Annotated in this window: 106 protein-coding genes, 1 pseudogene and 1 riboswitch (1 of these 108 running past the window's edge); of the genes and pseudogenes, 69 read left to right on the top strand and 38 right to left on the bottom strand. The window is 72.3% G+C overall.

Annotation, left to right across the window (positions count from 1 at the left end; translation table 11 throughout):
• Nucleotides 1-170, bottom strand: partial view of a hypothetical protein gene (locus tag QSK20_RS27830; protein ID WP_285791574.1) — the 5' portion only. The gene continues 277 nt to the left of window position 1, outside the view; only the first 170 of its 447 coding nucleotides appear in the window; the start codon lies at nt 168-170; its stop codon lies beyond the left edge, outside the window.
• Nucleotides 171-444: 274 nt separating this feature from the next.
• On the opposite strand from QSK20_RS27830, the gene QSK20_RS27825 reads away from it, so the two are divergent.
• From QSK20_RS27825 to QSK20_RS27815, 3 genes are all read left to right on the top strand, one after another.
• Entirely contained in the window at nt 445-2520 is a 2076-nt protein-coding gene (locus QSK20_RS27825) for an MSCRAMM family protein (protein WP_285791573.1), read from the top strand.
• A gap of 104 nt (nt 2521-2624) precedes the next feature.
• The gene (locus QSK20_RS27820) at nt 2625-3026 is read left to right on the top strand and encodes a hypothetical protein (protein ID WP_285791572.1); all 402 of its coding nucleotides are present in this window, start codon (nt 2625-2627) and stop codon (nt 3024-3026) included.
• A 1-nt stretch (nt 3027) separates the two neighbouring features.
• Nucleotides 3028-4668, top strand: coding sequence for a sodium/solute symporter (locus tag QSK20_RS27815; protein WP_285791571.1), 1641 nt, complete (start codon nt 3028-3030; stop codon nt 4666-4668).
• Between the two features lie 9 nt (nt 4669-4677).
• Here QSK20_RS27815 and QSK20_RS27810 read toward each other — a convergent pair whose 3' ends face one another.
• Complete coding sequence (locus tag QSK20_RS27810) at nt 4678-5325, bottom strand: response regulator (protein ID WP_285791570.1); 648 nt, start codon at nt 5323-5325, stop codon at nt 4678-4680.
• Complete coding sequence (locus tag QSK20_RS27805; RefSeq protein WP_285791569.1) at nt 5322-6464, bottom strand: sensor histidine kinase; 1143 nt, start codon at nt 6462-6464, stop codon at nt 5322-5324. Before QSK20_RS27805 ends, QSK20_RS27810 begins: the two co-directional genes overlap by 4 nt.
• Nucleotides 6465-6550: 86 nt before the next feature.
• On the opposite strand from QSK20_RS27805, the gene QSK20_RS27800 reads away from it, so the two are divergent.
• From QSK20_RS27800 to QSK20_RS27790, 3 genes are all read left to right on the top strand, one after another.
• The gene (locus tag QSK20_RS27800; RefSeq protein WP_285791568.1) at nt 6551-8023 is read left to right on the top strand and encodes a serine hydrolase domain-containing protein; all 1473 of its coding nucleotides are present in this window, start codon (nt 6551-6553) and stop codon (nt 8021-8023) included.
• Between the two features lie 78 nt (nt 8024-8101).
• Nucleotides 8102-8866 carry an ABC transporter ATP-binding protein gene (locus QSK20_RS27795; protein ID WP_285791567.1) on the top strand — a complete coding sequence of 255 codons (765 nt, stop codon included), beginning with the start codon at nt 8102-8104 and terminating at the stop codon, nt 8864-8866.
• Entirely contained in the window at nt 8851-10539 is a 1689-nt protein-coding gene (locus QSK20_RS27790; protein ID WP_285791566.1) for an ABC transporter permease, read from the top strand. The genes QSK20_RS27795 and QSK20_RS27790 overlap by 16 nt, the downstream gene beginning before the upstream one ends.
• Nucleotides 10540-10595: 56 nt before the next feature.
• Here QSK20_RS27790 and QSK20_RS27785 read toward each other — a convergent pair whose 3' ends face one another.
• Nucleotides 10596-10850, bottom strand: coding sequence for a hypothetical protein (locus QSK20_RS27785; protein WP_285791565.1), 255 nt, complete (start codon nt 10848-10850; stop codon nt 10596-10598).
• 90 nt (nt 10851-10940) lie between these two features.
• Between QSK20_RS27785 and QSK20_RS27780 the strand changes: the two genes are divergently transcribed.
• The 13 genes and pseudogenes from QSK20_RS27780 to QSK20_RS27720 all read left to right on the top strand — a co-directional run bounded on the left by QSK20_RS27780 (nt 10941) and on the right by QSK20_RS27720 (nt 23436).
• On the top strand, nt 10941-11429 hold the full coding sequence (locus QSK20_RS27780; protein ID WP_285791564.1) for an SRPBCC family protein: 489 nt from the start codon (nt 10941-10943) through the stop codon (nt 11427-11429).
• Nucleotides 11430-11442: 13 nt separating this feature from the next.
• Nucleotides 11443-12000: pseudogene (locus QSK20_RS27775) on the top strand (flavin reductase family protein); the annotation flags it as partial.
• Between the two features lie 225 nt (nt 12001-12225).
• Entirely contained in the window at nt 12226-12591 is a 366-nt protein-coding gene (locus tag QSK20_RS27770) for a DUF485 domain-containing protein (protein WP_285791563.1), read from the top strand.
• The gene (locus QSK20_RS27765; protein ID WP_285791562.1) at nt 12569-14242 is read left to right on the top strand and encodes a monocarboxylic acid transporter; all 1674 of its coding nucleotides are present in this window, start codon (nt 12569-12571) and stop codon (nt 14240-14242) included. Before QSK20_RS27770 ends, QSK20_RS27765 begins: the two co-directional genes overlap by 23 nt.
• A 147-nt stretch (nt 14243-14389) precedes the next feature.
• Nucleotides 14390-15367, top strand: a complete 978-nt coding sequence (locus QSK20_RS27760) for an NAD-dependent epimerase/dehydratase family protein (RefSeq protein WP_285791561.1) — start codon at nt 14390-14392, stop codon at nt 15365-15367.
• 77 nt (nt 15368-15444) lie between these two features.
• Complete coding sequence (locus QSK20_RS27755; protein ID WP_285791560.1) at nt 15445-16680, top strand: LCP family protein; 1236 nt, start codon at nt 15445-15447, stop codon at nt 16678-16680.
• A 203-nt stretch (nt 16681-16883) separates the two neighbouring features.
• Complete coding sequence (locus tag QSK20_RS27750; protein ID WP_285791559.1) at nt 16884-18098, top strand: LCP family protein; 1215 nt, start codon at nt 16884-16886, stop codon at nt 18096-18098.
• 167 nt (nt 18099-18265) lie between these two features.
• Nucleotides 18266-19264, top strand: coding sequence for an LCP family protein (locus QSK20_RS27745; RefSeq protein ID WP_502889047.1), 999 nt, complete (start codon nt 18266-18268; stop codon nt 19262-19264).
• 29 nt (nt 19265-19293) lie between these two features.
• Nucleotides 19294-19629, top strand: coding sequence for a rhodanese-like domain-containing protein (locus QSK20_RS27740; RefSeq protein WP_285791558.1), 336 nt, complete (start codon nt 19294-19296; stop codon nt 19627-19629).
• Nucleotides 19630-19639: 10 nt separating this feature from the next.
• Nucleotides 19640-20428 carry a glycerophosphodiester phosphodiesterase gene (locus QSK20_RS27735; RefSeq protein WP_285791557.1) on the top strand — a complete coding sequence of 263 codons (789 nt, stop codon included), beginning with the start codon at nt 19640-19642 and terminating at the stop codon, nt 20426-20428.
• A gap of 85 nt (nt 20429-20513) precedes the next feature.
• Nucleotides 20514-21971: a sensor histidine kinase gene (locus QSK20_RS27730; protein ID WP_285791556.1), complete on the top strand. Its 1458-nt coding sequence runs from the start codon at nt 20514-20516 to the stop codon at nt 21969-21971.
• A gap of 72 nt (nt 21972-22043) precedes the next feature.
• Nucleotides 22044-22460 carry an ATP-binding protein gene (locus tag QSK20_RS27725; protein ID WP_416905776.1) on the top strand — a complete coding sequence of 139 codons (417 nt, stop codon included), beginning with the start codon at nt 22044-22046 and terminating at the stop codon, nt 22458-22460.
• Nucleotides 22461-22551: 91 nt separating this feature from the next.
• Nucleotides 22552-23436: a DUF5926 family protein gene (locus tag QSK20_RS27720; protein WP_285791554.1), complete on the top strand. Its 885-nt coding sequence runs from the start codon at nt 22552-22554 to the stop codon at nt 23434-23436.
• Nucleotides 23437-23608: 172 nt separating this feature from the next.
• Here the strand turns inward: QSK20_RS27720 and QSK20_RS27715 are convergent, their stop codons facing one another.
• Nucleotides 23609-24817 carry an arginine deiminase gene (locus QSK20_RS27715; protein WP_285791553.1) on the bottom strand — a complete coding sequence of 403 codons (1209 nt, stop codon included), beginning with the start codon at nt 24815-24817 and terminating at the stop codon, nt 23609-23611.
• 163 nt (nt 24818-24980) lie between these two features.
• Here QSK20_RS27715 and QSK20_RS27710 point away from each other — a divergent pair, with 163 nt between their 5' ends.
• From QSK20_RS27710 to pheA, 5 genes are all read left to right on the top strand, one after another.
• Nucleotides 24981-25679 (top strand): hypothetical protein, encoded by a 699-nt coding sequence (locus QSK20_RS27710; RefSeq protein WP_088985425.1) that lies wholly within the window; start codon nt 24981-24983, stop codon nt 25677-25679.
• Between the two features lie 209 nt (nt 25680-25888).
• Entirely contained in the window at nt 25889-26347 is a 459-nt protein-coding gene (locus QSK20_RS27705; RefSeq protein WP_145834796.1) for a hypothetical protein, read from the top strand.
• Nucleotides 26348-26408: 61 nt separating this feature from the next.
• On the top strand, nt 26409-26798 hold the full coding sequence (locus QSK20_RS27700; protein ID WP_285791552.1) for an ACT domain-containing protein: 390 nt from the start codon (nt 26409-26411) through the stop codon (nt 26796-26798).
• A gap of 80 nt (nt 26799-26878) precedes the next feature.
• On the top strand, nt 26879-27409 hold the full coding sequence (locus tag QSK20_RS27695; protein ID WP_285791551.1) for a hypothetical protein: 531 nt from the start codon (nt 26879-26881) through the stop codon (nt 27407-27409).
• Nucleotides 27410-27419: 10 nt separating this feature from the next.
• On the top strand, nt 27420-28376 hold the full coding sequence (pheA, locus tag QSK20_RS27690) for a prephenate dehydratase (RefSeq protein ID WP_285791550.1): 957 nt from the start codon (nt 27420-27422) through the stop codon (nt 28374-28376).
• 82 nt (nt 28377-28458) lie between these two features.
• Here pheA and QSK20_RS27685 read toward each other — a convergent pair whose 3' ends face one another.
• The 3 genes from QSK20_RS27685 to QSK20_RS27675 form a co-directional block, all read right to left on the bottom strand.
• Entirely contained in the window at nt 28459-29178 is a 720-nt protein-coding gene (locus tag QSK20_RS27685; protein WP_285791549.1) for an AIM24 family protein, read from the bottom strand.
• 93 nt (nt 29179-29271) lie between these two features.
• Complete coding sequence (locus tag QSK20_RS27680; RefSeq protein ID WP_285791548.1) at nt 29272-29634, bottom strand: metallopeptidase family protein; 363 nt, start codon at nt 29632-29634, stop codon at nt 29272-29274.
• A gap of 84 nt (nt 29635-29718) precedes the next feature.
• A complete protein-coding gene (locus QSK20_RS27675; protein WP_088981430.1) occupies nt 29719-30150 on the bottom strand; it encodes an OsmC family protein in 432 nt (143 codons plus the stop codon).
• 269 nt (nt 30151-30419) lie between these two features.
• On the opposite strand from QSK20_RS27675, the gene QSK20_RS27670 reads away from it, so the two are divergent.
• The 3 genes from QSK20_RS27670 to QSK20_RS27660 all read left to right on the top strand — a co-directional run bounded on the left by QSK20_RS27670 (nt 30420) and on the right by QSK20_RS27660 (nt 33168).
• Nucleotides 30420-31229 carry a hypothetical protein gene (locus QSK20_RS27670; protein WP_285791547.1) on the top strand — a complete coding sequence of 270 codons (810 nt, stop codon included), beginning with the start codon at nt 30420-30422 and terminating at the stop codon, nt 31227-31229.
• Nucleotides 31230-31507: 278 nt separating this feature from the next.
• Complete coding sequence (locus QSK20_RS27665; protein ID WP_285791546.1) at nt 31508-32329, top strand: HAD family hydrolase; 822 nt, start codon at nt 31508-31510, stop codon at nt 32327-32329.
• The gene (locus tag QSK20_RS27660; RefSeq protein ID WP_285791545.1) at nt 32329-33168 is read left to right on the top strand and encodes an HAD family hydrolase; all 840 of its coding nucleotides are present in this window, start codon (nt 32329-32331) and stop codon (nt 33166-33168) included. The genes QSK20_RS27665 and QSK20_RS27660 overlap by 1 nt, the downstream gene beginning before the upstream one ends.
• An 8-nt stretch (nt 33169-33176) precedes the next feature.
• Here QSK20_RS27660 and QSK20_RS27655 read toward each other — a convergent pair whose 3' ends face one another.
• Both QSK20_RS27655 and QSK20_RS27650 read right to left on the bottom strand, forming a co-directional pair.
• Nucleotides 33177-33782 (bottom strand): bacterial proteasome activator family protein, encoded by a 606-nt coding sequence (locus QSK20_RS27655; RefSeq protein WP_285791544.1) that lies wholly within the window; start codon nt 33780-33782, stop codon nt 33177-33179.
• 70 nt (nt 33783-33852) lie between these two features.
• Nucleotides 33853-34821: a GNAT family N-acetyltransferase gene (locus QSK20_RS27650; protein ID WP_285791543.1), complete on the bottom strand. Its 969-nt coding sequence runs from the start codon at nt 34819-34821 to the stop codon at nt 33853-33855.
• A gap of 97 nt (nt 34822-34918) precedes the next feature.
• Between QSK20_RS27650 and QSK20_RS27645 the strand changes: the two genes are divergently transcribed.
• Together QSK20_RS27645 and QSK20_RS27640 are read left to right on the top strand one after the other, a co-directional pair.
• Nucleotides 34919-35716: an alpha/beta hydrolase family protein gene (locus QSK20_RS27645; protein WP_285791542.1), complete on the top strand. Its 798-nt coding sequence runs from the start codon at nt 34919-34921 to the stop codon at nt 35714-35716.
• 89 nt (nt 35717-35805) lie between these two features.
• Nucleotides 35806-36993 carry an ABC transporter substrate-binding protein gene (locus QSK20_RS27640; RefSeq protein ID WP_285791541.1) on the top strand — a complete coding sequence of 396 codons (1188 nt, stop codon included), beginning with the start codon at nt 35806-35808 and terminating at the stop codon, nt 36991-36993.
• Nucleotides 36994-37085: 92 nt separating this feature from the next.
• Here QSK20_RS27640 and ddaH read toward each other — a convergent pair whose 3' ends face one another.
• Nucleotides 37086-37919 carry a dimethylargininase gene (gene ddaH, locus QSK20_RS27635; RefSeq protein ID WP_416906256.1) on the bottom strand — a complete coding sequence of 278 codons (834 nt, stop codon included), beginning with the start codon at nt 37917-37919 and terminating at the stop codon, nt 37086-37088.
• Nucleotides 37920-37978: 59 nt separating this feature from the next.
• Here ddaH and QSK20_RS27630 point away from each other — a divergent pair, with 59 nt between their 5' ends.
• Together QSK20_RS27630 and QSK20_RS27625 are read left to right on the top strand one after the other, a co-directional pair.
• The gene (locus tag QSK20_RS27630; RefSeq protein ID WP_285791540.1) at nt 37979-38437 is read left to right on the top strand and encodes an Lrp/AsnC family transcriptional regulator; all 459 of its coding nucleotides are present in this window, start codon (nt 37979-37981) and stop codon (nt 38435-38437) included.
• Between the two features lie 68 nt (nt 38438-38505).
• A complete protein-coding gene (locus QSK20_RS27625) occupies nt 38506-40383 on the top strand; it encodes a beta-propeller domain-containing protein (RefSeq protein WP_285791539.1) in 1878 nt (625 codons plus the stop codon).
• Between the two features lie 104 nt (nt 40384-40487).
• On the opposite strand, the gene QSK20_RS27620 is transcribed toward QSK20_RS27625, so the two are convergent.
• The 3 genes from QSK20_RS27620 to mobA are packed head-to-tail and all read right to left on the bottom strand — an operon-like array spanning nt 40488 to nt 42505.
• On the bottom strand, nt 40488-41597 hold the full coding sequence (locus tag QSK20_RS27620; protein WP_285791538.1) for a T3SS (YopN, CesT) and YbjN peptide-binding chaperone 1: 1110 nt from the start codon (nt 41595-41597) through the stop codon (nt 40488-40490).
• Nucleotides 41598-41648: 51 nt separating this feature from the next.
• The gene (locus tag QSK20_RS27615; RefSeq protein WP_285791537.1) at nt 41649-41906 is read right to left on the bottom strand and encodes a DUF6457 domain-containing protein; all 258 of its coding nucleotides are present in this window, start codon (nt 41904-41906) and stop codon (nt 41649-41651) included.
• Nucleotides 41903-42505: a molybdenum cofactor guanylyltransferase gene (mobA, locus tag QSK20_RS27610; RefSeq protein WP_285791536.1), complete on the bottom strand. Its 603-nt coding sequence runs from the start codon at nt 42503-42505 to the stop codon at nt 41903-41905. The genes QSK20_RS27615 and mobA overlap by 4 nt, the downstream gene beginning before the upstream one ends.
• A 61-nt stretch (nt 42506-42566) precedes the next feature.
• Between mobA and fdhD the strand changes: the two genes are divergently transcribed.
• The 5 genes from fdhD (at nt 42567) to QSK20_RS27585 (ending at nt 47075) form a co-directional block, all read left to right on the top strand.
• Nucleotides 42567-43412 (top strand): formate dehydrogenase accessory sulfurtransferase FdhD, encoded by an 846-nt coding sequence (fdhD, locus tag QSK20_RS27605; protein ID WP_285791535.1) that lies wholly within the window; start codon nt 42567-42569, stop codon nt 43410-43412.
• A 3-nt stretch (nt 43413-43415) separates the two neighbouring features.
• Nucleotides 43416-43835: a tyrosine-protein phosphatase gene (locus QSK20_RS27600; RefSeq protein ID WP_352232321.1), complete on the top strand. Its 420-nt coding sequence runs from the start codon at nt 43416-43418 to the stop codon at nt 43833-43835.
• A gap of 203 nt (nt 43836-44038) precedes the next feature.
• A complete protein-coding gene (locus tag QSK20_RS27595) occupies nt 44039-44803 on the top strand; it encodes an SHOCT domain-containing protein (protein ID WP_285791533.1) in 765 nt (254 codons plus the stop codon).
• A 342-nt stretch (nt 44804-45145) separates the two neighbouring features.
• The gene (locus QSK20_RS27590) at nt 45146-46132 is read left to right on the top strand and encodes a sigma-70 family RNA polymerase sigma factor (protein WP_352232323.1); all 987 of its coding nucleotides are present in this window, start codon (nt 45146-45148) and stop codon (nt 46130-46132) included.
• Nucleotides 46133-46196: 64 nt separating this feature from the next.
• Complete coding sequence (locus QSK20_RS27585) at nt 46197-47075, top strand: YybH family protein (protein ID WP_285791531.1); 879 nt, start codon at nt 46197-46199, stop codon at nt 47073-47075.
• A gap of 154 nt (nt 47076-47229) precedes the next feature.
• Here QSK20_RS27585 and QSK20_RS27580 read toward each other — a convergent pair whose 3' ends face one another.
• Complete coding sequence (locus QSK20_RS27580) at nt 47230-48270, bottom strand: DUF4192 domain-containing protein (protein WP_285791530.1); 1041 nt, start codon at nt 48268-48270, stop codon at nt 47230-47232.
• A 239-nt stretch (nt 48271-48509) separates the two neighbouring features.
• Here QSK20_RS27580 and QSK20_RS27575 point away from each other — a divergent pair, with 239 nt between their 5' ends.
• The 4 genes from QSK20_RS27575 to QSK20_RS27560 are packed head-to-tail and all read left to right on the top strand — an operon-like array spanning nt 48510 to nt 51983.
• The gene (locus QSK20_RS27575) at nt 48510-49427 is read left to right on the top strand and encodes a fructosamine kinase family protein (protein ID WP_285791583.1); all 918 of its coding nucleotides are present in this window, start codon (nt 48510-48512) and stop codon (nt 49425-49427) included.
• Nucleotides 49424-50437, top strand: a complete 1014-nt coding sequence (gene moaA / locus QSK20_RS27570) for a GTP 3',8-cyclase MoaA (RefSeq protein ID WP_285791529.1) — start codon at nt 49424-49426, stop codon at nt 50435-50437. The genes QSK20_RS27575 and moaA overlap by 4 nt, the downstream gene beginning before the upstream one ends.
• A gap of 31 nt (nt 50438-50468) precedes the next feature.
• The gene (locus tag QSK20_RS27565; RefSeq protein ID WP_285791528.1) at nt 50469-50723 is read left to right on the top strand and encodes a MoaD/ThiS family protein; all 255 of its coding nucleotides are present in this window, start codon (nt 50469-50471) and stop codon (nt 50721-50723) included.
• A gap of 12 nt (nt 50724-50735) precedes the next feature.
• Nucleotides 50736-51983, top strand: a complete 1248-nt coding sequence (locus QSK20_RS27560; protein ID WP_285791527.1) for a metallophosphoesterase — start codon at nt 50736-50738, stop codon at nt 51981-51983.
• 18 nt (nt 51984-52001) lie between these two features.
• Here the strand turns inward: QSK20_RS27560 and QSK20_RS27555 are convergent, their stop codons facing one another.
• Nucleotides 52002-52409 carry a hypothetical protein gene (locus tag QSK20_RS27555; RefSeq protein ID WP_285791526.1) on the bottom strand — a complete coding sequence of 136 codons (408 nt, stop codon included), beginning with the start codon at nt 52407-52409 and terminating at the stop codon, nt 52002-52004.
• Entirely contained in the window at nt 52406-52852 is a 447-nt protein-coding gene (locus QSK20_RS27550) for a hypothetical protein (RefSeq protein ID WP_285791525.1), read from the bottom strand. Before QSK20_RS27550 ends, QSK20_RS27555 begins: the two co-directional genes overlap by 4 nt.
• A gap of 168 nt (nt 52853-53020) precedes the next feature.
• On the opposite strand from QSK20_RS27550, the gene QSK20_RS27545 reads away from it, so the two are divergent.
• The 3 genes from QSK20_RS27545 to QSK20_RS27535 all read left to right on the top strand — a co-directional run bounded on the left by QSK20_RS27545 (nt 53021) and on the right by QSK20_RS27535 (nt 58340).
• The gene (locus tag QSK20_RS27545) at nt 53021-56212 is read left to right on the top strand and encodes a UvrD-helicase domain-containing protein (RefSeq protein WP_285791524.1); all 3192 of its coding nucleotides are present in this window, start codon (nt 53021-53023) and stop codon (nt 56210-56212) included.
• A 158-nt stretch (nt 56213-56370) separates the two neighbouring features.
• Entirely contained in the window at nt 56371-56937 is a 567-nt protein-coding gene (locus QSK20_RS27540; protein WP_285791523.1) for an LppU/SCO3897 family protein, read from the top strand.
• Between the two features lie 161 nt (nt 56938-57098).
• Nucleotides 57099-58340 (top strand): ATP-binding protein, encoded by a 1242-nt coding sequence (locus QSK20_RS27535; RefSeq protein ID WP_285791522.1) that lies wholly within the window; start codon nt 57099-57101, stop codon nt 58338-58340.
• Nucleotides 58341-58439: 99 nt separating this feature from the next.
• Here the strand turns inward: QSK20_RS27535 and QSK20_RS27530 are convergent, their stop codons facing one another.
• Nucleotides 58440-58988, bottom strand: coding sequence for a GNAT family N-acetyltransferase (locus QSK20_RS27530; protein ID WP_285791521.1), 549 nt, complete (start codon nt 58986-58988; stop codon nt 58440-58442).
• A 145-nt stretch (nt 58989-59133) separates the two neighbouring features.
• On the opposite strand from QSK20_RS27530, the gene QSK20_RS27525 reads away from it, so the two are divergent.
• Complete coding sequence (locus QSK20_RS27525) at nt 59134-59679, top strand: DoxX family protein (protein WP_285791520.1); 546 nt, start codon at nt 59134-59136, stop codon at nt 59677-59679.
• A gap of 261 nt (nt 59680-59940) precedes the next feature.
• Nucleotides 59941-61380, top strand: a complete 1440-nt coding sequence (locus QSK20_RS27520; RefSeq protein ID WP_285791519.1) for a glycosyltransferase 87 family protein — start codon at nt 59941-59943, stop codon at nt 61378-61380.
• A gap of 54 nt (nt 61381-61434) precedes the next feature.
• On the opposite strand, the gene QSK20_RS27515 is transcribed toward QSK20_RS27520, so the two are convergent.
• The 4 genes from QSK20_RS27515 to moaC all read right to left on the bottom strand — a co-directional run bounded on the left by QSK20_RS27515 (nt 61435) and on the right by moaC (nt 64233).
• Complete coding sequence (locus tag QSK20_RS27515; protein WP_285791518.1) at nt 61435-61878, bottom strand: molybdenum cofactor biosynthesis protein MoaE; 444 nt, start codon at nt 61876-61878, stop codon at nt 61435-61437.
• Complete coding sequence (locus QSK20_RS27510; protein ID WP_285791582.1) at nt 61875-63131, bottom strand: molybdopterin molybdotransferase MoeA; 1257 nt, start codon at nt 63129-63131, stop codon at nt 61875-61877. The genes QSK20_RS27515 and QSK20_RS27510 overlap by 4 nt, the downstream gene beginning before the upstream one ends.
• Nucleotides 63132-63274: 143 nt before the next feature.
• Nucleotides 63275-63745 (bottom strand): MogA/MoaB family molybdenum cofactor biosynthesis protein, encoded by a 471-nt coding sequence (locus QSK20_RS27505; RefSeq protein WP_285791517.1) that lies wholly within the window; start codon nt 63743-63745, stop codon nt 63275-63277.
• Nucleotides 63742-64233 carry a cyclic pyranopterin monophosphate synthase MoaC gene (gene moaC / locus QSK20_RS27500; protein WP_285791516.1) on the bottom strand — a complete coding sequence of 164 codons (492 nt, stop codon included), beginning with the start codon at nt 64231-64233 and terminating at the stop codon, nt 63742-63744. The genes QSK20_RS27505 and moaC overlap by 4 nt, the downstream gene beginning before the upstream one ends.
• Before the next feature lie 681 nt (nt 64234-64914).
• On the opposite strand from moaC, the gene QSK20_RS27495 reads away from it, so the two are divergent.
• The 6 genes from QSK20_RS27495 to QSK20_RS27470 all read left to right on the top strand — a co-directional run bounded on the left by QSK20_RS27495 (nt 64915) and on the right by QSK20_RS27470 (nt 71768).
• Nucleotides 64915-67419 (top strand): putative bifunctional diguanylate cyclase/phosphodiesterase, encoded by a 2505-nt coding sequence (locus QSK20_RS27495; protein ID WP_285791515.1) that lies wholly within the window; start codon nt 64915-64917, stop codon nt 67417-67419.
• On the top strand, nt 67416-68792 hold the full coding sequence (locus tag QSK20_RS27490; protein ID WP_502889043.1) for a glycosyltransferase 87 family protein: 1377 nt from the start codon (nt 67416-67418) through the stop codon (nt 68790-68792). The genes QSK20_RS27495 and QSK20_RS27490 overlap by 4 nt, the downstream gene beginning before the upstream one ends.
• Before the next feature lie 9 nt (nt 68793-68801).
• The gene (locus QSK20_RS27485) at nt 68802-69440 is read left to right on the top strand and encodes a phosphoribosyltransferase (protein WP_285791514.1); all 639 of its coding nucleotides are present in this window, start codon (nt 68802-68804) and stop codon (nt 69438-69440) included.
• A gap of 17 nt (nt 69441-69457) precedes the next feature.
• Nucleotides 69458-69877 (top strand): TFIIB-type zinc ribbon-containing protein, encoded by a 420-nt coding sequence (locus QSK20_RS27480; RefSeq protein ID WP_285791513.1) that lies wholly within the window; start codon nt 69458-69460, stop codon nt 69875-69877.
• 198 nt (nt 69878-70075) lie between these two features.
• Nucleotides 70076-70753 (top strand): maleylpyruvate isomerase N-terminal domain-containing protein, encoded by a 678-nt coding sequence (locus QSK20_RS27475; protein ID WP_285791512.1) that lies wholly within the window; start codon nt 70076-70078, stop codon nt 70751-70753.
• Between the two features lie 47 nt (nt 70754-70800).
• Nucleotides 70801-70885: riboswitch (ZMP/ZTP riboswitch) on the top strand.
• A 22-nt stretch (nt 70886-70907) separates the two neighbouring features.
• Nucleotides 70908-71768: a bifunctional 5,10-methylenetetrahydrofolate dehydrogenase/5,10-methenyltetrahydrofolate cyclohydrolase gene (locus QSK20_RS27470; protein ID WP_285791511.1), complete on the top strand. Its 861-nt coding sequence runs from the start codon at nt 70908-70910 to the stop codon at nt 71766-71768.
• A gap of 27 nt (nt 71769-71795) precedes the next feature.
• Here QSK20_RS27470 and QSK20_RS27465 read toward each other — a convergent pair whose 3' ends face one another.
• Nucleotides 71796-75764, bottom strand: coding sequence for a replicative DNA helicase (locus tag QSK20_RS27465; protein ID WP_502889048.1), 3969 nt, complete (start codon nt 75762-75764; stop codon nt 71796-71798).
• 1526 nt (nt 75765-77290) lie between these two features.
• Here QSK20_RS27465 and QSK20_RS27460 point away from each other — a divergent pair.
• Complete coding sequence (locus QSK20_RS27460) at nt 77291-77689, top strand: hypothetical protein (RefSeq protein ID WP_285791509.1); 399 nt, start codon at nt 77291-77293, stop codon at nt 77687-77689.
• 89 nt (nt 77690-77778) lie between these two features.
• Here the strand turns inward: QSK20_RS27460 and rplI are convergent, their stop codons facing one another.
• From rplI to rpsF, 4 genes are all read right to left on the bottom strand, one after another.
• Entirely contained in the window at nt 77779-78228 is a 450-nt protein-coding gene (rplI, locus tag QSK20_RS27455; RefSeq protein WP_285791508.1) for a 50S ribosomal protein L9, read from the bottom strand.
• 14 nt (nt 78229-78242) lie between these two features.
• Complete coding sequence (gene rpsR, locus QSK20_RS27450) at nt 78243-78482, bottom strand: 30S ribosomal protein S18 (protein ID WP_013289355.1); 240 nt, start codon at nt 78480-78482, stop codon at nt 78243-78245.
• Between the two features lie 41 nt (nt 78483-78523).
• Entirely contained in the window at nt 78524-79036 is a 513-nt protein-coding gene (locus tag QSK20_RS27445) for a single-stranded DNA-binding protein (RefSeq protein ID WP_502889041.1), read from the bottom strand.
• A gap of 96 nt (nt 79037-79132) precedes the next feature.
• The gene (gene rpsF, locus QSK20_RS27440) at nt 79133-79423 is read right to left on the bottom strand and encodes a 30S ribosomal protein S6 (RefSeq protein ID WP_088981398.1); all 291 of its coding nucleotides are present in this window, start codon (nt 79421-79423) and stop codon (nt 79133-79135) included.
• Between the two features lie 640 nt (nt 79424-80063).
• Here rpsF and QSK20_RS27435 point away from each other — a divergent pair.
• Nucleotides 80064-80849: a deoxyribonuclease IV gene (locus QSK20_RS27435; RefSeq protein WP_285791506.1), complete on the top strand. Its 786-nt coding sequence runs from the start codon at nt 80064-80066 to the stop codon at nt 80847-80849.
• Entirely contained in the window at nt 80846-83080 is a 2235-nt protein-coding gene (locus QSK20_RS27430) for a hypothetical protein (protein WP_285791505.1), read from the top strand. The genes QSK20_RS27435 and QSK20_RS27430 overlap by 4 nt, the downstream gene beginning before the upstream one ends.
• 101 nt (nt 83081-83181) lie before the next feature.
• On the opposite strand, the gene QSK20_RS27425 is transcribed toward QSK20_RS27430, so the two are convergent.
• Together QSK20_RS27425 and QSK20_RS27420 are read right to left on the bottom strand one after the other, a co-directional pair.
• Nucleotides 83182-84693, bottom strand: coding sequence for a glycosyltransferase family 87 protein (locus QSK20_RS27425; protein ID WP_285791504.1), 1512 nt, complete (start codon nt 84691-84693; stop codon nt 83182-83184).
• Nucleotides 84694-84816: 123 nt separating this feature from the next.
• Complete coding sequence (locus QSK20_RS27420; protein ID WP_352232320.1) at nt 84817-87105, bottom strand: transglycosylase domain-containing protein; 2289 nt, start codon at nt 87103-87105, stop codon at nt 84817-84819.
• On the opposite strand from QSK20_RS27420, the gene QSK20_RS32195 reads away from it, so the two are divergent.
• Nucleotides 87098-87535 (top strand): hypothetical protein, encoded by a 438-nt coding sequence (locus QSK20_RS32195; RefSeq protein WP_352232319.1) that lies wholly within the window; start codon nt 87098-87100, stop codon nt 87533-87535. The two genes, QSK20_RS27420 and QSK20_RS32195, sit on opposite strands and share 8 nt — an antisense overlap.
• Nucleotides 87536-88004: 469 nt before the next feature.
• Here the strand turns inward: QSK20_RS32195 and QSK20_RS27415 are convergent, their stop codons facing one another.
• Nucleotides 88005-88451, bottom strand: coding sequence for a DUF5318 domain-containing protein (locus QSK20_RS27415; protein ID WP_285791502.1), 447 nt, complete (start codon nt 88449-88451; stop codon nt 88005-88007).
• A 176-nt stretch (nt 88452-88627) separates the two neighbouring features.
• On the opposite strand from QSK20_RS27415, the gene QSK20_RS27410 reads away from it, so the two are divergent.
• Both QSK20_RS27410 and QSK20_RS27405 read left to right on the top strand, forming a co-directional pair.
• Nucleotides 88628-89269 carry a PadR family transcriptional regulator gene (locus QSK20_RS27410; RefSeq protein ID WP_285791501.1) on the top strand — a complete coding sequence of 214 codons (642 nt, stop codon included), beginning with the start codon at nt 88628-88630 and terminating at the stop codon, nt 89267-89269.
• Between the two features lie 23 nt (nt 89270-89292).
• A complete protein-coding gene (locus QSK20_RS27405; RefSeq protein WP_285791500.1) occupies nt 89293-90372 on the top strand; it encodes an inositol-3-phosphate synthase in 1080 nt (359 codons plus the stop codon).
• A gap of 73 nt (nt 90373-90445) precedes the next feature.
• On the opposite strand, the gene QSK20_RS27400 is transcribed toward QSK20_RS27405, so the two are convergent.
• The 4 genes from QSK20_RS27400 to QSK20_RS27385 all read right to left on the bottom strand — a co-directional run bounded on the left by QSK20_RS27400 (nt 90446) and on the right by QSK20_RS27385 (nt 95416).
• Nucleotides 90446-91030, bottom strand: a complete 585-nt coding sequence (locus tag QSK20_RS27400; protein ID WP_285791499.1) for a TetR/AcrR family transcriptional regulator — start codon at nt 91028-91030, stop codon at nt 90446-90448.
• Nucleotides 90976-93432, bottom strand: a complete 2457-nt coding sequence (locus tag QSK20_RS27395) for a PEP/pyruvate-binding domain-containing protein (RefSeq protein ID WP_285791580.1) — start codon at nt 93430-93432, stop codon at nt 90976-90978. Before QSK20_RS27395 ends, QSK20_RS27400 begins: the two co-directional genes overlap by 55 nt.
• A gap of 108 nt (nt 93433-93540) precedes the next feature.
• Complete coding sequence (locus tag QSK20_RS27390) at nt 93541-94017, bottom strand: methylated-DNA--[protein]-cysteine S-methyltransferase (protein WP_285791498.1); 477 nt, start codon at nt 94015-94017, stop codon at nt 93541-93543.
• An 82-nt stretch (nt 94018-94099) separates the two neighbouring features.
• Nucleotides 94100-95416 carry a hypothetical protein gene (locus tag QSK20_RS27385; protein WP_285791497.1) on the bottom strand — a complete coding sequence of 439 codons (1317 nt, stop codon included), beginning with the start codon at nt 95414-95416 and terminating at the stop codon, nt 94100-94102.
• Nucleotides 95417-95501: 85 nt separating this feature from the next.
• Between QSK20_RS27385 and QSK20_RS27380 the strand changes: the two genes are divergently transcribed.
• The 3 genes from QSK20_RS27380 to QSK20_RS27370 all read left to right on the top strand — a co-directional run bounded on the left by QSK20_RS27380 (nt 95502) and on the right by QSK20_RS27370 (nt 98052).
• Nucleotides 95502-96014, top strand: a complete 513-nt coding sequence (locus QSK20_RS27380) for an NfeD C-terminal domain-containing protein (protein WP_285791496.1) — start codon at nt 95502-95504, stop codon at nt 96012-96014.
• A gap of 26 nt (nt 96015-96040) precedes the next feature.
• Nucleotides 96041-97552: a flotillin family protein gene (locus QSK20_RS27375; RefSeq protein WP_285791495.1), complete on the top strand. Its 1512-nt coding sequence runs from the start codon at nt 96041-96043 to the stop codon at nt 97550-97552.
• A gap of 77 nt (nt 97553-97629) precedes the next feature.
• Nucleotides 97630-98052 (top strand): VOC family protein, encoded by a 423-nt coding sequence (locus QSK20_RS27370; protein WP_285791494.1) that lies wholly within the window; start codon nt 97630-97632, stop codon nt 98050-98052.
• A gap of 621 nt (nt 98053-98673) precedes the next feature.
• On the opposite strand, the gene QSK20_RS27365 is transcribed toward QSK20_RS27370, so the two are convergent.
• On the bottom strand, nt 98674-99519 hold the full coding sequence (locus tag QSK20_RS27365) for an alpha/beta fold hydrolase (protein ID WP_285791493.1): 846 nt from the start codon (nt 99517-99519) through the stop codon (nt 98674-98676).
• Nucleotides 99516-100976, bottom strand: coding sequence for a CCA tRNA nucleotidyltransferase (locus QSK20_RS27360; protein ID WP_285791492.1), 1461 nt, complete (start codon nt 100974-100976; stop codon nt 99516-99518). The genes QSK20_RS27365 and QSK20_RS27360 overlap by 4 nt, the downstream gene beginning before the upstream one ends.
• A gap of 124 nt (nt 100977-101100) precedes the next feature.
• On the opposite strand from QSK20_RS27360, the gene murJ reads away from it, so the two are divergent.
• The 7 genes from murJ (at nt 101101) to QSK20_RS27325 (ending at nt 109528) form a co-directional block, all read left to right on the top strand.
• A complete protein-coding gene (gene murJ, locus QSK20_RS27355; protein WP_285791491.1) occupies nt 101101-102843 on the top strand; it encodes a murein biosynthesis integral membrane protein MurJ in 1743 nt (580 codons plus the stop codon).
• A 429-nt stretch (nt 102844-103272) separates the two neighbouring features.
• Nucleotides 103273-104880, top strand: coding sequence for a protein kinase family protein (locus QSK20_RS27350; protein WP_285791490.1), 1608 nt, complete (start codon nt 103273-103275; stop codon nt 104878-104880).
• Between the two features lie 46 nt (nt 104881-104926).
• Nucleotides 104927-105700, top strand: a complete 774-nt coding sequence (gene sigM / locus QSK20_RS27345; protein ID WP_285791489.1) for an RNA polymerase sigma factor SigM — start codon at nt 104927-104929, stop codon at nt 105698-105700.
• A complete protein-coding gene (locus QSK20_RS27340) occupies nt 105697-106644 on the top strand; it encodes an RsmA family anti-sigma factor (protein WP_285791488.1) in 948 nt (315 codons plus the stop codon). The genes sigM and QSK20_RS27340 overlap by 4 nt, the downstream gene beginning before the upstream one ends.
• Nucleotides 106645-106824: 180 nt before the next feature.
• On the top strand, nt 106825-107775 hold the full coding sequence (trxB, locus tag QSK20_RS27335) for a thioredoxin-disulfide reductase (RefSeq protein ID WP_088981377.1): 951 nt from the start codon (nt 106825-106827) through the stop codon (nt 107773-107775).
• A gap of 33 nt (nt 107776-107808) precedes the next feature.
• A complete protein-coding gene (gene trxA, locus QSK20_RS27330; RefSeq protein ID WP_285791487.1) occupies nt 107809-108132 on the top strand; it encodes a thioredoxin in 324 nt (107 codons plus the stop codon).
• Between the two features lie 235 nt (nt 108133-108367).
• Nucleotides 108368-109528, top strand: a complete 1161-nt coding sequence (locus QSK20_RS27325) for an N-acetylmuramoyl-L-alanine amidase (RefSeq protein WP_285791486.1) — start codon at nt 108368-108370, stop codon at nt 109526-109528.
• A gap of 35 nt (nt 109529-109563) precedes the next feature.
• Here QSK20_RS27325 and QSK20_RS27320 read toward each other — a convergent pair whose 3' ends face one another.
• Nucleotides 109564-110226: a GNAT family N-acetyltransferase gene (locus tag QSK20_RS27320; protein WP_088981374.1), complete on the bottom strand. Its 663-nt coding sequence runs from the start codon at nt 110224-110226 to the stop codon at nt 109564-109566.
• Between the two features lie 316 nt (nt 110227-110542).
• Here QSK20_RS27320 and QSK20_RS27315 point away from each other — a divergent pair, with 316 nt between their 5' ends.
• Both QSK20_RS27315 and QSK20_RS27310 read left to right on the top strand, forming a co-directional pair.
• Nucleotides 110543-111853, top strand: coding sequence for an aminotransferase-like domain-containing protein (locus QSK20_RS27315; RefSeq protein WP_285791485.1), 1311 nt, complete (start codon nt 110543-110545; stop codon nt 111851-111853).
• Between the two features lie 7 nt (nt 111854-111860).
• Nucleotides 111861-112871, top strand: a complete 1011-nt coding sequence (locus tag QSK20_RS27310; RefSeq protein WP_285791484.1) for a D-alanine--D-alanine ligase family protein — start codon at nt 111861-111863, stop codon at nt 112869-112871.
• Nucleotides 112872-112999: 128 nt separating this feature from the next.
• On the opposite strand, the gene QSK20_RS27305 is transcribed toward QSK20_RS27310, so the two are convergent.
• A complete protein-coding gene (locus tag QSK20_RS27305; RefSeq protein ID WP_285791483.1) occupies nt 113000-113818 on the bottom strand; it encodes a hypothetical protein in 819 nt (272 codons plus the stop codon).
• Between the last annotated feature and the right edge of the window lie 598 nt (nt 113819-114416).

The raw sequence follows: 114416 nt of genomic DNA, 5'->3' as shown, positions 1-114416 counted from the left end.
GAGCTGTTGTAGAAGATCGTCAACTCGCCCGGACCGTAGGTCCTGCTGTAGGTGACGGTCCCGGAGCACGAGACGGCGGCCTGTGCGGGTGACCCGGTGGTGACGACCAACCCACCACTGACGACCACCAGGGCCAGGACGAGTGCGAGAACGCTGCGACCGTGACGCATGATCTGCTCCCTTCGACGCAATCGACAGACGGTAGTGCCTATAGGGGCAAACTCTGCCAAGAGTCGGCGGATGGCTCCATGCCCGACATCTGTCGAATCACCGACAGGCGTCGCCGGCTTCCCACAGGTCAGGGCCGTCACGTACCCGGCCGAAAAGTGGAGTCGCCAGAGATAGCCGACCGCCTATGCTCCCGGTGCCGATCCGGTACGGGGCGCGGGGTCGGTGCGGCGTCGTGCTGCGCGGGCGCCCCACCACCCTCACGTTTGGACACACATGCGACTGTCCCTCACGCGTCGCGTCGCCCTGGTGGGCGTCGTCGCCGCGTCCCTGCTCGCACCCGGGGCACTCCCGGCGCAGGCGGCGGAGACCGGAACGGTCAGCGGACGGCTGACCACCAGCACCGGGGCCGGAGCCGCCGACACCCTGGTCATCGTCTACACCCCCGACTTCTTCGGGGCCGGCTCGACCAGCACCGACGCCAACGGCAACTGGAGCGTCACCGACCTGGCCCCGGGCAGCTACGCCGTCGGCTTCCACCCCTCCGACGCTCCCGAGCAGTACTACCGGCAGAAGTCGACCCCCTGGGACGCCGACCGGGTGACCGTCACGGCGGGCGACACCACCACGGCGGACGACCAACTGTTCGCCACCGGCACGGTCAGCGGCCAGATCCGCGACGCCGCCGGCGCCCCGGTGTCGGATCTGCTGATCGAGGCCGTCGAGGTGGACACGTACGTCCGGAGCCACGTCCGGACCGACCCGGACGGGCGGTACCGGATGGGCGTACTGGCCGGCACCTACCGGATCTCCTTCCAGCCGATCGAGGGAATCTGGCAGAGCCAGTACGTCCCCGGCAAGCTCGACCAGGAGGCGGCCGGCCGGTACGCGGTCACCGCCGGGGCGGAGATCGTGGTCGACGAGACCGTGCTGCCGACCGGCAGCCTCTCCGGCACGCTGACCGACGCGGCCGGCCAACCGGTCGCCGAGGCGCACGTGTCGGTCAACACCGCGAACATGTACGGAGCGGTGGACGCGCAGACCGACGCCAACGGAGCGTTCAGCGTGCCGGCGCTGCTCGCCGGGGCCTACAAGATCGCTTTCTACGTGGGTGACCGGCAGCAGTTCTACCGGGGCAAGCTCACCCACGAGGACGCCGACGTGGTGACCGTGCAGGGTGGGCAGAGCACCACCGTCGCCGAGAGCCTGCTCGGCGAGGGCTCGGTGGAGATCTCCGCTGTCGACTCGGTGACCGGTGCCCCGGTCGCCAACTTCTGCGCCAGGTCGGTCTGCAGCAACGGCACCGGCAAGGTCACCGTCACCGGCCTGCCGGAGGGCCGGCACGACATCTCGTTGTACACCGCTGACCTGCGGTACTTCCAGCGGGAACTGGCCGACGTGCGGGTGGTGGCGGACCGGACCACCCGGCTCGCGCCGAAGATGCGTCCCGGCGCGGTGATCACCACGACCGTCGTGGACGCGCAGACCGGCACCCCGGTCCCGCGGGTCTGCGTCGCGGCGATGCTGCCCAAGCAGGCCGCCCTGCCCGAGGGCTTCGGTGAATGCACCGACAGCGCCGGCCGGATGCGGATCGGTCCCCTGGTGACCGGAACGTACCGGCTCTTCGCGTTCCCTCGGAACACCGCGTACGGCCGGCAGTGGGTCGGGGCGACCGGGGGGACCGGTGACGAGCGGCAGGCGGTCACCGTCACCGCCACGGCCGGCACCGAGGTGGCCGGTCCGCAGGTCCGGTTGGACCCGGCCGGGAAGATCACCGGAGTGGTCACCGACGCGACGACCGGCACGCCGGCCGGTGGGGTGGACGTGTCCGTGCTCACCGGTCATCCCTGGCTGGGCACGGACGACGCGACGACGGACCAGAACGGCCGTTACACCCTGGAGCGGCTGGGCCCGTACGCCTGGCCGGTGGTGTTCGCCGGTCACCCGTTCCCCCACCAGTGGTCCGGGAACTCGGTCAACCGCTACACCGCGACGCCGGTCACCGTGACCAGCGGCACCACCGCCACGTACGACGTGGCCATGCGGACCGGCAGCACGGTCAGCGGCACGTTCACCACCCCGGACGGGAAGCCCTTCACCGACGGGTACGTGGCTGCCCACAACGTCGAGACCGGTGACGTCGTCGGGCGGAGCGCGGTCGAGAACGGCCGGTTCAGCATGACGGCGCTCGGCGGGCAGCGGGTCTACCTCACCTACAACGTCGGCATCGAGGGGCGCTACCACGCCGGCAGGTACACCGTCGTCGACCCGGACGGCGTCCGCCGGCTGGCGCGGTTCACCGTGCCAACCACCGGGACGCTCACCGCCGACCTGGTGGTGTCCACAGGCTGACCGGGTTTTCCACAGGCTCCGGGCCGGTTGTCCACAGGTTGTGCACAGCCGGCCCGGATGCCGTCCGGTCTTGACATCCGGGTGGAGACGGTGAGACTGCGTCAGTGGCCGCCCCCACCGACCCCGTACCCCCACCCCGGCGACCGGAGCCTCGAACGCGGATCGTGCTCGCCGAGGTGTCCCGGCGGGGCACCGACCGCACCCGCAGCGAGCTGACCGAGCAGACCCGGGTCGGCGAGGCGCTGGTCCGGGGCCTGGTCCGGGCCCAGCTCGCGCTGGCACTGCGGCTGGCCGTGGTGGTGCTGGTCGGACTCGGCGGGCTGCCCTGGCTCTTCGCCATCGCGCCGGCGGTCGGCCGGGTCACCGTCGCGGGCGTCAACCTGCCGTGGCTGCTGCTCGGGGTGGCCGCCTTCCCGTTCCTGGTCGCGGTCGGCTGGGCGTACGTGCGGTTGGCCGAACGGAACGAGCAGGACTTCTCCGACCTCGTCCAGCGGCCGGAGCGCTGAGGTGGACAACGGTTACGTGGTCCCGGCGATCGTGGCGGTCACCCTGGCCACGTTCGCCATCGGCTTCTACGGGCTGCGGGTGGCCCGGACCACCTCCGACTTCCTGGTCGCCTCCCGCGCGGTCAGCCCGACCTGGAACGCCGCCGCGATCGGCGGGGAGTACCTCTCCGCGGCCTCCTTCCTCGGCATCGCCGGGCTGATCCTCAAGTACGGCGTCGACGTGCTCTGGTACCCGGTCGGCTTCGCCGCCGGCTACCTGGCGCTGCTGCTCTTCGTGGCCGCCCCGCTGCGCCGGTCCGGGGCGTTCACCCTGCCGGACTTCTGCGAGCTGCGGCTGCACTCGCGCCGGCTGCGGGCGCTCGCCACCGTCTTCGTGATCTTCATCGGCTGGCTCTACCTGGTGCCGCAGCTCCAGGGGGCGGGACTGACGCTGACCACGCTGACCGGCTCGCCGTACCCGGTCGGAGCGCTGGTCGTCGCGGTGGTGGTCATCGCGAACGTGGCGCTCGGCGGGATGCGGGCGATCACCTTCGTCCAGGCGTTCCAGTACTGGCTGAAGCTGACCGCGCTCGCCGTACCGGTGATCTTCCTGGTGTTGCAGTGGCAGGCCGACGGCCGACCCGAGGTGACCCCGCCCGACGGACCGGCGTTCCGGACCGCGACCACCGTCGTGGTCGACCATCCGGCGACCCTCACGCTCGCCGACGGCACCACCCGCGAGGTACGCCCCGGCGACGAACTGGCCTTCGCGGCCGGCGACCCGGTGCCGGCGGTCTCCGGTGTGGTCACCAACGCCGCCGACTGGCTGCTGCCGAGCACCGCCGGGGACGACGACCGGGGACTGTTCGCCACCTACTCGCTGATCCTGGCCACCTTCCTCGGCACCATGGGGCTGCCGCACGTGCTGGTGCGCTTCTACACCAACCCGGACGGCGCGGCGGCCCGGCGGACGACCCTGGTGGTGCTGGCCCTGGTCGGAGCCTTCTACCTGCTGCCCACCCTGTACGGGGTGCTCGGCCGGGTCTACACCCCGCAACTGCTGGTGACCGGGCAGACCGACGCGGTGGTGGTGCTCCTGCCCGGCGCCGCGCTCGGCGACGGGGTGACCGGCCGGCTGCTCGCCGCGCTGGTCGCCGCCGGGGCGTTCGCGGCGTTCCTCTCCACCTCCTCCGGGCTGCTCACCAGCGTCGCCGGGGTGATCTCCACCGACGTCCTCGGACGCGGCTCGGTCCGCGGCTTCCGGCTGGCCACCGTGATCGCCGGGGCGGCACCGGCGCTGCTCGCGCTCAACGTCTCGGGGATGGACGTCTCCCAGGTGGTGGGGCTCGCCTTCGCGGTGGCCGCGTCCAGCTTCTGCCCGCTGCTGGTGCTCGGCATCTGGTGGCGGGGACTGACCGACGTGGGGGCCGCCGCCGGCATCCTCACCGGTGGCGGGGCGGCGGTCACCGCCGTGCTGCTGACCGTGGTCGGCCCACCCCTGACCGGGTGGCCCGCGACGCTCATCGCCCAGCCGGCCGCCTGGACGGTGCCGCTCGCGTTCACGGTCATGGTGGCGGTCTCGGTGGCCTCCCGCCGCCGTCTCCCCGCCGACGTCGCCACCACCATGCTCCGGCTGCACACCCCCGAGGCCCTGCGGCTGTAGGGGAACCGGTCAGGGGTCGGCCAGGCCGGCCTCGTACCCGGCGATGACCAGTTGCGCCCGGTCCCGGGCCGCCAGCTTGGCGAGCAGGCTACCGATGTGGGTCTTGAGAGTGCCCCGGCTGATGTGCAGGGTCGCCTCGATCTCGTCGTTGGACAGGCCCCGCGTGACCAGCGCGAGCACCTCGTGCTCGCGTGGGGTCACCCCGTCGAGCCGACGCCGGGGCAGGCGGGGAACGTGGCCGGCGATGAGCCGCCGGGTCACACTCGGCGCGAGCAGCGACTCGCCGGCCGCCACCGTCCGGATCGCGTTGACCAGCCGGGGTGGGGTGATGTCCTTGAAGACGAAGCCGCTCGCCCCGGCCCGCAACGCCCGGTAGACGTGGTCGTCCAGGTCGAACGCGGTGAGCACCAGGACCCGTGGGGGGTCCGCCACGGCGGTGATCCGGGCGGTGGCGGCGATGCCGTCGAGGTCGGGCATCCGTACGTCCATGACGACGACGTCGGGCCGGCGGGCCGCGGCGAGCGCGACCGCCGCCCGGCCGGTGCCGGCCTCGCCGGCCACCGCCAGCCCCGGGGTCGCGTCGACCAGCCGGCTCACCGTGCCCCGGAACAGCGGTTCGTCGTCCGCCAGCAGGACCCGGACGGCAGCGGTGGTCATGTCCGGAAGGGCAGGGTCGCCCGGACGGCGAACCCACCGTCCGGCTCGGGTCCGGCGGACAGGCTGCCGCCGTGCAGGGTGGCCCGTTCCTGCATGCCCAGCAACCCGTGACCGGGTCGGTCGGTCCGCCGGGGCGTCGTGCCGTCGTCCACCACGGTCAGGCTGAGCTCGCCGTCGGTCGCCGCGACCGTGACCCGGCACCGGGTGGCACGGGCGTGGCGGCGTACGTTCGTCAACGCCTCCTGCACGATCCGGTACGCCGAGGTCCGCACCCCGGCCGGTACGCGCGACAGGTCCGCCCGGTCGACGGTGACCGCCACGCCGGCTGCCCGGGTCTCCTCGACCAGCCGGTCCAGGTCGACCGGGCCCGGTGCGCCACCGCTGTCCTCTTCGCGCAGCCCGCCGAGGACCGTCCGGACGTCGGCCAACGCGCTCCGGCTCGCCTCTTCGATCGTGCGCAACGCGGCCTCCCGTCCGCTGCCCAGGTGGTTCGCGACCGCCGCCTGCATGGTGATCAGGCTCAGGCTGTGGCCCACCACGTCGTGCACGTCCCGCGCGATGCGCAGCCGTTCCTCGGCGATCGCCCGCGCGACCCGCAGATCGGTGAGTTGGCTGGCGTGCCGCCGCCGGGTGCGGACCGCCCAGGCCAGGGCCCACGAGGCGGCGACGACCGCCGTGCCGTAGCCGGTCACCGTCAGCGGCGTGGTCGAGAAGGACTCCACGCCCTCCCGGGCCGGGACGATCGGCAACCCGGCCACGAACGCGTCGACCAGACCCGGCACCAGCACGCCACCGAGCGCGGCGGCGAGGCCCCAGGCGGCGGCCCGGGCCGACGACAGCGCCACCGGGTAGAGCGCCGCCGCCACCACGTACACGACGATCTCGACGCCGATCCCCACGACCAGCGCGGTGGCCGTGGTCAGCAGCACCACGACGAGGACCGGCACCGGCCACCACCGGCGGACCGCCAGCGGCAGCCCGAGCAGCCCGGCCAGGCACCACACCCACCAGCCCGAGGCGGGTCTCATCAGCACCACCGCGGCCACCACGGCCGCCGCGGCCAGCGCGTCGACCGCGATCCAGGCCCACCGCCAGAGCCGGGGCGGAACGGGCGCGAGAGTCCTCGCCGGTGGTGCCACGGGACCAACCGTATCGACGTCGCTCCGGTGTCGCCTCGGACCACGGTCCGATGCGGGGCGACCCGGTCGCGCCCCAGGCTCGGACGGTGCTGATCCGTGCCCTCGCCGCCCTCGTCCTCGCCGTCCCGGCCGCCCCCGTCCACGCGCCCGCTCCCCCGGTCGACGCCGCCTCGATCGATTCCGTCGTCCGGGCGTACCGCGAAGCGACCGGCATCCCGGGGATCGCGGTCGCCGTGACCCGGGGTCGCGAGGTGGTACGCACCGCCGGGTACGGGCACACCGCGACCGGGACTCCGGTCACCGACCGGTCGGTGATGGCCGTCGCCTCGCTCAGCAAGTCCGTCACCGCGCTCGCCGTGATGCAGTTGGTGGACGCCGGGCGGGTCCGGCTGGACGCGCCGGTCCGGGAGTACCTGCCGGAGTTCACCATGGCCGACGACCGCGCCACCGCGATCACCGTGCGCCACCTGCTCGACCAGACCTCCGGCATGTCCGACACGACGTACCGGCCGTTCAGCGGGCCCACCCGGCGGACGCTCCGGGAGGTGGTCGCGTCGTTGCGGACCGCCCGGCTGGCGGCGGCCCCCGGCGCCCGGTTCGAGTACCACAACCCGAACTACCAGGTCGCCGCCCGGCTCGTCGAGGTGGTCGACGGCCGGCCGTTCGACGACTACCTGCGCCGACACGTGTTCCGGCCGCTCGGGATGACCGACAGCCGCACCGGCGCCACCGCCGACGACCTGCCGCCCGAGGCCCGCGGCCATCGGATGGTCGCCGGGACGGCCGTCGCCCTGCCGGAACCGCCGGCCTTCGGCGCCGGCTCGGGCGGGGTGCTGAGCACCGCGCACGACATGGCCGCCTGGCTGGTCGCCCAGAACGACCGCGGACGCGGACCGGACGGCACACCGGTGGTCTCCGCTGCCGCGCTGGCCGAGACGCACCGCCGCCCCGCGACGGGCTCGTACGGTCTGGGCTGGACCATCGGCGAGACGCCGTCCGGCGCGCCACTGGTCGACCACACGGGTGGCCTGATCACCGTCACCGCGTACCAGGCCCTGCTCCCGGCCAGCGGGTACGGCGTCGTGGTCCTCGCGAACGCCGGAAGCCAGTACGGGGACGCCCCCGAACTCGGCGCGCGTCTCGTCGACCTGATCGAGGGCCGTCCGGTGTCCCCGGCCCCCTCGTCCACCCCGCTGGTCCTGATCGACGTCGGATTGCTCCTGCTCACGATCGGCACCGGGTTCCTGGCCGTCCGGGGCGTCCGGCGGTCCCGCCGCTGGGCGGAGCGGCGTCGACCGGGCCTGACCACCCTCGTCCGGCTGCTGCCGTACCTGCTTCCCCTGCCGCTCCTGGGCTGGCTGCACCGGGTGGTGAGCTACCTCTACCGGGGCATGGACATCTCCTGGCTCCAGGCCGTCTACCTGTATCCGACGGTCACGCTGCTGCTGACGGTCGGGGCGCTGGGCTGCCTCGCGGTGCTCGTCACACGGGTGGGACGCGTGCTCCGCGCCCGCGCTTCGGTGACCGCCGTCGACCACCAGGGTCAGCCGCCCGGGTGAGGGCGGTCCCCTGAGGTGGAGGTCGAGATCGTCCCTGAGCAGGAGAGTCAGGTGGAGTCCGGCGGATAGTTTCGGGTCATGACTTCTGCGCACCCGGCCCTCCAGCTGCGTGGGCTGGCCAAACGGTTCGACACCAAGGTCGCGGTGGCGGGCGTCGACCTCGACGTCCCGGCCGGTTCGTTCTACGGCCTGCTCGGCCCGAACGGCGCCGGCAAGACCACCACCCTGTCGATGGCCGTCGGCCTGCTGCGGCCGGACGCCGGTGGCGCCTGGGTGCTCGGGCAGGACGTCTGGGGTGACCCGGTCCGGGCGAAGCAGCTGCTCGGGGTGATGCCGGACGGCGTACGCCTCTTCGACCGGCTCAGCGGCGCGGAACTGTTGGCGTACCACGGCCTGCTGCGCGGCATGGACCCGGCGGTGGTCGACCAGCGCGCGGCGGAGCTGCTCGACGTGCTCGCCCTGGGCGACGCCGGCCGGACCCTGGTGGTCGACTACTCGGCCGGGATGAAGAAGAAGATCGGGCTGGCCTGCGCGCTGCTGCACGGCCCCCGACTGCTGGTGCTGGATGAGCCGTTCGAGGCGGTCGACCCGGTCTCGGCGGCATTGATCCGCGACATCCTGCACCGGTACGTCGTCGGCGGCGGGACGGTGGTCTTCTCCAGCCACGTCATGGAGGTCGTGGAGCGGCTCTGCTCGCACGTGGCCATCCTCGCCGAGGGGGTCATCAAGCGGGTCGGCACCCTCGACGAGGTACGCGGGGAGCGCTCGCTGGAACAGGTCTTCGTGGAGGTGGTCGGCGGACGCACCGCCACCGGCGAGGAGCTGTCGTGGCTGTCGCGGTGACGGAGCCTGCCGAGCGGGTCCGCCCGGTGTCGGCCCGCCACTTCGTCCGGCTCAAGCTGCGGGTGATGGGCAACAACTTCCGGGGCCAGGGCTGGCGGATCGCCCTCTTCGTCGGCGGCGTGGTCGCCGGGCTCTGGTTCGCCGGCACCGGGTTCTTCCTGCTCGCCGCCCCCGGGCTGGCCGACGAGTCCCGGTACGCGCTGATGGCCGCCGCGTTCGGCGGAGGGCTGGTGGTGCTCGGCTGGCTGCTGCTGCCGCTGGTCTTCTTCGGCGTGGACGAGACGCTCGACCCGGCCCGGTTCGCGCTGCTGCCGATCTCCCGGCGCACCCTGGTCACCGGGCTGTTCGCCGCCGCGCTGGTCAGTGTGCCGGCGGTGGCGACCCTGCTCGCCATGACCGGACTGGTGCTCACCTCGGGCCTGCTCGGTGGTGCGGCGGCGGCCGTGGCCGCCGTCGTCGGGGTGGTCGCCGGGTTGCTGCTCTGCGTGGCGGCCAGCCGGGCGATCACCAGCGCCTTCGCCACCATGCTGCGGTCCCGGCGGGTCCGCGACCTGGCGGCCGTGCTGCTCGCGGTGCTCGCCGCGCTGCTCGGCCCGTTGCAGCTGGTGGTGCTCGCCGCCGTGCAGGACGCCGACTGGGACCGGCTGGCCGGGGTGGCCCGGGTGGTCGGCTGGACCCCGTTCGGCGCTCCCTGGACGGTCGGCATCGACGTGGCCGAGGGGCGGGCGTGGGCGGTCCCGGTGAAGTTGCTGATCACCGTGGCGGCCATCGGCGCGCTGCTGGTGTGGTGGTCCCGGTCGTTGGAGTCGGCGATGGTCGGGGCGGTCAGCTCCGGTCCGGCCAGGACCCGCAGCGGCCCGGTCGGCGGGGCGGTCGCGCAGCTCTTCCCGCGGGTGGTGGGCTGGGTCCGGCGGGACCGGTTCGGCGCGCTGGTGGCCCGGGAGTGCCGCTACTGGTGGCGGGACGCCCGACGGCGGGCCAACCTGATCACGATCGCGGTGGTCGGCCTCTTCGTGCCGGTGATGGTCAACTTCGGCGGGGCGAGCTTCACGGCCGGGGACGGCATGGAGCTGGCCACCCCCGACTCCTCCCCGGTGACGGTCAGCGTCTCGATGGTCTTCGTCGGTCTGCTCGCCGCGGTCACGCTGGCCAACCAGTTCGGCTTCGACGGCAGCGCGTACGCGGCCAACGTGGTGGCCGGGGTGCCCGGTCGGCTGGAGCTGCAAGCCCGGATGGCCGCGTTCTCGGTGTACGTGCTGCCGATGCTCGCCGTCGTCGCCGTCGTCCTGGCGGTGCTGCTGGGCCGGCCGGCGTGGCTGGGCGTGATGGCGGGCAGCCTGCTCGCCACGTACGGGGCGGGGTTGGCGATCAACTCGTTCGTCTCGGTGCTGGGGGCGTACTCGTTGCCGGAGACGAGCAACCCCTTCGCGCTGAACAGCGGCGCCGGGATCACCAAGGGTCTGCTGACCCTGGTGTCGATGCTCGGCTCGGCGGTCGCGGCGGTGCCGATGGTGGTCGCGGCGGCGCTGCTCGGCGACGCCTGGCTCTGGCTGGCCGCGCCGCTCGGGCTCGGGTACGGCCTGGGCGCGGCGCTGCTCGGCGCGTACCTCGCCGGTGACGTGCTCGACAACCGGGCCCCGGAGTTGCTGACGGCGGTGACCCCCCGCCGCTGACCGGGTGCGCTACTCGCTCCGCCGCGTGGCTGCGTGGTGCTGGCCGGGCGCTCCGCTCAGCGCAGGCGAAGGAAGGCGTAGAGCATGCGGCTGTCGCTGGCCCCGGTGACGCTGACCAGCTCCCACCCGAAGTGGGAGAGGTACTCGACGGCCTCCAGCAGTTGGGTGATGGAGCTGCTCGCCATCCGCGGCCGGGTGACGACCGCGAGGTGCCGGTGCGGGTAGCCGCGGAAGTCCACCTCGTTCCGGAGCACGGATTCCGCGATGACGAGTCGACTGCTGGCGAGCTGCTGCGGTGTCACAGGGGCCATGCCCGGCACGATAGAGGCCACCCGCATCCCCCGCTGGTCAGCCGCCGTCCGGCCGGTGCCCGGGTTGGGGGGCGGCGGCACAATGGGCCGATGCCCGTCGTCGAATCGGTCGTCACCGTCCCCGTGCCCCCGGAGCTGGCGTTCGCCGTGTCGCAGACCGTCGGGTCGGTGCGCTACCGGTGGGACCCGTTCGTCCGGGAGCAGCACTTCGCCGACGGGGCGACCCGACCCGGCAAGGGGGTACGCACGGTCACCCGGTCCCGGCACGGGCTGCTCATGGTCAGCGAGTACGTCTCGTACGTCCCGCCGAGCCACGTGGGGATGAAGATGGTCCGGGGCCCGTGGTTCTTCGAGGTGTTCGCCGGTGGCTGGCGGTTCGCCCCCGGCCCCGAGCCGGACACCACGGTCGCCACCTGGCGGTACAGCTTCCGCTGTCGTCCGGCGTTCCTGCGTCCGGCGGCGGAGCGGATCGGGACGTGGCTGCTCGGCCGGGACATCCGTCGCCGGATCGCCGGCTTCGCGGCCGGCTGCACCGACCCGGTGGTGGTGGCCGCCGCCCGGTCGGATGGCGAGCGCTGAGGCCCACGGAGCCGCCGGCCGGGTCACAATGTTTCACGTGAATCATCAAGCGGGCGCGGAGATCCACCACGTCGATCCGTTCGCCACGCCGGCCGGGCAGCGGTCACCGGTCCGCCGGCTGCGGGGACGGCTGGCGTCCCCGGTCACCCTGTGGACCGCGCCGGGACCGGCCGGGCTGACCGTCTCGTCGACCCTGGTCGCCGAGGGGGAGCCGGACCGGCTGCTCGGGCTGGTGGATCCGGAGGCCGACCTGTGGGCGGCGGCCGAGGAGGCGGGCCGGTTCGCGGTCGCGGTCCTCGGCCCCACGCACCGACAGCTCGCGGACCGGTTCGCGGGCCTCTTCCCGTCTCCGGGCGGCCTCTTCGCCCTCGACGAGTGGGTCGACACCCCGTACGGTCCGGTGCCGGCGGACGCCGGCGGCTGGGTGGGTTGCCGACTGGACGGCAGCCGCGAGTGCGGTTGGGCGCTGCTGGTCGAGGCGACCGTCGAGGTGGTCGAACTGCCCGAGGCACCTGACCAGGCCGAGCCGCTGCTGCACCACCGGGGCCGGTACCGCACGCTGGGCGGCTGACCCCCGGCGACGGACCCGGCCCTACCGCGCCCCCTCGGATCGGGGAGCGTGGGTGGTCGGCGATCGACGACGACCGTTCAACTACGTGACCCAGGTCACTCGGCGCAGCCAATCGCCCGTTCGGCGCAGCGAGCGACCGGCACCGATCTTTGCCTTTTCCGGCGGGAAGCACCGTCCCTACGGTGCGCGGAACATCCCACGCCTGCGAAAGGTGGTGATCTACAGATGTCGACGGACACACCGACTCCCGCCCCGACGAACCGCGAGCGGTACCTCGCCGTACAGCGGTCGGACGAGTTCGCCGGTCTGCGCCGCGCGCTGCGCGGCTTCGTCTTCCCGATGACCGTGGCCTTCTTCCTGTGGTACGCGCTCTACGTGATCCTCTCCGCGTACGCGCGGGGTTTCATGGGCACGAAGCTCTTCGGCAGCAACATCAACGTGGCGCTCGTGTTCGGGCTGCTCCAGTTCGTCTCGACGTTCCTGATCGCCTGGCTCTACGCCCGGTACGCCGACCGGAAGATCGATCCGGTCGCCGACCGGATCCGTGCCGAGATCGGGGAGGTGACCCGTGACGACGATGCTCGCGGCTGAGGCGGTCGACACCACCGCCCGCAACCTGACCATCGCCCTCTTCCTGGTCTTCGTGGCGGCCACCCTCGCCATCACCATCTGGGCCAGCCGGCAGACCAAGACGGCCACCGACTTCTACGCCGGCGGCCGGTCCTTCTCCGGTTTCCAGAACGGCATGGCGATCGGCGGCGACTACATGTCGGCGGCGTCGTTCCTGGGCATCGCCGGGATCATCGCCCTGTACGGCTACGACGGCTTCCTCTACTCGATCGGCTTCCTGGTCGCCTGGCTGGTGGCCCTGCTGCTCGTCGCCGAACTGCTGCGCAACTCCGGCCGGTACACGATGGCCGACGTACTGGCCTTCCGGATGCGTCAGCGGCCGGTCCGGACCGCCGCCGCAGCCTCCACCATCACCGTGTCGATCTTCTACCTGCTGGCCCAGATGGTCGGCGCGGGCGCGCTGGTGGCGCTGCTGCTCGGCATCCGGCCGGGAACGACCTTCCTCGGTATGGACGCGGACACCGCCAAGGTCGCCACCATCATCCTGGTCGGCGCCCTCATGATCATCTACGTCACGGTCGGCGGGATGAAGGGCACCACCTACGTGCAGATCGTCAAGGCGTTCCTGCTGATGGGCGGCGCGCTGATCATGACGTTGCTGGTGCTGGCGAAGTACCAGTTCAACCTGTCCGCGCTGCTCGGTGACGCCGCCGCCTCGTCCGGCAAGGGCAACGCCTTCCTCGAACCGGGACTCCGGTACGGCGTCGAGGTGGCCGGGAACGCCACCCAGACGTTCTACAACAAGATGGACCTGCTCTCGCTCGGCATCGCCCTGGTGCTCGGTACGGCGGGCCTGCCGCACATCCTGATCCGCTTCTACACGGTGCCCACCGCCAAGGCGGCCCGAAAGAGCGTGCTCTGGGCGATCGGCATCATCGGCACCTTCTACCTGCTCACCCTGGCCCTCGGCTTCGGGGCGGCGGCGCTGGTCGGCGGTGAGGCGATCACCGCCCAGGACAAGGCGGGCAACACCGCCGCACCACAGCTCGCCGAGGTGCTCGGCGTGGACTTCCTCGGCGGCGACCTGGGCGGCGCGGCCCTGCTCGCGATCATCGCGGCGGTGGCCTTCGCCACCATCCTGGCGGTGGTGGCCGGGCTGACCCTGGCCTCGTCGTCGAGCCTCGCGCACGACTTCTACGCCAACGTGCTCCGCAACGGGCAGACCTCCGAGCGGCAGGAGGTCCGGGTCGCGCGCCTCTCCGCCCTGGTCATCGGCGCGGTGTCCATCCTGCTGTCGATCTATGCGCAGAACCTGAACGTGGCGTTCCTGGTGGCGCTCGCCTTCGCGGTCGCCGCCTCGGGCAACCTGCCGGCGATCCTCTACAGCCTGTTCTGGAAGCGGTTCAACACCTCCGGAGCGGTCTGGGCCATCTACGGCGGCCTGCTCTCGGCCGTGCTGCTGGTCTTCTTCTCGCCGGTGGTGTCGGGGCAGCCGACGTCCATGTTCCCCGAGCACGACTGGCAGTGGTTCCCGCTGTCCAACCCGGGGCTCCTCTCCATCCCGTTCGGTTTCCTCTGCGGCTGGTTCGGCACCGTCATCTCGAAGGAGAGCGACGAGGACAAGTACGCCGAACTGGAGGTCCGTGCCGTGACGGGGGCCGGCGCCCACTAGATCAGGTCGTCCGGCTCGTCGCTGACCGCTCCGGCGGTTGCAGGGGTCCCCTCCTCCTCAAAATGCGGTAGGAGGGGGCCCCTGCAAACAACCCGGCCCCGGCGTGCGGCACGGCGCGGAACGGCAGCGCTGAGTAGGCTGGCCGGCATGAAGGTAGCTCCCCGTTTCGGTGCCGGTCACCGCATTCTCGTCACCGGCGGCGCCGGTTTCGTCCCGTCGCACCTGGTCGACGTGCTGCTCGATCGCGGCTGCACGGTGGTCGCGGTGGACAACTTCGTCACCGGTTCCAAGGAGAACGTCGCCCACCTCGCCGAGCGCCCCACCTTCACGCTGGTCGAGGCGGACATCTCGGACGGCCTGCCGACCCACCACCCGGCGCTGGCGGAGCGCTTCGACGCGATCCTGCACATGGCGTCTCCGGCCAGCCCGACCGACTTCGCCACCATCCCGATCGAGATCCTCCGGGTCGGCTCGGTCGCCACGCTGCACCTGCTCGACCGGGCGGTCGCCGACGGGGCCCGGTTCCTGCTGGCCTCCACCTCCGAGGCGTACGGCGACCCGAAGGAGCACCCGCAGCGGGAGACGTACTGGGGCAACGTCAACCCGATCGGCGTCCGTAGCGTCTACGACGAGGCCAAGCGGTTCGCGGAGGCGGCCACGATGGCCTACCACCGACGCCACGGCCTGGACGTCGCCATCGTGCGGATCTTCAACACGTACGGCCCGCGCATGCGGCCGGACGACGGTCGGGCCATTCCCACCTTCGTCGCCCAGGCGCTGCGGGGCGAGCCGATCACCGTGCACGGCACCGGGGCGCAGACGCGCTCCATCTGCTACGTCGACGACCTGGTGCGCGGCATCCTGCTGCTGCTCGACTCGACCGAGACCGGGCCGATCAACTGTGGCACCGAGCACGAGATGTCGATGCGGCAGCTCGCCGAGCTGATCGTGTCGCTCTCGGACAGCACGTCCGAGGTGACCTATGTCACCCGTGCCGCCGACGACCCGGAGATGCGGCGGCCGGACCTGACCCTGGCCCGGGACCTGCTCGGGTACGAGCCCCGGGTCGCGCCCGAGGACGGCCTCCGACGCACGATCGACCACTTCCGCAAGCGGTTGGGCTGATTTCTCCACAGGTGTTCTGCGGTTGGCTGAGCTTCACCTGAAGGCGTGACTGGCTCCGGGTCCGTACCCTGAGTTACATGTCAGCGACCTCGTCAGCCGGTCTTCCGCTCCTGTACCTGCACCGGGGCTCTGCCGGGCGTGCCTCGGTCCCGGGCTCCGGCCCGGGGCGACGGTCCGGCCCGGAACGGCCGGTCGTCGAGCGGCACCGGGCCGGTGCCGCCGCCCCGGACGACGACGGACCACTCGGTCCGGGTGGTCCGACCGGTCCGACCGGTCCGGGTGGACGTGGGCGTTCCGGCCGGCCGGGCCCCCGTCCCCGGTGGGGCCGGATCGCGCTGGTCGCCGGCGTCGCCGTGCTGGTGCTGGCGCTCCTCGGTGGCCTGGGCGCCTGGGTCTACGCGCGCGGGCTGAACGACGACCTGGCCCGCACCGACCCGTTCACGGAGATCACCGAGGGACGACCGCCCAAGGCGGTCGACGGCGCGCTCAACATCCTGCTGGTCGGCAGCGACTCGCGGGACCCGGACGCGCCCGTCGACCAGTCCAGCAAGTGGCGGGCGGACACCATCATCGTGATGCACATCCCGTCGAGCCACGCCGAGGCCTACCTGGTCTCCATCCCCCGCGACCTCTACGTGCCGATCCCCGAGAGCGCGAACGCGGAGTGCGGGTCCGGCCAGCGCGGAAAGATCAACGCGGCGTTCGCCTTCGGTGGCCTGCCGTTGGCCGTCCGCACGGTGGAGTGCTTCACCGACGTGCACCTGGACCACGTGATGGCGGTCGACTTCGCCGGGTTCAAGCAGGTCACCGACGCGCTCGGCGGGGTGGACCTGCCGGTGGAGCAGACCGTCACCTCGATCCACAAGCCGTACCGGACCTTCACCAAGGGCGTCAACCACATGAACGGGGCCGAGGCGCTGGACTGGATCCGGCAGCGCAAGCAGTTCCCGGACGGCGACTTCGCCCGGATGCGGCACCAGCAGGAGTTCCTCCGGGCCCTGATGGACAAGGCGGCCAGCAGCGGCACGCTGGGCAGTCCCCGCAAGCTGAACGCCTTCCTCAAGTCGGTGACCGACGCGGTGACCGTGGACGAGGGCTTCTCCCTGGTCGACATGGCGGTGCAGTTCCGGAAGCTGCGCGGCGAGAACCTCACCTTCGTGACCAGCCCGCACCTGGGCAGCGAGACCATCGACGGCGAGTCGGTGGTGGTCTCCGACCGGGAGAAGGCGCTGGCGATGTACCGGGCCATGGCCGGCGACCGGATGACCGAATGGGTCAAGACGAACCAGCCCGCCAAATCCAACGGCGGCTGAGGCTTCGACAGACGTCAGCACCCCTCGGCGGCGGGTCGCCCTCTACCGGCGCACCAGCCGCCGATCGGTTTTGGCGGATCAGCCGTTCGGCCAGCAATCGGCGGTGACAGCGGGTGGACCGGAAAATAACGGCAGGATGAACTCGCCAGATCGGGGACGGATCCGTAAAGTGATCCCGCCCCCGATATCGAACTGGAGCACGCATGCCGGTTCAGACCCGCCGTCGCCCTCCGTCGCGGGAATCCGCCTCCGCAGGACGCGCTTCGGCCTCCGTCGTTCCGCCGCCCCGCCGGGGTGGCGGTCGTGGTACGGACACCACCCCGAAGCGGAAGCGGCGCAAGGACCCGCTCTGGGCCCGGATCACCGTGATCGTCGGCGCGATGCTGATGATGACAAGTGGTGCCGCGATCGTGGGCAGCAAGGCGCTCATCGGTCAGGCCACGGGGAACATCTCCCAGCAGAACCTGCTCGGTGACGCCGGCAAGAGCGACGCCGAGGGTGGTGACACCCTCGAAGGGCCGATCGACATGCTGCTGCTCGGCGTGGACGCCCGGGCGAGTTGGGCGGCCGACGACGTGCGGGCGGACAGCATCATCGTCCTGCACATTCCGGCGACGCACGACCAGGCGTACCTGATCTCGATTCCCCGGGACACCGAGGCGCAGATTCCGGCCTTCAAGAAGACCGGCTTCACCGGCGCCACCGACAAGATCAATGCGGCCTTCCAGTACGGGGCCCGCAATGGTGGCGGTTGGGCCGGGGGCGCCCAGTTGATGGCCCAGACGATCAAGCAGATGACCGGCGTGAGCTTCGACGGCGCGGCGATCATCAACTTCGGCGGCTTCAAGAAGGTGATCGACGCCCTGGGCAGCGTACGCATCTGCGTCAGCCAGGAGGTCGAGTCGATCCACATGTCGTACGTCGACGGCAAGCCGATGTGGAACGCGGACGCCAAGAAGACCGGCAAGAAGAGGACCCCGGTGGTGCACAAGAAGGGCTGCCGGGAGATGGAGGGCTGGGAGGCCCTGGACTACTCCCGCCAGCGGTACGGCCTGAAGAACAGCGACTACGACCGCCAGCAGAACCAGCAGCAGCTGATCAAGGCGATGGCGAAGAAGGCCATCAGCGACGGGGCGATGACCAACCCGATGAAGCTGAAGGCACTGCTGGACGCGGCCGGAGACACGCTGATCCTGGACACCGGCCGGGCGAACATGGCGGACCTGGTCTTCACCATGCGTGGGGTCACCGACAACGAGCTGACGATGTTGCGGACGAACAACGGCACCTACCACGGCAACGAGCACGGCCGCGAGGCGCTCAGCCCGTTGACCATGGACATGTTCAAGGCGGTCAAGGAGGACCAGCTCGCCGAGTTCGTCTTCGCCAACCCGGCCGTCCTCTCCACCCGGAAGTGACCGAGCCCCGGTCCACGTGATCCGTCCCGGTCGGCCAGGGCAGGCCCTCGGATCGGGCAAATGCCGTCCGTAACGCGAAACGGACTCGTAGCCTGAGGTGAGCAAGGCTCGTCTCGGGCTACGGGGGAGGCGTCACGTCCAGGTCAGCGCGGACCGGTTCGGGGCCGGTGGGCACCGCCGCGCCGCGCTGGGCCCGGGTCCTGGTCGGCGTCGGTCTCGCCCTGGCCCTGATCGCGGTGGCCGCGGTGGTCGGGGTACGCGCACTCACCGAACGGTACGACCGCTCGGTGGCCCGGGGGCAGCTGCTCGACGACGACGCACGCCGGAACCGGACCGACCCGGACGGGCCGCTGAACTACCTGCTCATCGGCTCCGACCGGTTCCGGGGCGCCGACGACGCCGACCAGCGCTCGGACACCATCCTGATCGTGCACCTGCCCGCCGGGCTGCGCCAGGCGTACCTGATCTCCGTTCCGCGCGACCTGCTGGTCACCATTCCGCCGGCAGGCAACGGGTACGACGGCGGAGAGGACAAGGTCAACGCCGCGTACGACCTCGGGGGTGGGGGCGAAAGCGGCGCCCGGCTGCTCTCGGCCACCCTGCACCGGCTCACCGGCCTGAAGTTCGACGGTGCCGCCGTGGTCGACTTCACCGGGCTGCGCCAGGTGGTCGACCTGCTCGGTGGCGTCCGGATGTGCGTCGACACCGAGGTCCGGTCGGTGCACACCGGCACCGTCTTCGCCCCCGGCTGCCGGCAGATGGACGGGGCCGCCGCGCTGGACTACGTCCGGCAGCGCTACGACCTGCCCGGCGGCGACTACGACCGGCAACGACACCAGCAGCAGTTGCTCCGGGCGATGCTCGACCGGGCCGGCCAGACCGACCTGCTCGGCGACCCGCTGAAGCTGGACTCACTGATCCGGGCGGTGGGGGACTCGTTGACCGTGGACACCAACGGCGTACCCCTGGAGGATCTGGTCCTGGCGCTGCGCGCGCTTCCCGCCGACGGGTTGGTCGGTGTCCGGGTGCCCTCGTCTCCACAGCTCATCGGCCAGGTGTCGTACGTCGTCCTGGACGGCGGCGGCACCGAACTCTTCCGGGCCGTCCGGGGCGAGCGGATCACGCGCTGGGCCGCCGCGAATCCGCAGTGGGTGAACTCACTCTGAGAGGGCACGAGGGTCTAACCTTGGTACCCGTGTTCGGACCTGAGATTCCCACCGTGACCGTGAACGAGATCACCGACGCCACCTACCTGCTGGACGTGCGGGAGGACGGCGAGTGGGCGGCGGGGCATGCCCCCGGCGCGCACCATGTGCCCATGACGGAACTGCCCGGCCGGCTCGCCGAGGTGCCCAACGACGTCGACGTGGCGGTGATCTGCCGCTCCGGCGGTCGCTCGGCGCACGTCGTCGCGCACCTGATGCAGAACGGGTGGGACCGGGTCCGCAACGTCGAGGGCGGAATGCAGCAGTGGGCCGCCGCCGGACGGCCGGTGACCACCGACAGTGGAGCCCCGGGTCAGGTCGCCTAGGCCGACGGCGATGAGCGGGCCACTGGTCTTCGCCCACCGCGGTTCCTCCGCCGCACTGCCCGAGCACACCCTCGCGGCGTACCTTCGGGCACTCGACGAGGGTGCCGACGGACTGGAGTGCGACGTCCGACTGACCCGGGACGGGCACCTGGTCTGCGTGCACGACCGGCGGCTGGACCGGACGAGCAACGGGCGGGGCCGGGTCAGCACGCGTACCCTCGCCGAGTTGGACGCGCTGGACTTCGGCTCGTGGCACCCGGGCTGCGGGCCGCTCGACGCCGACGAACCGGTCGATCCCACGCGGACCCGGTTGCTCACCCTGGAGCGGCTGCTCGACGCGGTACGCGAAGCCGGCCGACCCGTCCGGTTGCTGGTCGAGACCAAGCACCCCACCCGGTACGGCGGGAACGTCGAACGGCGGCTGGTCGAGATGCTGCGCCGGTACGGCCTCACCGAGCCCGGACCGGACGACCCGGTACGGGTCACCGTGATGTCGTTCTCGCCGCTGGCGGTGCGGCGTACCCGGGAACTCGCCCCGGCGCTGCCGACCGTGCTGCTGCTGGACTCGTTGCCGGGTTGGCTGCGACCGGGCAGGCTGCCCTTCGGCGCCCGGATCGCCGGACCGGGCATCGCCCTGATCCGGTCCCGGCCACAGCTCGTCCCGACGCTGCGGTCCGCCGGCCACCAGGTGTACGTCTGGACGGTCAACGAGCCGGACGACCTCGACCTGGTCCTCTCGGCCGGGGTGGACGGCATCATCACCGACCGCCCGGCCCTGGCCCTGGCCCGACGTGGCTGAACCGCGCCCCGTGACCGGCCGGGACGGCGTGGGCGAACCGGGCCTGGGGTGTCGGGAACCCGATCGGGAAGGCACACTCTGGGGCATGCCGGAGCGACCCGACTACGCCGCTCTCGTCGCCGGCCACACCGTCGTCGTCGAGAGGATCAACTCGGGCGACTCCGGGCTGCCCGTGCTCACCCAACTGCTCCGGGTGGCCCAACCCGCCCTGGGCGCGGCGGGAATGGCGTTCGTGGAGTTCACCCCGAACGGTGGGCGGGTGATCGCCGCGACCGGCGCGGCCGAGTGGGCGATCGGTCGTCCGCTGCCCCCCTCCGACCCGGCCACCGCCTTCCTCATGCAGGGCCCCCGGGTGCAGCGGGTCCGGGCCGACCGGTTCACCGGCAACCTCGCCGAGGAGCTGGCCCGACGGGGACTCTGCTGGCTGGTCGCGGCGCGCGCCGAGATCGGCGGCCGGGCGGTCGGCAGCCTGCACGCCCTGCATCCGACGTCGGACGGGGAGGCCACCGGCGAGAGCGCGGTGATCGGCTACCTCGCCACCTGCATCGCGCACATGTACGGCGACCAGACCGGACTGCCGGTGCACGGCGACGGGCCGGTGGTGGCCGCGCTCGCCGACGGGCTGGCCGTGGTCGACGGGGACGGCTACGTGCGGCTGTGGAATCCGGCCGCCGCCCAGGTGACCGGCCGCGGCACCGGGCAGGCCCTCGGCCAGCCGTTGCCGTTCCCGCTGCCACCGCCCGGGCAGGTGCTCGACCACCGGCTGCCGGACGGGCGCTGGCTCCGGATCACCTCCGGTGAGCTGCCCGGGCCGGGCGCCCTGCGGGTGGCGACCTTCCGCGACGTCACCGACCAGCAACACCGCGACCAGGAACGGGATCTCTTCGTCGCGGTGACCAGCCACGAGCTGCGCACCCCGGTCACCGTCATCAAGGGGTACGCGAACACCCTCACCGACCACTGGGACTCCCTCACCGACGCGGACCGCCGAAAGGCGGCCCGGGTGATCGGTCAACGGGCCAACGAGCTGGCCCGCCTGGTCGACCGGCTGCTCTCCTCCGCCACCGACTTCGGGCCGGGCTCGGAGACCCCGCCGGCCGCGCTCGACCTCGTCGAGGCGCTCCGGTCGGCGGTCGCCGGTCTCCCCACCGAGCTGCGACAGCGGATCGTCCTCGACCTCCCCGCCGGCCTGCCGCCGGCGCTCGGCGACCGGGCCGACCTGGCGACCGTCCTGACCGAGCTGACCACGAACGCCGACAAGTACTCCCCGCCCGGCTCCCCGATCGGCATCAGCGCCGACGCCGACGAGCGGACCGTCGCGTTCCGGGTCGTCGACGAGGGCATCGGCATCCGGCCGGAGCACGTGGAACGCGCCTTCGAGCGGTTCTGGCAGGGCGAGTCGGGCGACCGGCGGCGCTATCCCGGCGCGGGGCTCGGTCTCTACCTCGTCCGCCGGATCGTGGAGCGGCGGAACGGGTGGGTATCGCTCCGACCAGGGACGGGTGGGGGTACCGTCGCAGAGGTGCGGCTGCCGCGCGGGTGAGATCCCCCGGCACGAGGTAGGCGGCAAGGAGGCACGGGCGTGTCGGCGAGGTCGGCGGAGCGGTCCTGGTGCGTGGTGGTGCCCCACCACGCGAGTGGAGCGCGCCTGGCCCGGCATCGGCTGGCCGCCGTGCTCGCCGACGAGGTGCCGCCGGCCCTGCTGGCCGACCTGGTGGCGGTCCTCGCCGAACTGGTCGGCAACGCGGTCCGGCACGCCGACCCCCTACCCGGCGGAGTGGTCCGGGTGGCCTGGCGGTTACGCCCCGAGGGCGACGGGCAGCACGTCCTGGTCCGGGTCACCGACGGCGGGGCGGCTTCGGCGCCCCGGATGCGGGCGGCCGGGCTGGACGCGGCCGACGGGCGTGGGCTGCACATCGTCGCCGGCCTGGCGAGCCGGTGGGGCGTCGACCGCGACGGTCTCGGGCAGAGCGTCTGGGCCGACTTCGACCCGGCCGAGGTGGGCCGCGTCGACCTGGTGGCCGCCGGCTGACGGTTCGCAGACGGGCGGTCGGGACGCGCCGACCGGCGTCGGACGCACCGCACCCCACATCCGTCCCGCCCGGCCCTTAGGCTGTCTCGCCGTGAGCAAGCGTCGAAAGAACCAGCGGGCCGCCGAAGACACCCCGAAGCGGGAGAAGGTGCGGGACATCTTCGTCCCCCGCCCCTTCGAGGGACTGACCGACGAGGCGGAGTGGATCGCCCTGCGCGAGTTGGTGCCGGCCGCGTCCGCGCCGCTGCGCCTGGCGCCCGCCCTGGTCGAGGAGTACGGCGACCGCCCGGTGATCCTGGCGACGGTGCTGCCGATGGCCACCCCGGCCATGACCAAGCCCGACGGGCGGATCTTCATCGGGCTCCAGCGGCACCTCCAGTCCGGTGACGTCTCCCGCGACCTGGCGGAGGCGCTGCTCTGCGCGCTTCGTACCGAGCCGGGCCGGTCGGTGCCGGTGCCCCCGCTGCCCGGCCCGGGTCCCCGTCTTCAGGACGTGCTGGTCGACGGGCCGCTCGAGGTCACCATGCACGACGGGTTCGAGTTCTGGCTGGACCCCGGCGCGGGCGACGACCCGAACGTGCAGGCGTCGTTGGAGCGGGCCAACGCGGCCGTCTACCCGACCGTCAAGCTGACCGCGGCCCGCGCCGCCTACTGGTGCCAGGTGCCGGAGAAGGCGCACGTGCGCTGGGTCCTCCCGGACGACGAGGACACGGCCCTGGACACGTTGGCGCGGCTCGGGGCCGCCGGCACGCTGACGCTGGGCGAGGGGACCCGCTTCGCCGGCATGTTCCGGGCGCACGGTCGGCTGGTGCCGGTCTGGGACCTGCCCGACGGGCCGCCCGCCACCGAGTGGGAGGAGCCGCTTGCGCAGTTCGCCAAGCGGTACGCCGAGGCACTCGCCGACCCGACCCCGCTCGACGCGGCCGGCCGCCGCGCCCGTCAGGGCCTCCTCGGCCGCCAGCTGACGCTCCGCTGAGTCGGGCCGGCGCTTCTCCCGGGTGTTTGCAGGGGGCCCTTCCTCACGTTTTTTGATGAGCAGGGGTCCCCTGCAGGCACCTCGGCCGGGCGGCTCAGCCGGGCACCTCGGCCGGGCGGCTCAGCCGGGCACCTCGGCCGGGCGGCTCAGCCGGGCACCTCGGCCGGGCGGCTCAGCCGGGCAGGGGGTCGCGGACCAGGGGGCAGGACATGCAGCGCGGGCCGCCCCGGCCCGAACCCAGCTCGGATCCGGCGATCGGGATGACCTCGATGCCGGCCCGTTCCAGCTGGGCGTTGGTCTCGACGTTGCGCTCGTAGCCGACGCAGAGCCGGGGGGCCAGGGCGAGCGTGTTGTTGCCGTCGTCCCACTGCTCACGCTCGGCGGTCACCGGGTCCAGGCCGGTGTCGATCACCCGGAGCGCGTCGAGGTCCATCGCGTCGGCCGCGGCGCGCAGGAACGGGGCGGGCCCGTCCACCTGCGGCTCGCCGTCCGGACCCGCCACCACGGTGTACGCCGACAGCGTGTGGGCGACGTTCGGGTACATCAGCACGGCGTCGACGTCGACCATGGTGCAGACGGTGTCCAGGTGCATGGTGGCCCGCTCCTGCGCGATCGGCACCACGAGGATGGTGTGGGCCAGCCCGGCGGCGAAGACCCGCCGGGCCAGCCGCTCCGCGCCGGCGGGCGTGGTCCGCTCGCCCACCCCCACCGCCACCACTCCGGGGGCGAGCAGGAGGACGTCGCCGCCCTCGAGGTGCTCCAGCCCCGGTTCGTAGACCGACCGGGAGTCGGCGAAGCGGGGATGGTGCCGGTAGATCGCGCCGGTCAGCGAGGTCTCCCGCCGCCGGGCCGGCATGGCGAGGCTGGTCACCCCGACCCGGTCCCGGATCCACAGTGACGAGTCGCGGGTGAAGAGCAGGTTCGGCAGCGGGTCGATGACGAACTCGTGCCGGTCCATGAGCGTGTAGACCAGCCCCCCGGGGCGGTCCCAACTGGTGCGCAGTTCCTCGTGGGCCAGGCCGGCGACGAACACGTCGGCGAGGGCGGCCGGGTCGAGGTACGTGAGGTGGTCGGCGACCCGGCGGCGCAGCGTGTCACCGAGGCGCCGGTCCCGTAGCACCTGGTCGGTCAGCTCCGCGCGGGCTTCCGCGACGGCCAGTGTCTCGGCCAGTAGGGTGGCGAGGTACAGCACCTCCACCCCGCGCTCGCGTAGGGCGGCGGCGAAGGCGTCATGCTCCTCCTGTGCCCTACCCACCCATGGGATAGCGTCGAACAGAAGTGAGTCGTTGTTGCGGGGGGTGAGTCGCGCGAGTTCGGGGCCGGGCCGGTGCAGGAGCACGGTGCGGAGCCGGCCGACCTCACTGTCCACGTAGTGGGTCACCCACGCAGCCTAGGCCAGTGGTTGACGGCATCCGGGAAAAGAGATGGGCATGAATGTGGCATTCATCCGCACTCACTCCGGTGCTTCGACTTGCCGACACACCGGACTAGCCACGTAGGGTAGTGAGGACATAACTTCGAGGGACCTTTTGCCGGAGGTCGCGATGTCTGTCTTTCCCGCACGTCGAGCCGTATCCACCAGCCGGGCACTGCCGCCCAGGGGGGGTCCACAGTCCCACGTCGAGGCTTCCGGCCTCCCCGCCCCGGTCCGGCCCTCGCCGTTCGGGTGGGCGCGTCGTCGGCGCGCCGAGAAGGGCGCCCGCCGCCTGGAGGCCGCGGGAGCGCGTGCCCTCGGCCAGCTCGACACCCTCGGGCCGGCCTGGCACGTGATCGAGTGGCCCCGGGCGGATCTGGCCGACACGGTGCTCGACCCGGTCCAGGACGACCGCGCCGGCTTCCTCGCCATCGGTCCCAGCGGGCTCTTCGCGATCAGCATCGTCGACCACGGCCGCACCCGGGTGCTCGTCGCCGGGGACGTCGTCCAGATCAACGGCAAGCGCCCGCCGTACGTGGCGGACGCCCGTCGGGACGCCAAGCGGGCCAGCAAGGCGCTCACCAAGGCCGTCGGCAAGACCATCCCGGTGACGCCGGTGCTGGCCTTCGTCGGCTCCGGCGACATCAGCGTCTACGGCCTGCCGAAGGACATCCTCATGGCCACCCACCGCGAACTCGACCGGTTGCTCATCGCCGGGGGCGCGCGGATCAGCCCGGCCACGGCGGAGAAACTCGCGCAGGTCGCCCAGTACCCCGGCACCTGGAGCAACGGCACGTACCGTCCAACGGCCGACTACCGGTGGTACTAGGAAAGCCGAATGGCCGCTGACAAGCGGGCCAACCACCGGTAACGTCACCGGCGACGCTACGCGGCCGGAGGTTCACCACAGGTCCGCGCCGTCGCCGGTCATCCGCTGACGGGCACCCGCCCCACCTGCGGTCCGGTGGCTTCCGCGGGTCGCCGGTGGGCGGGCGGCCGGCCAACATGGACAGCCCGGCGGTGCACAGAGGAGGCTCGGTGGCCCACGTCGAACTCTCGCTTTCGGACGTGTTCGTGCCGGCGGCACGGACCCCGACAGAGCCCGGGTTCGGCAACTTCGAACAATGGTCCGCCACCGTCTCCCGGGCACTGGAACCCTGCCTGCTCATCGACCTGGACACCAAGGTCGCCGCCGTGTCGGCGTCCGGCTGTGAACTGCTCTGCCTGGGCGCCCCGGACGAGCTGATCGGACTGCCGTTGCTCGACGGCGGGCTGCGCCTGCTGGACTTCACCGCCAACCGGGGCGAACTGACCGAGCAGGAGGTCGACAAGATTCCTCCGCTACTGGCCCTCTCCTCCGGTCGACTCGCCCGCGGCCTGCTCCGGGTGCAGGGTTCCGTCGCGGACGCGCCGGACGCCACGGTCGACGCCATCTCCACGCCGGTGCTCGCCGACGGCGTGGTCGCGGGCTCTCTCACCTTCTTCTCCGAGGTCTGACCTCCGGCAACGCGGCAGAACGGCGTATGCCGGGACCTCCCCGACGCCGTAAGGTGCCCTCATGCTGGATGTCGCTCTGCTGCCGGGCGAGTACGCTGTGTGCCGGCTGACCGCCGGTGCCGCCCTCCCACCCGCGCTCTGGAGCGATCTCGGCAGTGGGCAGGTCGTCTCGGTGAGCTGGGCCGCCGACGGGGTCTCCCTGATCTGCCCGATGGACCGGGTGCCTGGCGGCCTCCCGGTGGAGACGGCCTGGCGGTGCCTCCGCGTCGTCGGCCCGCTGGACCTGGCGGTGACCGGGACGCTCGCCGCGCTGGTCGGCCCGCTCGCCGAGGCGCGGGTCAACGCGGTGGCGTTCTCCACCTACGACACCGACCACCTGCTGGTGCCGGCGGTACGCCTGACCGAGGCGACGGCCGCCCTACGTGGAGCCGGACACCGGGTCACCGACTGACTTCACCCCGGGCCTCTCGCGTCCTACCATGGGCAAGGCCCCCCGTCGGAACGACGTCCACCTATGCCAAGGACCGGTTCGTGCCCACCACGCTCTCCCGGCTGCTGGCGCTCAGCCTGCTGACCGTCGTACTCGGCGGGTGCGCGGCTCCCCCGGAGCTGGAACAGCGCTCGGCCCGGCCGACGCCCACTCCCACCCCCACCGCCGCGCCGTCCCCCACCGCCTCGCCCGGCCCGCCCACCGGTCTTCCGCTCCCGCCGCCGACGGCGTTGCCGACCACCCCGGGCTCCTCCGGCGCGATCGCCGTCGCCTGCACCAACGGTCCGTCCCGGGAACAGGTCCTCCGGGTGGTACGCGGCTCGTCCGGGGTGCTGCCCGGCGGCACCGGGGTCAGCGTGCGCAGCGGCCCGCTCTGTGCGGACGACTGGCAGCACACCGTGCTCGCCGTCTCCGGGTACGAGGACCTGACCGTGGTCACCCGGGGGCGGCCGGGGTCGCTGCGACTGGTGACGGCCGGCACAGACGTCTGCACGATCGAGGTGCGCACCGCCGCGCCGACCGGGATCCGGACCCTCGCCTGTGACGGCACGGGCGGCCTGCCGGGTGCGTAGGCTGGTCGGCATGCCGGGAACACCGCCGACACGTTTCGTCTACCTCGGCCCCGAGGGCACCTTCGCCGAGCAGGCGCTGCGCACCGTCCCCGCCGCCGAACGCGGCACCCGTACGCCCGCGCGCAGTGTCGGGGAGGCGCTGGACAGCGTACGGGCGGGCGAGGCCGACGCCGCCCTGGTACCACTGGAGAACTCGATCGGCGGCGCGGTCGGCGTGACCCTCGACGAGATGGCCGAGGGGGAGCCGCTGGTGATCACCCGGGAGGTGGTCCTGCCGGTGGAGTTCGTCCTCGGCGCCCGCCCCGGCACCACGCTCGACGACGTCCGGAGCGTGGCGGCCCACCCCCAGGCCTCCACCCAGTGCCGGAACTGGCTGCGGGGCCACCTGCCGGACGCGGTGGTGGTGGACGTCCTCTCCAACGGGGCCGCCGCCGGTGGGGTCGCCTCCGGCGAGTACGACGCGGCGGTCTGCGCCCCGATCGGCGCCGCCCGGCACCGGCTGGCGGTGCTCGCTGACAAGATCGCCGACCACCCGGACGCGGTGACCCGCTTCGCGCTGGTCTCCCGGCCGGGTCCGCCGCCCCCGCCGACCGGCGACGACCTCACCTCGCTGGCCGTCTACATCGCCCACGACCGGGTCGGGGCCCTGCTGTCGGTGCTCATGGAGCTGGCCGTGCGCGGCGTGAACCTGACCCGCATCGAGTCCCGCCCGACCGGCGAGGCGCTCGGCCGGTACGTCTTCTTCCTGGACTGCACCGGCCACGTCGCCGACGTGCGGCTCGGGGAGGCGTTGCAGGGACTCCGCCGGGTCTGTGCGGACGTCCGCTTCCTGGGGTCGTACCCCCGGCACCGCTTCAGTGGCGCGGCGGGTGACCGGCCGGTCCCCGCCCCCGCCGGTCTCTCCGACGCCGACTACGCCGACGCGGCGGCGTGGCTGGCCCGCATCCGCGCCGGCGCCCAGCCCTGACCCGTGCCACGCTGCCCGGACGGGGCACCGGAAAAGGGCACCCTCCCCGGCGGGAGGGTGCCCCGGCGAACCGGTCGGTGGATCAGCTGAGCAGGTTGCCGAGCAGGCCGCCCTGCTGCTGCTGGGTGCCGCTGCCCTGGATGGGGGGCTCCTCGGAGGGCTGGACCACCACGAAGCCCTGACCGGCGAAGCTCATCGTGAACGCCTCACCGGTGGTCCGGCCGAGCAGGGTGCCGAGGCCGAGCTGCTCCGCCCGGTGGTAGCCGGTCTGGAGGCTCGCCGACCAGCAGACGGCGGCCTGCGGGTCGACGTAGGTCGGGGCGTCGACGTTGAGCACCACCGGGCTGCCCTTGGTGGTGATGGCGATCCGGCCGTGGCCGCTGAAGACGCAGTTGAACAGGCCGGACGCCGCCATCCCGGTGCCGCCGACCATCTTGATGTCGTACTGGAGGCTGGAGTCGAAGGCCAGCACGCTCGAACCGTTGATCGACAGCGCGTCGCCGGGTTCGAGGTCGATGATGTGCACGTCCTTGGCGAAGTCGGCGAGGAAGACGTCGCCCCGGCCGGTGAGCTTCATCAGCGGGACGCCCTCACCGGTGAGCTTCTGCTTGAGGAACTTGCCGAGACCACCGGAGCCGAGAGCCTGGAACTGCACCTGTCCCTGGTACGCGACCATCGAGCCGACGCGGGCCATCGCCTCGCCGTTCAGCTCGATCTTGAGCATCTTGGAGTTCTGCAGCCGCATGCCGGGCTGAGCGGACTCCTTCTCGAGGTTCTCCGCGGAGAACAGCGCGCTGCGCATGGGTCTTCCTCCTGATTCGGGGTGTCCTGCTGGAGGGTAGGGGAGCACCGCAACCGGCCCACCGGCCGGTGACGGGGGGCTGACCGGCCCCGGTCAGCCCCAGCCCAGCTCGTGCAGCCGGTCGTCGTCGATGCCGAAGTGGTGGGCGATCTCGTGCACCACGGTCACCGCGACCTCGTCGACGACATCCTCGTCGCTGTCGCAGATGCGCAGGATCGGCCGGCGGTAGATGAGGATGCGGTCCGGCAGGACGCCGGAGTAGTCCCAGCCACGGTCGGTCAGCGCGTGCCCCTCGTAGAGGCCGAGCAGCTCGGGGTCGCCCGGGGGCGGGTCGTCCTCGACCAGGATCACCACGTTGCTCATCAGGGCGAGCAGTTCCTCGGGCACCTCGTCGAGGGCGTCGCCGACCAGCTCCTCGAAGCGCTCGCGACTCATCTCGACCGGCACGTCACCCATTCTGCCGCAGTCCGGTGGGGTCGGTGTCGCCCCGGTGCCCGCCGCCGGGCACCGGGGCGACGCTCATGCCCGGCGGCGGTGGGTTCAGGACGCCAGGCGGGCGGTCAGGCTGATCTCGGCGCCCGGGGAGAGCAGCCGGGAGATCGGGCAGTTGCGCTTGGCGGCCTCGGCCAGCTCGACGAACTTCGCCTCGTCGATGCCGGGGACCTGCCCGGTGGTGTCCAGCTCGATCCGGGTCACCGTCATGCCGGCGTCGGTCTTGTCCAGGTGCACCTTGGCGGTGGTCTCCACGGAGGTGCCCGGCGTGCCCGCGTCGGCGAGCGCCTTCGAGAGGGCCATCGAGAAGCAGGCGGCGTGCGCCGCGCCGACCAGTTCCTCCGGGTTGGTCCCCTCGCCCTCCTCGAAGCGCGACTTGAACGAGTAGTTCCCCTCGTACCCTCCCTGACCGGTGCGGAGCGTGCCGGAACCCTCGGTCAGGTTGCCCTGCCAGCGGGCGGATGCGTTACGGATAGGCATGGCACGACGCTATCCGACCAGCCGTCACCCGGCGACCGGTTGTGTCGGCCGCGACCCGATCGCGCCGCCGGGTCTCGCGGCCGGGGGTGGTTGCAGGGGTCCCCTCCTCGTCAAAATGCGGTAGGAGGGGGCCCCTGCAACCATCCACACCCAGGTCAGCGCGGCCGTCACGGGCGGCGCGATCGGGCCGTTCCCAGTCGGCTGTGTCATGATTCGGCACAGACCCGCGAACGTTGCAGCTCGGACCCGCGACCGCGGAAGGGTGGCCGATGTCCCAGGATCTCCCCATTCCCCGCCAGGGCAACCGGTCCGACGAAGCGGCCGTCCTGGAGTGGGGACCGTCCGCTCCCGCGCCGGAGGGCCTCACCCGTACGGTGGCCGGGCTCGGCCGGGACCCCCGGTTCCCGGTCGTCCTGGTCGGGCTGGGTGGTGCCGCCGCGCTCGCCTCGCTGATGGGCGAGTGGTTGGTGATGACGGTGCCGGAGAACGGGCCGCAGGGCAGCGGCAGCCTCCGCGTCCCCGGCGGGGTCTCCGAGGTGGGCGGCTTCGGGATCGGCTATCTCGTCGGGCTGCTCGGCCTGACCGGCGCGGCGGCACTCGCACTCGGCGGCACGCGGGACGCCCGGCGCAACGCCCGGGTGCTCGGCTCGGGCCTCGCGGTGGCGCTGCTCGCGCTCCTCGCCGCGGCGGCCGTCTCGCTCGACGACTCCACCCGGCGGTCCCTCTTCTACAGTGCCGACAGCGGCTTCCAGGTCGAGTACGGGCGGGGTCTGGTGATGGCCTTCGTGGGCGTGGCCCTGCTCGGGGCGGCGCTACGGCTGAGCGGGTCGGCCGACCGCCGGTCGGATCCGGGGGACGGGTCCCCCGGGCCCGGGACGGCGGCACCGGAGGACGCGGCCGACTCTCCGTACCCCTCGACGTCCGGGCCGGGCGACTCGACGGTGTCGGAGCCCGCCGAACGGTCGTGGTGGCCGAGGCGGCGGAGCCGGGCGGTGGAGGACGAGCCGCCCGCGCCGGAGGGGCTGACGGTGGAGCCCTCCGCCCCGTTCGCCCGTCCCGAGCCACCCACCGACCGCTGACCGCCGGCACCGGGTCGTCGGCTGTTCGCTTCCGGCTCCGCAGCGTGCTCCACCGCCCGGCGCACGGCGGCCTCGGCGACCCGCTACGCGGCACGGAGCGCCGGCCACCGGCCAGGGCCGGCCGGCAGCCGGACCGACACCGGGGGTTGGTGGTCGATTCGCCGTGAAGCCATGGTTACGAACGGTCGGGCGAGGTACGGTTGCTGCCCGCCGTCACGCACGGCGAGGCTCCGACGACCAGTTCGGCTGGCGCGGCGGCGGCGGGCGAAGGAGGAGCGATGACCCGCCCGGGACTGCCGAAGATGATCGCCACCGACCTCGACGGAACGCTCGTCCGCAGCGACGAGACGGTCTCCGCGTTCACCCACGGCGTGCTCGACCGGATCCGGGCCGCCGGCATCCCGGTCGTCGGCGCGACCGGTCGGGGGCCACGACTGACGGAACTGACCCGCAACGACATCCGGGCCGCCGACTACCTGGTGATGGCCGGCGGCGGACGGGTGGTGGACCAGAGCGACCCGGCGGGGCCGGTGGTGCTCCGCGACGAGCGGCTCTCCGCGACGGCGCTGGCCGGCATCGTCGCCGACCTGGAGGCGGCGGTCGGCCCGCTGACCGTGATGGTCGAGGCCCTGGACGACCCGGGCGCCCCGCTCTGGGGCGACTACCACCCGAGTTGGCCCTACCAGGACCTGTTCGAGGCGCGTACCCGCTCGGAGTGCCTCACCCACGACGTGATCAAGGCGTTCGCGCGGACCCAGGACCACCACGTGGACGACTTGCTGGAGGCGGCGCGGGCCATCGTGCCGGCCGACGTGGCCACGCTCACCCAGGCCGGGCTCGGCTTCGTGGAGATCTGCCCGGCCGGGGTGGACAAGTCGACCGGTCTCACCGTGGTCGCCGAGGCGCTCGGCGTGGATCCGGCGGACGTGCTGGTCTTCGGTGACATGCCCAACGACCTGCCGATGTTCGAGTGGGCCGGCTGGGCCCGGGTGGCGGTCGCCAACGCCCACCCGATGGTGCGGGCCGCCGCCGACGAGGTGACCCTGCGGAACGACGACGACGGGGTGGCGGTGTACCTGGACCGGCTACTCTCCGGCTGATGGATCCGACCCCTCCACTTACCCCCGTCCGTCCCGTCCCCCGGCTCGTCGCCACCGACATCGACGGCACCCTGCTCGGCCCGGACCGGGCGCTGAGTCCCTACACCGCGCGGGTGCTGGAGCGGATCAGCACGCGGGGCACGCCGGTCGTGCTGGTCACCGGCCGTCCGATCCGCTGGTTGCAGGTGGTGTACGACCAGCTCCACGCGCCGCTGCCGGCGATCTGCGCGAACGGGGCGGTGGTCTACGACCCGGCCGCCGACGAGGTGCTGCGCGCCGACCCGCTCGCCCCGGAACTGCTGGCCGAGGTGGCCCGGCGGCTGCGGGCGGCGGTGCCGGGGGTGAGCCTCGCGGTGGAGGTGGTGGACAGCCGCCAGATGCGGCACGAGGCGCACTTCCCGCTGACCTGGGACGCCGACCCGACGGTGATCCGGGCGATCGAGACACCGGAGGAACTGCTCGCCGCCCCGGCGGTCAAGCTGCTGGCCCGGGCCGGGGTCCAGGACCCGGACCGGTTCACGTCGGTGGTGGCGGAGGCACTCGCCGGGCTGGCCGAGGCCACCCACTCGTCCCGCTCCGGGCTGGTGGAGATCTCCGCCTCCGGGGTGACCAAGGCCGCCGGGCTGGCCTGGTACTGCGCCCGGCAGGGGCTGTCCGCCCGGGACGTGCTGGCCTTCGGCGACATGCCGAACGACGTACCGATGCTGACCTGGGCCGGACGGGCGGTGGCGGTGGGCAATGCGCACCACGCCGTCCTGGCGATCGCCGACGAGGTGACCGCGGCGAACAGCGAGGACGGCGTGGCAGCGTACCTGGACCGGGTCTTCGGTCCGGTCTGAGCCCTCGGTCAGAGGTACTGGCCGGTGCTGTGCCCCTCGCCGGACGGCGGCTGGGGCATCCCCGGCATGCCGGGGATGACGGCCCCCGGCCCGCTGGGCAGCGCCTGCCGACCGCCGGACCGCATCTGCTCCAGCTGCACCCGGGCGGCCATCTGCTGGGCGACCAGCGCCGCCTGGATGCCGTGGAAGAGACCCTCCAGCCAGCCGACCAGCTGGGCGTGGGCGATCCGCAGCTCGCCCTCGCTCGGGGCCTTCTCCTCGGTGAAGGGCAGCGAGATCCGCTCCAGCTCGTCGCGGAGTTCCGGGGCGAGGCCCTCCTTCAGCTCGACGATCGACCGCTCGTGGATCTCCCGCATCCGGTGCCGGCTGGCGTCGTCGAGCGGGGCGGCCTTGACCTCCTCCAGGAGCTGCTTGATCATGCTCCCGATCCGCATCACCTTGGCCGGTTGCTCGACCAGACGGGCCGGGTCCTCCTGGTGTGCCTCGTCGGTCTGCACCGTGCCCACCGGTCGGCCGTCCGGGCCGACCACCACCACGGTGCCGGAGTGCCCGGTGCCGTCCCGGCCCGGCTCGTCCTTCTGTGCAGCGGAACGTCCTTCGGTCATGGCACCCATCTTTACCCAGGCCGGGGTGCCGCCGCTCGCCGGGCGGCCTCCTGGTCGGCAAGCAGGCTGGGCGGCCGGCTCAGTAGCCGACGAGACGGTGCAGCCGGAGGAACGTCTCGGTGAAGCCGAGCGCCGGCCAGGCACGCGAGGAGAGCAGGTTGGTCACCCGCCAGTCGGTGACCACGCTGTCGAATCCGCTGTCGGCGGCCCAGTCGACCACCGCCGTCCCGAGGGCCCGGCCGGCGCCGAGACCACGGGCCTGCGGGAAGACCGCGGCGAACGCGAGGAACCCGGCGTTCTCCGGGCGGGCCGGGCCGGAATGGCTGCTCGACCGCTCCAGCGCGCATCCCACCGCGGAGCCGATCACCTCGCCGTCACGTTCGGCCACGAACGTCGCGTAGACGGGGTCGTCGATGTCGTCCGCCCACTCGGCGAGGCTCTCCTCGACCGTGCCGACCCGGCCGGCGGAGAACGTCGGGGCGCGGCCCTGGTGCAGCGGCAACTCGACGTCGAGTCGGGCGAGCTGCGGGATGTCCGCCCGGGTGGCCCGGCGGACCGACAGCCGGGGGGTCGGGGGCGTCACCGGTCCGGACACCGGCCGGACGGCGTGTGCGTGCTGCTGGCCGAAGCCCAGGCGGAACCAGGCGCGGGTCAGCTCGGTGTCGTGTGCCGGCACGAGGACGTAGTGCGCCGAGCGGCCCTCGTCCACCCAGCGGGTGGCGGCGACCGCGTATAGGTCCCGCATCACCTCGGCTTCCGTCACCGCCTGCCCGGCCGCCTCGACCCAGACGTTCGGGCCCCACACCGGGGACGGCTTCGGGGCGCCGAGCAGGAACCCGACCGGCACACCGGCGCGGAGCGCGACCGCGCCGGACGCCTCCGCCGTCCCGAAGACGGCGGTCAGCTCCGCGACCGCGGCGTCGACCTCCTCGAACCGGGGGGACAGCAACGGCTGGGCGGCGCGGTGACGACGGTGCCGGGCGGCCAGCAGCGCGCCGCAGTCGGCCAGGTCGGCAGCCTCGAACGGCCTTACCTCCAGGGGGGACATGGCGGGCACGGTACCGACGGCCGGTCCGGCCGGCATCCGCTTTCCCGGCCGGCTCCCGCACCTGTCCCTCCCCGGCCGGGGGAGCTAGCGTCGCGGCATGTCTGCCGACCCCCGTGCGGTACTCACCCGCCCCGTCCCCGGCCCGGACGTCACGGTCGCCTACGGCGACCTGCCGGACCAGGTGGCCGACCTGCGCCGGCCGGTGGGCGCCGGAGGGCCCCGGCAGTTGGTCGTGGTGGTGCACGGCGGCTTCTGGCGGGCGGAGTACGACCGTACGCACACCGGTCCGCTGGCGGTCGGCCTGGCCGGGCTCGGGTATCCGGTGGCCCAGGTGGAGTACCGACGCACCGGGCAGCCGGGGGGCGGCTGGCCGGGCACGTTGACCGACGTACGGGACGCGGTGGCCGCGCTGCCCGGCCTGGCAGTGGCCGCGCTCCCCGACCGGGTGGCCCCCGGGCCGCCGCTGCTGGTGGGGCACTCCGCCGGTGGACAGCTCGCGCTGCACGTGGCCGCCGTCGCTCCGGCGACGGTCGCCGGGGTGCTGGCGCTGGCCCCGGTGGCGGACCTGGTCGAGGCGTACCGGCGGGATCTGGACGGCGGGGCGGTGGCCGCGCTGCTCGGCGGCGGCCCGACGGAGGTGCCCGACCGGTACGCGCTCGCCGACCCGTCGACCACGGTTCCGCTGCGGACGCCGACCGTGGTCGTACACGGTGCCCGCGACGAGCAGGTGCCGATCGCGCTGAGTCGGACATTCGTGTCGAAGGCCAGCGCAGCCGGGGCATGTGCGGCGCTCGTCGAACTGCCCGACTGCGAGCATTTCGGTGTTATCGATCCGACCTCGCCGGCATGGCCACAGGTGACGCGTGCGCTGCGATCATTACAACAAGATCAATGACCATTGACGGAGCGTGGGAGAGGGAGTAGAACGCCGAGGGGACCGCGACTGACCAGGCACCACCTCCCGGAAGGAACTCGGTGTAGCAGATGAACCGCAGGCGGGTGCTCCAACTGTTGGCCGCGACGGTCGGGACGACGGGGCTGACCGCCGCGTGCGGCACCGGCACGGACGACGACACGGCGGCTGCCGGCAGCCCCATCAAGATCGGGCTGATCGCGCCCCGGACCGGTGGTTACAAGCCGATCGGCGACGAGCTCCTGAACGGTTTCCAGCTCTTCCTCGACCTCAACGACCAGCACCTCGGCAACCGGCCGGTCACCCTGCTCACCGCCGACGAGGGGGAGAACGCCACCACCGGCAAGGCGGCCGTCGACAACCTGCTCCAGCAGGGGGCGCTCGCCCTGACCGGGGTGGTCAACTCCTCGGTGATGGTCGGCATCCGGGACGCCGTCGAGCAGGCCAGGGTGCCGCTGGTCGGCTCGGACGCCTCCCCCGCCACCCTGCAGAGCGTCGTCTACATCTGGCGGACGTCGTACGTGCTCGACGAGCCGGGCCGGGCGCTGGGCCGCTACCTCAAGCAGCAGATGCCGGCGAGGAGCCGGGTGGTGATCGTCGCCCCGGAGAACGTCGGCAGCCTCGACGTGGTCAAGGGGTTCACCCAGGAGTTCGGGGCGTCCGACCCACGACTGGTCGGTGAGCCGATCTGGACCCGCTTCTCCACCGACCCGGACGGCGGCTTCTTCGCCGCCGACATCGGCAAGGCGTTGGCCCGCGACCCGGACGCGATCTTCTGCTTCTACGCCGGCTCGGCGGCGGTGCAGTTCATCCGCCAGCTACGCGGCGCCGGGTACCGGGGACCGGTCTACGCCCCCGGTTTCCTCACCGAGGGCTCGGTGCTCAGCGAGATCAAGCCGGCCGAGGCGGCGAACATCATGACCTCGCTGAACTACTCCGCCGACCTGAACAACGCGGCGAACCGGCGGTTCGCGGCGGCGTACCGGAAGAAGCACAACGCCTCGCCGACCACGTACGCGATGGCGTCGTACGACGCGGCGCAGGTGCTGGACAAGGCGATCCGGCTCGCCGGCCCGGACGCCAACTCGCAGCAGGTCAACCTGGCCCTCGGCAAGGTCGGTCAGATCGACAGCCCACGCGGGTCCTGGCAGTTCAACCAGCCCCGAACGCCCCAGCAGCGGTGGTATCTGCGCCGGGTGCAGCTCGACGGCCAGGTGTTGGCGAACATGCTGGTCAGCGAACTGGCGACGCTGGGCTGAGGGACCGGTACGGGGTCGGCGACCGTGGTCCGGTCGCCGACCCCGTGACGGTCGAGCTCGGGGCGGCACCCGGCGGGCCACCAGCCGACTGCTCAGTGCCGCAACTCGGCGATGCAGCACTTCACGCTGCCGCCGCCCTTCTTCAGCTCGGTCAACTCGATCGGCACCGGGGTGTACCCGGCGGCCTTCAGCTTCTCGGCCAGTCGGGTGGCCTCGCTGTTGAGCATCACGTTCGCCCCGTCGCTGACCAGGTTGAGCCCGAAGGCGAGGGCGTCGGTGTCGTCCGCGACCACCGCGTCCGGGAAAAGCTGGGCCAGCACCCGCTGGCTGGCGTGGGAGAACGCGCCGGGAAAGTAGACGATGTTGGTGTCGTCGATCGCGGCAAGCGCCACGTCCAGGTGGTAGAAGCGCGGGTCGACCAGGTGCAGCGAGATCACCGGACGGCCGAGCGCCTCCTGCGCCTCGGCGTGGGCGGCCGGGTCGGTGCGGAAGCCGTACCCGGCGAGGACCAGACCGCCGTGCGCCTCCGGCACGTACGCGAAGTCGCCCTCGCCCTCGTTGGTCTCGTTCGGGGCGATGAACCGCCAGCCCTGTTCCTCGTAGAAGGCGCGGTGCGCGGCGGCCTCGGCGGCGCGTTGTTCGTGCTTGAAGCGCGCGCCGTAGACGATGCCGTCGACCACGAACGCGCCGTTGGCGGCGTAGACCATGTCCGGCAGACCCGCCTGCGGCTCCAGCAGGTGCACGGTGTGCCCGAGTTTGACCAGGGTCTCCCGCAGCCGGTCCCACTGCTTGACGGCCAGGGCGGCGTCGACCGGCGCGGTGACGTCCATCCACGGGTTGATCGCGTACTCGACCGCGAAGTGCCCGGGCGAGCACATGAGATATGTCCGCTTTCGCGGCACTCGCTGCTGGTTCACGATGACCAAGGTTAGGTACGGTAGACCGTCGTCAACAGCCACAACCATTGCTTCCGAGGGGCGGAACGTTGCAGATAGACGCCGTGGACCAGCGAATCATTGCGCTGCTCGTCGCGGACGCCCGTGCCTCGTACGCGGAGATCGGCACGCGCGTCTCGCTGTCCGCCCCGGCGGTCAAGCGGCGGGTCGACCGGTTGCGCGCCACCGGGGTGATCCGGGGATTCACCGCCGTCGTCGACCCGGCCGCTGTCGGCTGGACCACCGAGGCGTTCGTCGAGCTGTTCTGCGCCGGCCGGACCACCCCCGCCCAGATCGGCGCGGTCGCCCGCCGCCACCCGGAGGTGGTCGGCGCCTACACCGTCTCCGGCGAGGCGGACGCCCTGGTGCACCTGCGGGCCGCCGACATGAGCCACCTCGAACAGGCGCTGGAGAAGCTCCGCGCGGAGCCCTTCGTCACCTCGACCCGCAGCGCCATCGTGCTGTCCCGGCTGGTCGAGTCACCCGGGGTCGGTCCCTCCACCCGCTGAGCGCCGCGCCGCCCCACCAATCCGGACAAGGTGGGGAACCAGTTCGACCCGTGCTGCGTCGGATCGGCATGAAGCGGGGAATCGTCGCTCTCACCGGACTCGCCCTGGTGGCCGGTTGCACGGCCGGCACTCCGAAGCCGGACCGCACCGAGCGTTCCACCGTCACCCTTCGGCTGGTCGCCTTCGACTCCTGCGCGGACGCCCTGACCGACCTGCGCGCCGCCGCCCGGAAGGCGGTCGGTCCGTGGGGTTTGCCGAGGCCCCAGGAAGCGCCGGACCTCGTCGGCGCCGAGGGGGGCGGCGCACGTTCGGGTGCCGCCCCGGCCGACGCGCCACCGCAGCACTCGGCCACCAACAACCACGAGGCCGCCGCCGACGAACCCGACGTGATCAAGACCGACGGCACCCGGATCGTCTCGATCGTCGGGAGCAAACTGCTCGTCGTCGACCCCGCCCGCCGGGTCCGGACCGGCCAGCTCGAACTCAGCCGGGCCGCCGGGGCCGGTCACTGGTGGTTGAGCAAGCTGCTGCTGCACGGGGACCGGGCGATCGTCCTGGCCGCAGCCGCGTACGACCCACCAGCCGGCATCGTCCGGCCGAGCGTCGGACTTCCGACGGACACCCGGGCCCTCCTGATCGACCTGTCCGGTACCCCCCGGGTGCTCGGCTCGTACCGCATCGACGGGGAACTGGTCGACGCCCGCAAGATCGGCGACACCGCCCGGGTGGTGGTCCGGTCCCGCCCACGGATCTCCTTCCCCCGGCCCGCCGAGGACGCCACCGACGCGGAGCGGACCACGGCGAACCAAGCGGCGATCGACCGGGCTCCGGTGGAGGACTGGCTGCCCCGCTACGAGTGGACCGACGGCGGTGAGCGGCGGACCGGGCAGCTCCCCTGCAACCGGCTGTCCCGGCCGACCGGGCACACCGGCAGCGGACTGCTGAGCCTGCTCAGCTTCGACCTCGGCACCGGAAAACTGGGCGACGGCGAACCGACGAGCGTCGTGGCGGAGGGCGACACCGTCTACGGCACCGGTGCCAACCTCTACGTCGCCGACACCCTGGGCACGCGGTCGGCGACCCTCCGGATGGGCGGGCCCCGCCCGCCCGCCGAGACGGTCGTCCACCGGTTCGACCTGGCCTCGCCCGGCCAACCCCGCTACACCGCCTCCGGATCCGTCCCCGGTCACCTGCTCAACCAGTACGCGCTCTCCGAGTGGAAGGGACACCTGCGGGTCGCCACCACCACCGAACCGGAGGGCCGGTCCCGCGCCGGCGAGTCCAGTTCGGCGGTGTACGTGCTGCGTACCGACGGGGACGAACTGCGCCGGGTCGGCATGGTCGACGGACTCGGCCGGGGTGAACGGATCTATTCGGTGCGCTACCTCGGCGACACCGGGTACGTGGTCACCTTCCGGGAGACCGACCCGCTGTACACGCTCGACCTGCGCGACCCGACCGCGCCGAAGGTGACCGGCGAGCTGAAGATCACCGGCTACTCGGGGCACCTGCAACCGGTGGGCGAGGGTCGGCTGCTCGGAGTCGGGCAGGAGGCCAACGAGCGGGGCGTCCGCCAGGGGCTGCTGGTCTCCCTCTTCGACGTGGCCGATCCGGCGAAGCCGACGCGGATCGCCCACTACCACCGGCCGGGAACGTACTCGCCGGCCGAGCACGACCCGCACGCCCTGCTGTACTGGCCGGCGAGCGGACTGGTGGTGCTGCCGGTGTCCGGGCACCGGCCCGTCGGGCAGGAGGCGTTGGTGCTGCGGACCGACGGGTCACGGCTCACCGAGGTCGGCCGCGTCGCGCACCCCGGCGACGATCACCGGGCCGGCGTCATCCGCTCCCTGATCGTCGGCGACACCCTCTGGACCCTCTCCGACGTCGGGCTCCAGGCCACCGACCCGACCAACCTCGCCGGACGGAGCTGGATCCCGGCGACCTGAACCTTCCTCCCCTCAACGGGTGGGGCCCGGCTCTCGGGGTTTGCCGGGCCCCACCCGCCTCCCCGTCAGCGGTGCCACGACCGGCAGGTGGTCGGGGCGCCGCGTCAGAGGTACATGCCGGTCCGGTGCTCGCCCGACTCCTCCTCGCGCCGGCTGGGCTTGTCGCCCTCCCCGAAGAACCGCTTGCCGCCGAACTCGCCGTGCAGCCGGTCGTCCAGTTCGTCCGCCAGCCCCGTCATCACCTGCACGGCCAGCATGAGGTGGGTGGCCTGGAAGTTCCGGCCGAAGACCGGAATGGAGGCCCACACCGTGTCCTCGGCGCAGTAGAGCCGCCCGATCGGCATCCGGTTGGTCAGTTCGGAGAGCTTGACGTACAGCCGCTCGGTCGGCTCCACCTCGGTGAGCACCGGGGAGAAGACGTCGACCAGGGGCGGATTGTCGCGGACCCGGACGAAGACCATCGCCGAGCCGGCCCGGATGTTGATGTCACCGTCCGAGTCGACCTGAAGCTTGTCCGAGTCCGACTTGAGCATGCTGGAGACGACCGTCCGGACCTGCTCGGCCAGCGCCATGACGTCGTTCGTCCCGGTCTGGGTGGCCGCGGCGGCGAGTGCCTCGTCGAGATCCGCCTCGACGTCGCGGTCCGGGCCGAACTCGCTGCGCGCGGTGCCGAGCGGACCCGTCGGGAGCGGCTCTCCCTCGACGTCGTGCACCAGGTAGACCAGGAACGCCGGGTGTGGTGCCCCGTAGACGTCCCGGAGGGTGCGGGAGACGACCGCCGCCAGACGGGTCGCCCCGTCGGCGGCGCCGATCAGGCCGAAGTACTCCCCGGACCCCTCCACCACCCCCGGCGGCGACCAGCCGAGCGCGATCATGTCGGCCACCGCCGCACGGTTCAGCCGGTACCCCTCCGGCAGGGTGGCGTTGCCGACCGCGCGGGCGACGAGCCGCCCCTCGTCGTCGACGTCCACGCTGATCGAGTAGACGGCGTCGCCGGTGCCGGACGCGGTGGGGTCGAGGGTGACCGCCAGGTGCGCGCCCACCGGCAGGTCGCCGAGCCGCGCGGCGAGTGCCCGGGCGAACTCCCGCCACGCCTCGGTCACCTTGGCGCGCAGGTCGGCCGTGGTCGGCTCGTCGAGAAGGATTGACTCATGGTGATCCGGCATGGCGCCGGCCGCGCCATCGGCCGGCGTCGAGGGGTGGTCTGCCGTCATGATCGCCTCCGTCCGTCAGGGCCACCCTACCCAGGGCACCGGGCGGGCGAATCAACCCGCGGTGCCCGCACCGCCCAACTCCACCGGCCAGGACCGGGCCAGCCCGCCGAGCCGCGCCGCGGTCGCCGCCGGGTCCGCGCCCCGACCGACCGCCAGCCCCAGCAGGTACGCGGTGACCGGCGCGCCCGGACGCAGCACGTTGTGGGCGACGTCCCGGGCGAGGTCGAGCACCTCCGGCACCGGCACCCCGGTCGGGTCGAGGTCCAGTTCGGCACAGGCCGCCGCCACCCAGTCGTCCATCCGCGTCATCGCGTCCACTCCTCCGCCCGACGTACGTCGTCGTCAGTGTCGCAGTCGAACCAGGGCGGCGGGCCCTCCCCGGACCAGCGCAGCTCGGCCACGGTCAGCCCGGCCAGGAGCGCCCGGACCGACGCCCCGGTGAGCCCGCCCCGGTCGGCGGTGAGCCGGTCGACGGCAGCCCGCAGGGGAGCCACCCGCCAGAGACCGCAGAGCGACTGCCGCCGGCCCTCCGGGTCGACGTGGCAGACCCCGTCGGCGTTGGGGTCGGCGGCGAGCGCCCGGCGCAGCTCGCCCACGGCCGGGGCGGTGAGCAACGGCAGGTCACCGGCGAGCAGCGCGACCGTGGTCGTCCCCGGTGGCAGCAGGGCCAGTCCGGCGGCGACGGCCGCGACCGGCCCGCCACCGGCGGGTTCCTCCCGGGTCAGCCGGACGTCGGCGGGCACGGGGGTGGTGTCCGGGCCGACCACGATCCGGGGCGTCGCGTCGGCGACCGCTGCCAGGACCCGGTCCCGCATCGGGCGTCCCCCGATCGGGAGGCCGGGCTTGTCGACCCCACCCAGCCGACGCGCCGCGCCGCCGGTCAACACCACCGCCGCATAGCCGGACATCCACCCACGGTAGCCCTCGCCGGGTGCACGTCGCGGTCGCCGGGCAGGGCAGGATGGGCGGATGGGACGGGCGACTGACCGACGCAACGTGCTCCGCATCGACCTCGGACCGGACGGACGGGTGGTCCGCCGGCCGGACAACCTGGCCGCCGAGGAGCCGCTGGAGATCCGGGTCGGCCCGGCCGGTCCGGCCCGTCGGCGTCCCCTCGCGGTCACCATGCGGACGCCCGGCGACGATCTCGACCTGGCGCTGGGCTTCCTGCTCACCGAGGGGCTGATCCGGTCGACCGACGACGTGCACACCGCCCAGCTCTGCGCCGGGACGGAGACGCCGAACACGTACAACGTGGTCGACGTGGTGCTGGCCGCCGGCGTACCCGAGCCGGCCACCGACCCGGCCCGCAACTTCTACACCACCAGTTCCTGCGGGGTGTGCGGCAAGGCGAGCATCGACTCGGTGCGTACCCGTTCGGCGTACCGGGTCGCCGACGATCCGACGACCGTGCCGGCCAGCGTGCTCGCCGCGCTCCCGGACACGCTGCGTTCCGCCCAGCGTGGCTTCGACCGCACCGGCGGACTGCACGCGGCCGGCCTGTTCACCCCGACCGGGGAGCTGGTCGTGCTGCGGGAGGACGTCGGTCGGCACAACGCGGTGGACAAGGTGGTCGGCTGGGCCGTCCGGGAACGGCGGCTGCCGCTGGCCGGGCACCTGCTCCTGGTCTCCGGACGGGCCAGCTTCGAACTGACCCAGAAGGCGTGGATGGCCGGGGTGCCGCTCCTGGCGGCGGTCTCCGCGCCGAGCACCCTCGCCGCCGACCTGGCCGCCGAGGCGGGGATGACCCTGGTCGGCTTCCTCCGTGGCGACACCATGAACGTCTACACCGGCGACCACCGGATCAGCCGCTGACGCGTGATCGGCGTACAGAGGATCGAAGGATGCTTGACTGGTCCGGCTGTCGGAACGCCCGTGACCTCGGGGGTCTTTCCACGGCCGACGGACACCTACGCCCCGATGCTCGACCACAACCGCCACCGGATCGGGACAGCCTTCCGGGCCGTGGCCGAGGCGCCGCCGGGCGGTGTCCTCGTGCACTGCACCGCCGGACGGGACCGCACCGGCGTCCTGGTGGCGCTCCTGCTGGCCGTTGCCGGGGTGACCGCCGAGGACGTCGCCGCGGACTACGCGCTCACCGACGCCTGTTCGCCGCAGCCGATGCGGCACACCCTCGCCCACCTCGACCAGCACCACGGCGGCCTCCGGGCGTACCTGCTGGCGGCGGGTGTCGGGGCAGAGGCACTCGTGGCGGTGCGTGAGCGGCTGCTGGCGTGAGCGCTCAGCGCCGTGGCCGCCGAACTCGACAACCGACCACGCACGGTTCTCGGCTGTCCGGTGCGGTCGGATACGTACGGCGTGTCGGTGGCCGCTGATGTCGGACGCCGGGCGGTCGGCTTCCGGACACGATCCCGATCACCGTGATGCCACCCTTGGCGAGGCTTGCGATCATCGCGGCCTCGACCGCATCTGGAGCGTGGATGAAGACTGCCGCACGTGACATCGCAAGCCTGGTGATCGGCTTGATCGGCATCGTGCTGCTGGGCATCGGGCTGAATCACGTGCTCGACATCGGCAGTTGCGCGTCGGGGGGTCCGTATGTGACCGCACGTCCCTGCCCCGAGGGCTCGACGGCCTTGTTCTGGCTGTCGCTGACCGGTGCGATCATGTGGATGTTGGGCATCGTCGCGAGCAAGCAGGCCTTTTTCCAGCCGGGCGCCGGGCAGGTGTTGTGGACGGCCGGGTTCGCCGGAGGCGGTGCCGCCCTGCTGGTCAAGGTACTCACCCAGCCGTCGATGCCACCGGACGCGCGGCTCGGGGCGTCCATCGTGGCCGCGGTCTCCATTCCGATGGGCCTGGTCGTCGGGGTCGTCGGGCTCGTGCAACTCGTACGGCAGCGGGGTGCAGGCGGCAGCGGGTCACCACGGACGAAGGGCGGTGCCCGGACCGGGAACCCGCGGCGTCGAGGCGGTCCGACGGGTGCCGTACGCGCCCCCTGGGTGTGGCTGAAGGCCCTGAACGATTTGCGGAGCACCGGAGCGCTCACGCGCGAGGAGTTCGACGCGCTCAAAGCCGACCTGGCCGGCTCCGAGCCGGAGGGCTCGCAGCCGCCGGCGACCGACCGCGTCGTCCTGATCCGAGAGCTGGCCGGCCAGCGGGCCTCGGGAGCCCTGAGCGCGGAGGAGTTCGAGGCCAGGAAACGCAGCGTCATGGTCGGTGATCGGGTCGGCTCACCCAAGCGGTGACGCCGGTGCCCACCCATGCGGATCTGGCTCCCCCCTGAATCTCGTGATCAGCCTGGTGCTTCGCAACCAGTTTCAGGTCATCCGCAAGGGGAACCTTCGACGGGCCACCGGTCGTCGCTGTGTGTGCGGATGACGTCCGGGCTTGCCATGTACGAGGCGTGTAGAGGTGCGACGACGTCCGGACATGCCGATGTGCGTGCGTCTGATCACGGTGGCCGCGACGAGGTAGGCGTGGCCGGGCCGCGTCGGTGGTGTCGTTGTAGCGTGACGGTTGTGGGTCATGGCGGCGATCCTGGGAGTGGATTGGATCGGGTTGGCGAGTCCGACGTGGCGCAGTTGTTGGTGGCGGCGCGGGCGGGTGATGGTGACGCATTCGGCCGTCTGGTCGGGCCGTTGCGGGACGAGCTGCGCGCGCACTGCTACCGGATGCTCGGGTCGGTTCATGACGCGGAGGACGCGGTCCAGGAGGCCTTGGATCGGGCGTGGCGCAGCCTGGACCGGTTCGAGGATCACGGTTCGATCCGGCCGTGGCTGTACAAGATCGCGACGAACCGGTCGCTGACGATTATCGAGCGTCGGGGGCGGCGCGAGTTGCCCACCGATCTGAGCCCGGACGGTGTTCCGCTGGCGGAGGCGGTGTGGCTGGAGCCGTACCCGGATCGGCTGATGGGTTGGACGACGCGGCTGGGTCCGGAAGCCCGCGTCCTCGCGCGGGAGAGCGTGGAGTTGGCGTTCGTCGCCGCCTTGCAGCACCTGTCCGCTCGGCAACGCGCTGTCCTGCTGTTGCGCGATGTCCTTGGTTACGCCAGCAGCGAGGCAGCCGACCTGTTGGACACCACGGTCCCTGCGGTCAACAGCGCGTTGCAACGGGCCCGCAAGGTGCTTGCCGGTCTGCTTCCGGACACCAGCCAGCACCAGACGCTCGACGCGCTGGGCGACGCTGCGCAGCGGGAGCTGGCCAAGCGGTACATGAGCGCGTGGGAGGCCGGTGACGTCGACGCCATTGTGGCGATGTTGACCGAGGACGCACGCTACTCGATGCCGCCGCTGAGGGTTTGGTACGAAGGCTACGACGGGATCCGCGGGTTCCTGGTCGACGCCGCGCTGCGGCATCGGTGGCGCTTCCTGCCGGCGTGGGCGAACGGGCAGCTCGCGTTCGGAACCTATCTGTGGAACGACGAGCGGGGCGTATACGCCCCGGCTGGCTTGGACCTGGTGGCGCTGCGCGGCCAGCGGATCGTCGAGGTGGTCTCGTTCCTCGACGCTGACTTTCCGACCTTCGGCCTGCCGGCCCAGCTGACAGGAAATGATTCGTCTGACGCGCGATGATTTTGCCGACCGGCGCGGGTTGTAGTCCTGACGGACGCACCAACCCGCACGAACGGAGCCGAGCATGTCCACCGATGAGGAACAGATCCGTACCCTGATCGAACGCTGGACCCAGGCGGTCCACGCCGGAGACCTCACCGCGGTCCTTGCCGACCACGCCGAGGACATCGTCATGTTCGACGTGCCGCCACCGCATCAGGGCGTGCGTGGCCTCGACGCATACGGTCAGACCTGGCCGCCGTTCTTCCGGTGGCAGGCCCAGGGTGCCTCGTTCGAGATCGAGTCGTTGGACGTCACCGCTGGCGACGACGTCGCCTTCGCGTACGCCCTGCTGCGCTGTGGCACCGAGCACGACTTCGCCGACAATCCTGACAACCGGCTGCGGCTGACGTTCGGCCTGCGCAAGCAGGACGGCAGGTGGGTTGTCGCCCATGAGCACCACTCCTTTCCGCTCACCGACGGCACCACCACGGCGGATGCCCCCGATCGCGGCCAGGAGCGGGACACCGTCACGCAGGACCTGCGCCGGCTACACCAACGCTGGTTCGACAGCACGGCCGCGAAAGACCTCGACGGCCTGATGGCTCCCGTCGCCGACGACGTCATCTCCTACGAGCACGAGCAGCCGCTGCAGTACACCGGTGTCCAGGCCATGCGCGAGGTCTGCAAGGCCGGCCTCGACGTGTCCGGCGACGGCACTGTCACCTGGACCGTTCCCGACCTGAAGATACTGGTCGACGGCGATCTCGCCGTCGCGTGGGGCCTCAATCACATGCGGCTGAATCCGACCGACGCTCACACTGCCGAGAGCTGGTCCCGGGGCACCCGGATCTTCCAGCGCAGAAACGGCACCTGGCTGCTGATCCATCAGCACCTGTCCTACCCCTACGACCCAGCCACCGGCGCCACCAAGGCCGACCTCCGCCCCGACCCGGAACCCTGACAGTCGCGGCAGATCCAACGCTCGCCCATGCCGCGGATCGCGCGTTGCACAGCGTCACCGCCGCCGATCCGGATGGCGTTGGGTCGTGCCGGCCGGGACGCCTCTTCTGGCGTGCACCGGCCAGCGTCGCGCGGTGCCCGAGTAGGCGTCGTGCTCAGCGGCGGCCCCGCCGACGGCGGCGACGGCTGGTGCGCTTGTCGTTGAGCACCGGCCAGTCGGTCAGCCGGGACGGTGGCACGCCCTGGCGGAGCAGGTCGTCGAGGAGCAACGCCATCGAGTAGTCGGGGTTGCGGGCGAGCACCCGTTCCAGGGCGACCGCCGCCAACGCGCCCTGCCCGGCCCGGAACGCGGCGAAGGCCAGCAGGCAGCCCGGGGCGGCGGTCAACTCCGGCTCGCTCCGGCGGAACACGTCCGCCCAGAGCGTGAGGTGCTCGTCCGCGCCGTCGGTGCGTTCCCACACCTCGTCCCGTGCCGGCACGAAGGTCAGCAGTAATCCGAGCCAGGCGACGTCGTCGTCGGTCGACCGTTCCCCGCGTCGGGTTCGTTCCACCGCCGCGCGGTGCGCCTGCCGGGCCGCCCCGATCATCGCCCGGCCGGAGACCAGTTCTTCGGGGGGCACCGCACCGATCAGGTCGCCGAGACGCTCCCGGGCCTGCACGGTGGCCTCCCGCAGCGCCTCCCGGGCCGGTCCCTCCACCGGGGCCACCTGAGCGGTCAACGCCGCCCGGTCGGGAAGGGCGACTTGGCCGGCGAAGACGGCGGCGGCGGTGACCTGGCTGGCCCGGGGGTCGTACCGGGTGCCCTCCGGGGGGCAACACCCCGGGTCGACGCAGAGGTACGACCAGTAGCGCCCGTCCTCCACCCGCAGGGCGTCCAACACGGCGAGGCCGATCCCGTCCAGCTCCCGGCGGACCGCGTCGAGCGTCGCGGTGACCCGGGCGGCCGGACCGTACCCGATGGCGGTGGCCGCGTCGGCGCCCTGCCGACCGATCACGGCGGCGAGGTAGCGGGCGACGGGACCGGCGTCGGTGCCGGGTGGTGCCAGGTCGGCGCGCGCGGCGAAGATGATCTGCTTCTCCCGGAGCGCGACCAGCACCACGCTGTCGGCCGGGTGGAAGCCGAGAAGGTACGGCACGGCGGCGATCAGGTCGGCGGGGGAGCGGACGGCGAGCCGGGGGCGGTCGGTGGAGTTCATGCCCGCAGCCTGCGCCGGGGACGGACCGGCGGGGAGGCCCTGTGGACGACACGCGTTCCGTCCACAGGTCGGGGGCGCCCCGGCCCAGGTCAGCGCGAACGTGCAGTCAGTGCAGGATCGCGTGCGCGGCGGCAGGCGAGACGGCTGGGGCGCCGTGCCGACCGGTGGGCGCACCGCCGGGGCAGCTCGACAGCGTCCCGACGGGCACCATGCCGCCGCCGACCGGCTACCTTGCGCACATGGACCTGGCCTACCTGCGGGCGCACCCGGCGCACCTGCCGACCTTCCTGACCCATCAGCGGATCCGGGAGACGCCGGTCTCCGGTGGCAGCATCTGCGCCGCCTCCCGGCTCACCCTGGACGACGGCCACTCGGTCTTCGCCAAGACCTGGCCGGAGGGAGCCGCACAGCCGGTCCCGGTGGGGTTCTTCACGACCGAGGCGGCCGGACTGCGCTGGCTGCGCGACGCGGACGCGGTGGCCGTACCCGAGGTGCTGGTGGCGCTGCCGGAGCTGCTGGCCGTCGACTGGATCGAGCCGGGCGAACCGACCCCCGCCGCCGCCGAGCGGTTCGGGCGGGAGCTGGCCGCGTTGCACCGCAGCGGCGCGCCGGTGTTCGGAGCCGACTGGCCCGGCTTCGTCGGCGCGCTCGACCAGGACAACACCCCCGATCCGGGGCCGTGGTCGACCTGGTTCGCGCAGCGCCGGCTCCTGCCGTACCTCCGGCGCTCGGTCGACGTCGGCGCGCTCACCGCCACCGAGACCGCGCTGGTCGAGCGGGTGATCGACACCGTCGGGGAGTACGGCGGCGACGAGCCGCCGGCCCGGATCCACGGTGACCTGTGGCCGGGCAACGTGGTCTGGGGCCTGGACGGGCGGGCCTGGCTGGTGGACCCGGCCGCGCACGGTGGTCACCGCGAGACCGACCTGGCCCAGCTGGCGCTCTTCGGCGGCGCACCCCACCTGGACCGGATCCTGGCCGCCTACCGGGAGGCGTGGCCGTTGGCCGACGGATGGCGCGAGCGCGTGCCCCTGCACCAGCTCCACCTGCTGCTGGTGCACACCGCGGCGTTCGGCGCGACCTGGCGGGAGGCGGTCGGCCGGTGTGCCCGAGAGGTGATCGACGGAACCCCCGACCGCGCTACCGTCGAGCAATGAGCGCGGACCAGCCGAACGCGGGCGGCCTCGTCGACCGGTACGGCCGGACCGCCCGCAGCCTGCGCGTGTCGTTGACCGACAAGTGCAACCTGCGTTGCACGTACTGCATGCCGGCGGAGGGACTGCCCTGGCTGGCCGGGCCCGACCTGCTCGCCGACGACGAGGTCGTCCGGCTGGTCGGGGTGGCGGTGCGCCGGCTCGGGGTGACCGAGGTGCGGTTCACCGGCGGAGAGCCGCTGATCCGCCCCGGGCTCACCCGGATCGTGGCCGCCGTGGCGATGTTGCGTCCCCGCCCCCGGATCACGCTGACCACGAACGGGATCGGACTGGAGCGGGTCGCGCCCGCGCTGGCCGCCGCCGGGCTGGACCGGGTGAACGTCTCCCTGGACACGCTGGACGCCGACCGGTTCGTCCGGTTGACCCGGCGCCCCCGTCTCGCGGACGTGCTCGCCGGCCTGGCCGGAGCGGCGGCGGCCGGGCTCCGTCCGGTCAAGGTCAACGCGGTGCTGATGCGCGGGGTCAACGACGACGAGGCGCCCGCCCTGCTCCGCTTCGCCCTGGACCACGGCTACGAGCTGCGGTTCATCGAGCAGATGCCGTTGGACGCCCAGCATGGCTGGGACCGGTCCGCCATGGTCACCGCCGACGAGATCCTCACCGCCCTGACCGGGGCGTTCGACCTGAGGCCCGACCCGGTCGTACGTGGGGCGGCCCCGGCCGAGAGCTGGCTGGTCGACGGCGGCCCGGCCCGGGTCGGGGTGATCGCCAGCGTCACCCGGCCGTTCTGCGGTGACTGCGACCGCACCCGGCTCACCGCCGACGGGCAGGTCCGGTCCTGCCTCTTCGCCACCTCGGAGTCGGACCTGCGCGGGGCGCTGCGCGCCGGGGCGGACGACGCCGAACTGGCCCGCCGCTGGCAGCGGGCGATGTGGGACAAGGCCGCCGGACACGGCATCGACGACCCGACCTTCCTGCAACCCGCCCGGCCGATGTCGGCGATCGGAGGCTGACGTGCGACCGGACACCCGGACCCCGCAGGGGATGCCTGAGACACAGGTCACCATCCGCTACTTCGCCGGGGCCCGGGCCGCCGCCGGACGCGCCGAGGAGAACGCGGCTGCCGGGCGTACGCTCGACGAGGTCCTCGACGACCTGGTCGGGCGGCACGGCGACCGGCTCGCCCGGGTGCTCCGGGCCGCGAGTTTCCTGGTCGATGGCGTGACCTGTCATGATCGTCGGACCCCGCTCCCCGCCGGGGCCACGATCGACGTCCTGCCCCCGTTCGCCGGGGGCTGAGGGAGGCAACGCGTGTTGGCGGTCCTGGGCTTCGTGGGCACCCTGGCCCTGGTCACCGGTCTGATCCACCTCTACCTCTGGAAGCGACTGGTCCGGGACACCACCAGCCCCGGTCGTTGGCGGCGGATCGGCACGGTCACCGTGCTGGTGCTGGCGGTGCTCGTACCGGTGACCATGGTCGGCACCCAGGCGGGCCTCTACTGGCTGGCCTGGCCCGGGTACCTCTGGCTGGCGGTGATGTTCTACCTGCTGGTCGTCCTGGTCGCGCTGGAGGTGCCGATGCTGGTGGCCCGGCTGGTGCTGCGCCGCCGGGTCGCCGCCGCCGAACCGACCGCCGCCGCCCCGGAACCGGCCCTGGTGGGGGCCGCCGGCACCGCCGACCCGCCGGCCGCCGACGCGGTACGGCAACCCGACCACGACCCCTCCCGCCGGCTGCTGCTGGCCCGTGGCGCGGCGATCTTCGCCGGGCTCACCGCGACCGGCGTGACCGGGTACGGCATCCGCACCGCGCTCGGTCCGCCCCAGCTCGACCGGGTGCAGATCCCGCTGGCGAAGCTGCCCCGCAGCATGGACGGGCTGCGCATCGCCACCGTCTCCGACATCCACCTCGGCCCGCTGCGCGGGCGGGCGCACACCGAGCGGATCGTGGCCGCCATCAACCGACTCGACGCCGACCTGGTCGCGGTCGTCGGTGACCTGGTCGACGGCAGTGTCGCCGAACTGGGGGAGGCCGCCGCTCCCCTGCGTGACCTGCGCTCCCGCTTCGGCAGCTTCTTCGTCACCGGCAACCACGAGTACTACTCCGGGGTCGAGGAGTGGGTGCAGGAGGTGGACCGGCTCGGCCTGCGGGTGCTCCAGAACGAGCGGTTGGAGATCGCCGCCCGGGGTGGCGTGCTGGACCTGGCCGGGGTCAACGACCCGTCCGGCGAGGGCGGCACCGGTCTGGCCGCCGGGCCGGACTACGCGGCGGCGCTCGCCGACCGGGACACCTCCCGGCCGGTGGTGCTCCTGGCCCACCAGCCGGTGGCCGCGCTGGAGGCCTCGAAGTTCGACGTCGACCTGCAACTGAGCGGGCACACGCACGGCGGGCAGATCGTCCCGTTCAACGTGGCCGTCCGACTCGAACAGCCGGTCGTCTCGGGCCTCGGCGAGGTGGACGGCACCAAGGTCTACGTGACCAACGGCGCGGGCTTCTGGGGCCCGCCGGTACGCGTCGGCGCGGAGCCCCAGATCACCCTGGTCGAACTCCGTTCCCGCTGACCTGCGGGTGGGGTTCGGCTACGGCGGTGGCCGGTAGCTGCGGCTGACGATGGTGCGGACCTTGCGCAGGGTCGCCTCGGGGTCGTTGATCGCTTCCCGCCACCGCTCGACCAGGGCCTGGAGTTCACACACCCGGGCGCTGAGCTGGGCGATCGTCCGCTGCGCCGACGCCAGCTCGGCCCGGGACTCCACCATCTCCCGCTCCAGTTCCACCAGACGCGCCCGCAGCGGCTGCACCAGCGTCAGGGCGGCGTCGGTGAGCGTGTCCGCCGCGTCCGCCTTGAACTTGCCCCGCTGGAAGAGGACCGCGACGATGGCGCCCACACCGCCGAGGCCACCCGCGACGCCGAGCACGGAGAGCAGCACCTGAACCCACTGGGGAGCGCTCGGAACACTCGCGGCCGGCCCCTCGGTCGGCGTTCTCACGGTGTACGCCCGAACGGTGACTCGTGCTCCACCTCCCGGCCGTTCTCCGACAGCCGACGCAGCACGAGCACGATCTCCACGGAACGCCAGACCGAGCCGACGGCGACCGCGGCGATGAACGACGTGGCGGGGATCGCCTGTCGCCCCGCCGTGGCGGAGAGGGCAAGCACGTACATGCCGGTCACCGTGGCGAGGACCAGGACGGCGGCCAGCTCGATTCCGAGCCGGGTGACGCTCCGCCCCGGCCAGAGGATGCCCAGCAGCCCGGTGAGACCCGCGGCCACCAGGCCGAACTGCCAGCCCGTCCGGACCAGGTCCGGCATCGCCTGCTCCACCGAGGGAGGCCGGACGTCCAGCGCGATCATCAGCGCGCCACACACCGGCGCCACCACGATGACCACCGTCTCGAAGGGACGGTTGCGTGTCTGATCGAGGATTCTCATCGCCCGTTCCTCTGCCTGAGAGCGTCATGACACCAGGTGGGCCGTCACCCTGGCGTCACGTCCCGGCGGTCGGGCGACGATGGGACGCCGGAGCGTCACGGGGATTACCCACGTCACCGCCGCGCGTGGCGGGGAGCGGGCCTCCGGCCGGGCGTGACAGGATGCGGCGTGTCTCCGTTCAGCGCCGTACCCTCCGGTGGCCCCTCGCCGTTCGTCGCGGACCTGCACATCCACTCGAAGTACTCGCGGGCGTGCAGCCGCGACCTGACGTTGCCGAACCTGGGCTGGTGGGCCCGGCGTAAGGGCATCGGCGTGCTCGGCACCGGCGACTTCACCCACCCCGCCTGGTACGACCACCTGCGGGAGACCCTGCACCCGGCCGAGCCCGGCCTGTACCGGCTCGGCCCGGAGGCCGAGCGGGACATCGCCCGTCGGCTCCCGCCCCGGCTGGCCGACGCGGCCGAGGCGGACCCGGTCCGGTTCATGCTCAGCGTGGAGATCTCCACGATCTACAAGCGGGGCGACCGGACGCGCAAGGTGCACCATTTGATCTACCTGCCCGACCTGGACGCGGTCGAGCGGTTCAACACCACGCTCGGGCGGATCGGCAACATCGGCTCGGACGGCCGTCCCATCCTCGGGCTGGACTCGCGCGACCTCCTGGAGATCACCCTGGAGGCGAGCCCGGACGGCTACCTCGTCCCGGCGCACATCTGGACGCCGTGGTTCTCGGCGCTCGGCTCGAAGTCCGGGTTCGACGCGATCGCCGACTGCTACGCCGACCTGGCCGACCACATCTTCGCGGTGGAGACCGGGCTCTCCTCCGACCCGGCGATGAACTGGCGGGTGGCGAGCCTCGACGCGTACCGGCTGGTGTCCAACTCGGACGCGCACTCGCCGCCCGCGCTGGCCCGCGAGGCGACGGTCTTCGCCACCGGACGGGACTACTTCGCCATCCGCGACGCGCTGCGGACCGGCGACGGGCTGGCCGGGACGATCGAGTTCTTCCCGGAGGAGGGGAAGTACCACGCCGACGGGCACCGGGTCTGCGGGGTGAACTGGTCGCCCGAGCAGACCCGGGCGGCCGCCGGGCGCTGCCCGGAGTGCGGCAAGCCGCTCACCGTGGGCGTGCTCAGCCGGGTCGAGGAGCTGGCGAACCGGCCGGACGGGCACCGCCCGGAGCGGGCCCGCGACGTCACCCACCTGGTGCCGCTCGCCGAGATCCTGGGCGAGATCAACAAGGTCGGTCCCCGGTCGAAGAAGGTCGAGGGAAAACTCAACGACCTGGTCGCCGCGCTCGGCCCGGAGTTGGAGATCCTGACCACCACCCCGCTCGACGAGCTCCAGCGGGTCGGCGGGGAACTGCTCGCCGAGGGGATCAGCCGACTCCGGCGGGGCGAGGTGCGCCGGGTGCCGGGCTTCGACGGCGAGTACGGCGTGATCACCCTCTTCGACCCCGCCGAGCTGGGTTCGGGCGGCGGTTCGGCCGGGCAGGAGACGCTGTTCGACGTACCCGTGCCCAGGCAGCGGGCGCCGAAGAAGGAGCCGGCGAAAGTCAAGGCCCCGGTGGCGGCCGAACCGAAACGGCGGCCGGCCCGCGAGACTCCGCCGCCCGCGCCGCCGATCGCGCCCGTACCCTCGCCGCACGAGCCGTTCGAGCCGATGCTCGCCGGGATGGAGGAGGTCGGCACCGGCCTGCTGGACCGGCTGGACGCGATGCAGCGGGTGGCCGCCTCCGCGCCCGGTGGGCCGCTGCTGATCGTCGCCGGTCCGGGCACCGGGAAGACCCGGACGCTGACCCACCGGATCGCCTATCTCTGTGCCGAGCTGAACGTCTTCCCGGAGACCTGCCTGGCGATCACCTTCACCCGGCGGGCCGCCGAGGAGCTGCGGCACCGCCTCGACGGGCTGCTCGGACCGGTCGCCGAGGACGTCACCGTCGGCACCTTCCACTCGCTCGGGCTGGCCATCCTGCGGGAGAACGCCGAGGCGGCCGGGCTGCCGCCGGACTTCCGGATCGCCGACGACACGGACCGGACGGCGGCCCGTGCCGAGGCTGGTGAGGACGAGTCCGCCTACACCGACCTGCTGCGCAAACAGCACCTCGTCGACCTGGACGAGCTGCTCACCCTCCCGGTCGAGCTGCTGCGCGGCGACCGGAAGCTGGTGCAGCGGTACCGGGAGCGGTGGCGGTGGATCTTCGTCGACGAGTACCAGGACGTCGACGCCGTCCAGTACGACCTGCTGCGGCTGCTCAGCCCGGCGGACGGCAACCTCTGCGCGATCGGTGACCCGGACCAGGCGATCTACTCGTTCCGGGGTGCGGACGTCGGCTACTTCCTCCGGTTCTCGCAGGACTTCACCGACGCCCGGCTGGTCCGGCTGAACCGCAACTACCGCTCGTCGGCACCGATCCTGGCCGCCGCGGTGCAGGCCATCGCGCCGTCCTCGCTGGTCCGGGGCCGCCGGCTGGACCCGGCCCGACTCGACCCGGAGGCGCCGCTGGTCGGCCGCTACCCGGCGGCCTCGGTCGCCGACGAGGCCGACTTCGTGGTGCGCACCATCGACGATCTGGTCGGCGGCCTCTCCCACCGGTCGCTGGACTCCGGACGCATCGACGGGCGGGGGTCGAACGTCTCGTTCTCCGACATCGCCGTGCTGTACCGCACCGACGCCCAGGCGGCCCCGATCCTGGACGCCCTGACCCGGGCGAACATCCCGGTGCAGAAGCGCTCGCACGACCGGCTGCGGGACCGCCCCGGCGTGTCGGCCATCGCCCGCGAGCTGCGGCACGCCGACGGGCTCGACGGTGGTCTGCCGGCCCGGGTCCGCCTGGTCGGGCAGGTTCTCGCCGACCGGTTCGCCACGCCCACCCTGGACTCCACCGGCTCGGTCCGCCCCGAGGACGTCCGCACGGCGGTGGACCTGCTCACCCCGCTGGCCCGACGCTGCGGCGACGACCTGCCGCTGTTCCTCTCGCAGCTCGCCACCGGAGCGGAGGTCGACGCGCTGGACCCGCGCGCCGAGGCGGTCACCCTGCTCACCCTGCACGCCGCGAAGGGCCTGGAGTTCCCGGTGGTCTTCCTGGTCGGCTGCGAGGACGGACTGCTGCCGCTGCGCTGGCCCGGCTCGACGCCGGACGAGGACGACATCGCCGAGGAACGGCGGCTGTTCTTCGTCGGGCTGACCCGTGCCCAGGACCGGCTCTACGTCAGCCACGCGGCACGGCGGACCCGGCACGGGTCGGAACGGGACTGCCGCCCGTCGCCCTTCCTCGACGTGATCGATCCGGGCCTCTTCGAGCGCCTCGGCGGCGAGGAGCCGGCCCGGCCGAAGAACCGTCAGCTCCGTCTGATGTGACCGGCCACCTCCCGGTCGCGGTGCCCTGCGGGGCGGCACCCCACCGCAGGTGACGGCATGCGTGGGGCATGAGCGGAGCGGGTCGGTCACGCTACGGTGACCAGGGCGGGCGTCCCCGTGGTGTCCGGCCGCCGACCACTCGTGCCCAGGAGGCGAGCATGGCGAACTACGGACCACCGGGTGCGAACCGCCCGGAGCCGTGGCACGAACCGCCGGACGAGTACCCGTGGCACGGCTACCGGCCGGAGCGGTTTCCCCCGGAGCCGGCGGAACGGCCCAGGCCCGGCGGGCGGGGCCGCACGGTCGCGGTGGTCGCCGTGCTGGCGCTGCTGCTGCTCGGCGGCGGTGCGGCCCTGTTCCACGTCGCGCTTGTCGACGAGACCGAACCGCCGGTCACCGCGCCGCCCTCGGCCACCCCGTCCGGTCAGCCGGGCGGGGTCGACGCCTCACCGAACGCCCTGGCGCCCGAGTCGTCGGCGGACCCGCGCTTCGCGAAGGAGGGGCAGTGCGTCCGCAACGACGCCCCGGCCGGCGGCCGGCCGAAGTTGCTGGTCACCGGGTGCGCGCCGAAGACCTACGAGGTGCTGCGACGGTTCGACGAGGCGACCAGCGGTGAGAGGGACGCCGAGGCGAAGTGCGCCGACGTCGACGGGTACACCGACTGGTACTTCTACAACAGCGAGTTGGACACCCTCGACTTCGTGCTCTGCCTGAGACTGCGCTGACCCGCACCGGGCCGGAGCCGCTAACCGAATCTAGGGCTGTCTAGCCTGGACGCCAGAATCCCCTAGACTCCGCTCGATCCTTCTCGTCCGGCGAGACACGCCGATGCCGTCCTCTACGTATGTCTAGCTGCGGCGCTAGACGGCCCGATACGGTGCGAGACGTGGATCCGGTCCGCAACCCGTACGCCCCGGGCGCCGGGCAGCGTCCCCCCGAGCTGGCCGGCCGGGGGCGGGAGCTGGACGTCTTCGACATCGTGCTGGAGCGGATCGCCCGGGGCCGCCCGGAGCGCAGCCTGATGCTCACCGGCCTGCGCGGGGTGGGCAAGACGGTGCTGCTCAACACGTTGCGGTCCCAGGCCATCGGCCGGCTCTGGGGCACCGGCAAGATCGAGGCACGGCCGGACCAGTCACTGCGCCGGCCGGTGGCGGCGGCCCTGCACATGGCGGTCCGGGAACTCGCGCCCCGGCACCGCGCTCCCGAACGGATCGACGCCTTCCTCGGCGTGCTCAAGGCGTTCGCCCAGCGTGGTGCGTCCACGGTGGGTGGGCGGGCCGGCGCGCCACGGCTGCGGGACCGCTGGCAGCCGGGGATCGACGTGCCGGCCAGCAGCGGTCGGGCCGACTCCGGGGACATCGAGATCGACCTGGTGGAGCTGCTCACCGACGCGGCGAGCGTGGCCGCCGACGTCGGCACCGGCATCGCGGTCTTCATCGACGAGATGCAGGACGTCGGCCCGGAGGACGTCAGCGCGCTCTGCGCCGCCTGCCACGAGTTGTCCCAACTCGGCGCGCCGCTGATCGTGGTCGGTGCCGGGCTGCCGCACCTGCCGGCGGTGCTCAGCGCGGCCAAGTCCTACTCCGAGCGGCTCTACCGCTACCAGCGCATCGACCGGCTCGACCGGATCGCTGCCGACCAGGCCCTCTGCGCACCGGCCGCCCGGGAGGAGGTCGAGTACGAGCCGAAGGCGCTGGACCTGCTCTACGAGTCCTCCGGCGGCTACCCGTACTTCGTGCAGGCGTACGGGAAGGCCACCTGGGACCACGCGCCCCGCTCGCCGATCACCGCCGCCGACGTCCGGGTGGCCGCGCCCGAGGCCGAGGCGGAGCTGGCGGTGGGCTTCTTCGGGTCCCGGTTCGAGCGGGCCACCCCGGCCGAGCGGGAGTACATGCGGGCGATGGCGACCCTGTCCCGGGTCGACGGCGACCCCGGGGAGAGCCGGGACGACATGGACGCGGCGGTGCCGACCGCCGAGATCGCCCGGGCGCTGGAGCGGAAGCCGGCGAGTCTCTCCCCGGCCCGGGACGCGCTGATCAAGAAGGGGTTGATCTACTCCGGGGAGCGCGGCACGGTGGCGTTCACCGTCCCGCACTTCGGCCGTTACCTGCGGACCCAGCCGGGCTGACCGGCCAGCGGGGCGTCGTCGGCGATCCGGTCCGGGCGACGCCTCGCCCGGACCCGCTGCCGCACCTGCGGGCTCGCCGACTCCGCATGCTGCCGCGACTCAGACGCGGGACCAGGGGGGCGGGAAGACCACCTCGCCCCGGGGCACCCCGACCTCACCGCCGAAGGTCGGCGGCAGCACCAGTGCCTGCCACGGCTCGCCCAGGCCGGACCAGGGGCTGGAGAGTCCCATCCGGTCCGCCCGGTCGAACCCGAACCGCCGGTAGTACGCCGGGTCACCGAGCACCACGACCAGCCGCTCGCCGAGTTCCGTGGCCGCCTCCAGGGCGGCCTGCACCACGGAGGCACCGAGGCCGATCCGCTGCCGGTGCGGCGCGACCGCCACCGGTCCGAGCGCCAGGGCCGGGAAGGGGCCGGGGTCGACGCGGACCCGGGTCAGCAGGGCGTAGCCGACCACCTCGCCGCCGTACTCGGCGACCATGGCCAGTTCCGGGATCCAGGCGTCGCTGCCGCGCAGCTCGTCGACCAGCCCCACCTCGGGCGGGACCGGCACGTCAGGGCGGGCGAAGGCCTGCGCGAGCACCCGGCGGAGCGGGTCGGCGTCGGCAGGTCCCTCGGGTCGCAGCCGCAGCGTGGTCACCCCGGGCACGTTACCGTCCCGCCAGGTCCACCCGGGACGGACTCGCCGGCCGCCCCGGACCGCGACGGCGGGGCCCGACACACCAGGGACGGAACTCGCGGGCAGATCGACGGTTGCAGCCATGATCCTGGCCGCCACGGGGTATGACTGAGCCATGAAACCCGTACGCTCCCTCGCCCGTGCTCTGCTGAGCGGCATCTTCCTGGCCAGCGGGGTCCAGCAGCTGCGCAACCCGGCGCAGTTCACCGCGCAGGCCAAGCCGGTCACCGACCGGGTCACCCCCCTGCTCGAACAGGCTGGCGGGGCCCTGCCCAGCGACGCCGAGACGCTGGTCCGGGCCAACGGCGCGGCGCAGGTGGCCGGCGGTCTGATGCTCGCCACCGGGCACTTCACCCGGCCCGCCGCGCTGCTGCTGGCCGGCTCGCTGGTGCCGACCACGCTCGCCGGTCATCCCTTCTGGACCGACGAGGACCCGGCCACGCGCAAGAACCACCAGGTGCACTTCCTGAAGAACCTCGGGTTGCTCGGCGGCCTGCTGCTCGCCGCGGCGGACACCCAGGGCCGGCCGAGTCTGCGCTGGCGTGCCGGGCACCGGATCGGCCATTCCCGACGCTCGGTACAGCGCGCGGTCCGGACCGCGCGCCGGGAGACCCGGCTGGCGGTACGGACCGCGGCGGCAGCCCGGCGGCTCCCCGGCTGACCGGTCGCCCCACCCCGACACACGCCCCGTCGACAGCCCGGCTGACCTGGCCGGGCACTCCCCCGTCCAAGGGCCGCACCCCCGCTAAGGCCGCTAATCACCTGAACCCCCCGCGAGGCGTTAACGCGGTGGAAATGTCAAAAACTGGTGTGGGATCGGACACGGTCGCATAACGCGGGAGGCATCAACGTGAGGCACCGTTCTAGGCTCCGTGCGGGACCTGGACGGACAGGACGAAGTTGGTACGGGGGTGGCCACACCATGCCGGCGACCGTCGGGAGACGGGCGGACCGACTCGCCCCCGTGCGCCGTGCAGCCCGCGGGTTCGACCGCCGTACGGCCGTCCGGCTGGGGATCGTGGCTGCCGCGGTCTACGCCGCCTGGATCGCCATCGGCGAGTTCGGCCGGCCGTACAACTTCTTCGACATGAAGATCTACCACGGCGCGATGGTCTGGTGGGCCAGCGGCAACGAGCTGTACGACTTCATCGCCCCCGACACCACCCTGGGTTTCACCTACCCGCCCTTCGGCGGGCTGGTCATGCTGCCCATGGCACACCTGCCGGTCGGGGTCGCCGGCTGGCTCAACGCGCTCGGGAGCACCGCCGCGCTGGCGGTCGTCCTGGCCGGGCTGCTCCGGCCGGTCGTCGACCGGATCGGACAGCCGTTGTGGTTCACGGTCGCGGTCGCGGTGCCGCTCGCGGTCGCCATCGAGCCGGTCCGCGAGACGCTCGGCTACGGCCAGGTCAACCTGCTGCTCTTCGCGCTGGTCATGGCCGACCTGATCGGCCTGCGGTGGCGGTCCCGGCGGGGCACCCGGTACCGCCGGGACGACGGCCCGCTGCGCCGGTTCGTGTTCAGCGGCGTCTGGGCCGGCGCGGGGATCGGGCTGGCCACCTCGATCAAGCTCACCCCGGCGCTGTTCATCGTGTACCTGCTGATCACCCGGCAGTGGCGGGCGGCGGCGACCGCGGTCGGCACCGCGATCGGTGTCACGCTGGGCATGTTCACGTTGGCCGGCACGGAGTCCCGGGCGTACTTCACCCGGGTGCTCTGGCAGACCGAGCGGGTCGGCGCGGCCGACATGACCCCCAACCAGTCCCTCGCCGGGTTGTTGGCCCGGCTCTACGACTCGATCGAGACGCCCGGACTGCTCTGGTTGGCGTTCGCGGTGCTGATGCTCGCGCTCGGTCTCTCCCGGGCGGCCAACGCCCGCGCCGACGGCGACGAGCTGACCGCGTTCACCCTGGTCGGGCTCACCACCAACGTGATCAGTCCGATCTCCTGGACGCACCACCTGGTCTGGGTGATCCCGGCGATCGTGGTGCTCGCCGACGCCGCGCTACGGCGGCGTGAGGCGAGCCGGGGGCCGATGCAGCGCTCCGGAGCGGCGTCGTACGGCGGCCCACCCGGGGTCAACGGCCTCCGCCCGCCGATCTGGTACCCGACCATGACCGGGTTCCGGCACGCGGCTGCCGCCGTCCTGCTCTACCTGCTCTTCCTGGTCTCGCCGATCTGGCCGTACGAGCACCAGCTTCCCGAGGTGTCGCACTACGCCGACGGCCTGTTCGGCGCGCTGATGGAGAACTCGCTGGCGCTGGCGCTGATCGTGCTGGTGGCGGCCCTGCCGTGGCGGCCCGGCGCCGAGCCGGCCTTCTACGCCGACCGGCTGGGCCGACCCGACCTGGTCGCCCGCCGCTGACCGTCGCCCGCGCCTGCGTCAGCCGTCAGCCGTCGGCCGGCACCGGTCGTCCGGTCAGGGGCAGTTGACCCACTCCTCGGTGCCGTCGGCGAAGACCTGCCGTTTCCAGATCGGCAGCCGCGCCTTCACCTCGTCGACCAGACGGGCGCAGGCAGCGAAGGCCGCCGCCCGGTGGGCCGTGCTGACCGTCGCCACCAGGGCCGCGTCGCCGATCTCCAGCGGACCGATCCGGTGCGACACGGCGAGCGCGTACACGTCCGGGTCGGCGGCCACCTCGGCGGCCACCGCACGGAGCACCTCGGCGGCGCTGGGGTGCCCCTCGTACTCCAGCGTGTGCACCGACCGGCCGTGGTCGTGGTCGCGGACCACCCCCTGGAAGGTGACGACCGCACCGGCCCGGCGGTCGCCGACCGCCGCCTCGTGGGCGGCGACGTCCAGCGGCGCGGTGGTGACCTCGGCGATCACCACCGTGTGGTCGGTGGTCGGGTGGACGGTCACGACGCACGCTCCCCGGGCAGCAGCGGCAACGGCACGACCGGTACCCGTGCCCCGGCCTCCCCGGTGGTGTCCGGTCGGATCACCGCGAACCCGTCGGCACCGGCCAGTCCGCGCAGCATGGCGGAGCCGACGTGACGGACCGGGTGGGCGGTGCCGGACGCGGCGTCCAGCCGGACCAGGGCCAGGTGGGTGTAGGAGCCCCGGCCCCGGACCGGCTCGGCCAGGGTGGCGTACGGCAGCGCCGGCATCGACCGGCCCTGGAGTCCGGCGAGCAGCGGAGCGACCAGTGAGACCAGCGCGACGATCGCCGACTGCGGGTTGCCGGGCAGCCCGGCGACGAAGCGGGCCCGTCCGTCGTCGCCGACCAGCCGGGCCAGCAGCATCGGGAAGCCGGGCCGGACCGCCACGGTGTTGACGACGTAGTCGGCACCGAGGGCCTGGAGCGCGGGGTGCAGGTGGTCGACCGGCCCGTGCATCGTCCCGCCCGTGGTGCAGACCAGGTCCGCCCCGGTCAGGGCGGCGCGCAGGGCGGCCACGTGGGCCGGGAGCGTGTCGGCGACCGGGCCGACGACGTCGGTGGGACGCACCTGGCAGCCGTACCGCCGCAGCCAGGCCGGCACCGCCGGGCCGAGCGCGTCGCGGACCCGGCCGGCGGCCGGCGGACCGGCGGTGAGCAGTTCGTCCCCGAAGACGAGCAGCGCGGCCCGGGGTGGCCGGCGGACCGGCAGCGAGTCGTGGCCGCAGGAGGCGGCCAGCCCGATCACCCCCGGGTCGACCGGGGTGCCGGTGGGCAGGAGTTCCTCGCCGGCCCGCGCCTCCTCGCCCGTCGGTCGCCACTCGGGGGCGGGCCGGGGCGTGCCGCGCACCCGACCGTCGGCGGTGCGCGTGGACTCCTCGATCCGCAGGATGGCGGAGGTGCCCTCGGGCACCATCGCACCGGTGGCGATCTCGACGGTCGTGCCGTCCCCGGTCAGGGGCTCCGGGGTGCTGCCGGCGAGCACCCGGCCGACGACGCGCCACGGTCCGGGGCCGCGCACCGCCCATCCGTCCACGCTGGAGGTGGGGAAGGCGGGCAGGTCGGTACGGGGCGTCAGCGGTTCGGCGAGGGTGTGCCCGTCGGCCTCGGCGAGTGGCCGGGTGACGACGGGGAGCGCGGCGGCCAGGCCGACCGCGTAGACCCGGGCGCGGGCCTCCTCCCAGCCGGCCGGCGGGGGCGCGCCACCCGGATCCCCGACGGTGTCGCTCCCGGTCAGCTCACTGCGCACGCTCACGCGGACCACCCTATCGGGGCACGGGGTGCCCGGCGTGCCTCCGCCGGCCGGCCGGTCCACCCGGGCCGTGACGCGGTGCGACCGTCGGTGGGTCGCCGCGCAGCTGGTCGAACGCGGTGCGACCGTCAGTGGTCGCCGCCGCGCAGCTGGTCGACGGTGTGGGCGAGGATCGGGCCGAGCACGGCCAGCCCGTCCCGGGCTCCGCCGGTGGAGCCGGGGAGGTTCACCACCAGCGTCCGTCCGGCCACCCCGGCGAGCCCCCGGGAGAGCACCGAGGTGGGCACGGTGGCCCGGCTGTGCGCGCGGATCGCCTCGGCGATGCCGGGGATCTCGTGGTCGAGGACCGCGCGGGTGACGTCCGGGGTCCGGTCGGTGGGGGTGACACCGGTTCCGCCGCTGGTCAGGACCACGTCCATGCCGTCGGCGACGGCGGCGCGCAGGGCCCTGCCGACCGGATCGCCGTCGGGCACCACCACCGGGTCGTCGACCACGCAGCCGAGTTCCCGGAGGCCGGCGACGAGGATCGGGCCGCTGGTGTCGGCGTACACCCCGGCGGCGGCACGGTTGGACGCCACGATCACCCGGGCCCGGATCACGGCCGGTCCTCCGGCCGCCGCCAGTCGCCGGTCTTGCCGCCCTCCTTGCGGAGGACGCGTACCGCGTCGACGGAGGCCGACGGGTCGACGGCCTTGACCATGTCGACCAGGGCGAGGCCGGCGGTGGCGACCGCGGTGAGCGCCTCCATCTCCACCCCGGTCCGGTCCGCCGTCCGCGCGGTCGCGGTGATCTCCACCGTGTCCTCGGTCAGCTCGAAGTCCACGGTCACCCCGTGCAGGGCGATCGGATGGCAGAGCGGGATCAGCTCCGGCGTGCGCTTCGCGCCCATGATGCCGGCGAGGCGACCCACGGCGAGCGCGTCGCCCTTGGGCAGACCGTCCCGCCGGAGCAATCCGATCACCTCGGTCGTGGTCCGCAGCCGGCCGGCGGCCACGGCCCGGCGGCCGGAGACCGGCTTGGCGGAGACGTCGACCATGCGGGCCGCGCCCGCCGGGTCGAGATGCGTCAGCTGCGCGGGTTCGGTCACGCCCGTGAGCCTAACCCCGTCGCGACGCCCGGAGCGGTCGCGGACTCCCCGGGCCGCCGGTGGTGGTGGAAGAGGTCACTCCCGGCGGGGTTTCCAAATGCCGGGGATCTATCCGAAGATGCACAGCAAAGGTGTCTCCGCGCCGGTGTCGCCGCGAACCCGACCACTCCACGACGACCGCGCCCCGATTACTCTCCGCTTCCCGGGCAATTCCGGAGGATCAGAGGTGACCCACAATGACCCTCATCGGCGATTCGGGGCGGCCGCCTTCTCCAGCCCTCGGTGACCGTCCGGTCACCGACCGATCCGCCGGACGGCGTCACCGACCCGCCGACCCGCCGGTGCGCATTCCACAGCGTCAAGCGACAGTTTGAATGCGGAGCGAAAGCAGATCGCCTCGCTCCGCTCAGGGCGGATGGACAGAAAGTAACAAAAGGTCGGACTCTTAACTAATGTTGCATATAGCGACATTTATCGTACCTAAGCTGCCATATCCTTGCCTAAGCTGCAGGTAGAGCAGGCAGGCACCGGCACCCTGACGGGGCCGGAAAGGCAGAAAGGGTCGGGCCATGCGTGGCAGCGAGTGGGAGTGAATTAGACCCGGGAAGCGAAGATTCCCTGCGGTACGCTGCAGAGGCCAGCGAACCCCGGGGACGAACTGTGGCTGTTCTCAGGCGACACATGAATGAGACCGATCGGCAGCTCCGACTGCTTGTCGGTCTCGTCGTCGTGGTGGCCCTGGGCGTCGAGGTGGCAGCCGTCTGCGCCGCCGTGCTCACCAGACTCCCGACCACCGCCAGTGACGTCGCGATGCTGGTGATGCTCACCCTAATGATCTTCGTCAGCGCGTCGACGAAGGCACGAATTCGTATCCGGTCGACCACGCATTCGATCAGCTGGAACGAAACGGCAATCATCATCGGTATAGCGATCGCCCCCACGCCCTGGGTGATTTTCTGCACCGGCCTCGGCGTCGCCCTCGGCTCGCGCAAGCTGCCCGCCATCAAGATGGCCTTCGGCATCGGCAAGAACGTTCTGGTCGCCGGCACCGCCGGCCTCGTCCTCGCCACGCTGGGCTGGTCCTGGCCCCCACCCGGACTCGTCGACCTCGTCGTACCGGTGGCCGTCGCCTACCTCGCCGCCGCCCTCGTGGACGACCTGCTGGCCATCCCGGTCATCGCGCTCGCCTCCCGTACCCGCGTCTCCCGGCAGTTCCGCAGCAACCTCGACCTGCGCCTCACCGGCTTCGCGGTGCGCTTCGCGGTCGCCCTCTGCACCCTGGCCATCCTCCAGGCCGACACCAGGCTGCTGCTGGCCGTGCCACCACTCGTGATCAGCCTGCACCTGGCCTACTCGCACCGCATCCAGACCCGCACCGAACAGCAGGCCTGGCAGCGACTCGCCCGCACCACCGACGCACTCAACTCGGTGGACCTCGACCGGGTGCTCACCACCGCGGTCACCCAGGCCGCCGAACTCTTCTCCGCCGACGAGGTGGAGGTCGAACTGCGCGACGGCCCCCGCAGCGTCCGCGGCAACAGCCAGACCATCACCTACGACGGCCCGGTCGGCGAGCCCACCAGCGTGGACGGTTCGGTCATCCCCATCCCGCTCGAAGGACACGACCGCACCAGCGACGTCGGCGTACTGCGCCTACGCTTCCGCGGCCCGGTACGCCTCAACGAACGCGAGCAGTACACCCTGCGGACCTTCGCCTCGGCCCTGTGCACGGCGGTCCGCAACGCCCAGGCGTACGCCGAACTGGCCCGCGCCGCCGCCGACCACGCCTACGCCGCCACCCACGACGCCCTCACCGGCCTGGCCAACCGCCGACACCTGCTCGACCAGGGCAGCGCCCAGCTCAACGGCCGCCACGCCGACGGCGTCACCGCCCTCGCGTTGATCGACCTCAACCACTTCAAGGAGATCAACGACACCCTCGGCCACGCCGCCGGAGACCGGATCCTGGTGCAGGTGGCCGCCCGGCTACGCGAGGCGACCCGGGACGACGACCTGGTGGCCCGCCTCGGCGGCGACGAGTTCGCCGTCCTCCTGCGCGGACTGCCCGCCCCGGCGATGGCCGCCCACCGCACCGAGGCCCTGCTCAGCGCCCTGCACGAACCCTTCGACCTGGACGGCATACGCATCAGCGTCGAGGCCAGCGGCGGCATCGCCACCGCCCCGGGCACCGGCGGCATGGCCGAACTGCTCCGTCGCGCCGACGTCGCCATGTACCAGGCAAAACGCAACGGCCAACGAATCGCCAGCTACACCCCCGCCCGGGACACCGCCGACCTCGGCCGACTGTCCCTCGGCGGCGACCTGCCCCGGGCCGTCGCCGACCACGAGTTCGCGGTCAACTTCCAACCGATCGTCGACCTCGCCACCGGCGAGGTGGTCGGCGCCGAGGCACTCGCCCGCTGGCACCACCCCACCAACGGCACCGTCGACCCGGCCCGCTTCCTGGAAGCCGTGGAACGCTCCGGCCTCCTCCCCGCCTTCGCCGAGACCGTCCTCGACCAGGCCCTCCTCGCCCTGGTGAGCTGGCGGGAGGCCGGATTCGACATCCCGGTCGCGGTCAACGTCTCCCCACGCAGCCTCCTCGACGCCCGCTTCCCCGGCTCCGTCCTCGCCCGGCTGCGCGCCCACGAACTCCCCCCCGACCGGCTGATGCTGGAGCTGACCGAGAACCTCACGCTCAGCCAACTCGACGTCGTCGACCGGGTCCTCGGCCGGCTCCGCGACGAGGGCGTCCGCCTCGCCCTCGACGACTTCGGCACCGGCTACTCCTCGCTCTCCCTGCTCTCCCGGATCCCGGTACACGAAATCAAGATCGACCGAACCTTCGTCACCGACATGGAGAGCTCCGCCGAGGCGACCGCCGTCATCCGCTCCACCCTCGACCTCGGACGCAGCCTCGACCTCACCGTCGTCGCCGAGGGCGTGGAGAGCGAACCGCAACGCCGCGCCCTCTGGGAACTCGGCTGCCTCGCCGGCCAGGGCCACCTCTTCGCCCGCCCGATGCCCGCCAACCGCTTCCTCGCCGCCCTGCACCGGGGCGCCGGCGGCCGACCCGGCACCCTCGCCCCACCCCTGCACGACGCCGGCGCGGTGATCCGCCTCGCCCCCGGCCGCCGACCGAACGGACGGAACCGGCCGGACCGTCTGCCACACTCTCCCGCGTGACCAGTCGGCCCGCGCCCCGCAGCAGCTCCGCACCCTCCGGGCAGCGCCCGCCCGTCCCACGCGCCCACCGGATCTGGCAGACGATCGACGGCGCGGCCGGCGGACTCCCCCTCGACCTCGGCCTCTACGCCTTCTCGGCCGCCTTCGCCGGGATCACCGCCGTCACCTCCACCCTCCCGCCCCACCGGGCCTGGGGTGCCGTCGCCGGCATCGGCTACCTCGTCGCCGCCCTGCTCGCGACCGGCCAGCTCCTCGCCCGCCGACGCCGCCCCGACAGCCCGCTGGCCGGCACCGCCGCCCGCACCGCGATCACCGCCCTGACCTGGACGACCACCGCCCTCCTCCCACTCGCGTGGCAGTCCGCGCAACGGTCGGCCGGGCGCACCGACCGGGCACAGGAGGAGGTCGTCGTCGTCGAACACTCCGGCGCACGCCTGATCCACGACGGCACCCCCTACCTCGGCCACGACGCCATCGCCGCCCTGCCGCCGGGAGAACAACTGCTCGGCTACACCCCGTACCAACCCGGCATGGCCCTCTTCGGCCTGCCCCGGGCCGCCCTCGACACCTGGTGGACCGACGCACGCGTCTGGTTCGCCCTGGCCACCGCGCTCGCCCTCGCCCTCGCCGTCCGCGCGCTGCGCAACGGCACCGGTCGCGACGGTGCCGCAGGCAACCGCACCCGCACCGACGCCGCGCTGCTCCGCGCCGTCCAGGCCGCCACCGTCCTACCGGTCTGCGCCCTCACCCTCGCCACCGGCGGCGACGACCTGCCCGTCCTCGCGCTCTGCCTGCTCGCCCTCGCCCACGCCGCCACCGGACGCCCCGGCCGCGCCGGCATCGCCGTCGGCCTCGCCGGGGCACTCAAGCTGTTCGCCTGGCCGATCGCCCTCGTCCTGCTCTTCTGGGCCGTCACCCGCCGGGCCGCAGGACGCTACGCCGTCGGCGCGTTCGGCCTGCCCGTCGCCGCCCTCCTGCCCGCCCTCCTGGTCGACCGCGACGCCCTGGTCGAGAACGTGCTCCGCTTCCCCCTCGGCCAAGGTCTCGTCACCAGCCCCGCCGCGTCCCCGTTCCCCGGCCACCTGATCGCCACCGGCCTCCCCGGCGGCCGGGCCGTCGCCACCGGCCTGCTGCTCGCCGCCGGAATCGCGATCGCCGTGCACCTGCTGCGCCGTCCGCCCCGCACCGCCGCCACCAGCGCCCTGATCTGCGGGTACGGCCTACTCGCCGCGATCGCCCTGATGCCGGCCACCCGCTTCGGATACCTGCTCTACCCGCTCGCCCTCCTGGTCTGGGCACCCGCCCTCCGACTCGCCGCACCCGACGGCTCCTCTTCCGCCGACTCCGCTGCGGGAGCGGCCGACAGGGCGTAGACCTGAGACATGACCACCTACCGCAACCGCGCCGAAGCGGGAGAGGCGATCGTCGACCAACTCGGCGGACTCACCGGCCAGCCGGACGTCGTCGTACTCGGACTCGTCCGGGGCGGCGTCCCGGTCGCCCAGGTGGTCGCCGACCGGCTCGGCGCACCCCTGGACGTCCTGGTGGTCCGCAAACTCGGCATGCCCTGGGCACCCGAGGTGGCCTTCGGCGCACTCGGCCCCGCCGACGTACGGGTCCTCAACGACGCGGTCGCCAGCCGGATCGACCCCGACGAGATCGCCCAGGTCGTCCGCCGCGAACAGGCCGAACTGGACCGCCGGGAGCAGCTCTACCGAGCCGACCGTCCACCACTGGACCTGACCGGCCGGACCGCCGTCGTCGTCGACGACGGCCTCGCCACCGGCGCCACCGCCCGCGCCGCCGTCCAGGTGGCCCGCCACCTCGGTGCCCGCCGCGTCGTGGTCGCCGTCCCGGTCGGCTCCCAGGAGGCGTACGACATGCTCGCCGCCGAAGCCGACCAGGTGGTCTGCGTGCAGACACCCCCCGACTTCGGCGCGGTCAGCCGCTACTACGACGACTTCCACGAGGTCTCGGACCAGGAAGTCACCGGAGCGCTCACCGGAGCATCCTCAGGTTGACCGGGTACGGTCGAGAGATGCAGCTCACCTGTCCCAAGTGCCGAGGAGAAATGCGCCAGTACGAGCGCAGCGGAGTCGTCGTCGACCAGTGCGGCGAGTGTCGGGGAATCTTCCTCGACCGCGGCGAACTCGAAAAGCTGTTCGAGGCGGAGGCCAACTGGAACAAGCAGAACCCGGCCGCGCCGCCGGCACCCGGCCACGCCCCGGGGCACGCCCCCGGCCAGCCGGGCGGCTACGCACCCCCGCCGCCCCCGCCGCCCGGCGCCGCACCGCACCAGCCCGGCTACGGCACCGTGCCCCCACCCCCGCCCCCGCCGCCGGGCTACCCGGCCGCGCCCGCACCCGCCTACGGCAGCCACGGCCACCAGCACCACGGCTACCACGGGCACTACCGCCGTAAGAAGCAGCACGGCTTCCTCGGCGACTTCTTCGGCTGATCCACGCGGCGCTCAGCCGCCGGCCCGGCCGGCGGCTGAGCCGCCCGACGGTCCCCGGACCGACCCACCCGGTGCTCCGTGGGCCCACCCACCCGGTGCCCGGTGAGCCGACACGAACCGTCGCGACCGGACCGGCTCCCACCGGTCCGGTCGCCCGTCACCCGGCGGAACCCCACCAGCCGTGCGACGCTCGGCACCATGACCGAGTTCCGGCAGCACGAAGCGCTCGCCGAGGCGTACACGGGCATCACCGCCATCGTCGGCGACCTCGACGACCACGACCTGCAACGACCCACCCGCTGCCGGGGCTGGCTCGTCGCCGACCTGCTCCACCACCTGCTCGCCGACGCCCAACGCGCGCTGGTCGCCCTGGCCAGCCCCACCCACGGCCCAGCCGACGTCGACGACGTCACCTACTGGCGCTCCTTCCCGGCCGGCGACGCCGACTCCGCCCGCCACGCCTGGTGGGCCCGCCGGTCCGCCGTCGCCTTCGACCGTCCCACCGGAGTCGTCCGGCTCTGGACCGAGACCGCCCCGGCCGCCGTCCGCGCGGCGACCGCCGCCGACCCGGACCAGTTGGTGGGCACCCAGGGACACGTACTCCGGGTCGCCGACCTGCTCGCCACCCTGACCACCGAGGCGGCGGTGCACCACCTCGACCTCACCGTCGACCTGCCCGACGCGCCAGGACCGGGACCGCTGGCCCGTACCGTGGCGGTGACGACGATGGACGGCCTGCTCAGCGACGACGCGGTCCGGCCCGCCGGCTGGACCGACGAGGAGCACCTACTGAAGGTGACCGGCCGGCTCCCGCTCACCCACGCCGACCGGAGCGAACTGGGCGAGGTCGCCGGCTGGTTCCCCCTACTGGGCTGAACGGAAGCCGCGCTCCCGCGCCGGCCCGGTGCCGACGACTACACTGTGGACCGGGCCGTTACTGGCGTTGAGGTGGAGCACCACCGGGGAGCGGCCCGACGACCGTCGATGCCGTACGCCTGGGCGCCCCTTCCACAAGGCTCAGGAGTGCCCCATGGCCCAGACGCCCCCGGCCCGGCTGATGGACGGCCGTGACCTCGCCCGGCGCATCGTCGACACCAGTTCCGCCAGCGCCACCGAGCTGCGGCGGCGCACCGGCACCGCCCCGTGCCTGGCGACCGTGCTGGTCGGCGACGACCCGGCCTCCGCCACCTACGTCCGGATGAAACGCAACCGCTGCGCACAGGCCGGAATCCGCTCCCGCCACGTCGCCCTGCCCGCCTCGACCACCACGGACGAACTCGTCGGGACGATCGCCGCCCTGTCCCGCGACCCCGAGGTGCACGGCATCCTGCTCCAGCACCCGGTCGGGGAGCACATCGACGAACGCACCGCCTTCGAGGCCATCGCCCCGGAGAAGGACGTCGACGGCGTCACCATGCGCTCCTTCGCCGCGATGGGGTTCGGGCTGCCCGGCTTCGTCTCCTGCACGCCCGGCGGCATCCTGCGGCTGCTCGACGAGTACCGGGTCGACCTGGCCGGCAAGCACGCCGTGGTGGTGGGTCGAAGCCCCATCCTGGGTCGACCGGCCGGGCTGCTCCTGCTCGGGCGAAACGCCACGGTCACCTACTGCCACTCCCGTACGGCCGACCTCTCCGCGATCACCCGCGAGGCCGACGTCCTGGTCGCGGCCGTCGGCCGACCGCGCCTGATCACCGGTGCGGACATCAAGCCGGGCGCGGTGGTGGTCGACGCCGGCTACCACCCGGGCAACGTCGGTGACGTCGACTTCGCGTCCGCCCGTGAGCGGGCCAGCCTGATCACCCCGGTTCCGGGCGGGGTCGGACCGATGACCATCGCGGTCCTGCTGGCCCAGACGGTGGAGGCGGCGACACGCCAACTCGGCGTCGGCTGAGGCGGAATCGCAGAACGGGAACGACGGTCAGACGATCGCCATGTCGACGAACCGCGACAGGTGCAGTTGCGCGGCCACGGTAACGGTGTCGGTTGGTCCATTCCGATGCTTGGCAACAATGAAATCCGCCTCCCCGGCCCGGGGCGACTCCTTGTCGTAGTAGTCGTCCCGATGCAGAAGGATGACAACGTCCGCATCCTGCTCGATCGAGTTATGCGTGGCGATTCCGTTGGCGATGAAGTTGTGGGTACCCATCACCGTGGCATCGTAGACGTCCTGGTGACCGATCGATTCGATCGATACGATCTCATCCCAGAAGATGTCATTGGTAGCGTGCAGGTCGAGGTCGGCCGCGTCCAGGACCGCAGCAATCTTCGCCAGTCGCGATCGGCTGGGCGAACGCTTCCAGAGCGCGCTGCCGCAGAATTGGGTCCCGATTGCCGACGCGAACTGACGATGGGTCATTCCGCGCTCGACCAGTAGCTCCCGAACTCGCGTCCACACCTCCGTCGGCACGGTGTCGACATTGGTGTTGCTCTCCATGGATTCCAAGGAGGCGGTCAGATCTGCACAGTTCGCCGACCGCGCCCCGTGCACCCCGATCTCCCGCAGGAACCGGAGCTGATCGTCCCGACCAGAGATGTCGAGCGTGTACTGAGGTCGGTGACGGGCTACCGGAACCGTCTTGAGTCGGCCGCTGATGCCATAACGGAGCAGCAGCCGTGAGATGTCCTCCAGCATCCGCCGGCTGGTCGAACTGAAGTACACCCGGCCACCGCGGCCTGATTTGTTGACACAGACCGACCCGTCGGTCGCCCAAAGATGACGGAGAAAGGTGGTGATCTGTTCCTTGGGCAGTCCGAACACCGGTTGCGGAATGAATTTCTCGTGCGACCGCAGGCCGAACAGACCCAAGGCGTCAAGCCACTCGGCAACTGGATTACGCCGTCCCCTGGCCAGCCGGTACGGCGCCGGCAACCGCAACGTTGCAACCCGAGCGGCTGCGTAGTCGTCGCGGACAGCCGAGATTCCGAAGTGTTTAGCAGCCTCGGCGACCGCCTGAAGATTCAATTCGTCGCAACTGGCGTACCGGATGGGCTGACGACGCACGAACGACCCGTCACCGAGAAGATGCGCCAGCATCACGATCTCGGCTTCCGGCCAGGGGCGGGTGGCTAATGGCGGCGGTATGTGCCGAGGGGCAGCAACACGCGCACCGTTCGTCAACTCACCCAGTGGTACCCAACCGGCGAAGGTAAGGAACGGATGGTTTGCAGTCGCGTCGATCTGTTTGCCGGAGGCGAGAGTCATCCGGAAGATTTCACGGTTTCCACTTGGGAACACATGCGTCATCGTCCGCGGGGTGTAGCGTAGCTTCTCGTCCAGGGCCCACACCGGGATGTCCCGGGCCCCGGCCGCAAGCAGTTCTCCGAGCGTGACCTCGGAGTTGTTGTCCGCTCGCACCACCCGGGTCTCTGCCGTCAGGCAGCCAGACTCACGCAAATCAGATAGTTGTGGCCGCTTGTCGGTGCGCTGCTCGGGACCACGGTTCAGCTGGCTCACCGCGATGACCGGGCACTCGACCTCCTTGGCGAGGAGCTTGAGTCCTCGGGACAGGTCCGCGACCTCCTGCTGCCGGCTCTCCGTGCGCTTCGGCGACGTCATGAGCTGGAGATAGTCCACCACGATCATCTTCAGGTCGTGCCGCTGCTTGAGCCGGCGCGCCTTCGACCTGATCTCCATCAGGTTCATGCTCGGGGTGTCGTCGACGAAGAGCGGGGCCTCGCTGATCTCGCCCATGCAACGGGCCAGCTTGGTCCAGTCGTCGTCCGAGAGCTGCCCGCTGCGCAGCACGTGCAGCGGCACCCGCGCCTCGGCCGAGAGCAGTCGCATGACGATCTCGACCTTGCTCATTTCCAGCGAAAAGATGGCTGCCGCCTGATTCGCGCGAATCGCGGCATTTCGGGCAAAGTCCATGCTTGCCGTGCTGTTGTGGGTCGGAATCATCGCCCGACCAGCCAGGTAGAGATGCTCGGGGTTGTCCACCGTGACGCATCGAACCGGAACGCTCGGCACCGGTCGTACGTCGACGACGAACCGGGACGAGCTGCGGACGTCAGAGGTGGCGGCTCTGCGTGCCATCTGGGCCAGACGCTTCCGCTCCAGCCGGAAGACCAGGTCAGGGGTGGAGAAGTTCAGCGTGTACGCCGTCGAGGACGCCTCGGTGCGGCCACGGACCGTCTTCTCGTTCACCGTGCATCGGTAGCCGAGGCTGACCACCAGCTCGTAGACGTCTCCAGCCAGCCGCTTCGAGGTCGAGGTGTACTGAAGGTTGCCGGCGGGGGCCACCGTGCCGTCGGTGTCCATCAGACCGGCCAGCAACGCTCGACGCTGTGCCTCCGACGCCCGGAGGTACTCCACGGGAATGCGCTTCTCGGTGGCCACTCCGAGCGTGCGGAGAAGCGCCAGGAAGGAGCCGTACCGACGGCGGCACCCGGCACATCGGCGGGTCGCGGGATTCTCTCGCAGGGCGCGGGTGGAGCGATGGCAGTGGTGGCAGGTGCGGTCGGCGGCAGCCTCGGGAAAAGGCAGGTGAATCGAGTAGACCATCCGCCCGCTGGGCCGGACGACGAACCCGTCCCGCTCGACGTGCCGTAGCACCTCGGGGTCGGCGGTCGTGAAGCGACTGGCTCCGGTATGTCCGTCGCCGAGCCAGACACCGAGGGTGTAGGGCGGGATCAACAGATCCCGTTCCGGCAGTTGCAGCGGACCACAGTTCTCGACCGCGTGGTTGAGTCGCCGGTCCGCCGTCCTGGTACGCAGGGTGGCAGCGATCTCAGCAGTGGTCACGACGCCGTCGTGTCGGATCCGGGAGCCGGCGTTGACCGGGCGCTCGGCCCGTTCGAGCAGCCCGGCCAGCAGCGGACCGGCGGGGTAGGCCGGGGCGCTCCAGTTCCGGACCTTGCCCGCCCGGTTCACCGGTCGGGCCATCCGGCCCCGGCTTCCGACCTGCCGTGCCACGGTGTGCACGACGTTTCTGAGTTCCGGGCCCACGTCGGCCAGTACCTGGGAGATGGTGACCAGGCGCTCTGCGTCCCTGCCCACCTGCTCGTACGCCTGGCGCAGATTCGTCAGGGCCGCCTCGGGCCAGTACCGGTTCGAAGTCACCGCCCCTTGGCGGCGGCTGGCCCGGGTCGTGGTCTTCCACAGGTGTTCCGCGTCGGCGACGATCACGCTTCCGTCGGAGAACTCCACCTCGTAGCACGGGCGGTCGTACATGACCTCGAAGGCGGCGGTGATCGTGGTGGGTTTGCCGTCGGCCGCGAGCAGTTGGTCTCCGACCGCGACCTCACCCATCGTGGTCCAGCCGTCGGGCGTCGGCAACGGGGTGTCGAGCGCCAGCGCCTTACCCAGACCCGGCCGGCCAGCCACGATGATCAACTGACCGGGGTGCAGGCCGTTGAGAAGCCGGTCCAGGTCGCTGAAGCCGGTCGGCACGCCGGTCATCACGCCGCCCTGCGCCCCTACCGCCTCGATCTCGTCCAGGGTGGGCTGGAGCATGTCGGCGAGGACGGCGAAGTCCTCGCTGACCCGCTTCTCGGTGACGTCGTAGATGGCCTGTTGGGCGAGGTCGACGACGTCGTCCACGTCGCGGCTGCCGCCGGCGGCGGTGCCGTAGCCGAGCTGGACGATCCTGGTGCCGGCCTCGACCAGCCGGCGGAGCACGGCCCGCTCGGCGACGATCCGGGCGTAGTAGGCGGCGTTCGCCGCGGTGGGCACGCTCGCGATGAGGGTGTGCAGGTAGGGTGCGCCGCCGATCCGGACCAGGTCGCCGGAGTCGGCCAGCGCCGCCGCGACGGTGATCGAGTCGGCCGGCTCGCCGCGGCCGTAGATCTCCAGGATCGTGTCGAAGATGGTGGCGTGGATGGGCCGGTAGAAGTCGTGTGTCTTGAGGATCTCGACGACGTCGGCGATGGCGTCCTTGGACAGCAGCATCCCGCCGAGTACGCACTGCTCGGCGGCGACGTCCTGGGGCGGGGTCTTGTCGAACTGACCGTCCCGCTGGGCTGGAGCGGGTGGCTGCCCGTTGGACCGTGACTCTGTGCGCATGTCGTCGGTGACCGACACCGGCTCCCCCTCCGCTGCGTCGGATCGCGTCCGGCCGGCCACCGGCGTGGCGGCTCGCCGCCGACCGGTCCGGCGATCGGGGGCCATCGTGGGGCCGGTCGGGGGCCAACCATACGGAACCCGAGGTGGAGGGCTCAAGCAACCCGGTGGACAAGCCTCGGGACAACCTGTGGACAGGGGGTCCCTGGGTGTGTGCAGCTTGTGCACAAACTGTGGATAACTTGCGAGTAACACAGATCACTAGGCCCTTGAGCTGCGGAAACTATGCGCACAGCCTGTGGATGAACTTTTTCCCGGCCGATCGGGCCCGGCGTCGTACCGTACTATCTCGGGCATCGGCTCCGCCTGGGGAGCGGATTGCACTTTCGGTTGAGAAGGGTCACGCTCCGGCCGTGAGTAACCGGGACTGGGGGCACGAGGTCCGCTCGCGTGAGCGTGCGCCGTGGTCCCCGTGGGGTGATCCGGCCGAGCCGTATCCACCCTCCTCCGCCGGTCACCCGACGAGCAGCCGGCCCCTGGGCGCCGAGCGTGGCCAGCCGGAGCCGGTCGGCGATCACGTGCCCCGGTGGGCACGGGAGGGGGTCGTTCCGGAATCGGGTGGCGGCCGGCACCGGCACGATGCGCTGGCCCCCGATCACGCCCCGCCCCGGGTCGACCTCGGTTGGCAGGGCGACGCGGCATGGCGTGCCGGAACGACGGGCTGGCGGGAGCCGGCGGAAACCGGAACGACGAGCTGGCGGGGCCCGGCGGGGACCGGAACGACGCCTTGGCAGGGCCCGGCGGGGACCGGGGCGCCGGCCTCCGGTGCCGGCTGGTCGGAGTTCACCCGTGGGCGGCCCGCCGAGCCGTCCGGCTCGCCAGGTTACGTCGGGAGCCGCCGGGCGGATGACGGCCGTGTTCCGGGTCGGACGGGTCTGCCATCGAGCTGGCACCGCCCTCCTCCGTCGCACCGGTCGTGGGCGGAGCCGTCCGGGGTGGAGGATCCGGTCGGGCCGGTGGGACGTCCGGAGGTACCCTGGCCGACCCGGCGGGGCCGGCCCGCGCCGGACGGTGTTCCGCTCCGGGGGGTTGGTCCGGAGCCGCCGGTCCGGGAACGTGGGGTGTGGCACCAACAGCAGGACGGGGGGCCTGCACCGTCGTCGGGTGCCGATGGGTGGGACACCTCGGGGGTGCACGTCTGGGACCGGCCGACGCCTTCGGGGCGTGGGTGGTCGAACGGCGGCGACCGGTGGGCGGAGTTCACCGACACCGGGCAGTGGGAGCTTCCGGGCCCGGTGACGCGACGGCGTCCGGCTCCCGTGCCGTCGGGTGGTGCGGCCCTGTTGCCGTCGCCCGGGCCTGTGCCTGGGCCGTCACGTCGTCCTGCTGCCCGGTCGGGTCGTCCGGGTGGGGCTGTGACGGTGCCGCCGGCCCGCCGGATCGAGGAGGATCTGCTCGATCCGGATCCGAGTGGCGGAATACGGTCCCTGCTCTACACGGTCGCCTGCTACGTGCTGCCGGCGCTGGCGGTCTTCGTCTGGCTGCTCACGTTGAGCGGTCAGGTCCCGGCGGGGTGTGTCACGGACTTCACCGGTGGCGGTTGTGACTCGCCACGGGCCCATGCGATCGACTCGTTCGTTTCCGGGGGGCCCCGGTTCGGGCTGGCACTGGTGACGAGCCTGCTGGTGGCGATGGTGCTGCGACGGATCGGGACCACGTGGCGGACGGCGACGCTGGCGATGGCGTCGTCGGTGGTGGGTGGGGGTCTCTCCACGGTGCTGATCAGCGCGGTCACCGGCGAGCCGATCGGCTGATCCGGCCGGCATCGGTGGTTGTGGACTGCCCGGACGACGCCGAGAGGCCCGCACCGGTCGGTGCGGGCCTCTCGCGGGTGGTGCCGTGGTTACTTGCTCTGCACCACGTTCAGGTCGAACTTGGCCGTGACCTCCGGGTGCAGCTTGATCCGCACCGGGTACGAGCCGAGCGACTTGATGGTGCTGGACAGCTCCAGCCGACGCCGGTCGAGGGTCGGGCCGCCGGCTGCCTTGACGGCGTCGACGATCTCGGCCGGGGTGACCGAGCCGAAGAGCCGTCCGCCGTCGCCGGCGCGGGCCTTCAGGCTGACCTTGAGGCCTTCGAGCTGCGTCTTGACCTCGTTGGCGTGGCCGAGGTCGCGGATCTCGCGGGCCGAGCGGGCCCGCTTGATCACCGTGACCTGCTTCTCCGCACCCTTGGTCCAGGCGATCGCGAAGCCCTGCGGGAGCAGGTAGTTACGGCCGTAGCCGTCCTTGACCTCGATGATGTCGCCCGGGGCACCGAGACCGGACACCTCCTGCGTCAGGATGATCTTCATTTCGGTGCCTCCTCTCAGCGGGTGGTGGCCGTGTACGGCAGGAGCGCCATCTCACGGGCGTTCTTGACCGCACGGGCAATCTGGCGCTGCTGCTGCGAGGTGACGCCGGTCACCCGCCGAGCGCGGATCTTGCCGCGGTCGGAGATGAACTTGCGCAGCAGCGCGGTGTCCTTGTAGTCGATGTAGGTGATCCCGTCCTTGTCGAGCGGGTTCACCTTCTTCTTCGGCTTGCGCAGTGCCGCAGCCTTGGCCATTGCTCGTGCTCCTGGTTTGCGATCGCGGGCGCTCGGCGCCATTAGAACGGGGGCTCCTCGTCGAAGTTTCCGCCGCCCGAACCGCCGCGGGAGGGGGCCGGTGCAGCCGAGGCCCAGGGGTCGTCGAAGTTGCCTCCGCCGCCCTGGCCACCACCGCCACCACCGAAGCCGCCGCCTCCGCCACCGGAGCGGGACATCTTCTGCACCTTCGCCGTGGCGTAGCGCAGCGACGGGCCGATCTCGTCGACCTCAAGCTCGATGACGGTGCGCTTCTCGCCCTCGCGGGTCTCGTACGACCGCTGCCGCAGCCGACCGGACACGATCACCCGACTGCCCCGCTGGAGCGACTCGGCGACGTGCTCGGCGACCTGGCGCCAGACGGTGCACGAGAGGAACAACGGCTCGCCGTCCTTCCACTCGCCGGAGGCCTTGTCCAGGAACCGGGGCGTGGAAGCGACCCGGAACTTGGCGACCGCCGCACCCGAGGGGGTGAAACGCAGCTCAGGGTCATCGGTCAGGTTGCCGATGACCGTGATGGTGGTGTCTCCTGCCATGACCATCTCCTCGCACACTCGTCAGCCGTTACACAGGCTCGCAGAGCCGTATGACAGAGCCGACGAGATCGATCCGGGCGAACCGGGGGTGGACGGTTAGCGCATCTCCGGCCGGATGACCTTGGTGCGCAGCACGGACTCGTTGAGGCGCAGCTGACGGTCCAGCTCGGCCACCGCTGCGGGCGTCGCCTGCAGGTCGATGACGGCGTAGATGCCCTCGGTCTTCTTGCTGATCTCGTACGCGAGGCGCCGGCGGCCCCACACGTCGGTCTTCTCCACCGAGCCACCCGCGGTCCGAATCACGTTCAGGTACGTGTCGAGCGACGGGGCGACGGTGCGCTCCTCGAGGCTGGGGTCGAGGATCACCATGATCTCGTAATGACGCAAGACGTGCTCACCTCCTGTGGGCTAGGCGGCCACGGTCCTTCCGTGGCAGGAGGTCGTGCGTCGTGCCCGATCCGGTCCCGGGGGAACCCGGTCGGCGGCGGGCAACCGGGCAAGGATACCCGGTCCCGACGATCATGCCCGCGACGGCCGGGCGTGCCGCGTGGCGAACCGGAGGACGACCCGGCGGCCGGACCGGAAGGGCCGGAGCGGCCGACGACCGGCGTCGGAGCGCCGGCCGGTCCGCCAACGGAACCAGGGTCCTCTTCCGTTCGTCGCACACGACGGAAGAGGACCCTGATCCACTGGGCCGCGGGGCGTCCCGTCCGCATTCCTTGGGTGGGACCTGGGGAGGAACGACCACACCGATGAGGTTGGACCGGGAGCGCCCCGCGGAGCTATATCGTGTTGTTACCTTACGTTACCGCAGGTCTTGTTACCTGTTGGGGCAAATGACCTGATTGCCTTGCCGAGAATCCGGTCCGACCGGACGCCTCCCGGGTCGTCGACTCCCACCGGATCAACGACCGCTCCGGGTCCGGGTGACGCGGGCCGGCGACGCCCCGGGGACGGTGCGACCCGGGCACGGCGACGCCGCCTTGCCGTCACCCGACGGCGGCGACCGCCACGTAGGCTCGCCTGCATGCGTATCGGAGCCCATGTCGATCCGGCCGACCCGCTCGCGGAGGCGGCGTCCCGAGCCGCCGACGCCGTGCAGTTCTTCCTCTCCGACCCGCAGGGCTGGAAGGCACCGAATCCGAGGGAGGACGCCGACCGCCTGCGCGCCGCGGAGGTCGACGTCTACGTCCACGCGCCGTACGTCGTCAACGTCGCCACGACCAACAACCGGATCCGGATCCCGAGCCGGAAACTGCTGCTCGGGCACGCGACCGGCGCGGCCGGGATCGGCGCAAAGGGCCTGGTCGTGCACGGCGGCCACGTCAACGCGGGCGACGACCTGGCGATCGGCTTCGACAACTGGCGCAAGACCTTCGCGTACGCGGCCGAGAACGGTGGGTTCGGCGTACCGGTTCTGATCGAGAACACCGCTGGCGGGGACAACGCCTGTGCCCGGCGACTCGACGCGCTGGCCCGGCTCTGGGACGCGGTGGGCGAGTACGACGTCGGGTTCTGCCTGGACACCTGCCATGCCCATGCCGGCGGGGAGGAGCTGCTCGACCTGGTGGACCGGGTCAAGGCGGTGACCGGCCGGATCGACCTGATCCACGCCAACAACTCCAAGGACGCCTTCAACTCCGGGCGGGACCGGCACGACAACCTGGCCGGCGGCACCATCGACCCGGAACTGCTCGTGGCGGTCATCCGGGCGGCCGGCGCGCCGGTGATCGTGGAGACTCCGGGCGGGGCCGACGGGCAGGGCACCGACATCGCCTTCCTCCGGGAGCACCTGGGCGGGACGACAGCATGAGCAGTGGGACGTCCGACACGACGCGGACCGGCCCCGGCCCGGAAGCCGACGGCGACCGGACCGCGACCGGGGCACCCGCCCCGGACCCGGAGACCGCTGCCCAGCCGGTGAACGCCGGGCAGCCGAGCGATGCCGTGCGCCCGGACGTCCCGGCGAGGCGGGGGAAGACCGGGAAGGCAGAGGTCGCCGAGGAGCCGAAGGCCACCGGTCCGGACTCCGCCCCGGCCCCGACTTCCGGGGACGCCCCGGCCTCGAAGGCCGTTGACGACGGCGAGAAGACCGAGGACGACGACCGGGCCGAGAACGGCAAGAAGGCCAAGGACGGCAGCAAGACCGAGGACGACGAGAGCGCCAAGGACAACAGCAAGACCGAGGACGGCAAGAAGACCGAGGACAGCGGCACGACGAAGGACGGCAAGGACGCTCCGGAAGGTGCCGACAGCGACGCTGAGCCGGCGGACCCCTGGCAGGCGTTCGGACCGGCCCCGGTCACCGTGCCGGGCCGAGTCAGGCGGGCGACCCGCGCGGTCGGTCGGTTCCTGGTCCACGAGTGGACGCTGGCGACCCTCGGCTCGCTCGTGCTGGCCGTCCTGCTGACCTGGCCGACGCTGCGCTACCCGCTCTACACGCTCCCGCAGGACTTCTACGACCCGGCGCTCCAGGCCTGGCAGATCGCCTGGTCGGGGCACATCCTGCTGACCGACCCGGCCCAGTTGTGGCAGGCGAACACCTTCTACCCGGAGTCGTGGAGCTTCGCCTTCTCCGACACCCTCCTCGGGTACGCCCCGGCGGGCATGATCGGCACCGGTCCCGAGGCCGCCATGCTCCGGTACAACATCCTCTTCGTGCTCGCGCACGCGCTGGCCACGCTGGGGGCGTACGCGCTGGCCCGGCAGCTCGGTGCGGGCCGGATCGGCGCGGCGGTGGCCGGGGTGAGCTACGCCTACGCCCCGTGGCTGCTGGCCCAGGCCGGTCACCTGCACGTCATCTCCAACGGCGGCATCCCGTTGGCGCTGGCGATGCTGGCCCGCGGGCACGGCTGGTCGCTGCGGTACGGCTACCGTCCGAAGCGGCGGCACGCCGGGTGGGCGCTGGCCGGTTGGCTGGTCGCCGCCTGGCAGCTCAGTCTCGGCTTCGGCATCGGCCTGCCGTTCGCGTACGTGCTGGCCGGGGTGGTGCTGGTCGCCACGCTCACCTGGTACCTGCGGCGGTACTGGATCCGCCCGGTCCGGCACCCGTTCGGCGCCCGGCTGCTGATCACCGACGTGGTCGGGGGCCTGGTCTTCGCCGCGACCGGCGTGCTGCTGTCCATCCCGTACTTCACGGTGGCGGAGCAGCACCCGAACGCGCGGCGCAGCATCGCCGACATCGACATCTACTCGCCGCCGGCTGTCGGCTTCCTCACCGCGCCGGCCGAGTCACGGATCTGGGGTGGCCTGCACGAAGGCGCGCGGGCGGCACTGCCCTGGCACCCGGAGATGACGCTGCTGCCGGGCTTCGTGCTCTACGCGCTCGCCCTCGGTGGGCTGTTCTTCTCGGTGTGGCGGCTGCGCCACCGGCTGCTGCTGCTCGTCGGCGTGCTGGTCAGCATGGTGCTGGCGATGGGCACCCGGTTCTTCGGCGGCACCTTCACCTACGTTCCGCTCGTCGAACACGTGCCCGGCTGGGACGGCATCCGGACACCGGGTCGACTGATGCTCTGGACCACCCTGCTGCTCGGGCTGCTCGCCGCCGGCACGCTCACCGCCTTCGCCATGCGGGTACGCGAGATCGCGGCCCAGCGGGTCCCGGCCTGGCCCGGTCCCTGGCTGCGGACGGCGACCCTGCTGCCGCTGCTGCTGGTCGTGGTGGAGGGGCTGAACGCCACGCCGCACCCGGTGGTGCCGCCCCAGCCGGCGGCGATGCGCACCGTGCAGGGGCCGGTGCTGGTGCTGCCGAGCGGGCAGAACCTGGACCAGCCGGTGATGCTCTGGACGACCACCAGATTCCAGGACGTGGTCAACGGCGGCAGCGGCTTCACCCCGGCGAAGCTGGCCGAGACCCGGGAGGCGACGCAGAGCTTCCCGGACCCGGCCAGCATCGACCACCTGCGGCGGCTCGGGGTGCGGACCGTGGTCGTCCCGCGTGGGCAGGCGGCCGGTACCCCGTTCGAGCTCGCCGTCGAGATGCCGGTCGACGCGCTCGGCATCCGCCGGGAGGAGATCGGCGACGCGGTGGTCTACCACCTCTGAGGAGCCGCCCCGGGGCCACCGCCACCGGGGAACGCGCACCTGCCGGTCGCTCGCGGCGGGCCGTCGCCTCCGAGGAGGCCGAGGCCCGCCGCTCCGGCCGGTCAGGTCGCGGCCGCGCCGACCGGTTCCGGCTCCGGTGCCGCCGACCGCTGCCGCCAGCGGGTGTACCAGGGGGCGTCCGGTGCTCCGTCGAGCAGCCCGCCGTCCGGGTCGTCGGGGTAGGTGGCCCGGACCGGGTCGCGTTCGGGGTGCAGGACGTCCCGCACGATCAGCACGCAGAGCAGCACCACCGTGGCCAGACGGAGCGTCGAGGCCAGCACGAACACGCCCTCCGGGATGACCGGCCGGCTGGTCGCCGAGCCGAGCAGCTCGCCGTAGAACGCGGCGAAGTAGCCGACCTCGGCGATCTGCCAGGCGAGGAACGCTCCCCAGCGCGGTCGGGCCAGCACCGCCAAGGGCAGCAGCCAGAGCACGAACTGCTGGGACCAGACCTTGCTGAAGATCAGGAAGGCGGCGACCACCAGGAAGGCGAGCTGGGCCAGGCGGGGACGGCGCGGGGCGAGCAACGCCAGCGCGGCCACCCCGAGGCAGGCCAGCCCGAAGAGGGCGTACGAGAGGTAGTTGAGCGTCGGGATGTTGACGTTCAACCACTCGAACGGCCCCTGTTCCGTCGGGCTGCCCGGGTTGATCTTCCCGTCGAGGTACCGGCCGATGTACCAGAGCGTGCCCCAGTCGATCGGTCGGGTGCTGTTCAGCTCGAAGAAGCGGTCCCAGTTCTCCCGGTACGGCACGGCCGCCGGCAGGTTCACCGCGACCACGGTGAGTGCCGCCGTACCGAAGGCGGTGAGCGCGGCGCGCACCTTGCCGGCGCGCAGGGCGAGCACCAGGATCGGGCCGAGGACGAACAGCGGCCACATCTTGGCCGCGCCGGCCAGGCCGAGCAGGACCCCGGCCAGCGCCGGCCGGCTCCGGGCCCAGGCCAGCAGGCCCAGCGCGCCGAGGCCGATGGCGAGCAGGTCCCAGTTGACGGTGGCGGTGAGCAGCAGGGCCGGGGCGAGGGCGAAGAGCGCGGCGTCCCAGGGTCGTCGGCGGCGCAGGGCGAGGATGACGGCGACCGTGACGACCGCCAGCGCGCCGAGCACCAGCACGTTCAGGTTGTAGAACCACATGCCCTGGTTGATGCCGGGGTCGTCCACCCCGAGGGCGTGCACCGGCAGGCCGAGCACCCCCATGAAGTATCCGGTCAGCACCGGGTACTCGACCGGGTGGTCCCGGTAGGGGACCTTGCCCTCGTTGAGCCCCTCGGCGTAGTAGAGGGCGAGCACGTCGGTGTAGCAGAACCGGGTGTACTGGACGTTGTTCTGCCAGGCCCCGTCCTGGCAGGGCGACTTCTGCACCCAGTGCAGGGCCAGGGTGAGGCAGGTCAGGGCGAGCACGATGCGTACCGCTGTCCAGAAGCGTCGCTCCGACCCGGCGGGCCGGTCCAGGGCGGCGGCGTGGTCACCGAGCGGGCCGCCGATGAGCTGGGATGCGCCCCGGACGAACCCGTCGGACCGGGACGGATGGTCGCTGCGCTCAGCGTCGTCGATGCCAGCGGTCGGCTGCGTGCTCATAACCAGGCATCCTGCCGTACCCGAGGGCTCCGCGTCCCGCCCGTCGGGGACCTTGTCCCGACGGGCGGAAAACGCGCACGGCGGCCGGACGAGGTCCGACCGCCGTGCGCGGGTGTGCTGTTCTCAGTCGTCGTCGCTGTACCGGGGTGGTGGCGACACCTGGTCACCGCCACCACCACCGCCCGGACCGGTCGGGCTGCCAGGTCCGGTTGGGCTGCCAGGTCCACCTGGCCCACCCGGTCCACCTGGCCCACCCGGTCCACCCGGCCCGCCCGGGATGCCGCAGAGCGGGTTCAGCGGGTCGTTGCAGGGCGGGTTCTGGCCGGGCTGCGGGGTGGTCGGCGGCGGCGGGGGCGGCGGCTCGACGCCGTTGCCCTTGTCCTGGTCGCCGATGCCGGTGACGTCCGGGATGGACCTCTTGTCCGCGCCCTTGAGCGCGGCGTTCATGTACCGCTCCCAGATCGCGCCGGGGAGGCCGCTACCGCCGACGTCGTTGCCGTTCTTGTCGCGGATCTGCGGTTTCTTGGAGTCCTCGCTGCCGACCCAGACGGCGGTGGCCAGGTCCGGCGTGTAGCCGACCATCCAGGCGTGCGCGTTGTCCTTCTTGTCGTACTCCCAGGTACCGGTCTTGCCGGCCGCCGAGCGACCGTCGTCGAGCCCCCGGTTGTTCTTGCCCGGGATCTCCTTGAGCACCGCGCTGACCTCGCGGGCGACCTCGCGCTTGATGAGCTGCTGGCCGCCGCCCTTGTTCAGCTTCTCACCGGTACCGGGGACCTTCTCCCACTTGCCGGTCTCCTCGTTCTGCTTCTCGACCGAGATCACGAAGTGGGCCTTGTTGTACTTGCCCTCGTTGGCGAGCGTGGCCAGGCCGTTGGCGTGGTCGAGCACGGTCACCGGGTACTGGCCGTAGCCGACCACGTGGTAGAAGGGGTCCGGGGCGACCTCCGCCGCCTTCTCCTTGGTCAGGTCGATCGGCTTCGGCGGGTTGTCGGAGGTGGTCCACATCGTGGTGATGCCGGCGCGGCGCGCGATGTCGACGATCTTGTCCGGGCCGATCTCGGTGCTGACGTGGTAGAAGGGCACGTTGTACGACTCGACGGTCGACTCCTGGAGCGTGCACCACCGGTTGCAGCGTCCGTTGGCGCTGACGTCCCGGCCCGCGTTCTGCACCTCGTTGGCGAAGCCCTCCGGCTTGAACGGCTTGGCGTCCCAGTGCGACTTCACCGAGATGCCGGCGTCCAGCGCGGCGGCCAGGGTGTAGACCTTGAACGACGAGCCCGGGGGGTGCCCGCCGGTCAGGTTTCCACCGATCGTGTTCTTGCCGGCGTAGTCGAACCCGGTGCCGTCGTCACCGCCGTAGTAGGCGAGCACCCGGCCGGTCTTCGGGTCGATCGAGACGGCGGCGGCCATCAGGTTCTGGGGCTGGTCGGCGAGCACCGAGCCCTTGGCGCCCTGCCGGATGACCGCCTCCATCGCGTTCTGCTTCTTGCTGTCGATGGTGGTCTTGATCCGGTAGCCCTCGGAGCGGAGCAGGGCGGCGCAGGTCGGCTTCTCGCTGACCGGCTCGGCGGTGTCGGTGCAGAGCCCCCACTGCGCCAACTCCTGGCGGACGTAGTTGACCACGTTGCCCTTGGGCGTCTTGACGCTGAAGTTGGCCTGCTTGACCTTGGGGAGAGTCGGGTAGGCGGCCGGCTTCTGGGCCGCGTCCAGCCAGCCCTTCTCCACCATGCCGTCGATGACGTAGGTCCACCGCTCCTGGGCGGCCTGCGGGTTGATCGCCGGGTCGTAGCCCTTGTGGGTGGCGCTCGGCTCGGGCTGCTTGATCACCGAGGCGAGCACCGCCCCCTCCGCCGGGGTCAGCTTGCTGACCGACTTGCCGAAGTACGTCTGCGCCGCCGCCTCGATGCCGTACGCGTTCCGGCCGAAGTAGATCGTGTTCAGGTAGTGCTGCATGATCGTCGGCTTGTCGTACTTCTCGTTGAGCTTGGAGGCGAGGATCGCCTCCTTGACCTTCCGGGCGTACGTGTCGTCCTTCAGGCTCTCGTAGGCGTTGCGGGCGTACTGCTGGGTGATGGTCGAGGCGCCCTGCTTGTCGCCGCCGCTGAAGTTGTTCCAGGCGGCCCGGGCGATGCCCTTGTAGTCGACGCCGGAGTGCTCGTAGAAGTTGCGGTCCTCGGCGGCGGCGACAGCCTTCTGGACGTGATCCGGGATGTCCTTGATGGTGACGAACTGGCGGTTCTCGTTGCCGAGCCGCGCCACCACGGTCTTCATGTCGGAGGTGTAGACGGTGGTGGCCAGCGGCATCGGCAGCTGGTCCGGCACCGGCACGTTGGTCGAGTAGTAGGTGAAACCGACCACGCCGCCACCGGCGAGCATGACCAGGACCGCGAAGCTGGCGATCAGGATGTTCACCCGCTTGCGCCGCTTCGCCTGTCGCCGGGCGTCCGGGTCCTGGTTGCGGCTGCGGCTACGACGACCGGGTCCGGTCGGACCGCCCGGGCCGCCGACGTCGGAACCGGGGCCGCCGGGCGGGGAGACGCTGGCCCGGGCGACGGTCGCCCGGCCCGCCATCCCACCGGCCGCCGCGCCCCCCACGGCGGCGGAGCCGACCGAGGCGCGACCACTGGGGCCGCCCACCGACGCGCGGCCCGCCGAGGCGGGGCTGACCGGACGCGCCGAGCCGACCGAGGCCCGGCCGCTGGAGCCGTTCCCCACCGGGGCCCGCCCCGCCGGGGCGCCGCCGGTCGCCGGGGGAACCGGCACCGACGCCCGCCCGGAGCCGGCCCGGCCGACCGAGGCCGAGCCGGACGGGGGCGGGCTGATCGGCGGGGCCATACCGTGACGCGGCACGGACGCACCACCGCGCGCCACGGAGGCGGAGCCGGACACCGGCGCCGAGCCGGGCACCGAGGCGCGTCCACCCCGGCCGGCCGCCCGCGGTGTCGGGGTGGCCCGGCCGGTGGGTGTCGCGCCGTCGTGCCCGGAAGACCATCCGGTTCCCCGGTCCTCCGCGCCGGGACGGCGGTACACGTCGTCCGCCCCCGGCCCGGGGTCACCGTTCGGACCCGGAATCCGGGCCCGCCCATGCGGGGAACTGGGATCGCCGTACGAGTTCATTCTTCACACCCTGCCGGTCGCGGTGGGACGCGAGTACGCCACCACCGGGTTGCCGTGAGCTGTGCCACGCGGTCTCCGCGCCCGAGCACGTCGGGACGTGAGCCGCGGTATCTGCGCCGACCGGGGCGGGCCGGCTGGCTGGCCGCCGTTCGCCCCGCTCGTCGTCGTTGTCGGCGGCCGCCGAGGCACGGAGTTCACCGTTGCGCCTCTCGCCTCCGTCGCGCGGTCGGCGCGCCGACCGCGTCCTGTTCCTGCCCGTCGTCCACGCCCGCGACCAGACCGTCCCGACCGAGCAGGAACTGCTCGACGAGATGGTTCCAGTCACAGCCGAGGCACACCTCCACCACGAAGACCTGGAACTCACGCAGAGTCATCGCCAGGACGGGGAGCTCGGCCCGGGTGCGCGCCTGGCCGGCGGACTGCTTCAGTTCGTCCCCGTAAATGTAGTGGACGTGGGTCAGGTTCTCCCGTCGGCAGATCGGACACCGTTGGTCGGTCGGTTCGCCATGGAACCGGGCCGCGTTCTTCAGGTACGGCGACGCGTCGCAGACGTCGTACGTGCCGACCCGGCCGGAGAGGACCTCACGCAGCACCGCCCGCTTCTGGAGCGAGTAGTCGACCACCTGGCGCTGCGTACGCATGCGGCAAAGGGTACGCGCTCCAGCCGGACGGAGCGACAACGCTCACGTTCGGTAGCGACACGAATCCGCTACCGGGGTTTGCCCCGATGAGGGCGACCCGCTAAGTTGCGATGTATCGGTCCGATACATCGCGTCGACCACCCGGTCCGCGGCCACGGGGACAGAGAGGATGGCCCGTGCTCGAGTTCGCCATCCTCGGCCTGTTGCAGGAGTCCCCGATGCACGGCTACGAGCTCCGCAAGGAGCTCACCGCCAAGCTGGGCGCGATCCGGGCGGCCATCAGCTACGGCTCGCTCTATCCCACGCTGCGCCGGCTCCAGGCGGCGGGATGGATCACCGAGGCCGACGAGACACCGGCGACCGCCGAGGAGGTTCCCGCGCTGACCAGCCGACGCGGTCGGGTGGTCTACAAGATCACCGCAGAGGGCAAGGAACGCTTCGCCCAGCTGATCGCCCAGGCCGGTCCGGAGACCTACGACGACACTGGCTTCGGCGTGCACTTCGCGTTCTTCGCCCGCACCGACCAGGCCACCCGCCTGCGGATCCTGGAAGGTCGGCGACGCAAGATCGAGGAGCGCCGCGAGGGTCTGCGCGACGTGCTGGCCCGGGCGGCCGAGCGCCTCGACGCGTACACCCTGGAACTTCAGCGCCACGGCCTGGACGCCTGTGAGCGCGAGGTCCGCTGGCTGGAGGAGCTCATCGCCAACGAGCGCTCCGGCCGGGCCCCGACCGCCCCCGGCAGTGGGACGGCCGACGGCCGACGAGAAGACACCAACCCGCCTCCGCCTGGAGAGTCCAGGAAAGAAGAGCGGCCGTGATGAGGAAGAAGGAGGCAGACGCTATGGGCTCCGTCCGCGTCGCCATCGTCGGTGTGGGTAACTGCGCCTCGTCCCTGGTACAGGGCGTGGAGTACTACCGGAACGCCGACCCGAACGATCGCGTCCCGGGTCTCATGCACGTCACCTTCGGCGACTACCACGTCTCTGACGTGCAGTTCGTCGCGGCGTTCGACGTGGACGCCAAGAAGGTGGGCATGGACCTCGCCGAGGCGATCGTGGCCAGCGAGAACAACACGATCAAGCTGTGCGACGTGCCGCCGACCGGCATCACCGTGCAGCGCGGCCCGACCTTCGACGGCCTGGGCCAGTACTACCGCGAGATCGTCGAGGAGTCCGACGCCACGCCGGTCGACGTGGCGCAGGCGCTGCGTGACGCGCAGGTCGACGTCGTCGTCTCCTACCTGCCGGTCGGCTCCGAGCAGGCCGACAAGTTCTACGCCCAGGCGGCAATCGACGCCGGCTGCGCCTTCGTGAACGCCCTGCCGGTCTTCATCGCCTCCGACCCCGAGTGGGCCAAGAAGTTCGAGGACGCGGGCCTGCCGATCGTCGGTGACGACATCAAGAGCCAGGTCGGCGCGACCATCGTGCACCGGGCGCTGGCGAAGCTGTTCGAGGACCGGGGTGTCGAGCTGCTGCGCACGTACCAGCTCAACTTCGGCGGCAACATGGACTTCATGAACATGCTGGAGCGCAACCGCCTGGTCTCGAAGAAGATCTCGAAGACCCAGTCGGTCACCTCCCAGGTGCCGCACGAGATGGCCAAGAGCGACGTGCACATCGGCCCGTCCGACCACGTGCCGTGGCTCGACGACCGCAAGTGGGCGTACATCCGCCTGGAGGGCCGTTCCTTCGGCGACACCCCGCTGAACGCGGAACTGAAGCTGGAGGTGTGGGACTCGCCGAACTCGGCCGGTGTCATCATCGACGCCGTCCGCGCCGCGAAGATCGCGCTGGACCGGAAGATCGGCGGCCCGATCCTGTCGGCCTCGTCTTACTTCATGAAGTCCCCGCCGGTGCAGTACGCCGACCACGACGCGCACGCCGCCGTCGAGGCGTTCATCGCCGGCGAGGTCGAGCGCTGACGCGCTGACCACCGCACACCGTCGAGGGCCGGGTCCGCACGGACCCGGCCCTCGGGTCTGTCCACAGGACCGGTCAGTCCTCCTGCGGCAACGGGGCGAAGAGCAGGTCGAGGTGGGCGTCCAACACGTTCATGGCCTGCTCACCGGTGTAGTGGCCGCCCAGCAGGTAGACACCGAGCCCCTCCATCAACGCCAACAGGCCGGCAGCGGCCTCGGCGGCGGTCGGGCCGGGCAGGACGCCGGCCAGGAAGCCGACCATCTGCGCGGTGTCCTCGCGCAGGCTGGCGGCGACCGCCGGGCGTACCGCGGTGTAGGCGAGGAACGCCAGGGCGACCCGTCCGTCGTCGCGCGTCTGCGCGTCGAGGGGCAGCAGCGCCGCGATCATCGTCCGCAGCAGCAGCCGTGGGGGCGGATCGTCGCCGAGCCGGGCCACCGCGGCGGTGACCCGGACCTGGTTGCGCTCGCGGACGACGTCCAGGGCGAACGCCATCATCTCGTCCTTGGTACGGAAGTAGTGCTGCACCATTCCCGCCGAGACACCGGCCTCGGCCGCCACGTGACGCAGGCTGACCGCCTCCAGGCCACGATCAGCGGCGACCCGCATCAACGCGTCCGCGATGAGCGAGCGTCGCTCCTGGTGGTCGACCTTCCTGGGCACGCCGACGATGCTTCCACAGTGACGGTTCCGGCCGCACCGTCCACCGTGACGATCTGCCCGGTGGCGATCCTCCGGGTGGCGTCGGGCACGCAGATGACGGCGGGAATGCCGTACTCGCGGGCCACGGTGGGGCCGTGGGCCATGACCGCGCCGGTCTCGGTGACCAGTGCGCCGGCGGTGAGGAAGAGCGGGGTCCAGCCGGGGTCGGTGGTCGCGGTCACCAGGATCTCGCCGGGTTCGACGTGCGCGGTGCCGGGATCGTGGACGACCCGGGCGGGTCCCGTCACCCGGCCGGCCGCCGCGCCCACACCGGTGAGCGCGCCGTCGACCGGAGCCGCCGGCAGGACGGTCTCGACGTCGGTGCCGTCGGAGAGCAGCGCCACGGGTACGTGCCGGCGGGCCGTCTCCCTCCGGTGCACCGCCCGGCGGACGGCGACCGTGTCCCGGTGGTCGTCGCCGTGGTGGACGGCGCCGTGCGCCTCGTCGAGGGTCAGGTACATGATGTCGTCGGGTTGGTCCAGCAGTCCGCCGCTGGTCAGGCCGACGCCGACGAGCAGCAGTTGTCGTCGCATCTCGCGCAGCTGGTAGAGGCCGGCGAACTTGCCCGCCTCCCGTAGGCCGGCCAGCGACCGCGCCCGCCGGAGCAGGAAGCCGGCGATCCGGCCGCGCACCGGCCGGCGGCGACGGGCCCGGGTGACGAGTTCCCGCAGGGTGTCCTCGGCGGTCGTGGCGGCGCGGGCGAACCGTCGGTCGGGCGCCTGCTCCGGATCGGTGACCCGCAGCAGGTTGGCGATCATGGCGAAGACCGGTGCCGGATCCTCGTCCCAGCGCGGCACGCCGAGGTCGACCTCGGCCACCCCGCGGTGACCGTAGGAGTCCAGGAAGGCCGCGAGCCCGATGTCCGGGAGCGTCCCCCGCAGGTACCGCCCGGCCAGTTCGGCGGGGGGCGTGTCGAGCAGCAGCCGGCGGTGTTCACCGGCGTTCTGGGCGAGCCGCCACAGCGCCAGGTTCATCTCGATGGTGACGTTGTGCGGCATCCCGCCCATCACGGCGTGGATCTCGTCGGGACCGGCGATGCCCTTGAGGAGTTGGGCGGGCAGCGCGGCGGCGAGCATGCCGGCCGCGATCGGCCAGACGAGGTCGTCCGGGCTCTCGTCCGTCTCCTGCGCCCGTACGAAGCGCAGCCGCTCGGCGGTGGTCGTCAGGTCGGCGGGCGGGACGGAGTCGAGCCGTAGCCGCTCGACGGCGTCGAACAGCCGGGTCCGCGCCGCGTCGGGCCGGGCCAGCGCCCGGAGGATCCCGGCGACCGCCCGCCCGGCCGTCCGCAGCGAGGCGCCCTTGGCTCCGCGTACGGGGCGCGTCCCGTCCCCGGCCGGGTCGAAACGCGGGTCGGTCAGCACGTGCCGCATGACCGCCTGGGCCCGTGGTCCGAAGTCCACCGCCAGCAGTCTGACCAGTTGCCGGCGTCCGGACCTGTTGCGGGCCATGTCCGTCAGGTCGCCGTAGAGCCGTCCCCCGATGTCGACGATGTCGGCCCGGACACCGAGCGGGGCGAGCATCGCCGCCACCAGTGCTTTCAGGGTCGACATCCCCATCGGGGTGACCGGTTGCCGCATCCCCTGCACGTGACCGAACTCCAGGTAGACCCGGGGCAGGGGTTTGTCGGTGGGCGGGGGCGGGGGGAACAGCGTGGTGATCGGCCGGGACTGCACCAGCCACAGAAGGCCCTGCGGGTCGACGACCCACTCCACGTCCTGGGGGCAGCCGAAGTGCTCCTGGAGCCGCTCACCCGTCGCCCGCAGCTCCGTCAGCCGCGCCGCCGTCAGGCATCCCGCCTCCTGCGGTTCCGACCCGTCGAGCACGTGGTGGTCCACCGCGCCGGTGCCGTCCACCACGGCGGTGCCGGGACCGGGCGCGGCGTCGACCACCATCTCGGTACGGCAGCCGCTCACCGGGTTGGCGGTGAACAACACCCCCGCCACCTCGGCGGGGACCATCCGTTGCACGACGACGGCCATCCGTACCGCCCGACCGTCGACGTCCCGGGCGTCGCGGTAGGCGACGGCCCGGTCGCCGTGCAGCGAGTCCCAGCACCGGGCGACCGCGGCGGTCACCTCGGCGGTGCCGGTGACGTCGAGGACGGTGTCGTGCTGCCCGGCGAAGCTCGCCTCCGGCAGGTCCTCGGCGGTCGCGCTGGACCGTACGGCCACCGGGCCCGCACCGAGCCGCTGGTAAGCGTCGGCGATCTCCGTCTCCGGGACGACGCCGAGCCGGTGTGCCTCGGTGGTGACGCAGAAGCCGTCCGGCACCCGTTCGCCCCGCCGGATCAACTCGCCCAGACCGACCGCCTTACCACCCACGAGGTCGAGGAGGTCGGCGGTCGCCTCGGACAACGGGATCACCTGCACGCCTGACCTCCGAGCCTTTGCAATACGACTGTATTGCAACGACCGTAGCCGGTTGGCGGTACGACTGCAACGTGAAAACGGGGTGCCGGGCCGCGGAACGGGTCAGGACCAGGCACGCTGGAGCGCCACCCGGGCCTCCAACTCCAACAGGTGCACCTTGCGGGGGAGGCCGCCCCCGAAACCGACAAGCTTCCCGCCCGCGCCGACGATCCGGTGGCACGGCACGATCACCGGGAGCGGGTTCCGGTTGCAGGCCACCCCGACCGCCCGCGCCGCACCGGCGTCGCCGACCGCCTTCGCCACCTCGCCGTAGGTGACCGTCTCCCCGTACGGGATGTGGGTCATCTCCCGCCAGACCGCCCGCTCGAACTCCGAGCCGCGCCGCGCGACCACCGGCACGGTGAACTCGACGAGTTCTCCCGCGAAGTACGCGTCCAGCTCCGCCACGGTCCGCCGGGACAGCTCGTCGCGGGGCGGGCCGGCCGACTCCATACGCCCGAAGTGCACGCCGCAGACCGCCGTGTCGTCCACGGCCACGGAGAGTTCACCGATCGGGGTGTCGAGCACGGTCCAGCGCATGACCCCGATTGTCCTGCTCGTGCCGACGGCGGTGACCCCGGGTTCCGGCCGTGACCCGGGGGCCACGGCCGGAAGCGGTCGGTCAGGACATCTCGGCGAGCGGTACGGCGAAGACCACCCGCTTGTCGATGACGGCGGCGGTGTACGGGTCCACGTAGTGCTCGGTGGCCGTCCAGATCTTGCCGGGTCCCATGCTGGAACCGCTGCCGCTGTGCTCGTGGTAAAGGTCCTCGGGGCCGATCGCCCAGCTCCACCGGTCCATGGTCACGTCCTTCGGGCCGCTGTACATGAAGCTGTGCTTCTCCGCCGACGACCGGCCCAGGTAGTACGTGCCGGCCCAGGTCTGCACCCCCTGCACGTTTGACTTCGGGCTGGTCACCGCATCGGTCGGAACCACCTCGCCACCGGTGAGGACGAGTTGCCGCGTCGAGGCGTCCACCGGGTAGCGGACCACCCGGCCGCCGGCCACGTTCAGGTTCGCGGTGTCGACGCCGCTGCGGTACTCGCCGACGACCAGGGTGTCCGGGCTCGTGCTGCGGTCCAGGGTCAGCGACGAGAAGCACAGCGACGAGGTGGCCGGTACGCAGCTCGTCTGGATGTTGGCCTGCCGGTAGATCCCGACCTGCGGCAGCACGTACGAGTAGCCGTGGCCCTTGTACACGCCGCCGTGCAGGCCGACCTTGTCGCCGTCGGCGGCGTCCACCCAGAGGAACTTCCGCATGTCGAAGACGCGGATGCCGTCCTCGGTGTCGGTGACGTACAGGTAGTTGCCGAGCCAGGCGATCCCACCGGCGTGGATGCCGACCGCCCGGTAGTTCGGCGTGCTGGTCTTCGTCGGCTCGACCAGCAGCACGTGCCGGTACTCGCCGGTGGCCCGGTTCACCACCGAGATCCGGGCCCCCTTGTCGTACGAGGTGCCGGCGGTGGTGGCGGAGTAGTGCCAGGCCACCACCATCACCTGGTGGGCGCCCCAGAGGTGGTCGTCGTCGGCGTCCGAGGAGCCCGTGACGCCCTGCGGCAGCCAGTGTCGGGTCGTGCTGTCCTCGGTGTTCCAGCAGAACCGGTCGGAGGAGCTGATGATGTCCTGCGGCGCGAGCGGGATGTCGGTGCGGTCGTAGTACTGCGGCTGGGCGGCGAGCTGGCTGCTGTTGCAGGAGTTGGTCTGGCGGTTGGCGGTCTCCAGCACGGTGGCGACGTTGTCCGCGCCGATCGTGCCGGCCAGCGCGTCGGCGTAGCCGGTGAGGCTGAAGTCCGGGGTGAGGGTGAACGCGGCGGCGTCCCGGGTGGTGACCTGGGTCAGCCGGGGGTCGTCGGCGGCGACGGCCGGTCCGGGCAGCGTCACCGGGGCGATGACGGCCACGAGCAGACCGAGGACGAGGGCTTTCAGTCGAGGACGCATAGATCATGATTATTGCGGGTGACCCGGGAACGGTGTGTCCGGTCGGTCACCCGGTGGGGTTGCCCCTGGTGGCTAGCGTGCGGGTGTGGCCACCGGAACGCTCGTCTTCCTCGTCATCGGCGCGGTGAGCGTCGTGGTGCTGGCGTTCGCCCTGCTCGGCGGGGAACTGCGGCACGTCGTCCACCCCAACGTCGACGGACCGGTCTCCCTGGAGGTCGTGGCCGGCTTCACCGGTGCCCTGGGTTTCGGCGGGGCCATCGCCAACGAGCTGATCGGCGCCGACAGCCCTGCCATGATCGCCGGGGCGGCCGGCGTGGGCGTCCTCGCCGCCGTACCCGCCGCGTGGTTCGCGGCCCGGCTCGGTCGCGCCGCCCGGACCATGCACACCGATCCGACCCCCACCCGCGACCATCTCGTCGGCGCGCTCGGCGTGGTCGTCACCCCGATCCCCACCACCGGTTACGGCGAGGTCCGGGTACGCCTCGCCGGGCAGCCGGTGAAGCTCAACGCCCGCGCCGACCGGCCGCTGGCCGCCGGCATCCAGGTCTTCGTCGTGGAGAGCCTCAGCGAGACCAGCGTGCACGTCGAGCCGTACTGAACCTTCCCGCAGAAAGACGGACCCACATGCCCCTCCTCATCGCCATCGGCGGAGCGGTACTACTCCTTCTCATCCTGGTCATGTTCGTGCTGTCCCGGATCAAGGTGGCCGGGCCGAACGAGGCGTTCATCGTCACCGGCCGCAAGGGCCGGACCACCCACACCGCCGACGGCGGCCGGTCCACCGACATGTCCGGGCAGAAGGTCGTCCTCGGCGCCTCGGTCTTCGTCCTGCCGGTGGTGCAGAAGCTCCAGTCCCTCGACCTCTCCAGCCGACGGATCGACGTCGGCATCAAGGGCGCGGTGAGCAAGCAGGGCATCCGCACCGACCTGCACGGCGTCGCCATCGTCAAGGTGGGCGGCACCGAGGACGCGATCCGGGCCGCCGCCCAGCGGTTCCTGCACCAGCAGGACGAGATCGAGGACTTCACCCGCGAGGTGCTGGCCGGCGCACTGCGCTCGATCGTCGGCCGGCTCACCGTCGAGGAGGTCATCCGGGACCGGGCGGCCTTCGCCAGCGCGGTCGCCGAGGAGGCCGAGCACTCGATGACCAACCAGGGCCTGGTGCTGGACACCTTCCAGCTCCAGGACATCCTCGCCGAGGGGTCGTACCTCCAGGACCTGGGTCGGCCGGAGGCCGCGCGGGTGCTCAAGGACGCGTCCATCGCCGAGGCGCGGGCCCGGCAGCAGGCCGAGCAGGAGCGGCTGCTCGCCGAGGAGGTGATCGCCGAGGCGAACCGGAACCTGGCGTTGAAGCAGGCCGGCATCCAGGCCGAGATCGACGCGGCGAAGGCGAAGTCGGCGGCGGCCGGTCCGCTCGCCCAGGCCGAGCGGGACCAGGCGATCCTCACCGAGCAGCAGAAGGTGGCCGAGCGCAACGCCGAGCTGAAGCAGCGCCAGCTCGACACCGAGGTCCGCAAGCCGGCCGACGCGGCCCGGTACAAGGTCGAGCAGGAGGCCGAGGCGGCGCGCAACGCGGCGGTGCTGAACGCCGACGCGCAGCGGCAGGCCACCATCGCCGCCGCCCAGGCCGCCGCCGAGCAGGCCCGACTGACCGGTGAGGGCGAGCGGGCCCGCCGGGCCGCGCTGGCCGAGGCGAACGCGATCGAGGGCGCCAAGGAGGGTGAGGCCGAGCAGCGCCGGCGTTCGGCGATCGCCGAGGCGGTCGAGCGGGAGGGTCGCGCCGAGGCCGAGGCAATCCTGGCCAAGGGACAGGCCGAGGCCGAGGCGATGGCCCGCAAGGCCGAGGCGTTCGCCGCGTACGGCGAGGCGGCCGTGCTGGACCTGCTGGTCCGGGTGCTGCCGCAGGTGGTCGAGGCGGCCAGCGCCCCGATCGGCGCGATCGACAAGATGACCGTCATCTCCACCGACGGCGCGTCGTCGCTGACCAAGTCGGTGGCTGGGAACGTCGCCCAGGGACTCCAGCTCGGCACCGACCTGACCGGCATCGACCTGGCCGGTCTGCTCGCCCGCCTCGGCGCGGGCCGGACCGAGGGCACGGCCCCGGTGACGACCACGGCGGTCGAGGCCGGCAAGTAACCACAGCCCGCTTCGAGACCCCGCCCACCAGCGCTGTGGGCGGGGTCTTGTCACAACCACGTGGTACGCATCGCGGTATGGACGCTGCCGTGCCTTTCCACTCGCCCGTGGTGGTCGCCCTGCCGATCGCCGACCGACGGGAGTCGTACCGCTTCTATCAGGAGGCGCTGGGGCTCACCGCCGTCGGTGAGCTGGCCTCCGACGGGGTGCCCGAGCCGCTGCGGTTCGTCGTCAACGACGGTCTGCACCTCATGCTGGTGCCCAGCGGCGGGTTCGGCTGGGTGATCGGTCCCCACGAGGTCGCCCCGCGCGGGCAGAGCGAGTGTCTCCTCAACCTGGGGTTCGCCACGTCCGACGAGGTCGACCGGGCGTTCGAGCGGGTCCGGGGCGCAGGCGCCGAGACGGTCACCGAGCCGTCGGCGAAGCCCTGGGGGTACACCGGCGTCTTCGCCGACCCGGACGGGCATCTCTGGGAGCTGACCGCCCCGGTCGCCGACTGACACCACCCCGATCGCACCCGCCGCCTGCCGACGTGGCAGCGCGGTCGTCGAAGCCTGGGCCGGGCACCCACGTGGGGGTCCGCCGTCGCGCCAACGGGGTGCGCACCACGGGGGTGCGCGGCGAGGGCTCGGCGGGAGGTGCCACGGGTGCGGGCGACGGCGACCGGGCGGGGTGGCTGGCTACCTCCCAGCGTCCCTTTAGAGCTGCCCCGTCCGTGCGCCCAGGCTCGGACCGCCCTCGCCCCCTCGGACCGCCCTCGCCGCCTCGGATCGCCCTCGGACCCGTCGGGGTGCAGGCGGCCGACCTCCGGCAGTTGCCGCCCGCGCCTCCCGGCTGCCCCGCGAGTCTTGCCCCGTCTGTGCGGGCAGCTCTAAAGCCTCGGTGGAGGGGATGTGTCCCGCCCGCAGGGCGGTGATGACGTCGGCCCTGCGGCCGGGCCAAGGACCACCGACGACAGGGGCGACGCGGTTGCCCACCGGTCGATCTTCGTGCAGCCGACGGGGCTGCGGAGGCTGACCGGAGTCAGCGCGCCACGCCCCCGGCGGGCACCCAACCCGGGACGACACGCCCCCACCGGTGCTGCTCGGCCCGCCCGACCTGCCGCCGGGCGGACCGCTTCGTCACGCTTCGACCAGTGACGACAGCAGAGCTGCCGTCTCGACCGGACGGACCAGCACCCCGGCGTGGCTGAGGTCGAGCGATCGTACGTCGAACCGGTTGTCCGGGGTCAGCGCGTCGGCCTCGGCGATGAACCGGTCCTGGAGGGCGATCGGCATCGAACGGTCGGCGGTGAGCCGTACGTAGGTGCGCGGGATCGTGCCCCAGGTCGCCGCGTCGGCCCGCTCCTCGCCGGCGTCCAGGCTCTCGTCCGGCTCCAGCGTGTTCAGGTAGCCGTAGAACTCGTCGTCGGTGCCGTCGGCCAGGATGGCCTCGCGGAGCGTGGCGATCAGCTTCGGATCGGCGGTACGCCAGTTGAAACGCAGCGCGCCGAGTTCCATCGGATTCGCGGCGATCAGGTCGGCGACGTCGTGCAGTGCGCTCGACGCGTTCTCAGCCGAGGTCTGGTAGCCGGCCGGGGTGTCGTCGACGCAGCACCACGCCGAGATGTAGACCAGCCGGTCCACCAGTTCCGGCGCGGCGTTGCCGACCCCGGTCAGGGTGAGACCACCCCGGCTGTGCCCGACCAGGATCACCGGCCCGTGCACGCGCACCCGCCGCAGCACCTCCAGCACGTGCGCCACGTTGTCCGCATGGCCGATGCCGGCCATCGCGCTCGGTGCGGCGGCCAGCGCGGCGAGATCCTGCGGTGCCTGGTACGCCGCCGGGAAGGTCGCCCCGAAGCCGTGCCCGGGCAGGTCCACGGCGAGCGACCGGTGGCCGCGCAGAGCCAGTTCACGCTGCATGGGCGCCCAGGTGAACGAGTTGCTCCCGGCGCCGTGGACGAAGACGAAGGTCGGAGCGGTCATTCGACGATCCCCTCGGCACGGGCCCAGCGCAGCAGTTCCGCCTCGGCGGCGTCCCGGTCGAGCGGGCCGTGCTCCAGCCGGACGTCCTTGAGGTGCTTCCAGGCCCGCCCGACGACCGGCCCCGGCGGTACGCCGAGCAACTCCATGATCGCGTTGCCGTCCAGGTCGGGACGGACCCGGGCCAGGTCCTCCTCGGCCGCGATCCGGGCGATCCGCTCCTCCAGCGCGCTGTAGTCCGACGCGAGCTGGGCGGCCTTGCGCCGGTTGCGGGTGGTGCAGTCCGAACGGGTCAGCTTGTGCAGCCGGGGCAGCAGGTCACCGGCGTCGGTGACGTACCGACGGACGGCCGAGTCGGTCCACTCGCCCCGGCCGTAGCCGTAGAAGCGCAGGTGCAGCCCGACCAGCTTGGTGACCTGGGCGGTCACGTCCTTCGGGTAACGCATGGCCTTCATCCGGACCTTGGTCAGTCGGGCGCCGACCACCTCGTGGTGGTGAAAGCTGACCCGGCCGTCCGAGCCGACCGCCTTGGTGGCCGGCTTGCCCACGTCGTGCATGAGGGCGGCCATCCGGAGGACGAAGTCCGGACCGTCCTCCTCCAGCGCGACCGCGTTGCTCACCACCGTGAGGGTGTGCTCGTAGACGTCCTTGTGCTGGGCGTGCTCGTCGATCTCCAGCTTCAGCCCGGTCAGTTCGGGCAGGAAGCGCTCGGCCAGCCCGGTGTCGACCAGCAGCCGCAGCCCGGTGATCGGGTCCGCGCCGCAGAGCAGCTTGGTGAACTCGTCCCGGATCCGCTCGGCGGTGATCCGGTCCAGGTCGGCGGCCATCCGGGTCATCGCCACACGCACGTCCGGATGCACGGCGAACCGGAGCTGCGCGGCGAACCGCGCCGCCCGCAGCATCCGCAGCGGGTCGTCACCGAAGGACTCCCGGGGCGTGCCCGGGGTACGGATCACGCGGGCGGCCAGGTCGTCCAGCCCGCCGTACGGGTCGGTGAACCGGTGCTCGGGCAGACTCACCGCCATCGCGTTGACGGTGAAGTCACGCCGCTTCAGATCGTCGATCAGGTTCGTCCCGTACGCCACCACCGGGTTGCGGCTGACCTGGTCGTACGACTCGGCGCGGTAGGTGGTGATCTCCAGCCGGAGGCCGCCGCGCTGCGCGCCGATGGTGCCGAACTCGCGCCCGGTCTCCCAGATCGACTCGGCCCAGCCCTTGAGCACCTTGAGCGTCTGGTCCGGGTGGGCGTCGGTGCAGAAGTCGAGATCCTCGCCGAGCCGGCCGAGCAGGGCGTCCCGGACCGAACCGCCCACCAGGTGCAGTTCGTGGCCGGCGCGGGCGAACCGGCGGCCCAGTTCGTCGGCGACCGGGGAGACGCGGAGCAGTTCGGCGACGGCGTTGCGCTGCGCTGCGGTGAGCTGGCGACGGTCGGCGACGTGGGGTACGGAGGCTTCGGACATCGGAGCGCCAGCCTAGCGGTCCGGGGGGTGAACTGGTCCGGCGGGCGCGACCTGGGGACGCGTTGACTAATGTCTTGGTCGTGTACGGGCCCGTGCCCAACCATCTCGTACCCCTGGAGGCTCGATGAGCGGCGGGCTCTACCGCAGCGCGAACGCCGGCTGGGGGAACGACCACCGGCCGGACGGTGCCACGTACATCTCGGCCGAGCCGCTGAACCAGCCCGCGCTGGAGTCGACCGCCCCGCCGCCGGAGCAGGTGGCGGAGACCAGCGCGGCGACGAACAGCGCGGTGATGGCGATCGGCAGCCTGGTCAGCCGGGGCACCGGCTTCCTGCGCACGCTCGCGTTGACCGCCGCGCTCGGCGGCGCGCTGGTCGGTGACGCGTACACCACCGCGCAGATCCTCCCCGGGATGGTCTACGAGTTCCTCCTCGGCGGCATCCTGACCAGCGTCCTGATCCCGGTGCTGGTCCGTCGGCGCAAGGCCGACGCCGACGGCGGTCAGGCGTACGCCCAGCGGCTGCTCAGCCTGGCGGTGCTCGCGCTCGGCGTCGCGGTGCTGCTGGCGCTGCTCGGCGCTCCGGTCCTCACCGCGCTCTACGGCGGAGAGCAGTCGGGCGAGGGCTATCCGGAACTCGTCAGAGCGCTGTCGTACCTCATGCTGCCGATGATCTTCTTCACCGGCCTGAGCGCGTTGATCAGCGCGGTGCTCAACACCCGGGGGCACTTCGCCGCCCCGATGTGGGCCCCGATCCTGAACAACCTGGTGGTGATCGGCACCGCCGGGCTCTACATCGCCATCTTCGGCGCGGAGATCATCGACCCGGACGAGATGACCACCGGCCGGATCCTGCTGATCGGCGGCGGCACCCTGCTCGGCGTGGCCATCCAGTCGATCGGGCTGCTCCCGGCGCTGCGGAAGGTCGGCTTCCGGTGGAAGCTCCGCTTCGACTTCCGGGCCCTGGGCCTGGCCGAGCTGGGCCGCCTCGGCGGCTGGATGTTCTGCTACGTGGCGGTCAGCCAGGTCGGTCTGATCGTGCTCTTCAACCTGCTCAACCGAGCCGGGCGGGAGAACGCCGCCGGTCCGCTGATCTACAACAACGTCTTCCTGCTGCTGATGATGGCGCACGGCATCATCGCCGTGTCGATCATCACGGCACTGATGCCCCGGATGAGCGCCGCCGCCGCCGACGGTCGCTACACCGACCTCGCCGCCGACCTGTCCCGGGGCACCCGGACCGTGTCGGCGGTGCTCGCCCCGATCGCGGTCTGCTACGCGGTGCTGGCCACCCCGCTGGCGACCACCCTGTTCCGGTACGGCGCGTTCAGCGCGGAGAACGCCGAGGCCACCTCGCTGGTGCTGCTGGTCGCCGCGGTCGCGCTGGTCCCGTTCGCGGTCAGCCAGCTCTTCACCTTCGCCTTCTACGCGCTGCCGGACACCCGCACCCCGGCCCTGATCAACATTCCGGTGGTGGCGCTGCGAATCGGCGTGCAGATCGTGCTCTTCGCCGCTTTCTCGGCGAGCTTCGCCGCCGCCGGCATGATGATCGGCAACGCGGTGTCGTACCTCGCCGCCGCAATCGGCTCGGCCTGGCTGCTGCGGCCGCGGGTGGGGCGGATCGGGCTCGGCGCGATCGTCCGTACCCTCGGCCGGGTGCTGGTCGCCGCCGCCGGGGCCGCGCTGGTCGGCCTGCTGGTGATCTGGCTGCTGCCGGGGGACGACACGCCGAGCCGGCTGGAGGCGATCGTCCAGCTCGTGGTCGGCGGGGCGGTCATCACCGGCACGTACCTCGGGCTGGCCATGCTGCTGCGGATCAGCGAGATCACCGAGGTGGTCGGCATGGTCCGTCGCCGGCTCGGTCGGTGATCCGTCAACCTGTGGACAGTGCGTGACGGTGGATCACCAACCTGGGGATGTACCTGTGGATAACTCAGCGAGCCACCGCTCACCTACCGGTTCGGCCTGTGGATAACCGACCGTACGGATGAGCATGACCAGACGATCGGGGGGAACCCGTCGGCGGTCGACCCGGTCACCCGGTTTCGGCGGGCCCCTCCGGTCAGCGCTTGCGGTCAGCCTCTAGATTGGCACGTACATGTGCCAGCAACGTGGCAGACAACGGTCGTAACCGGACACGCCACCCGTAACCGACACCCTGTGCGGGTACGGCGGCAAGATGACATGTCGGGGAGAGACGCAACCCAGGTAAGGTCGCTCTCGACGGGTACGGCCGCCGGCGGCGCTCCGCGTCGACGACACGAGCCGGTTCCTTGACGAGGCAGAGCGGGAAGCCACATGCCCAGCAGTTCGGGTCCATCGATCGACACGATCACCGAGGGAGGACGGGTGACCCAGGTCGGCGAGGGTCAGGAGGCGGAGGAAAGCGCTCCGTCCGTCATGACCTTCGGTGCTCCCACGGTCGGTGAGATCCTTGCCGAACGGTACGAACTGGTCGAGCACATCAACGACGACAGCGCGGGCCGGCAGGTCTGGCGTGGCGTCGACGTCATCCTGCGCCGCCCGGTCGCGGTCGTGCTGCGGCACCCCGGTGGCGACTCGGCCACCGAGATGCTCCAGGCCGCGGTCGCCGCCAGCCGGGTGATCCACCCCAACCTGGTCGGCGTCTACGACGCCATCGACGAGGCCGAGCGGGCGTACGTGGTCCGCGAGTGGGTGGACGGCCGGTCGCTACGCGAGCTGACCGCCGAGGGTCCACTGGATCCGGCGCGGGCCACCAGCATCGGGCACGCCGTGGCCAACGCCCTGGCCGCGGTGCACGCCACCGACATGGTCCACGGCAACGTCCACCCGGGCACCGTGATGATCAGCGACGACGGCCGGGTGGTGCTCGCCGACGCACGGACCGACGGCGCGGACAGCCAGGAGAACGACATCCGGGCGGTCGGGGGTGTCCTCTACTTCGCGCTGACCGGGCACTGGCCGCACGCCGAGGCCCCGCTGCACGGCGCCACCGCCGGGCACGGCCGGGCGGTCATCCCGGACGCGGTCCGGGATGCGGGCGGCGCCCTGGCCGCCCCCCGGCAGATCCGCGCCGGTGTGCCGGCGTACCTCGACGACCTCACCATGGACCTGCTCGACCGGCAGATCGCGCCGCCCTCCTCGGACGTGCTCACCGCCGAGCTGGCCCGGCTGGAGGTGCCCGCCGACGAGCAGTACCTCGAACAGGCCGGCCCGCTCCGGTTCACCTCCTCCGACGGCGAGGACGAGCGCACGCCGCTGTCCCCGGCCGGTGGCCGCAAGGTGGTGTTCGGCATCGCCGGCCTGCTCGTGGTCGCCCTGATCGGTCTGCTCATCGGCGTCACCACCCTGGGCGGCGGGGACGACCCCGGCGGCCAGGCCGCCGACCCGACCCCGGCGGCCAGCGACGACGCGCCCGCCCCGGCACCGGCGGCCATCCGCACCCTGAAGCTCGGCCCCGACCAGGTCCGCGTGATCGACCCCGACAGCCGGGCCCGGGACGAGTTCGACGGCATCGAGAAGGTCGTCGACGGCGACCAGGACGAGGCGTGGCAGACCGACAGCTACTACAACGCCAAGTTCAGCAACCTCAAGGCCGGCATGGGGATCCTGATCGACCTCAAGCAGCCCCAGACGGTGAAGTCGGTGGAGGCGGTGCTGTCCAACCGGGGCGCCACCGGGCAGCTCTACGGCGGCACGGCCGACCACCCGTCCACCTCGTCCGGCGACAAGGCCCTCGTCGAGGCGTACAAGAGCAGCCAGATCGGCCCGACGCTGGAGAACCACGGCGCGAAGATGGTCTTCGACGGCTTCGAGGCCGACAAGAAGTACCAGTACCTCCTCTTCTGGGTCACCGACCTGCCGGAGGTCGACCAGGGCAGGTTCAAGCTCATCGTCCAGGAGATCACGGTCCAGGTGCAGTGAACCGGCGGCCACGGCGACCCGGCCACCCCGCGCACGGGGCGTGGCGATGACCGGGCGTGGCGCGAACGCGGGTGGCGGGCCGGCCGGTCCGTCACCCCTGATCGCCGCCGACACCGCTGCCACCGACGCCGAACTGCTCTCCGCGCACGTCGCCGGGGACCGCGACGCCTTCACCGAGCTGTTCCGGCGGCACCGCGACCGGCTCTGGGCGGTGGCCGTGCGCACCATCGGCGACCGCGAGGAGGCGGCCGACGCCCTCCAGGACGCGCTGCTCTCCGCGCACCGCGCGGCGGCCCGGTTCCGGGGCGACTCGGCGGTCACCACCTGGCTGCACCGGATCGTCGTGAACGCCTGTCTGGACCGGATGCGACGCCGGCAGGCCCATCCCACCGTGCCGCTGCCGGACGGCAACCGCTCCGACGACCCCACGGCCGTCGGCGGCGTCGAGCCGGCCGCCCCCGCCCCGGACCACGACACCGCTCTGGTGGTCCGGCAGGCCCTGGGGCAGCTGCCGCCCGAGCAGCGGGCCGCCCTGATCCTGGTCGACGTGCAGGGCTACCCGGTGGCCGAGGTGGCCCGCATCCTCGACGTGGCCGAGGGCACGGTGAAGAGCCGTTGTGCCCGGGGCCGGGCGCGGCTGGCCGTCCTGCTCGGGCATCTCCGCACCGGCGCTGACGGGCCGTCGGAGCACACCGGTGGCTCCCGGCCCGGCCAGCCGGACGTGCCCGGCGTCACGAGCGGGAACCCACGAGCACCCGAGGGCGTCGGATCAGGGCCGGGGCGATCCCGGAAACACACCGACCAGAGGGAGAACACGTGACGGCCGGGCGGTTCGGGGAGGTCGACCACGACCTGCTCGCCGACTACGTCGGAGGCGCGCTGGACGGCACGCCCGACGAGGCCACGGTCGCCCGGCTGGTGACGGAGGACCCGGCCTGGGCGCAGGCACACGACGAACTGGCTGCCGCGACGGCCCTGGTCGGCACCGCGCTGGCCGGTTGGGGCGCGACGACCCCCACCATGCCGGAGACGGTGGCCGACCGCCTCACCGCCGCGCTCGCCGGGGCCGGTCCGGCGGCACCGGCGACCGTGCCCGCCCAGGTGTCACCGTCACCGGCCACCGCGGCCAGCGGCACCTCCGGCGGCCCGTCGAGCCGGACGGTGGCCGTGGTCGGCGAGTCCTCCCGCCCGACCTCCCCCGGTCGTTCCCGTCGGCGCTGGTCCCGTCGGACAGCCCCGGTGCTGGTCGCCGCAGCGGCGATGGTCGCGGGCGGCTTCGGCGTCACGCAGCTCGTCGGCCTCGGGGGCGGGCAGCGGGACGCGGGCTCCGCCCCGGAGAACGCGGTGGCGGGCAACGCGCCGGCCGGCGCGTTCCGGCTCACCACCGATCCCACCCGCACCGGCGCCAGCTACACCCCGGACACCGTCGGCACGGTCCCGGCCGCGCCGGGGGTGCTCTCCACCGACAGCGCCAACCCGACGGAGCAGCCCGAGTCGGATCCCCGCCGGCCGCAACGCGGCACCGGCCTCGACCGGCTCACCGACCGGACGGCGCTCGACGCCTGCCTCGGTGCGGTCGGTGCGGCGCACGGCCGGGGGCGGATCACCGTGGACCGGGTCGAGTACGCGGCGTTCCAGGGCGAACCGGCGTTGGTGGTCGGCCTGGTGGACGCCGAGGGCGGCCGCTGGGTCGTGGTGGCCGGTCCGGACTGCGGGGTGCCGGGATCCGGCGCGGACACCCGCTACCGGACGCAGGTAGGGTGAGGTCGCGGTCGCCGGACGTCCGCCCTTCCACGTGACGTCACCCACCGGACGAGCGGACCGGGAATCCCCACTTCGTACGATGACGTTCTGGATGTCAGTCGCCGACGATGCCAGGCGTCGGTACTCGGATCGACACCGGTGCGCGCGCCGGTGCCGAACACACACACTCGGGAGACGGCAGTGGACGAGGTCCGCAACCTGATCATCATCGGCTCAGGGCCCACCGGATACACGGCGGCGGTCTACGCGGCGCGCGCCAACCTCAAGCCGCTGGTCATCGAGGGTGTGCAGTCCGGTGGCGCGCTCATGACGACCACCGAGGTGGAGAACTTCCCCGGGTTCGCCGACGGCATCCTCGGTCCCGAGTTGATGGACAACATGCGCAAGCAGGCCGAGCGGTTCGGCGCGGAGTTCCTCACCGACGACGTGACCCGGGTGGAGCTGGTCGACACCGGCACGCCGGGTTCCGGTGCGACGAGCACCGTGTGGGTCGGCGAGACCGCGTACCGGGCCCGCGCCGTCATCCTGGCCACCGGTTCGGCGTGGCGTCCGCTCGGCGTCCCCGGCGAGCAGGAGTACCTCGGCCACGGCGTGTCGTCCTGCGCCACCTGTGACGGCTTCTTCTTCCGCAACCAGCACATCGTGGTGGTCGGCGGCGGCGACTCCGCGATGGAGGAGGCGAGCTTCCTCACCCGGTTCGCCGAGTCGGTCACCATCGTGCACCGGCGTGACTCGTTCCGGGCCAGCAAGATCATGGCGGAGCGGGCACTGAGCAACGAGAAGATCAAGGTCGAGTGGAACACCACCGTCGAGGAGATCCTCGGCGCGGACAACAAGGTGACCGGCGTCCGGTTGCGTAACGTGCACACCGGCGAGGCGAAGGTGCTCGACGTCACCGGCGTCTTCATCGCGATCGGCCACGACCCGCGCAGCGAACTCTTCCGGGGTCAGGTCGACCTCGACGACGAGGGCTACGTCCGGGTCGACGCGCCGAGCACCCGCACCAACATCCCCGGTGTCTTCGCCGCCGGTGACCTGGTCGACCACACCTACCGGCAGGCGATCACCGCCGCCGGCACCGGCTGTGCCGCCGCGCTCGACGCCGAGCGGTTCATCGCCACCCTGAGCTGACAAACCCGTAGACAGTCCCGGAGGAGGGTCATAGTGGGTACAACGACGGCGGTCACCGACGCCAGCTTCGCCACTGACGTACTGAAGTCCGACAAGCCGGTACTGGTGGACTTCTGGGCTGAGTGGTGCGTGCCGTGCCGCAAGGTCGCGCCGCTGCTGGAGGAGATCGCCAGCGAGATGGGCGACCAGGTCCGGATCGTCAAGCTCAACATCGACGAGAACCCGGAGACCGCTCGGGCCTACCGGGTGATGTCGGTGCCGACCCTCACCGTGTTCAAGAACGGCGAGCCGGTGCAGTCGATCGCCGGTGCCAAGCCCAAGGGTGATCTGGTCAAGCTGATCCAGGCCGCGCTCTGACCGACGCGTTCCGCCAGCCCCGTACCCGCCCCGGGTGCGGGGCTCCGGCCTTTCCCGGACCGTCGTGCGCCGCACCGGACCGGACCTCCCTGACCCGGGGGTGGGTGGGCCGCTTCCGGCAACCGGTAACGCCGCGTCATCGGCCACGGTACGCTCCGTAAGCGTCCTCGACGAAGAGAGCCCCTGCGTACCGCGGTGGGTGGCGAGAAGTCAGCAGCCGCTAAGGGGGTCATCCGTGCGTCCGATCCGCCCCGGTGACCGGGGACCCGCCGTGCGCGAGATCCGCCGGGTCCTGACCGACCTCGACCTGCTTCCCTCCGAACGGAGCGTCGACGCGTTCGACGCGGCCACCGAACGGGCCGTCCGGGCCTTTCAGCAGTCCCGTGGGCTGAGCGTGGACGGGCGGGTCGGCGCGGAGACCTGGCGGGCGCTGGACGCCGCCCGGTGGCGGCTCGGTGCCCGTACCCTCTACCACGCCGTGCCCGAGCCGATCACCGGCGAGGACGTGCGGTCGTTGCAGGAACGCCTCCTGGAGATGGGGTACGACGCCGGACGCGCCGACGCCATCTACGGCGCGCGCACCGCCCGCGCGCTCGCCCAGTTCCAGCGGGAGGTGGGGCTGACCCCGGACGGTTCCTGCGGACCGCACACCCTGGACGCGCTGCGCCGGCTCGGGCGGAAGGTGGTCGGTGGCCGTCCGCAGTGGCTACGCGAGTCCGACGCGATCCGCCAGTCCGGGCCGACGCTGGTCGGCCGGACGGTGGTCATCGACCCCGGACACGGCGGCACCGACCCCGGTGCGGTGGTCCACGACGGCCTGTTGCGCTGGAACGAGGCGGACCTGGTGCACGACCTGGCCAGCCGGTTGGAGGGGCGGCTCGCGGCGGCGGGCGTCCGGGTGCAGCTCACCCGGGGACCGTCGCCGGGCCGGTGCCTGCCGGACACCGACCGGGCCGAACTGGCGAACTCCCTCGGCGCGGACGTGTTCATCTCCCTGCACACCGACGAGCACCACAATCCCGCCGCCGAAGGGGTCGCCACCTATCACTACGGGACGGACAACGGCGTCACCTCGGCCACCGGCGAGCGACTGGCCGGACTGGTGCAACGGGAAATCGTCGCCCGGACCGGGCTGCGGGACTGCCGTACCCACGCCAAGGCATGGGACCTGCTCCGGCTGACCCGGATGCCGGCGGTCCGCGTCGAGGTCGGCTACCTCACCTCGCCCGAGGACCGCCGCCGGCTGGTCGACCCCCGGTTCCGGGACCGGATCGTGGAGGCGATCGTCGCCGCCGTGCAGCGGATGTACTTCCCGATCGAACGGGACGTGCCGACCGGCTCGATCGACGTGAGCGAGCTGCGCGCCGTGGTGGCCGCCGGACGCGCGCCGGAGTGACCCGGGGCCCGGCACGTCGAGCCCTTCCCGGGGCGTCAGCCGGCGGTGGTGCTGGTGGCCGGGCGGACCGGCCGGAGCAGGGTCTCCGGGCTCATCGAGCCGAGCAGTTTCTCCAGGGCGTACTCGACGTCGGACTTCCAGGACAGCGCGGTGCGAAGTTCGAGCCGCAGGCGCGGATAGCGCGGGTGCGGGCGTACCGTCTTGAAGCCGACGGAGAGGAAGTAGTCGGCGGGGGCGACACAACCACCGGAGGCCAGGTCGTCGACGTCGCCGAACTTCGCGTCCCCGAACGCCTCGATCGCCTTGATGCCCCGCTTGGTGAGGTCCCGGGCGACCCCCTGCACCAGCATCCGGCCGAGCCCGCCCCCGGCGAACGAGGGCACCACGTGCGCGGTCGTCAGCAGCGCGGCGTCGGCGGAGACCGGGGAGGTGGGGAAGGCCATCGAGCGGGGCACGTACGCCGGTGGGGCGAACATCACGAACCCGGCCGGCATGCCGTCGACGTAGACGAGTTTGCCGCAGGAGCCCCACTCCAGCAGGGTCTGCGAGACCCACGCCTCCTTCTCCAGGCCCGGGTCACCGGCGGCGCAGGCGCGGTCGGCGGAGACCGGATCCAGCTCCCAGAAGACGCACTGCCGGCACGGACGGGGCAGGTCTTCCAGGGTGTCGAGGGTCAGGCTGACCAGACGTCGCGACATTGGCGCATCCCCACAATAGGCTTGGAGGTGACGACACCGCGGAGCACGCCGCCGCGTTTGTCCCCGACGAGCGATCGTACGCCGCAACCCGCGCCGGTGGGAGGGGACGCGCGAACACCACCCCACGGAAGGTCGTCGCCGCAGTCCGGGATGTGGACGCCTCCTCACGTTCCATCCCCGTTCCGACCAGCACCGACTAGGATCGACCAACCGGTGTCCCGCGTCGCCAGGGGCCGTCCGGCGGGGACAGGGGCGTCGCCGCAGCGGTCCGCAGCCTGGGCGGGAGCCACCCGAGGGAAGCCGATGAGGTGATGTCATGACCGGCACGACGCTCGACGACTACACCGACCGGTACGCACGGCGCGTGCGGGGCATGACCGCGTCGGAGATCCGCGCGCTCTTCGCCGTCGCCAGCCGTCCCGAGGTGGTGTCGCTCGCCGGGGGTGCGCCCTACATCGCCGCGCTGCCGCTCGACGCGGTGGGCGAGATGCTCGGGCGGCTCGGCGCCGAGCACGGGACCACCACCCTCCAGTACGGCATCGGCCAGGGCCTGCCGGAGCTGCGTGAGCGGATCTGCGAGGTGATGGCCCTCTCCGGCATCGACGCCTCGTGCGGTGCCTCCCCGGAGGACGTGGTGGTGACCGTCGGCGGGCAGCAGGCCCTCGACCTGGTCGCCCGGCTCTTCCTCGACCCCGGTGACGTGGTGCTCGCCGAGGGGCCCACCTACGTCGGCGCGCTCGGCGTCTTCCAGTCCGCCCAGGCGCAGGTCGTGCACGTCCCGATGGACGACGAGGGGCTGATCCCGGAGGCGCTGGAGGCGGCCGTCGCCGACTGCGCCCGGGCCGGACGGCGGGTCAAGTTCCTCTACACCATCCCCACCTACCAGAACCCGGCCGGCGTGACGCTCAGCGAGGAACGGCGCGAGCGGGTCCTCGACATCTGCGAGCGGGCCGGCCTGCTGGTGGTCGAGGACGACCCGTACGGGCAGCTCGGCTTCGAGTCGGAGGCGCCCCGGCCGCTGCGCGCCCGCCGGCGCGACGGCGTCTTCTACCTGAGCACGTTCTCCAAGACGTTCGCCCCCGGGTTGCGGGTCGGCTGGATCCTCGCCCCACACGCGGTTCGCGACAAGCTGGTCATCGCCAGCGAGGCGCAGATCCTCTGCCCCAGCGGCTACGCCCAGGCAGCCGTCTCCACCTACCTGGGCACCATGCCCTGGCGGGAGCAACTCAAGGTCTACCGCGAGGTCTACCGGGAGCGGCGGGACGCCATGCTCACCGCCCTGGCAGACCTGATGCCGGCCGGCACCACCTGGACCCGACCGGCCGGCGGTCTCTTCGTCTGGGCGACCCTGCCCGAGGGGCTCGACTCCAAGGCAATGATGCCCCGGGCCATCGCCGCCCGGGTGGCGTACGTGCCCGGCACCGGCTTCTACGCCGACGGCTCCGGCAGCGGTCACATGCGGCTCAACTTCTCGTTCCCCGCCCCGGAACGGATCCGGGAGGGCGTCCGCCGGTTGGCCGGTGTGATGGAGCAGGACATCGCCATGCGGCGGGTCTTCGGCCAGGTCAGCCAGCAGGGACGACGTGGGCAGGCCGGTGCGGACGCACCCGGACCCGACTTGGCATGATCTCGGCATGCCTGCCAGCCTGACCGACCAATCCGGCTCCACCAGTTCGCCGTCGCCCGCCCCGGCCGCCGGGGAGCTGCGGGTCCTCGTCCTCGCCGGGGGCCTGTCGTACGAACGCGAGGTCTCGCTGAAGTCCGGCCGCCGGGTGCTCGACGCGCTCCGCGCGGCGGGGGTGGAGGCGGACCTGCGGGACGCCGACGTCGCCCTGCTGCCCGCGCTCGCGGCCGACCCGCCGGACGCGGTGGTGATCGCGCTGCACGGCGCGACCGGTGAGGACGGCTCGCTCCGAGGTGTGCTCGACCTCTGCGGGATCCCGTACGTCGGCTGCGACGCCCGCTCCGCCCGCCTGGCGTGGGACAAGCCCTCCGCCAAGACGGTGCTCCGCGAAGCGGGCATCCCCACCCCCGACTGGGTGGCCCTGCCGCACGACCGGTTCTCCGAGTTGGGCGCGGTGGCCGTGCTCGACCGGATCGTCGACCGGATCGGGCTGCCGGTCATGGTGAAGCCGGCGCAGGGTGGCTCCGGGCTGGGCGCCGCCGTCGTCCGGGACGCCGCCGCGCTGCCCGCCGCGATGGTCGGCTGCTTCGCGTACGACTCGACCGCACTGGTCGAGCGGTACGTCCCCGGGATGGACGTGGCGGTCACCGTGATCGACCTCGGGGGCGGCCCCCGGGCGCTGCCCGCGGTGGAGATCGTGCCGCGCAACGGTGTCTACGACTACGCGGCCCGCTACACCGCCGGCCGGACGACCTGGCACGCCCCGGCGCGGCTGGCGGACGAGGCGGCGGCCCGCGTCGCCGAGGTCGCCGTCGCGGCGCACACCGCGCTCGGACTGCGTGATCTCTCCCGGGTCGACCTCATCGTGGACGACTCCGGGCAACCGCACGTACTGGAAGTGAACGTCTCGCCGGGCATGACCGAGACCTCGCTGCTGCCGCTGGCGGTGCAGGCCGCCGGGCTCGACTTCGGGCGGGTACTCGAAGAGCTGGTGGTGCAGGCCGCCGGTCGCCGCCCGTAACAGTCCCACCGATTCCCACCACGCATCAGGGCCGGCGCGGTCTCCCGCCCGGCCCTGATTGCTTCCGCTCGGCCCGCTCTCCCCGTCGACGAGCCGGGCCGGTGTCGCCTTCGTCGGGCCGTTCGCGGTCAGGGGGTGGCGCCCGGGCGGTCCGCCTCCTCGACGCGGCTCTGGTCCGCCGGATCGGGCTGGTCCGGATCGGTGCGTGGGGCGGGAATCCGGCCGACCGCGCCGTCGGTGCTCCTGGCCGCGCCGTCGGTGCTTTCGAGCTCGTCGTCGGTCTCCCCGGCCGCCTCGATCACCGAGCCGATCTCGCTTTCCGGGGACCCCGACTCCTGCCGGGAGGAGTCGCTGAAACTCGCCGGGGCCTGCCACTGGATGCGGGAGGGCTCGGCCAGCGGGCGGCCGCCGAACTCACCGAGCCAGGCCGCCACCAGGGCCAGGTTCTCCCGCCACTGCGCCTCGGAGATCGGCGGCAGGATCGAGTCCCACAGGGAGAGGAACGTCCCACGAAGTTGCAGCCGGCCGTACGGGCGGGCCAGGAACCACAGGTGCAGATGCGAGGAGCCGTCACCCCAACGATTGACGTGTACCCGGGCCACCCCGTCCAGCGACCGGATCGCCCGCTCCAGACGTACCGTCATCACGCCCAGCTCGGCCGCGAGCAGATTCGGCAGGTCTCCCAGGTCGAGGTGGGAGCGGGACTCCAGGATCAGCACCATCGGCAGACCCGTCGGGCGGTCCATCGCCCGGACCCGCCAGCGTTCCCCCACCCAGATGTACGCCTCGTCCGGCGCGGCACAGGCGGTGCACTCCCGGTCCGCCTCGCCCTTGCGGGGAGGCTCGACCGGAACCGGATCATCGAGCTGCTTGATACGGAGGTCGCCGTCGAAGGGGAAGGAGGGCCATTGGGTGAAGTCCGGGACAGCAGGAGGGGTGTGGGGCACGAGGCTGACCCTAACCGAGTACGAGACCCCCTGTCCCCACCCGAATGCGTGGTCCTGTAGACACTCGTCGTCAGGGGCCACATCGGGGTCGTCGCTCCGGACCGCGCCGTCCGCCCATCGCCCCGGGCGGCTCTTCGGCTCGACAGGACGCCCGGATCCCGGCGATCGAGGCGCACATCACACCCGTCATCCACAGGCTGCCACGTCGTTCTACGCGCTGTTTCACGTGAAACGGGGCTGCCTGTGGATAACTCCTGTGGATATCCGCGACGCTTTCCGCGTGGCTGTGGATAACCGCTCGCACCCCAGCCGCGCGTCCCGCTGTTGCCCACACCGCTGGCCGGAAGAGACTGCCGCGCTGACGCAACGAACTTCAGTGCTCGCCCCCTCTGTCGGTGGCGTTTCACGTGAAACCGGCGGGTGCCGGGTGCCGGGTTGCCGGGTGCCGGGTTGCCGGGTGCCGGGTGCCTGCAGGGGACCCTTCCTACCGTTTTTTGTCGAAGAAGGGTCCCCTGCAACCAACTAACGCGGCGGGCGGCGGGCGGCGGGCGGCGGGCGGCGGGCGGCGGGCGGCGGGCGGCGGGCGGCGGGCGGCGGG

This window comes from Micromonospora sp. NBRC 101691 (assembly GCF_030269285.1).
Classification (GTDB): Bacteria; Actinomycetota; Actinomycetes; order Mycobacteriales; family Micromonosporaceae; genus Micromonospora; species Micromonospora echinospora.
The sequence above is the reverse complement of the archived record's forward strand: the minus strand, read 5'-3'. Positions and strand labels throughout refer to the sequence as shown.

Excerpts from the sequence above, each read along its gene's own strand:
- QSK20_RS27825 (WP_285791573.1), top strand. The coding sequence starts at position 445 with ATGCGACTGTCCCTCACGCGTCGCGTCGCCCTGGTGGGCGTCGTCGCC.
- QSK20_RS27810 (WP_285791570.1), bottom strand. The coding sequence starts at position 5,325 with ATGACCACCGCTGCCGTCCGGGTCCTGCTGGCGGACGACGAACCGCTG.
- QSK20_RS27795 (WP_285791567.1), top strand. The coding sequence starts at position 8,102 with ATGACTTCTGCGCACCCGGCCCTCCAGCTGCGTGGGCTGGCCAAACGG.
- QSK20_RS27785 (WP_285791565.1), bottom strand. The coding sequence starts at position 10,850 with ATGGCCCCTGTGACACCGCAGCAGCTCGCCAGCAGTCGACTCGTCATC.
- QSK20_RS27780 (WP_285791564.1), top strand. The coding sequence starts at position 10,941 with ATGCCCGTCGTCGAATCGGTCGTCACCGTCCCCGTGCCCCCGGAGCTG.
- QSK20_RS27770 (WP_285791563.1), top strand. The coding sequence starts at position 12,226 with ATGTCGACGGACACACCGACTCCCGCCCCGACGAACCGCGAGCGGTAC.
- QSK20_RS27760 (WP_285791561.1), top strand. The coding sequence starts at position 14,390 with ATGAAGGTAGCTCCCCGTTTCGGTGCCGGTCACCGCATTCTCGTCACC.
- QSK20_RS27755 (WP_285791560.1), top strand. The coding sequence starts at position 15,445 with ATGTCAGCGACCTCGTCAGCCGGTCTTCCGCTCCTGTACCTGCACCGG.
- QSK20_RS27750 (WP_285791559.1), top strand. The coding sequence starts at position 16,884 with ATGCCGGTTCAGACCCGCCGTCGCCCTCCGTCGCGGGAATCCGCCTCC.
- QSK20_RS27735 (WP_285791557.1), top strand. The coding sequence starts at position 19,640 with ATGAGCGGGCCACTGGTCTTCGCCCACCGCGGTTCCTCCGCCGCACTG.
- QSK20_RS27730 (WP_285791556.1), top strand. The coding sequence starts at position 20,514 with ATGCCGGAGCGACCCGACTACGCCGCTCTCGTCGCCGGCCACACCGTC.
- QSK20_RS27710 (WP_088985425.1), top strand. The coding sequence starts at position 24,981 with ATGTCTGTCTTTCCCGCACGTCGAGCCGTATCCACCAGCCGGGCACTG.
- QSK20_RS27700 (WP_285791552.1), top strand. The coding sequence starts at position 26,409 with ATGCTGGATGTCGCTCTGCTGCCGGGCGAGTACGCTGTGTGCCGGCTG.
- pheA (WP_285791550.1), top strand. The coding sequence starts at position 27,420 with ATGCCGGGAACACCGCCGACACGTTTCGTCTACCTCGGCCCCGAGGGC.
- QSK20_RS27685 (WP_285791549.1), bottom strand. The coding sequence starts at position 29,178 with ATGCGCAGCGCGCTGTTCTCCGCGGAGAACCTCGAGAAGGAGTCCGCT.
- QSK20_RS27680 (WP_285791548.1), bottom strand. The coding sequence starts at position 29,634 with ATGGGTGACGTGCCGGTCGAGATGAGTCGCGAGCGCTTCGAGGAGCTG.
- QSK20_RS27675 (WP_088981430.1), bottom strand. The coding sequence starts at position 30,150 with ATGCCTATCCGTAACGCATCCGCCCGCTGGCAGGGCAACCTGACCGAG.
- QSK20_RS27670 (WP_285791547.1), top strand. The coding sequence starts at position 30,420 with ATGTCCCAGGATCTCCCCATTCCCCGCCAGGGCAACCGGTCCGACGAA.
- QSK20_RS27665 (WP_285791546.1), top strand. The coding sequence starts at position 31,508 with ATGACCCGCCCGGGACTGCCGAAGATGATCGCCACCGACCTCGACGGA.
- QSK20_RS27660 (WP_285791545.1), top strand. The coding sequence starts at position 32,329 with ATGGATCCGACCCCTCCACTTACCCCCGTCCGTCCCGTCCCCCGGCTC.
- QSK20_RS27655 (WP_285791544.1), bottom strand. The coding sequence starts at position 33,782 with ATGGGTGCCATGACCGAAGGACGTTCCGCTGCACAGAAGGACGAGCCG.
- QSK20_RS27650 (WP_285791543.1), bottom strand. The coding sequence starts at position 34,821 with ATGTCCCCCCTGGAGGTAAGGCCGTTCGAGGCTGCCGACCTGGCCGAC.
- QSK20_RS27645 (WP_285791542.1), top strand. The coding sequence starts at position 34,919 with ATGTCTGCCGACCCCCGTGCGGTACTCACCCGCCCCGTCCCCGGCCCG.
- QSK20_RS27640 (WP_285791541.1), top strand. The coding sequence starts at position 35,806 with ATGAACCGCAGGCGGGTGCTCCAACTGTTGGCCGCGACGGTCGGGACG.
- QSK20_RS27625 (WP_285791539.1), top strand. The coding sequence starts at position 38,506 with ATGAAGCGGGGAATCGTCGCTCTCACCGGACTCGCCCTGGTGGCCGGT.
- QSK20_RS27620 (WP_285791538.1), bottom strand. The coding sequence starts at position 41,597 with ATGACGGCAGACCACCCCTCGACGCCGGCCGATGGCGCGGCCGGCGCC.
- QSK20_RS27615 (WP_285791537.1), bottom strand. The coding sequence starts at position 41,906 with ATGACGCGGATGGACGACTGGGTGGCGGCGGCCTGTGCCGAACTGGAC.
- mobA (WP_285791536.1), bottom strand. The coding sequence starts at position 42,505 with ATGTCCGGCTATGCGGCGGTGGTGTTGACCGGCGGCGCGGCGCGTCGG.
- fdhD (WP_285791535.1), top strand. The coding sequence starts at position 42,567 with ATGGGACGGGCGACTGACCGACGCAACGTGCTCCGCATCGACCTCGGA.
- QSK20_RS27595 (WP_285791533.1), top strand. The coding sequence starts at position 44,039 with ATGAAGACTGCCGCACGTGACATCGCAAGCCTGGTGATCGGCTTGATC.
- QSK20_RS27585 (WP_285791531.1), top strand. The coding sequence starts at position 46,197 with ATGTCCACCGATGAGGAACAGATCCGTACCCTGATCGAACGCTGGACC.
- QSK20_RS27580 (WP_285791530.1), bottom strand. The coding sequence starts at position 48,270 with ATGAACTCCACCGACCGCCCCCGGCTCGCCGTCCGCTCCCCCGCCGAC.
- QSK20_RS27575 (WP_285791583.1), top strand. The coding sequence starts at position 48,510 with ATGGACCTGGCCTACCTGCGGGCGCACCCGGCGCACCTGCCGACCTTC.
- moaA (WP_285791529.1), top strand. The coding sequence starts at position 49,424 with ATGAGCGCGGACCAGCCGAACGCGGGCGGCCTCGTCGACCGGTACGGC.
- QSK20_RS27565 (WP_285791528.1), top strand. The coding sequence starts at position 50,469 with ATGCCTGAGACACAGGTCACCATCCGCTACTTCGCCGGGGCCCGGGCC.
- QSK20_RS27550 (WP_285791525.1), bottom strand. The coding sequence starts at position 52,852 with ATGAGAATCCTCGATCAGACACGCAACCGTCCCTTCGAGACGGTGGTC.
- QSK20_RS27540 (WP_285791523.1), top strand. The coding sequence starts at position 56,371 with ATGGCGAACTACGGACCACCGGGTGCGAACCGCCCGGAGCCGTGGCAC.
- QSK20_RS27525 (WP_285791520.1), top strand. The coding sequence starts at position 59,134 with ATGAAACCCGTACGCTCCCTCGCCCGTGCTCTGCTGAGCGGCATCTTC.
- QSK20_RS27520 (WP_285791519.1), top strand. The coding sequence starts at position 59,941 with ATGCCGGCGACCGTCGGGAGACGGGCGGACCGACTCGCCCCCGTGCGC.
- QSK20_RS27495 (WP_285791515.1), top strand. The coding sequence starts at position 64,915 with ATGAATGAGACCGATCGGCAGCTCCGACTGCTTGTCGGTCTCGTCGTC.
- QSK20_RS27485 (WP_285791514.1), top strand. The coding sequence starts at position 68,802 with ATGACCACCTACCGCAACCGCGCCGAAGCGGGAGAGGCGATCGTCGAC.
- QSK20_RS27480 (WP_285791513.1), top strand. The coding sequence starts at position 69,458 with ATGCAGCTCACCTGTCCCAAGTGCCGAGGAGAAATGCGCCAGTACGAG.
- QSK20_RS27475 (WP_285791512.1), top strand. The coding sequence starts at position 70,076 with ATGACCGAGTTCCGGCAGCACGAAGCGCTCGCCGAGGCGTACACGGGC.
- QSK20_RS27470 (WP_285791511.1), top strand. The coding sequence starts at position 70,908 with ATGGCCCAGACGCCCCCGGCCCGGCTGATGGACGGCCGTGACCTCGCC.
- QSK20_RS27465 (WP_502889048.1), bottom strand. The coding sequence starts at position 75,764 with ATGCTGCTGTCCAAGGACGCCATCGCCGACGTCGTCGAGATCCTCAAG.
- rplI (WP_285791508.1), bottom strand. The coding sequence starts at position 78,228 with ATGAAGATCATCCTGACGCAGGAGGTGTCCGGTCTCGGTGCCCCGGGC.
- rpsR (WP_013289355.1), bottom strand. The coding sequence starts at position 78,482 with ATGGCCAAGGCTGCGGCACTGCGCAAGCCGAAGAAGAAGGTGAACCCG.
- QSK20_RS27445 (WP_502889041.1), bottom strand. The coding sequence starts at position 79,036 with ATGGCAGGAGACACCACCATCACGGTCATCGGCAACCTGACCGATGAC.
- QSK20_RS27435 (WP_285791506.1), top strand. The coding sequence starts at position 80,064 with ATGCGTATCGGAGCCCATGTCGATCCGGCCGACCCGCTCGCGGAGGCG.
- QSK20_RS27430 (WP_285791505.1), top strand. The coding sequence starts at position 80,846 with ATGAGCAGTGGGACGTCCGACACGACGCGGACCGGCCCCGGCCCGGAA.
- QSK20_RS27425 (WP_285791504.1), bottom strand. The coding sequence starts at position 84,693 with ATGAGCACGCAGCCGACCGCTGGCATCGACGACGCTGAGCGCAGCGAC.
- QSK20_RS32195 (WP_352232319.1), top strand. The coding sequence starts at position 87,098 with ATGTTCACCCGCTTGCGCCGCTTCGCCTGTCGCCGGGCGTCCGGGTCC.
- QSK20_RS27415 (WP_285791502.1), bottom strand. The coding sequence starts at position 88,451 with ATGCGTACGCAGCGCCAGGTGGTCGACTACTCGCTCCAGAAGCGGGCG.
- QSK20_RS27405 (WP_285791500.1), top strand. The coding sequence starts at position 89,293 with ATGGGCTCCGTCCGCGTCGCCATCGTCGGTGTGGGTAACTGCGCCTCG.
- QSK20_RS27390 (WP_285791498.1), bottom strand. The coding sequence starts at position 94,017 with ATGCGCTGGACCGTGCTCGACACCCCGATCGGTGAACTCTCCGTGGCC.
- QSK20_RS27385 (WP_285791497.1), bottom strand. The coding sequence starts at position 95,416 with ATGCGTCCTCGACTGAAAGCCCTCGTCCTCGGTCTGCTCGTGGCCGTC.
- QSK20_RS27375 (WP_285791495.1), top strand. The coding sequence starts at position 96,041 with ATGCCCCTCCTCATCGCCATCGGCGGAGCGGTACTACTCCTTCTCATC.
- QSK20_RS27370 (WP_285791494.1), top strand. The coding sequence starts at position 97,630 with ATGGACGCTGCCGTGCCTTTCCACTCGCCCGTGGTGGTCGCCCTGCCG.
- QSK20_RS27365 (WP_285791493.1), bottom strand. The coding sequence starts at position 99,519 with ATGACCGCTCCGACCTTCGTCTTCGTCCACGGCGCCGGGAGCAACTCG.
- QSK20_RS27360 (WP_285791492.1), bottom strand. The coding sequence starts at position 100,976 with ATGTCCGAAGCCTCCGTACCCCACGTCGCCGACCGTCGCCAGCTCACC.
- murJ (WP_285791491.1), top strand. The coding sequence starts at position 101,101 with ATGAGCGGCGGGCTCTACCGCAGCGCGAACGCCGGCTGGGGGAACGAC.
- QSK20_RS27350 (WP_285791490.1), top strand. The coding sequence starts at position 103,273 with ATGCCCAGCAGTTCGGGTCCATCGATCGACACGATCACCGAGGGAGGA.
- sigM (WP_285791489.1), top strand. The coding sequence starts at position 104,927 with ATGACCGGGCGTGGCGCGAACGCGGGTGGCGGGCCGGCCGGTCCGTCA.
- QSK20_RS27320 (WP_088981374.1), bottom strand. The coding sequence starts at position 110,226 with ATGTCGCGACGTCTGGTCAGCCTGACCCTCGACACCCTGGAAGACCTG.
- QSK20_RS27315 (WP_285791485.1), top strand. The coding sequence starts at position 110,543 with ATGACCGGCACGACGCTCGACGACTACACCGACCGGTACGCACGGCGC.
- QSK20_RS27310 (WP_285791484.1), top strand. The coding sequence starts at position 111,861 with ATGCCTGCCAGCCTGACCGACCAATCCGGCTCCACCAGTTCGCCGTCG.